This is a genomic window from Pseudomonas sp. SH10-3B, assembly GCF_019891415.1.
Taxonomy (GTDB): domain Bacteria; phylum Pseudomonadota; class Gammaproteobacteria; order Pseudomonadales; family Pseudomonadaceae; genus Aquipseudomonas.
On record NZ_JAFLXD010000024.1, the window covers coordinates 1 to 100,297 of the forward strand.

Here is a 100,297-nt window from a genome sequence, read left to right on the forward strand (position 1 = left end):
CAAAACACAGCCCCGGACGTGCCTGGCACTCTGCAGCGCTCTTATTGGGGCTGCTGCGCAGCCCAACGCGGGGCAAGCCCGCTCGCCACAGTTACAGTGTTTCTCCTTAACTATCCGGCATTACTATTCCTTGGTTAATTTTCCAGTAATGCGCAATGGTCTTAGCAGCTCCCTTGCTTTAGCCAGGTGCGGGCTGCATCTTAATCATCGCCAAGCCTTTCAGCACTGGAAACAGCCCATGCGCATCGCCTGCCTTCATACCGCAGCCAGCAACATCAGCGTCTTTGACACCGCCGCGAAAGCACTGGGTATCGGCGCTGATGTGCTACGCCATGAAGTGCGCGCCGACTTATTGGCTGCTGCCGAAAACGCCGGCCATCTGAGCGCCGACATCTGCGCATCCACCGCATCAGCCCTGCTTGCACTGGCTGAACAGGCCGACGCCGTGGTGCTCACCTGCTCGACCCTGGGCCCGGTCGTTGAAGGTATCTCCAGCAGTGTCCCGATCCTGAGAACAGACGAAGCGCTGTCCGCCTCGGCGGTGCAAGCTGGCGGAAAAGTCGCGGTGTTGTGCGCGGTGGAAACCACACTCGAACCCACCTCGCGACTGTTTCACCAGGCGGCGCTGCAATCGAACGCCGTCGTCGAAGTGCGGCTGGTTCCGGGGGCGTGGGGATTGTTCAAGGCAGGTGACATCGACGGCTACCTGGCGACCGTTGCCATGGCCGCCGATCAGGCCTACCGGGAGGGCGCATCCATAGTCGCACTGGCTCAGGCCTCCATGAGCAGTGCTGCCGCCCATGTCACATCCGGCCCACTGCCCCTCACCAGTGCCCTCGCCGGCCTGGAAGCAGCGTTGCGCTCACTTCAAGACCCGCTGACGGCGCTGTTGGCCCAACAACAGTGCTTGGACAGCTTGTGCTGAATCCACACACGCCCCCTCTCCTAAAAACCCACATATCTTATTGAAATAAAAGCATTTAATCCTCTGGCATGGCGCGTGCAATCGCCTTCGCATACTGACGAAGGATGCCCCCATGCCCCAGACACTGCCCCAGGCGCTGTTGCGCCAAGCCCACACCCGAGGCTCGGCGATTGCCTTGCGCTTCAAGCGCCTGGGCATCTGGCATGAGCGCAGCTGGAGCGAGGTGGCGGACGAGGTCAGCCAACTCGCCGCTGCCTTGCATCAGCGCAGCTTCGGGCCCGACGATAACCTGTTGATCCTCAGCCAAGCGCGCCCCGAAGCGTTGCTGCTGGCGCTGGCGGCGCAATGGCTGGGCGCCAGCGTGACGCTGCTGGACCCGGACCGCGACAACCGGGCGCTGCTCGCCGGGCTGCGACCGCGCTTCGTGCTCGTGCAGGACTTGGAAGCGCTGCAACAACTCGGTGAGCGTGGGGTGGTGGTGTTCCTCGACGGGCGTGGCCTGAGCCAGTCCCAGAACGCCGACTTGATCGACTATGCCGAGCTACGTGCCGACACACCGCCACCCGCCCACGCCCCGCAGCCGAGCGACAGCGCCTTCGTCTTTCATGCCGACACGTCCCTGCACTTGACCCACGCGCAACTGCTCGCGGGTGCCCGGACGCTGGTCGACCGCGAACGCCTCGGCGCCGACGACGAAGCCCTCGCCGCGCGGGTGTTTGCCGCCAGCGGCCAGGCGCGTTACCTGCTGGCGCCCTGGCTGCACGCGGGCTTTCGGCTGAACTTCCCGGAAGCCCTCGCCACCCGCGACAACGACCGCCGCGAACTGGGCCCGACCCTGGTGCTGGGCACCCGCGAATCCTATGCGCGCCTGGAGCAATGGGTGCGTGAACGCCTGCCACTGCCGGGCAGCGTCAGCCATCGTTTATACGACTGGGCCATGCAGCCGACCCGCTCTCCCGTGCGCCGCTGGCTGGGCCATTGGCTGGTGCGTCGACCTTTGCTGGATGTGCTGGGCATGAGCCGGCTGCGCGTGCCCTTGCTGGTCGGGCCGCCGCTGCATCCGGAAAGTGCCGCCTTCTTTGCGGCCCTGGGCATTCATCCTGGCCATTGGCAAGAGCCGTCCACCCACCACGCCCCCAGCGAACACTTGCTGCCTCAATCTGCCTGACGAGCCTTCCATGCGCACACCTACTGAAGCGACATTACTTCGGCTCGATGACATCTCCCTGTCGTTCAAGGGCATCAAGGCCATCACCTCCATCAGTTTCGAGGTCAAGGCCGGCGACATCTGCGGCCTGATCGGCCCCAATGGCGCGGGCAAAAGTTCGCTGCTCAATGTGATCAACGGGGTCTACCACCCCCAGAGCGGCAGCATCCACTACGCCGGCCAGACCCGGCGGCGCATGCGCGCGCACCAGGCGGCCGAGGGCGGGATTGCGCGGACTTTCCAGAATATCGCGCTGTTCAAGGGCATGAGCGTGCTCGACAACGTGCTCACCGGGCGCAACCTCAAACGCCGCAGCAGTTGGCTGGAGCAGATGCTGCGCGTGGGCCGCGCCCCACGCGAGGACGACGCCCACCGCCTGCACGCGGAAAAGGTGATTGCCTTCCTGCAGATCCATCCCTGGCGCCACGTGCTGGTCGGCACCCTGCCCTATGGCCTGCAAAAACGTGTCGAACTGGCCCGCGCCCTGGCGTCCGAACCCACCCTGCTGTTGCTGGATGAACCCATGGCCGGCATGAACGCCCAGGAGAAAGCCCAGATGAGCCAGTTCATCCGCGACATCAACCGCGAGTTCGGCACCACCGTGGTGTTGATCGAACACGACATCGGCATGGTCATGGGCTTGTGCGACCACGTGGTGGTCCTCGACTACGGTCGCAAGATCGGCGACGGCACCCCGCAACAGGTACGCGCCAACCCCGATGTCATCGCCGCCTACCTGGGGACCTGAGCATGGAATTTTTCTTCGAAGTGCTGATCGGCGGGCTGCTGGCCGGCGTGATGTATGCCTTGGTGGCGATTGGTTTTGTGCTGATCTACAAGGCCTCCGGCGTGTTCAATTTTGCCCAGGGCGCCATGGTGCTGTTCGCCGCCCTGACGTTTGTCAGCCTGCTGGAGCGCGGCTTCCCGTTTGCCTGGGCATTCCTGATCACCCTGGCGAGCATGGTGGTGCTGGCGCTGCTGATCGAAAAAGTGGTGCTGCGGCCCTTGGTCAATCGTCCACCGATCATCCTCTTCATGGCGACCCTCGGGCTGTCCTACATGATCGAAGGTTTTGCGCAGTTCCTCTGGGGTGCGCAGGTGCACGGGCTGGACCTCGGCATCGCCGACGAACCGCTGGAAATCCGCGGCATGCTGCTTTCGCAATTCGACCTGTTTGCCGCCGGCACCGCCGCCGCGCTGGTGATCGTCCTGTCGCTGTTGTTCAACAAAACGCGGGTGGGCTTGTCATTGCGCGCGGTGGCCGATGACCCGCTGGCGTCCATGGCGATCGGTATTCGCTTGCCGCGCATCTGGGCGTTGGTGTGGGCGGTGGCCGGGTTTGTCGGCCTGGTGGCCGGGTTGCTCTGGGGCGCGCGCCTGGGGGTGCAGTTCTCGCTCTCGCTGGTGGTGCTCAAGGCGCTGCCGGTGCTGATCATCGGCGGGTTCTCGTCCATCGGCGGGGCGATTGTCGGCGGCCTGATCATCGGTGCGGCGGAGAAAATCGCCGAGATCTACCTCGGCCCGATCATCGGCAGCGGCATTGAAAATTGGGTGCCGTACGTTCTGGCGTTGCTGTTCCTGTTGGTGCGGCCTGCCGGGTTGTTCGGCGAGCGCGCCATCGAACGGGTTTGATTGTCTTTGGGGAAATGCCTGCATGTTGTATCAAGAAGTCGGTCAAATCAGTACCTCCTACGCGGCCGAGCGCCGCACCTTTCGCCTGCGCCAGGACCGCGTCGCGCTGTGGCTGCTGCTGGGCGTGGCGTTTTTTGCAGTGCCTTGGCTGGGCAATGACTACTGGTTCAGCGCAATCCTGGTGCCGCTGCTGGTGCTGTCGCTGGCCGGGCTTGGGCTCAACCTGCTGACGGGCTATGCCGGGCAACTTTCACTGGGCTCGGCGGCGTTCATGGCGGTGGGCGCGTTTGCCGCCTACAACCTGCAACTGCGCGTGCCCGGTCTGCCGCTGCTGGTCAGCTTCGCCCTGGGCGGCGTGATCGCCGCAGCGGTGGCGGTGTTCTTCGGTTTGCCGAGCCTGCGCATCAAGGGCTTTTACCTGCTGGTGGCGACCCTGGCCGCGCAGTTCGTGGTCGAGTGGGTGCTCACCCGCTTCAGCTGGTTTACCAACGACAACGCCTCGGGCGTGATCACCTCGCCGCCGCTGCTGATTGCCGGGCTGGACTTCAGCTCACCGCGTGGCCGCTATGTGCTGACGTTGGCCGTGGTAGTGGCGCTGTTCTGGCTGGGCAAAAACCTGGTGCGCAGCGAACTGGGCCGCAACTGGATGGCAGTTCGCGACATGGACACCGCCGCTGCCGTCATCGGCATTCGCCTGTTGAAGGCCAAGCTGCTGGCGTTTGCCATCAGCGGCTTCTACCTGGGCGTCGCCGGTTCACTGTGGGCGTTCGCCTACCTGGGCACGGTCGAGTCCCACGGCTTTGACCTGAGCCGCTCGTTCCAGGTGCTGTTCATCATCATTATCGGCGGCCTGGGCAGCGTGCTCGGCAACGTCCTCGGCGCCGCGTTCATCGTGTTGTTCCCCATTCTGCTGGGCAATCTCTTCAGCCTTTTGCCCGCCGGCCTGATGGACGCGGGCCAGTTGGAAAACATCCAGAAGATGCTGTTTGGCGCGCTGATCATCGCTTTTTTGATCAAGGAACCGGAGGGGCTGGCCCGTCTGTGGCAGCGCTTTCGTCAACGGGCCAGGGTTTGGCCGCTGCGTTACTGAACTCAATAACCCCCCAGGAATGACCTCCATGACACACCGCTTATCGCTGCGCCGCCTGGCCTTGGGCCTGGCCCTGATCACCGCTGGGCTCACGGCCGGCGCCCAGGCTGCCAACGAACAATACTTCCCCTTGCAGAGCTACCGGGTCGGCCCGTACGCGGCCGGCGGCACCGGTTTCTTCGGTGGCTTCATCGACTACCTGCAATACATCAATTCCAAGGGCGGGGTGAACGGCGTCAAGCTGACCTGGAGCGAGTGCGAAACCGAGTACGTGGTGGAAAAAGGCGTCGAATGCTACGAGCGCCTCAAGGGCGGGCTCAACGGTGCACCGGCCGCGGCCACCAACCCGCTGTCAGTCGGCATCGCCTATGCCACCCTGGACCGCTCCACCGCCGACAAGCTGCCGCTGATCACCATCAACCATGGCCGCACCGACTCTACCGACGGCAGCGTGTTCCCCTACGTGTTCCCGCTGCAGCTCAACCCGTATTCGGAAGTCTCGGCGATCATCAACTACATCGGCCAACGCGAAGGCGGCGCCGACAAGCTCAAAGGCAAGAAAATCGCCGTGCTCTACCACGGCTCGCCATACGGCAAGGAAACCAATGGCGTGCTCGAAACCCTGGCAAAAAACGCCGGCTTCGAACTGACCCTGCTGGAAGTGCCGCACCCCGGCAACGAGCAGCAATCGCAGTGGCTGAACATCCGTCGCCTCAAGCCCGACTGGGTGATCCTGCGCGGCTGGGGCGTGATGAACCCGGTGGCGCTTAAATCCGCGCAGAAAGTCGGCTATCCGGCCGATCACATCATCGGCAATATCTGGAGCAACTCCGAAGAAGACGTGGTACCGGCCGGTGCCGCCGCCAAAGGGTTTATCTCGATCACCACCCACCCGTCGGGCACCGACTTCCCGGTACTGCAAGGCATCAAGCAAAGCGTGGTAGACACCGGCAAGGGCAACCTGGCCGACCCCAAGCGTTTCGGCACCGTGTATTACAACCTGGGCGTGGTCAACGGCATTCTCAACGTCGAAGCCCTGCGCCTGGCCCAGGAAAAATACGGCCACCAACCGCTGACCGGCGAGCAGGTACGCTGGGGCTTCGAACACCTGAACCTCGACGATGCACGCCTGCAAGCACTGGGCGCCAAGGGCCTGGTGCAACCGCTGAAACTGTCCTGCGCCGAGCACGAAGGCGGCGGCGCCGTACGCTTCCAGCAATGGGACGGCCAGCGCTGGAACCTGATCAGCGACTGGGTACAAGCCGATCGCGCCTTGTTGCGGCCGATCATCGAAGCCTCAGCGGCGCAGTACGCCAAGGAGAAAGGCATCACGCCGCGGGATTGCAGCAAAGAGCAGTAAAACGACCCAACTCTGGGAGGGGGCTTGCTCCCGATGGCGGTGGGTCAGCTAGTGAATCTGTTGGCTGACACACTGCTATCGGGAGCAAGTCGAATCGTCGCACCGCCCCTCCCACATTTAGGCCGAGGTGTGTCAGCCCACGGCCAATTCCACCACGCCGCCGTTCAACCGCACTGGCCATACCCTCAGGCGTTGATGCGGTGCCTCCAGGCATTGGCCGTCGTGCAAACGGTAATGCTGTTTGTAGATCGGTGCAGCCACCACCAGGTCGCCCTTGATGCTGCCGACCAGCCCACGACCGATTACATTCGCGCCGGATTCCGGGTCGTGGTTGTCGACGGCGTACAGCGTCTGGTCCTGGGCGCCGGGCAGGTAGAACAGCGCGACTTGGGCGCCGTCCAGCCACACCACTACGCCGGAATTACTCACCAGGTCGGTCTCTTTGCACACGCTTTTCCAGGTGGCAAGGTTGCGCTGTGTGTTGGACTGGCTCATCAGGCAAGCTCCTCGGTGACGGCAATCAGGTTGAGTTCGGCGGCCATGATCGGCCGACGCTGGCCGCGTTCCTGGACAAAGTGGATGTCCGGGTCGGGGCGTTTGTCGTTGACGAAGGTGCGGAAGCGCTTGAGTTTTTCTGGATCCTTGAGGGCGTTGGCCCACTCGCATTCGTAGCGGTCGACCACCAGTTGCATTTGCGCTTCGAGTTCGGCGCCCAGGCCCAGGCTGTCGTGCAGGATCACGTCCTTGAGAAAATCCAGGCCGCCTTCCAGGCTTTCGCGCCAGACCGAGGTGCGTTGCAATTTGTCGGCGGTGCGGATGTAGAACATCAGGAAGCGGTCGATGTACTGGATCAGCGTGGCGTCATCGAGGTCGGTGGCGAACAGTTCGGCGTGCCGTGGACGCATGCCGCCGTTGCCGGCGATGTAGAGGTTCCAGCCCTTCTCGGTGGCGATCACGCCCACGTCCTTGCTCTGCGCCTCGGCACATTCGCGGGTGCAGCCGGACACCGCGAACTTGAGCTTGTGCGGCGAACGCAGGCCCTTGTAGCGATCTTCGATCAACAGCGCCATTTTCACGCTGTCCTGCACACCGTAGCGGCACCAGGTGCTGCCCACGCAGGACTTCACCGTGCGCGTGGACTTGCCGTAGGCGTGCCCGGTTTCAAACCCGGCGGCGATCAGCTCGGCCCAGATGTCCGGCAGCTCGTGCAGTTGCGCGCCAAACAGGTCGATGCGCTGACCGCCGGTGATCTTGGTGTAGAGGTCGTATTTCTTCGCCACTTCGCCAATCACGATCAGCTTGTCGGCAGTGATCTCGCCGCCCGGAATACGTGGCACCACCGAGTAGGTACCGTTCTTCTGCATGTTGGCCATGAAGGTATCGTTGGTGTCCTGCAACGGCACCAGGGACGCGTCCATGATCGGCTGGTTCCAGCACGAGGCCAGGATCGACCCCACCGCCGGTTTGCACACATCGCAACCAGTGTGGCCACGGCCGTGTTTGGCCAGCAGTTCTTCAAACGTGAGCACCCCTTCCACGCGCACCAGGGCATACAACTCCTGGCGGGTGTAGGCGAAGTGTTCGCACAGGCTCTTGTCGACGCTGACGCCGCGGGCAATCAGCTCGTGCTCAAACACCTGCTTGAGCAAGCCGGCGCACCCACCGCAACCGGTGCAGGCCTTGGTCTGCGACTTGAGCAGGCCGAGGTCGCTGCAACCGCCGTCGATGGCCGAGCAGATCGCGCCCTTGTTGACGTTGTGGCACGAGCACACCGTGGCCGAGTCCGGCAAGGCGCCTGGGCCGAGGGTCGGTGCGCCGCTGGACGATGGCAGGATCAGGCTGGCCGGTTCGGCCGGCAGCGCGATGCTGTTCTGCATGTATTGCAGCAAGGTGTCGTAGTAGCTGTTGTCGCCGACCAGCACCGCGCCGATCACGTGTTTGCCGCTCGCATCCACCACCAGGCGCCGATAGCTGGCGCTCGCCTCGTCGATGAACTGGTAGCTGCGCGCACCCGGTGTATGGGCGTGGGCGTCGCCGATGGAGCCCACGTCCACGCCCAGCAGCTTGAGCTTGGTGGACATGTCGGCGCCGACAAAGGGCTCAGCGGTGTGCTCGCACAACAGCGCGGCGACGCCACGGGCCATCTGGTAACCCGGCGCAACCAGGCCGAACAGGCTGCCGTTCCAGGAGGCGCATTCGCCAATTGCGTAGATGTTGGGATCGCAGCTCAAACACTCATCGTTGATCACCACGCCGCCGCGCGGGCCGATGTCCAGGCCGGCCTGGCGGGCCAGGGCGTCCTGGGCGCGGATCCCGGCGGAGAACACGATCAAGTCAGTCTCAAGGAACTCGTCATTGGCAAAATTCATGCGGTAGCGGTACTGCTCGCCGGCACTGATCGACTGGGTAGCGCGGGACAGATGCACACCGACGCCCAGCCGCTCGATCTGGGCCTTAAGCGCCAAGCCGCCAAAATCATCCAGCTGCACCGGCATCAGACGCGGTGCGAATTCCACCACGTGGGCTTCCAGGCCCAGGCTTTTCAGGGCGTTGGCGGCTTCCAGGCCGAGCAGGCCACCGCCCACCACCACACCACGGCGCGCATTGGCGGCTGCGGTGCGAATGGCGTCGAGGTCTTGCAGGGTGCGATACACCAGCCGCGAGTCGCCTTCGGCGCCCTCGATCGGCGGCACGAACGGATAAGAGCCGGTGGCGAGTACCAGCTTGTCGTACGCCACGCACCCGTCGGCGGTGATCACCTCGCAACGGGCGCGGTCGATCTCCAGCACCGGCACCCCCAGGTGCAAGGTGACGCCCGGCACCTGGTACAGCGAGGCGTCGGACAGTGCCAACGACTCGGCATCGCGGCCGGTGAAATACTCGGACAGATGCACGCGGTCATAGGCACGCATCGGCTCTTCGCTGAACACGTGCAGCCGGTAGTGATCCAGCGCGCCGCGTTCGATCAGTTGCTCCAGGCAATGGTGGCCGACCATGCCATTGCCGACGACGATCAGGGTTTTCATCTGTTTGTTCATATCAAGCACCCGACAACGTTCATCACGATTTAAAAAGCAAAAAAAAACGCCTGAAACCTTACGGTTCCAGGCGTCTTTGCCTGTTCTTATGCGGGATCGAATCGGCGACTGCGCCGGATCTACCGCTTTATGCCCTGGTTGTCGATCGTCGTTGACCGAGGTGGGTTGAGGGGGAGCTTGCAGGTGGCGTGCCAATTGGCCGCAAGCGAGTACTCACGGCGGCGACAGGCAATCAACTGCACAAAGCGCACCCAATTTCGCCTCCAACTGGTGCGCCTTGCTTCAAAAAAGCGCACGTTCAAAGGCTCACAAATGCTTCTATGGTGAGCGGGACTGTTGTGGCGAGCGGGCTTGCCCCGCGTTGGGTGGCGAAGCCGCCCCATTACTGCCACTGCTTGCTTCCTGTAACGACTGAGGTGCCTGGGTTTGGGGCTGCTGCGCAGCCCAACGCGGGACAAGCCCGCTCGCCACAATTAACCTGTGCTCAAGAAATTGGCGCGTGACTTGCTAGGAACACACACAGAGCAGTCAACGCTGATTGCCCATTCACGACAAAGGCGCCGTGCAATCCCCGTTTCCAACGGAGGGTTGCAGGGCGCTTTTTTGTTGGCGGGCAGAAAAAGTTTCGAGGGTTACGGATGGCAAACCAAAGCGTACGCAGTGTGTGTCCTTATTGTGGCGTGGGCTGCGGCATCGTCATGCAGGTGGAGAACAATAAGGTGGTCAAGGTGATCGGCGACAAGGCCCACCCGACCAACTTCGGCCGCCTGTGCACCAAAGGCACCACCTGCGGGCAGGCCATCGCCGAGTCCGGGCGGATGGAGAACGCGTACCTGCGTGAGAAGCGTGACCACGACCCAGTGCGCATCGCCATGGACACCGCCATCAGCGAAACCGCCGGGCGCCTGCGCGGCATCCTCGACAGCCACGGGCCGGATGCCCTGTCCTTTTATGTGTCCGGGCAAATGTCCCTGGAGGCCCAGTACCTGATCAACAAATTGGCCAAGGGCTTTGTACGCACCAACAACGTCGAGTCCAACTCACGCCTGTGCATGGCCAGTGCTGGCAGCGGCTACAAGCTGTCCCTCGGCTCCGACGGGCCGCCGGGCTCCTATGAAGACTTCGACCGCGCCGACCTGTTCTTCGTGATCGGCGCCAATATGGCCGACTGTCACCCGATCCTGTTCCTGCGCATGATGGACCGGGTCAAGGCCGGGGCGAAGCTGATCGTGGTCGACCCACGGCGCAGCGCCACCGCCGACAAAGCCGGCCTGTACCTGCCGATCAAACCGGGCACCGACCTCGCCCTGCTCAATGGCCTGTTGCACCTGCTGGTCAAGAACGGCCACACCGATCCGGCCTTTATTGCCGCGTTCACCGAGGGCTGGGAGGCCATGCCCGGCTTCCTCGAAGACTACCCGCCGCAGACCGTCGCCGACATCACCGGCCTGGCCGAAGCAGACATCCGCCAGGCCGCCGACTGGATCGGTGCAGCCGCCGAGTGGATGAGCTGCTGGACCATGGGCCTCAACCAAAGCACCCACGGCACCTGGAACACCAACGCCCTGTGCAACCTGCACCTGGCCACCGGCGCCATCTGCCGCCCCGGCAGCGGACCGTTTTCCCTCACCGGCCAACCCAACGCCATGGGCGGCCGTGAGATGGGCTACATGGGCCCTGGCCTGCCGGGGCAGCGCTCGGTGCTGGTGGAGGCCGACCGCGCATTTATCGAAGACCTCTGGCAGATCCCCGCAGGCAGCCTGCCGCGCCAGGTCGGCGGCGGCACCGTGGCACTGTTCGAGCAGATGAGCGCGGGGCAGATCAAGGCCTGCTGGATCATCTGCACCAACCCGGTGGCCAGCGCGCCCAATCGCCGCAAGGTCATCGAAGCCCTGCAAGCCGCCGAACTGGTGATCACCCAGGATGCCTTCCTCGACACCGAGACCAACCGCTACGCCGACATCCTGCTGCCCGGCGCACTGTGGGCCGAGGCCGAAGGGGTGATGATCAACTCCGAGCGCAACCTGACCCTGATGCAAAAGGCCGTCGAACCACCGGGCCAGACCTTGCCCGACTGGCAGATCATCGCCAGGGTGGCCTGCGAGATGGGCTTTGCCGACGCCTTCACCTACGCCAGCGCCGCCGAGGTCTTCGACGAGATCAAGCGCGCCTGGAACCCCAAGACCGGCTACGACATTCGTGGCGCCAGCCATGCACGGCTACGCGAACAACCGCTGCAATGGCCCTGCTCTTCAGAGGCTGGTGCGGAGCGCAACCCGATCCGCTACCTGAATACAGGCACGCTCAGATTCGCCACCGAAAACGGCAAAGGCCAGTTCCTCGCGCGTCCGCATATGCCGCCGGCGGAGATGCCCGACACAGCCTTCCCGTTCGTGCTCAACACCGGCCGTTTGCAGCACCAGTGGCACACCCTGACCAAGACCGGCAAGGTCGCCACACTGAACAAACTCAACCCCGGCCCCTTCGTCGAACTGCACCCTGAAGACGCCGCCAGCCTCGGCATCAAGGACAAGGACCGCGTGGAGGTGCGCTCCCAGCGCGGACGAGCCGTGCTGCCTGCAGTGGTCACCGACCGCGTGCGCCCGGGCAATTGTTTTGCGCCCTTCCACTGGAACGATGTGTTTGGCGAACACCTGGCGATCAACGCGGTGACCAACGACGCGGTCGATCCGATTTCCCTGCAGCCCGAGTTCAAGTTCTGTGCCGTGGCCTTGGCCCGAGTCGAGTTGATCGATCATCAGTTTCTCGATAGGCCGGCCACCAATGACCGTTCCCCCTTAGCAGAGGACCTCGCCATGTCGCGCCTCGACGCCTTCGCCGATATTGCCGGCATCCGCAACGTGCCGGCCCCCTCATTGAGCGACAGCGAACGCACTTACCTCGCAGGTTTCCTCAGCGGCCTGCGCTCCGACGCCGGGCGCCAGGCAGCCGGTGTGCCGGTGATGCCAAGCCATGCGCCGCTGGCCAAGGACACCCGCCTGTGGCTGGACGGTTTGCTCGGCGGGCTGTTCAGCCGTGCAGAAGCCAGCGCCGTTACAGCACCGCCCTCCCCGGCCGTCACCCTGTTATGGGCCTCGCAGACCGGTAACGCCGAAGCCCTCGCCGAGCGATTCGCCAAGCGCTTGCGCGACGCGGGCATCAGCGTGGAGCTCAGCGCGATGGCGGATTTCCCGGCGAGCAAACTGGCGAGCACACAAAACCTCGCGCTGATCAGCAGCACCTTCGGCGACGGCGACCCGCCCGACAACGGCGAAGGCTTCTGGCACAGCCTCAGCACCGTCGAGATCCGCCTGGAGTCGCTGCGCTTTGCGGTGCTGGCCTTGGGTGATCCGAATTACGACCAGTTCTGCAAGCACGGCCAGCGACTCGACCAGCGCTTGCTGGAGTTGGGCGCCACCCGCCTGCTTGAACGCGTCGACTGCGACACCGAATTCGAAGAACGCGCCGATGCGTGGCTGGCCCGGTTCCAACAGACCCTCCACCCGGCAAAGCCCGTAGCCCCGGTAACGCCCGCCACACCGGCAGGCAAAACCAAACTGCATGGCTCACGACTGCTGCTCAACCGGCACCTGAACCCACAGAGCGCCCACAAGGAAACCCGCCAGTTCGCCCTGGACCTGACCGATTCCGGGCTGAGCTATGAAGCCGGTGATGCCCTGGGCGTCATGCCACGCAACTGCCCGGAACTGGTCAGCGAACTGCTCGACCTGACGCGTCTGGATCCGGCTGCCTGCGTGAACATCGACACCTTCGGCGATGTACCGCTGCACCAGGCGCTGACCCAGCGTTTCGAAATTGCCCGGCCCAGCAGCGACACCTTGGCCTTTATTGCCGAGCGCAGCACCAACCCAGGCCTCAAGCAACTGCTGAACCCTGAGCGCAAAGCCGAATTGCAAGGCTGGCTGTGGGGCCGACAACTGGTGGATGTGCTGCACGAATACCCCATCGATTGCTCGGCGGACGAACTGCTCGGCACCCTCAAGCGCCTGCAACCGCGTTTGTATTCAATCGCCTCCAGCGCCAAAGCCTACCCGCAGGAAGTGCACCTCACCGTGGCCGCCGTGCGCTATGGCAAGCGCAAGGGCGTGTCCTCGACCTTCCTCGCCGACCGCGCCGCAGACAGCGAGGTGCCGTTGTTCGTGCAGCCGTCCAAACACTTCCGCACACCGGCCAACGGCGACGTGCCGATGATCATGATCGGCCCCGGCACCGGTGTGGCGCCGTTCCGCGCGTTTTTGCAGGAACGTCGGTCCCAAGGGCATCAGGGCCGCAACTGGCTGTTCTTTGGCGAGCAACACGCGGCCAGCGACTTTTACTACCAGGACGAACTGCAAGGCATGCAGCACGACGGCTTGCTCACTCACCTGAGCCTGGCGTTCTCCCGCGACCAGGCGCAGAAGGTCTACGTGCAGGACCGCATCCACGAACACGGCGCCGAGCTGTGGCGCTGGCTGCAGGACGGCGCGCAGCTGTATATCTGCGGGGATGCCAGCCACATGGCCAAAGACGTCGACCAGGCTCTGCGCCAGGTCGCGCAAACCCACGGCAGGCTTGGTGTTGAGGGCGCCGTGGAGTACTGGCGCCAGTTGAGCGAACAGAAGCGCTATCTGCGTGATGTCTACTGATTGGATACAGAACAATAAGCACTTTGTATTGTGTACAAAAAACCCTAAAGATTTACCGGCATCGGGCCGAAACAGCGGTGATAGCAAATCGCCGCGCTCTTTTTCCGGAGCGAGACGGTTTGACCGCCCCCTACGCTGATGGTCGTCTCGATGAAAATAAAAAATAAGCTGGTGCTGGCTTTTGTCTCGGTCGCGTTTATCCCGGTAAGCCTGGTGGCGGTCATCTCCGTGATGAACACACGGACCCAGGCCGTTGACCAGTTTATTGATGGCAGCACCCGGGAAATCCGCCAGATCGATGGCAATATCCGCCAGTTCTTCGACGGTACGCAGCAGAACGTCGATCAAATGGCCATGGATCCTGTGTACTCCTCCGTGGAAACGCTGAAGAACTACCAGCCCGCCGACGCCGCCAGTCAGCCGATGCCAGCAGCGGCACAAGCGGTCATCGAGCGCTTTGCGCGCTTCGGCGCCACGCACCCGGCAGCCGCCATCCTCTCCATCGGCCTGGAAGACGGCACTTACGTCAAATGGCCGGATGATCCGCAACTGGCCAAGTACGACCCACGCGCGCGCCCTTGGTACAAGGCCGCCATGGCCAGCCCCGGCAAGACCGTGCGCACGCCGGCTTACTACTACGACAAAGACGACGTGGCGCTGGTCGGCACTGCCCGGGCATTGCTGGATAGCGCCGGCAAAGCCAAGGGCGTGTTCGTGGTCAGCGTGTCGCTGAAGAACCTCACCGAACTGGTCAAGAGCATCAAGCTCGGCGAAAGCGGTTACGTGATGCTGATCGAAGACGGCGTGGTGCTGGTCGACCCGCGCGACGCCGCCCACAGCTTCAAGCCGCTCAAGGACCTGGGTGCCGCCTACGCACACTTGGCCGAGACCCAAGGGTCTACCGAAGTGGAAATCAACGGCGTGCGCTACATGGCCAACGTGTGGACGTCCCCCGGCCTGGGCTGGCGCTATATCGGCCTGATTGAACACCGCGAAGTCATGGCCGAAGCCACACGCATGACCTACCTCACCGCCGTCATCGTCGGCGTGCTGGTGCTGATCTTCGGCGTGCTCGCGGCGGCGTTTTCCAAAGTAATCGTCAAGCCTATCGGCCAGGTCAGTACCGGTTTGCAGTCGATTGCCGAGGGTGAAGGCGACCTGCGCCACGAACTGCAGGTGCAGGGCAAGGATGAAACCGCCGAACTGGCCGGCTGGTTCAACAAGTTCCTCGCCGCCATCCGCCAATTGATCCAGCACATCGGCGCGGCGTCGGCCAATTTGCACAACGCGTCCAAGGTCAACAGTGAAGTGGCGCACAACATGAATGAAGCCGCCGGCCGTCAACGCGAGGCGGTGGAACTGGTGTCCACCGCGTTCAATGAAATGGTCGCCACCGCCAACGAAGTCGCGCGCTCCTGCAGCAGTGCGGCGGATTCGGCGGAGAACGGCCATCGCCGCGTGGCCGAGGGCAAGCAACAGATCGAAGTCACCACCGATAACGTCAATCGCCTGGGCCGCCGCTTGACCGAGTCGTCCGACGCCATGGTCGAACTCGAAGCCGGCAGTCGCAGCATCAACCAGATCATCGGCACCATCCGCGCGATTGCCGAACAGACCAACCTGCTGGCGCTCAATGCCGCCATCGAGGCCGCCCGTGCCGGTGACCAGGGTCGTGGCTTTGCCGTGGTCGCCGACGAAGTGCGCGCGTTGGCCAAGCGCACCTCCGACTCCACCGGCGAGATCGAGCACCTGCTCGGCACCCTGGAAAACAAGACCCAGGAAGTCACGCAAAAGATGGGCAGTTGCCTGGACCTGTCACGAGCCAGCGTGTCGTCCATCGAAAGCGCGCGTGACAGCTTTGAAGGCATCCAGTTGTCGGTCAACGAAATCCGCGACCAGAACCTGCAAATCTCCGCCGCCGCCGAGGAACAACACAGCGTGGCCGAGGAGATCAACCGGCATATCCAACAGATCTACGACGAAGCGCGACTGGTGGAAAGCCTGGCCAACTCGGCGCAGGACGACTCGGGGCGCTTGGCGAATCTGTCGGATGAGTTGAATGGCTTGGTGGGGCGCTTCAAGTCCTGATGATTGTCGCCATCTGGTAGGCATGGGTATCTACGCAACTTTTCAGCCCCTGACAAATCCCCCTGTGGCGAGCGGGCTTGGCGAATCGTCGCACCGCCCGCGTTGGGCTGCGAAGCAGCCCCAAAACCAGCCGCTACAGAGTGTCTGCTACAGCACGTTCTTCTTTACTGGGGCTGCTACGCAGTGCCTGCGGGTGAAGCCATCCAATCCAGAAAAGCTCGAAGCCGCGTGATGAAGTTTTCCATCGTGGCGCCAGGGTTCTTGGCCTCAAAGAGAAAGAACGCAATGTGAGTGACCCGCTGCGGATACCCCCGGACGAACATCGCCACATGCTCTTCAAGGGTGTGCGGCCATGTCGACGCCTCTTCCGAGCGCAGTACATGAGTGGACCTGATCAGCTTGCGTGAAGCCTCGCGCTGCAAGCGAAGCCGCTGCGTCTCGGTATCGGCGCACGCGATGCGCGTGAGGTAGGTGCTCAATACGATATGGAAATCGCCATTCACCGCCAGCGCGATGTCACGGGACGGCCGAAACCGTTCGAAATGCACTGACAGATCTTCGCCAGCAATGACTGGTATTCACGCTGCACGGGGGTGTCGGCGACGGTGAGGATAAAGCCGTCCGCGTCGAGGCCCGTAGAAGGGTTATTCATGCGCGATGCACCTCGATCACCAGCCCTTCCGCCTCACTCGGCACGCAGAAATGCCTTGTGATCAGATCAAACTCGGCGTCCGTCGCCGCAAAATCGTGGTCGCCCCGCGCATTGCGCGCATGCAGCCGGGCGCGGCAGGTGGCGTCGTCCCGTTCGAGGTAATGCAGCCGATGCGGCACCTCGGCGGCCTGCGCCAACCCCAGCAGCCATTCGCGATTGGCCAGGGTGTTGGCCGGAAAATCCAGCACCACGTTGACGCCGGATTCAAGCAGGTTGACCACCAGCGGCCCCAACACCCCGCGAATCCGCTGGGCACAGCGCAGGTAGTCGGCGATCGAGAGGATTTCACCGGGGTACAGTTGGGCGAGCCAGGTGTCTTCGCTGAGCAGGATGGCGGCGTGTTCGGCCACCAGGGTCTTGGCAAGCGTTGACTTGCCCGAGGCGATCTTGCCGCACAGCAGGTGCAGGGTTGGCATGGGGACGGCTCCTTATGTCAGGCCCTGAGCATGCCAGCTTTCAGACTGAGTCTTAATATTTCGACACGAATTATGCTGAACTATCTGACACGTAAGGCGTTCATTTCCTATGCGCAGCCCCGACCAGGGGCGTTGTACAACAAGGAGCCGCCTTACCATGACAACCCTTCCCGCCTACCGATACACGCCGGGGCCGCTGCATGCGACCTTGCTGGCCGGCACCGTGCCGCTGTTTCTGGGTGCCTTGCTCAGCGACATTGCCTACACCCAGACCTACCAGATTCAATGGGCCAACTTTGCGTCCTGGCTGATCGCCGGTGCTCTGGTGTTCTGTGGGCTCGCGTTTCTGTTTGCGCTGGTCAACCTGCTTCGCGCCGAGCGCAAGGCGGGGCAACCCACGCGGTATGTCCTGCTGCTGTTAGCCACCTGGGTATTAGGGCTGGTCAATGCCTTTCAACATGCCAAGGATGCCTACGCCTCAATGCCTGCCGGGCTGATCATGTCGGCCATCGTCTTGCTGCTGACACTGGCGGCCACCTGGACCGGCCTGCGCTCGGGAGGTGCCAAATGAAAACGTCCCACGCACTGAGCGTATTGAGCGCCGCGCTGTTGCTGAGCGCCTGCGGTGGCGAAGGTGACAAGACCCAGGCCCGCGGCCCCGACCCCAAGCTGCCGGAGCAGCAAAGCAGCCTGTTGCCGAGCATGAAGATCGCCGAGCCAACCCCCTGGGGCGATCAGAAACCCAAGGTGCCCGAAGGCTACAGCGTCACCGCCATCGCCACCGACCTGGCCATCCCGCGCCAGACCCTGGTGCTGCCCAACGGTGACATCCTGATCGCCGAAGGCCGTGGGGGCAGCGCGGCCAAGCTCAAGCCCAAGGATGTGATCGCCAGCGTGATCAAGGCCCAGGGCAACACCAAGGTCAAGGGCGGCAACCGCCTGACGCTGCTGCGCGATGCCGACGGTGACGGCACCTACGAGCTCAAGACCGTGTTCGCCGACAACCTCAACGCGCCCTACGGCCTGGCGTTTGCCGATGGCAAGCTCTACGTGGCCAACCAGGATGCGTTGGTGCGCTTCGATTACACCGACGGCCAGACCAAGGCCAGCGGCGCACCGGTCAAAGTCACCGACCTGCCGGCGCAGATCAACCATCACTGGACCAAATCCCTGGCGGTGAGTGCCGATGGGCGCCAGCTCTACGTGGGGATCGGTTCCAACAGCAACGTCACCGAACGTGGCATGGAAGTGGAAATCGACCGCGCCATGGTCTGGCAGATCGATGCAGCGACCGGCGCGCACAAACCTTACGCCACCGGCCTGCGCAACCCGACGGCGCTGACCATTCAACCCGACTCCGGGCAACTGTGGACGGTGGTCAACGAACGCGACGAACTCGGCCCCGACCTGGTGCCCGACTACCTGACGTCGGTGAAAGAAGGCGCGTTTTACGGCTGGCCCTACAGCTATTGGGGCCAGAACGTCGACCCACGTGCACAACCGCAGAACCCGGCCAAAGTCGCCGCCGCGATCAAGCCGGATTACAGCCTCGGTTCCCACGTGGCCGCACTGGGCGTGGACTTTTCCATCCCGGCCATGGGCGATACATTTGCCGACGGCGTATTCGTCGGCGAACACGGCAGTTGGAACCGCGACAACCCGGTGGGCTACAAGGTCATCTTCGTGCCGTTCAGCAATGGCAAGCCATCGGGCGAGCCGATTGATTTCGCCACCGGTTTTCGCGGTGACGACGGCAAGACCCGTGGGCGCCCGGTGGGTGTGACGGTGGACCCGAAAGGCGCGCTGATCATCGCCGATGACCTGGCCAATACCGTGTGGCGAGTGACGCGCAACCCATAGCGGCACATGACAGGGGCGGTGGCGCCCCTGTCAGCTTTCTCCCTGCAATTGGACCTCCAGCCAGTCGAGCAATGCCGTGATCTCGGCTCGACTGCCTCCTCCCTGCTGCCTATAGACCGAAATGGCCTCCGGCAAATGCACGCTCTCGGTACAGGGCCTGACCAGCGCCCCCGTTTCAATCAACTTGCTCGCGGTACGCCGCCAGCCCATGGCGACACCGTGCCCCTCCACCGCAGCCTGCAACATCAGCGGGTAACTGTCGAAGGTGGCTCCGCGCGTATCCCCGGCCACGGCCTGGTCGAACACCTGCAGCCAGCGGTCCCACTCCATCAAGTGCGGAGGGTGGGAGCTGTGGTGCAACAAGGTGCACGCCTGCAACCCGGCGAGCGATAGCGGTTTTTTTGTGCGCAGGTAGGCAGGGCTGCACACCGGGAACACTTCGTCAGCCGCGGTGAACATCAGCGGATGGGCGCCACTCGCACGCCCGGTACTTTGCAAGGCCACGTCGAAATGCTGGGTGAACTCCGTCAGGGGACGGGTGGAGGTCACCACCTGGATTTCGATATGCGGGTATTGCTGGTGGAACGTCGACAGGCGCGGCATCAGCCAATAGAACGCTTCGCATAATTGGCACAGCAGCACCACGCGATGACTGTGCGGTGACACCCGCAGGCTGGCGGCACTTTCACTGATGCTGCGCAGCGCTTCGCCGACCACCTTGCCCAGTTCCCGCCCCTCTTGGGTCAGGAACACCGCTCGGTTGCGCCGACTAAACAGCTTCACGCCCAGGTTGTCTTCCAGCCCGCGAATCTGGCGGCTGATGGCGGCCTGGGTGAGGTGCAGCTCATCGGCAGCCTTGGAGAAACTGCCCAGGCGTGCCGCCGCTTCAAACGGCAATAGGCTGGCCAGGGGCGGTAGGGTCTTGCCGAGTGTATTCATAATCTGAGGTTATACATCCAGGGCCGAGAACTCGTTTGTAGCACACCCGCATGACTGGGCACCATGGATCCATTACCTCAATGGATGCCCCCAGATGAACGCTGCACAGACCTCCATTGCCGTCGGCGTGCTGCTCGCGGTTGTTGCGACATTGGGCTGGGCGCTGAACTTCATCGCGCCCTACGTCACCGCTGGCTACAGCCTCTATGACCTGATGGCCGTGCGGTTCCTGATCGCAGGCGTGATGGGCCTCATGGGTGTGCTGCTATGCCGGGCTCAACTGCGATTGCTCAGGCCCGGCCAACGATACCTCGCCGCCGCCCTCGGGGCATTGGGTTGCCTGGGCTACGGCGTGTGCATCGCCGCAGGCGTGATGTTCGGCGGGCCGGTCATGACCCCGGCGTTTATCGGCACGGTGCCGGTGTTGTTGGCCCTGGTGGGCAACGCCAGCACCAGCACCGTCCCGTGGCGCCGTCTGGCAGCCCCCTTGTCATGCCTGGCGTTGGGCCTCTTGCTGTCGAACCTCAGCAGCTTCCATCAACCTTCATTGGATACAAACGCCTGGTGGGCAGGGCTGTTTTTTTCCCTGAGTGCGGTTGCCATCTGGTTGTGGTTCAGCGTGATCAACCAAAGGCAATTGACGCACCTGGCGGCACCCGCAACCGGCCTCTGGACTGCGCTGATGATGGTGGGCACCGGTGTCGCCACGCTGTGCCTGCTGCCGTTCATACAGGTACTCGGCGTGTTCAAGCTGCCAACGCGCGGCTTCGGCCTTTCCCAAGCAGGCCCGCTCTATGCCTGGAGCCTGATCATCGCGGTGATGTCGACCCTCATCGGCGCATGGGCCTGGAACGCCGCGACCCGACGCCTGCCAATGGTGCTCAGCGGCCAATTGATCGCCCTCGAATCACTCTTCGCCACCCTGCTCGGCCTGTGGTTCCACGGGCGCTGGCCCACACTCATGGAAGCCGCGGGCCTGGGCGCGGTGCTGATCGGCGTGGTCATGGCGATTCGGATCATATTGACGAGCCCACAGGCGACGGCCAAACCAGGGATGACCATGACCGGCGATCATAGCCGTTGACATGTTTGCCTGAAGCAACAATATAATTGACTCAGGCAACCATTCGAGTATCCGCCATGTCCACTCCCCTGCTTGTGGAACGCGCCGGCATCGTGCGCGGCTTCAATCGCTTCTACACCCACCAGATCGGCGTGCTGCAGGAACACCTCTTGCACAGCGACTATTCCCTGACTGAAATTCGCGTGATGTACGAGCTGTCGTCCCGTGGCGACCTCACCAGCGCCGACCTGTGCCAGATGCTCAGCCTCGACGCGGGTTACCTGAGCCGCCTGACCAGTGGTTTCGAGAAAAACGGCCTGATCCAGAAAGTCCGCTCCGCCACCGACGCGCGCGCGGTGCAATTGCACCTCACCGATCTCGGCCGCGCGGTCCTGGCGCCCCTGGAACAGCAGACCCAGGATGAAGTCATCGCCCTGCTCGATGGCCTGCCCGAGCCCCAACAACAGCAACTGACCGACGCCATGCAACGCATCCAGGGGCTGCTGCAAGGCAGCGCGTCGAGCTACCTGTTGCGCGATCCACGACCTGGAGATATGGGACTGGTGGTGCAGCGACAATCCGCGCTGTACGCCCGCGAATACCAATGGAACTGGGAGTTTGAAGCGCTGGTGGCGGAGATCGTCGCCAAGTACCTGCGCGAGTTCGACCCGGCGCGGGAGCGCTGCTGGATCGCGGAGAAGGATGGCGAGGTGGTCGGCTCGGTGTTCGTTGTGCGCCATGACGATACAACCGCCAAGTTGCGCATGCTCTACGTGGATGCGAGTGCGCGGGGCCAGGGCATCGGCCAGCGCCTGGTGGACGAATGCCTGCGCTTTGCCCGCGATGCCGGTTACACCCGCATGATGCTGTGGACCATGAGCGCCTTGACCGATGCGCGCAAGCTCTATCAAAAGGCCGGTTTCGAGTTGGTGGAAGAGGAGCCGACCTTGAGTTTCGGCAAGCAATTGGTCAGCCAGACCTGGGCGCGCGCGTTGTAGAAAAGGCGCTTGAAGGAATGGGTATCGACACAACTTTATAGGTGATTCGAAAAACCTGTGGCGAGCGGGCTTGCCCCGCGTTGGGCTGCGCAGCAGCCCCAAAACCAGGCGCTGCGGTTTACCTGACAGAACACAGTGATCCTGATTGGGGCTGCTGCGCAGCCCAACGCGGGACAAGCCCGCTCGCCACAGAGGTAGTGGGTCTGGGTTACAGGTCAGTGATTTCCTTATGGCGCGGCACCAGCGTCTTCATCACGCTCCAGGCCACCAGGTACGCCAGCGCACAGATCGCGAACATGATCATGTAGCCGGTGTGGATGTCATTGATGGACTTGTAATAGTCGAACACCCAGCCGCCGATCTTGGTCATCACCACACCGCCGATACCGCCGGCCATGCCGCCAATGCCGACCACCGAGGCCACGGTTTTCTGCGGGAACATGTCCGACACGGTGGTGAAGATGTTGCACGACCACGCCTGGTGAGCCGAAGCACCCACGCCGATCAGCAATACCGGCACCCAGAAGCTGATGTAGCCCAACGGCTGCGCCAGCAACACCACCAACGGGAACAGCGCGATCACCAGCATGGCTTTCATGCGGCCGTCGTAAGGTGCGTCGCCACGGGCCATGAAGTAGCTGGGGAACCAGCCGCCGCCGATGCTGCCGACCATGGTCATGCTGTACAGCACGGCCAACGGCATGACGATATCGGCGCCTTTCATGCCGTATTGCGCCGACAGGTAGGTGGGCAGCCAGAACAGGAAGAACCACCACACGCCGTCGGTCATGAACTTGCCGAAGGCAAACGCCCAGGTCTGGCGGTAGGTGAGCAATTTGAACCACGAGACTTTCTTCGCCGCCGCACCCGCTGGGGCCGCAGTCAACGGCTGCACGCTCTGGTCGCTGCGGATATAGGCCAGCTCTTCGGCCGACAAGCGTTTTTGCTGCTCCGGCTTCTCATACACCGCCGCCCATACCGCCACCCACACAAAGCCCAGCATGCCGATGACCATAAAGGCCGCTTCCCAGCCCCACATCCCGGCGATCAGCGGCACACAGATTGGCGCCAGGATCGCACCGACGTTGGCGCCGGAGTTGAAGATCCCGGTGGCCAGCGAGCGTTCTTTCTTGGGGAAATATTCGGCGGTGGCCTTGATCGCAATCGGGAAATTACCCGCCTCGCCAATCGCCAGCACCGCACGGGACAACATGAAGCCGGCGATGGATACCGGAATCACCGCCAGGCCGATCGCACCGCTGATTGCTGCGATGCCCTCGCCCATCGGTACCGAGAACGCATGCATGATGGCGCCGGTGGACCAGATCGCAATCGCGATCACATAGGCCGCCTTGGTGCCGATCTTGTCGACGAACCGACCGGCGAACAGCATGGAGATCGCATACACAAACTGGAACACCGCCGCGATATTGGCGTAATCGGTGTTGCTCCAGCCAAATTGCGTCGACAACTGCGGCGCGAGCAGGCTGAGCACCTGACGGTCGAGGTAGTTGACGGTGGTCGCGAAAAACAACATCGCGCAGATGGTCCAGCGATAGTTGCCTACCGCCTGGCCAACACGCTGGGCGTGGATGGGCTCGATCAAGTTCATGGCATCACTTTTTATTTTTGTTAGGTAGGACATATGTAACGTCATATGTCGTCGTACAACTGTGGCTTTTATATCGGGCTACCTACCCGCTGTCAATCTGAAAGATTGCGGCTTTTGTGGGCTATCACATGGCTGTGAAAACTGTCAGGTGCGGCTAGGTTGTAGGACGACAAACACGCATGACAAGGCTCGGGGCTTTACCAGGCACATCGTCGAGCACACCGAACGGCTGCATGCCGACCTTCTCCAGCACGCGGATCGACGCCGCGTGGTCGGGCCGTACCAGGCCGAAGACTTCCGGTAAACCGAGGGTGTCAAACGCCAGCGCGAGGGCATCGCGTGCCAATTCAGTGGCGTAGCCCTGCCCCCAGGCCTCCACGGCAAAGCGGTAACCCAGGTTGATGCGCGGTTGCGTGAGGTAGTTGAGCGGCGCAATACCGCCGAAGCCGATGATGGAGTCCGGGGCTTGCTGATGGGCAATCGCCCACCAGCCATAGCCGTGGGTGACCCACTGTGCGATCCACTGGTCGAGCAGGCGTTGGGCAGCGGACAGACTGGGCATGGGGCCCGATGGATTGAAGAGGTTGGTCTGCGGGTCGCCGAAGATCGCGAACAATCGCTGCACGTCACCGGGTTGTGGTTGACGGTAGACAAGACGGGCGGCAGTGGCGGGCATCGGGATAAGTCCTCTTTAAACGTGTGGCGAGCGGGCTTGCCCCGCGTTGGGCCGCAAAGCGGCCCCAAAACCAAACACCGCATTTCTGTCTGAAGGAAAGCGGAGGCTCTATTGGGGCTGCTTCGCGGCCCAACGCGGGGCAAGCCCGCTCGCCACAAGAAGCCCGTTTGCCACGGGGTAGGTGCTCCGATTGCAGGCAAATTGCGCCCCAGGCAAAAAAACGTAAATAGCGGTGAATTATTTCGTGTCCGCTTGTATCTGAACTGACAGAGCGGTGCTATTGCAACGATGGCACCTCCCCTGTTCTGTTTTAGAGTGGTTCGCATGAAATTACGTAAGAAAAGCGTCAAACCCATCGGTTTGAAAGACATCACCATCGTCGACGACGCCAAGATGCGCAAGGCGATCACCGCCGCCGCACTGGGTAACGCCATGGAATGGTTCGACTTCGGCGTCTACGGGTTTGTCGCCTACGTCTTGGGCAAGGTGTTTTTCCCCGGTGCCTCCCCCAGCGTACAAATGATCGCCGCACTGGCGACCTTCTCCGTGCCGTTCCTGATTCGGCCCCTGGGCGGTCTGTTCTTCGGCGCCCTGGGGGATAAATACGGACGCCAGAAAGTCCTCGCAGCGACCATTGTGATCATGTCGCTGAGCACCTTCGCCATCGGCCTGATTCCTGGGTATGCCTCCATCGGCATCTGGGCACCGATCCTGTTGCTGCTGTGCAAAATGGCCCAGGGTTTCTCGGTGGGCGGTGAATACACCGGCGCCTCGATTTTCGTCGCCGAATACGCGCCGGACCGCAAGCGCGGCTTCCTTGGCAGCTGGCTGGACTTCGGCTCCATCGCCGGTTTTGTGCTGGGTGCCGGTGTAGTGGTGCTGATCTCCACGGTGCTCGGCGAGGCCGACTTCGAGGCCTGGGGCTGGCGCCTGCCGTTCTTCCTCGCCCTGCCCCTGGGCATGATCGGCCTGTACCTGCGCCACGCACTGGAAGAAACCCCGGCGTTCCAACAGCATGTCGACAAGCTCGAACAAGGCGACCGCGAAGGCCTGACCCACGGCCCCAAAGTATCCTTCAAGGAAATCGCCACCAAGCATTGGCGCAGCCTGCTGACCTGCATCGGCATTGTCGCGGCCACCAACGTGACGTACTACATGCTGCTCACGTACATGCCAAGCTACCTGTCCCATAACCTGCATTACCCTGAAAACAGCGGCGTGCTGATCATCATCGCGATCATGGTCGGCATGCTGTTCGTGCAGCCGTTCATTGGTTTTGTCAGCGACAAGATCGGCCGCAAGCCCTTCATCATCGCCGGCAGTATCGGTCTGCTGTTCCTGTCCATCCCCGCATTCATGCTGATTACCAGCGGCAAGACCGGCCTGATCTTCGGCGGCCTGTTGATCCTGGCAGTGGTGCTGAACTTCTTTATCGGCGTGATGGCTTCGACGTTGCCCGCGATGTTCCCCACCCACCTGCGCTACAGCGCGCTGGCCAGTGCCTTCAACGTCTCGGTGTTGATTGCCGGTGTCACCCCCACTGCTGTGGCCTGGCTGGTGGAGAGCACCAACGACCTGTACATGCCCGCCTACTACCTGATGGTATTTGCCGTGATCGGCCTGATCACCGGCCTGACCATGAAGGAAACCGCCAACAAACCCCTGCGCGGCGCCGCGCCGGCGGCTTCCGATATGGAAGAAGCCAAGGAACTGCTGCAGGAACATCACGACAATATCGAGCAGAAAATCGAAGACATCGACGCCGAGATTGCCGAGTTGGAAGCCAAGCGCCAGAATCTGGTCCAGCAGCATCCGCGTATCAATTAAGACCTGACCAAGCGTGGCGGCAAGGTCCGCCACGCCACTGGAGTGTTCAACCATGCTTGCAAGCTTCACCGATACACACTCGTTACTCAGCGCCGACGAACGCGCTGCCATCGCCGAAATCGAAGCCACCACCAGCATTCTGCAATTGGTCACCCGCCTGACCGGCATGCGCTTTGCCGGCATCGCCAAGTTCACCGACCTGGAATGGATCGTCTGCTCGGTGCACGACACCGCCGACATGGGCATTCACGTCGACGACGTGCTCGACCTGGAAACCACCCTCTGCAGCGAGTTCTGCATCAACCCGCAGACCCTGTTCATCCCGCAGGTCAGCGCCAATGGTCGTTTAGCCACCCGCCCGGTGGTCAAGCAATACGCCATCGAGAGCTACGCCGGCGCGCCGATCTTCCTGCCGGATGGTCGCCTGTTCGGCGCGCTGTGTGCGCTGGATTCCCGGGCGATGCTGTTTGACGACCCCAACCTGCCGGAAACCCTCAGCCTGTTTGCGCGGCTGATCGGCTGCATTTTCTACGCTAACTTGACGACAACGGATCAGTGACCAGCGCTTTGCCGCGCAGCATGGCCATATCGCGCTTGGGCGGCACACCAAACAGCCGGCTGTATTCGCGACTGAACTGCGACGGGCTTTCATAGCCGACCTTGAACGCCGCGCTGGACACGTCCCGATGCTCGTTCAACATCAAACGCCGCGCCTCGTTGAGGCGCAGCCATTTCTGATACTGCAACGGGCTCATCGCCGTCAGCTGGCGAAAGTGATGGTGAAAGGTCGCCGCGCTCATCTGCACGCGCGCGGCCAACTCCTCTACGCGGAGCGGCACGTCGTAATTGAGCTTGAGCCAGTCGATCGCCCGCGCAATCCGATAACCCTGCCCGTCCACAGAACAGATCTGGCGCAGTCGGCCGGCCTGGTCGCTCTGCAATAGTCGGAAGTGAATCTCACGCTGGATCAAGGGCGCGAGCACCGCTATCGATTCGGGCTCATCAAGCAATTCAACCAGGCGCGCAAAGGATGCGAGCATGGCGCCGGTCACGCCCCCAATCCCCACGCCTTTCATCACCGCCCGCTCCCGCGTTGGCGGCAACTCCCCCTGGGCGATCAGCTCGGCGAGGATGCGCAGGTCGAGCTTGAAGGTCAGGCCCAGGCACGGGCGGGTCGGGCTGGCAACCAGCACTTCGGAGTTGGCCGGTATATCCAGCGACGTGACCAAAAATCGCGCCGTGTCATACGGGTACCCTTCGCCGCCGACCCACAGCCGCTTCTCGCCCTGGGCAACCAGCACGATGCTCGGCTCGACCATGCACACCACGGGCGTCGCGGGCTGCTCACGCCGATAAAAGCCCAGGCCGGGGATGGGCATGGGGTAGTCGCCGGGTACGCCGACCCTTGAGCCGATGGCGTGGACCAGCACGTCCAGGGGCGTTTGGTTGATCTTCATAAAGAGCCCTTTTCTCTGATCGTTGGACTTTACCCCGACCGGCCCGCTTGCGTCCCCGGCAACCCGCCAGACTCAGAGGATCAGGCAAGTAATCCACTGGAACGCACTACAGAACCGTGGGCCACGTCGGGAAAATGTGCCGACCCCCTTCTCAAGGATCCACCCATGAAAAGCCTCTTGCTCACCCTGAGTCTGCTGGTGATTTCGTTCTCTTCTCTGGGAGCCGACATGTCCAACGGTGCAAACAACTTCTACACAAGCGACAAGGTGACCGTCGAAAAAGTCACCTTCAACAATCAATACGGCATGCCGGTGGCGGGCAACCTGTTCGTGCCCAAACAGCTCGCCCCGGCCTCGAAAAATGCCGCGCTGATCGTCGGCCACCCGATGGGCGCCGTCAAAGAACAGAGCGCCAACCTCTACGCCACCAAAATGGCCGAACAGGGCTTTGTCACCCTCTCGCTGGACCTGTCGTTCTGGGGCGAAAGCGCAGGCACACCACGCAATGCGGTGCTGCCCGACCTCTACGCCGAAGACTTCAGCGCCGCCGTGGACTTCCTCGGCACCCGGCCACTGGTCGACCGTGAGCGCATCGGCGTGATCGGCATCTGCGGCAGCGGCAGCTTTGCCATTGCGGCGGCAAAGATCGACCCTCGCCTCAAGGCCATTGCCACGGTCAGCATGTACGACATGGGCGCCGCCAACCGCAACGGCCTCAAGCACGGCATGACAGCGGAACAACGCCGGCAGGTGCTGGTGCAGGCGGCCAACCAGCGTTACGTGGAATTCCAGGGCGGCGAGACCCTCTACACCAGCGGCACGCCGCTCAAGCGGACCGGCAACCCGATTGGCGATGAGTTTTTCGATTTCTACCGCACACCGCGCGGCGAAGTCACACCGGCCGGCGCGTCGCCGCAGACCACCACCATGCCGACGCTGACCAGCAACGTGAAGTTCATGAACTTCTACCCGTTCAACGACATCGAGACGATTTCGCCTCGCCCGCTGTTGCTGATTGCCGGTGCCGATGCGCACTCCCTTGAGTTCAGCGAAGACGCCTACAACCGTGCCGCAGAGCCCAAGGAGCTGGTGATCATCCCGAATGCCGGCCATGTGGACCTCTACGACCGGGTCAATCTGATCCCCTTCGCCAAGCTCACCAGCTTCTTCAACAGTCACTTGAAGTGATCTCGATAGACCCTCATGCGCCAGGCCGGGGCATACTGAACGCCCAGCAGATAGCGTTGGGGTGCAAAGCGCCCCTGATGAAGACGAATGCCGTGTATCAGACACTTCTCTGCGTCTGGTTTTGGGGCTGCTACGCAGCCCAACGCGGGACAAGCCCGCTCGCCACAGGAAGCAGATGCAGGAGTGGAGCGGGTACGGCGACAGCGTTCCGGTGAAGCCGTGCTCCAGCGCGAATAACGCCCCCTGACAACCTAATTATTCGGCCCAGACAGCCGATACCCAGGCATATCCCTTACTTGCAGCGACGTCCTGCGGGAAATATGCCGAACTCTCTCGCCCCCATTGTGCGCAAGCTCTCCAATCGCACCAGCCTGTCGCTGGCACGTACATCGCTGTTCAATTTCGCGGCCTTGCTGGCCCTGGTCTTTGCCGCCGCCGCCTACTCCCTGGTTTACCTCGCGCACGAACTGGACCATTCGGAACAGGAGGAAAGCGCGTTTTATACCCGCAAAGCCGTGCAGTCCCTGGAAAAATCCCTGCGGGTGACCGTCAAGGACTACGCCTTCTGGAGCGATGCCTACAAGCACCTGCACATGAAGGTGGACACCGATTGGGCCTACGCGCGCGGCAATGTCGGGGCCACGTTGTATCAGGACTTCGGTTTTCAAGGCCTGTTTGTGGTCAACAACGACAATCGCACGGTTTACTCGGTGATCAAGGGCGAGCTGCAAAACATCGAACTCTCGCAGTGGCTCGACCAACCCCTGACCGAGATCATCGAGCAGGCGCGCGCAGGGGCTGAAAACGAAACACCGGTCACGGCCTTCATCAACGTACACGGCAGTCCCGCGCTGGTGGCCGCCGCCGCGATCACGCCAGGCACCGACCCCACGGTCGAGCCCGATGGCCGGCCAGCCTCGGTATTGATCTTCGTCGACGTCCTCAACAGCGCCAAACTGACGGCAATCGGCGATGAGTTCGGCGTGGGCAAGCTGCACGTCGCCACACCCGACGATATCGGCAATACCCTGGTTTTCCCCCTGGGCGATAACGGCGCCGCCGGCAGCCTGCACTGGGAACCTGCGCGACCCGGCCTGCGCTTGATGGGCGTAGGCCTGCCGCTGCTGGGGCTGGCCGCGCTGCTGGTGTGCCTGATGACCTGGGTGATTCTGCGCCGCGCCACTGCCGCCGCCCTCGCCCTGGATGCCAGCCACGCCTCACTGCTGGACAGCCAGAACGCCCTGGCGACCAGCGAAGCACGCTTTCGCGATGTGGTGGAGGCGAGTTCCGACTGGGTCTGGGAAATCGATGCCGGCTGGCGTTTTACCTACCTGTCGGAACGTTTCGAAAGCGTCACCGGCCTGGCCCGGCAAGCCTGGCTCGGCGCCGCGATGAGCGACCTGCTGGACACCGAAGCCGACCTGCTGTCGCAATGGTTGAGCACCCCGGGTCGGCGCGTGGACGTCAGTGTGCAGTGCCGCTATATCGATGCCCAGGGACAGGAGCGCACCACCCGGCTGTCGGCGCGGGAAATGCCCTGCGGCGGGTTTCGCGGCACGGCCACCGACGTGACCGAAGAAGTCGAATCCCGTCGGCGCATCGAATACCTGTCCGAACACGACGCCCTCACCGGGTTGCCCAATCGCACACGCCTGCAAGCCTTCCTGGACGGCAAACTGAAGACCCTGCCCAGCGCCGAACAACCGCTGGTGATGCTCAGCCTCGACCTGGACCGGTTCAAGCCGGTCAATGACCTGCTCGGCCACGCCGCCGGTGATCGGGTGCTCAATGAAGTATCCGCCCGCCTGGCCGCCTGCGTGCGCCACGGTGACCTGGTGGCCCGCGTCGGCGGCGATGAGTTTGTGTTGATCCTCAGCGAAGCCGGGACCCAGGACGAAGTCGAAAGCCTGTGCAGGCGCTTGATCGGGTCCATCGAGCAGGCGATCAAAATTGACGAACAAGAGGTGTTTATCAGCGCCAGTATCGGCATTGCCATGGCACCCAACGACGCCAGCGATGCCACCGAACTGCTGCGCTATGCCGATATTGCGCTGTATGAGGCCAAGGCTGCCGGGCGCAATACCTGGCGCTTTTACTCCGGGGAAATGAATACGCGGATCATCGAGCGGCGGCGCCTGGAGAGCGATCTGCGCTTTGCGATCAAGCACGCCGAACTGCGCCTGCACTTCCAACCGCGCTATCGCATTGCCGATGGACAGATGGTGGGGGCCGAAGCCCTGGTGCGCTGGCAGCATCCGGTGCGCGGCCTGATCGCGCCGGACACCTTTATTCCGATTGCCGAAGAGTCGGGGCTGATCCTGTCGCTGAGCGACTGGGTGCTCGAAACCGCGTGTGCCTGTGCGGCCCAGTGGCCGGACACGCTGTTCGTCTCGGTGAACCTGTCACCCACCGAGTTCAAGCGCGGCAACCTGGTGGAGCGCGTGCGTTACGCCCTGGACGCCTACGGCATCGACCCTGCGCGCCTGGAGCTGGAAATAACCGAAAGCGTCATGCTAGAGGACGCCGTCGGCGCACTTGAGGTGATGCGCACGCTCAAGCAACTGGGCATCCGCATTGCCATGGATGACTTCGGCACCGGCTATTCGTCCCTGAGCTACCTGCGTGCGTTCCCGTTCGACGGGTTGAAAATCGACCGCAGTTTCCTGACCCGGCTGGAGGAAAGTGCCGACGACAAGGCGATCATCCAAGCCATCGTCGGCCTGGGCCGCGCCCTGGCGCTGACGGTGACCGCCGAGGGCATTGAAACCGCCGAACACCTAGCCCTGCTCAAGGCGGTGGACTGTGAAGAGGGCCAAGGCTACTTCCTCAGCCGGCCGTTGGACCTCAACACCTTTAATGGCCTGCTGGACGCGTATAGCGACGGCGTCAGCGGAAAAAATGACTCGGCGTCTTGCCAAACTGTTTCTTGAACATGCTGGTAAAGGCGCTTGGGCTTTCGTAGCCCAGCTCCAGGGCCACGTCGATAATCTTCTGCCCCACCGCAATGCGCTCCAGCGCCAGCAGCAGCCGCGCCTGCTGGCGCCATTGGCCGAAGGTCATGCCGGTGTCCTTGCGGAACAGGCGCTGGATGGTTTTCTGGTCGAGGGCCAGGCGCTCGCTCCAATCCGCCACGGTGGAGGCATCGCCCGGGTCATCCTGCCACGCCAGGCAGATCTGGTTGATTCGCGGGTCGGCCGGCTGCGGCAGCGACAGCGGCAAGGCTGGCAACAGCGCGAGTTCGTCGAGGATCAAGTGCATGATGCGCGCATCCCGTGAGTCTTCGGCATACGGTGGTTTCAGACTCACCGAGGCCTTGATCAGCTCGCTCAGCAGCGGCGAAATACTCACCGCCTTGGTCTCGGTCGGCAGGTTGGGGAAACTGTCGGGGCGCACAAACACGCTGCGCATCTTCAACGCGCCCACACAGCGCAGCGAGTGCACCTGCCCGCAGGGCATCCAGAAGCCGCGATTGGGCGGCACCGTCCATTGGTTGTGCGCCGAATGCACCACCATCACGCCTTCGGTGGCGTAGAGTAATTGGTGCTTCTCGTGGCTGTGATCGGGGATCACCCAATTTTCTGGATAATCGGTGGCCGAACTGATGACGGCCAAGGCGCCCTCATCGATCTCCTGCAGAAATTTATCCAGTGATTTGATCATTTCGCCCTTTTTACGATGGTTGCCTCCCGAATTACGCGAGACAGGCATTCTTGGCGAATCTAGCATAAGCTCTGAAACAAATTGAAATGGGCAGCGAGCTTAAGTACTCGCTGCCCCAGTTCGCTGCCTTGTATGGAATGCCTGCATGTCGACCTTGACCGCATCACCTGCCGCCACATCGAGTCCGCCTCAAGTAAGCCCGTTAGTCATGCGTATCCTCGGCGCCTGCGCCCTGGCGCACCTGATCAATGACCTGATCCAGGCCGTATTGCCGTCGATCTACCCGATGCTCAAAGCCAATTATGGGCTGAGCTTTACCCAGGTCGGCCTGATCACCCTGACCTTCCAACTGACCGCCTCGCTGCTGCAACCCTGGATCGGCTACCACACCGACCGGCATCCCAAGCCGTGGCTGCTGCCGGCAGGCATGGTCTGCACCCTGGTGGGCATCCTGATGCTGGCGTTTGTCGGCAGCTTCCCGGCGATCCTGCTGGCGGCAGCCCTAGTGGGCGTCGGCTCATCGACCTTCCACCCGGAAACCTCGCGCGTCGCGCGCCTGGCCTCCGGCGGGCGCTATGGCCTGGCGCAATCGACCTTCCAGGTCGGCGGCAACACCGGCAGCGCGTTGGGGCCGTTGCTTGCGGCGGCGATCATCATTCCCTACGGCCAGGGCAACATCGCCTGGTTCGGGCTGTTTGCCGTGTTCGCGATCCTGGTGCTGTACGGCTTGAGCCGCTGGTACCGCAACCACCTCAACCTGTTCAAGCTCAAGCAAGGCGGCAAAGCCACCCACGGCTTGTCCAAAGGCCGCGTGACGTTTGCCCTGGTGGTGCTGGCGGTGCTGGTGTTCTCCAAGTACTTCTACATGACCAGCCTGACCAGCTACTTCACGTTCTACCTGATTGAAAAATTCCACCTGTCGGTATCGAGTTCGCAGATGTACCTGTTCCTGTTCCTCGGTGCGGTGGCCGTGGGCACCTTCGCGGGCGGACCGATCGGCGACAAGATCGGGCGCAAGAAGGTCATCTGGTTCTCGATCCTCGGCGCCGCGCCGTTCACCCTGGCCCTGCCCTACGTCGACCTGTTCTGGACGGCCGTGCTCAGCGTGGTGATCGGTTTTATCCTCGCCTCGGCGTTCTCGGCCATCGTGGTGTTCGCCCAGGAACTGGTGCCCGGCAACGTCGGCATGATCGCCGGGATATTCTTCGGCCTGATGTTCGGTTTCAGCGGTATCGGTGCGGCATTGCTCGGCCTGCTCGCCGACAGCCACGGCATCGAGTACGTCTACACACTGTGCTCATTCCTGCCGCTGGTGGGCATCCTGACGATACTGCTGCCGTCGACCAAAGGCGTCTAGACCGCCGATCATCGGATGGCTGTGTGCCATTATCCTTTGTGCTCTGAAAAACCTGCGTGTGCGCTTACAATCCCGGTCTAAACGCACACCCAGGCAGACCCGGCACGAAATGACGCTCGACCCTCCCACGATTTTGGCACTTACCGTTGCCCTGGCCGCCGCTGCCGCCCTGTACCTGGCCATCGAATGGCGCAGCGTACGCGAACCTTCGCTGCTGTTCTGGAGCGCCGGTTTCGCCATCATCACCGTCGGCTCCACCCTGGCCTTGCTGCGCATCAATGGCTACTTGCTCATCGGCATCTGGTTTGCCAACGGCTTGCTGATAGGTGCGCACTGCCTGTTTCTGCTCGGAGTCGCGCGCTTTACCCAGGTGCGGCTGTCACCGCTGTGGTGGCTGATGCTGGGAGTCTGGCTGGGCATGCTGATGCTTCCGACCGACCTGCCATGGTCCAAAGCCATGTTGGGCGTGCAGTCGTTGCTGGTGGCACTGCCGACCTTGCGCGCCAGTTTCCTGCTGCGACCCCATGGCAAATCGCTGAGCATCGGCGCGGTGCAACTGCGTTATGTGCTGCTGGTCCACGGGATTTTCTACCTGACCAAGGCACTGTCGGTGGTGATCCCCGGCACCTTGATCGACCTCGCCGCGTTCAAGGGCGAAATCATCCAGGTGTCCCTGGTGGAAGGCGCCATGGCGATCATGCTGATTGCGCTGTCGATGACCGGCTCCGAACGCTACCGCCGCGAACAGCAGATCGCCCGCCTCGCTGCCCGCGACCCGCTCACCGCCCTCTACAACCGCCGCGCCCTGGACCTGCGCGCGCCGCGCCTGCTGGCACAGGTGTCGGCGCAACAACCAGGCGCCCTGCTGCTGATCGACATCGACAACTTCAAGTCGGTCAACGACCTCCACGGCCATACCGCCGGCGACCGCGTGCTGATCGCCTTGAGCGAGATGATTCGCGCCGTCGTGCCCCGAGGCGCGCTGGCTGCGCGTTTGGGCGGTGATGAGTTTGTGATCCTGCTCAATCCGGCCTCGACCGAGCAGATCGTCGAACTGGGCAGCAGCCTGCGCGAGCAGTTTCAGCAACTGGCCGCGCAAACCTTCGCCACGCCCGCGCCCGTGACCCTGAGCATCGGCGCCACCCTGTTCGACCAGCCGCCGGCCAGCCTGGCGGCGTTGATCGAACTGGGCGATACCACGCTGTATGAGTCCAAGCGTGGCGGACGGGATAGCATTCGGTTGGTGGATCGGACGGGGTCTGGTTCCTACAGCGAAAGGTCGTAATTGACCGCCACACTGCGCCCCGTCCTCACCGACTCCAACGCACAATCCGCCAGATGCAGTGCATACAACCCATCGCGCACGCTGGTGGGCAGTGCCTGGCCGTTGTTCAGCGCATCGATAAACTGGGTCAGCTCATTGCGATAGGCATCCGCGTAACGCTCCAGAAAGAAGTGCTGCAACGGTTCCAGCGCTTCGGTGTGGTCGGCGCTCCAGTGGCGCAGGGTGCTGGGGCGATGGTTGTCGGTGAGCAGCACACCCAGCGCGCCGGACACCTCCACCCGCTGGTCGTAGCCGTACACCGCCTGGCGGCAGCAGTTGATATGGCATTGCTTGCCGGAGGCGGTGCGCAGCAGGACCATCACACTGTCGTAGTCGTCGATCTGTTCCAGGCTCGGGTCCACCAGGCGGCTGGCGATGGCGCTGACGTCCACCGGTTCCTCGCCGAGCAGGTGGCGGGCGGTGTCGAAGTCGTGGATGGTCATGTCGCGCAGGATGCCGCCGGAGTGTTCCAGGTAGTCGCGCGGGGCCAGGCCTGGGTCGCGGCTGGTGATGATCACTTGGCGCACTGCGCCGATCTGGCCGGCATCCAGGGCCTGGCGCAGGCGCAGCATGTCGGGGTCGAAGCGGCGATTAAAGCCGAGCATCACCTTGCCACCCTGGCGCTCCACGGCCTGGGCGGCGCTGCGGGCCTTGGCAATATCAAGGTCGATGGGCTTCTCGCACAGTACCGCCTTGCCCTCGGCGACCGCCGCCAACAGCAGGTCGATATGGGTGTCGGTAGGGGTGCCGATAACCACGGCGTCGATGTCTTTGCGCGTGAGGACAGCGGCGCAATCGTAGGCCGCCTCGCAGCCCAGTTGGCTGCTGAGCGCATCGACGCCTTCGCGCCAGGGATCGGCCACCAGCACCAGCGTGGCATTCGGGTGGGCGGCGACATTGGCGGCGTGGATCTTGGCGATGCGCCCGGCACCTAGGACGGCGATACGTAGCATGGTTGAACTCCTGATCTTGTTGTTTGGGGGGAGTGCTCAGTCCGGCAGGTTGAACGGGGTGACGATCTGCACCTGTGACGGTGCAATCGGCCCGGCCTTCCACAACCGGTGATATTGCAGGATGTGCAGGAACACGTGGCGGGCATCGATCTGCAGGTTGTGATCGATGATCGCGGCGATTTTTTCGTCCAGCAGCAGTTGGCGGTTTTCTTCGTCGAGGTCGTGGCCGATAAACACCTCCAGCGGGCGATCAAGGGCGGCGAAGGCATCGACAATCGCACGGTTGCCGCCGCCGACGCTGTACACCGCCTTGAGGTCGGGATGCTGTTGCAGCGCCTGGGTGACCCGCTCGAAGGTGCGCGGGTACACGCCATAGCCGCCGCTGACATCCAGCACCCGCAAGTGCGGGGCACGCCCGCGCAGCCAGGCACGAAAACCCATCTCGCGCTCTTCTTCGCCACGGAACAACTCACTGCCGATCACCACCGCCACGTCCTGGGGCAACGCCGGCAGCCAGCGTGACATCAGATAGGCGGCGGTCTGGCCGGCGGTGCGGTTGTCCATGCCGACGTAGCCGATACGCTCGCTTTGCGGCAAGTCCGTCACCAAGGTCACCACCGGGATGCCCGCTGCGATCAGATGCTTGACGGCCTGGTTCACCGCCGGTTCGTCGGCGGCCTTGAGCACCACGCCCTGGCTGCCGGTGTCGAGGCAGCGCAGCAACTGATCGTGCATGGCCTGGGGTTCGATTTCTTCGAACAGGTGAAAACGCGGGGCGATACGAAACGGGGCCAGGCTAGCCAGTTGCGCGGTGATCGCCGCCTGCACCGCGGCGCTGAAGCGCTGGGGCGTGTGCATGATCACGTCGACATGGAAGGTGCGCCCTACCGCCAGGCCGTTTTTTTCCTGGGACTCCAGCTCATCCAGCGCCTGCTCGATACGTCGACGGGTCTGGGCATGCACGCTGCCGCGCTGGTGCAGCACGCGGTCAACCGTGGCCTTGCTCACGCCCGCCTGGGTCGCGAGCTGCTTGATGGAGAAGTGTTTGGCGCGTTCGAGCATGGGTTTTGCCTGAGGTGTTTATGAGGTCTTTTTTGGGTATTACTGAGGTTTTGCAATGCTAGTCTCAGTTTTGTCCGGCGTCGAGCCGGGCAACCAAAACAACAACAATCCAGGAGAACCCCATGCCCCATGCCGACCTCGTCACCTCGTTCAGCGGCCAATATTTTGTCGTCACCGGCAGCACCCAGGGCCTGGGCGCCGCCGTGGCCCATACCCTGGCCCGACGTGGCGCCGCCGGGCTGATCATTTGCGGGCGCCGCCGCGCCCAGGGTGAAGAACAGGTGCGGCAATTGGCGCAGCTGGATTGCCAGGCGTTTTTTGTCGAAGCCGACCTGGAAAAGGTCGAGGACTGCCGCGCGATCATCGAGGCTGCCCGCACCCACTTCGGCACCTTGCATGGCCTGGTGAACTGCGCCGGGATGTCGGATCGCGGCACCATTGTCGATACCTCGCCGGAGTTGTTCGACCGGCTGATGGCGGTGAATGTGCGGGCGCCGTTTTTCCTCATGCAGGACGCCTTGAAGTTAATGATCAGCCAGGGCGTGGAAGGCGCCGTGGTGAATATCCAGAGCATCACCGGTCATGGCGGACAATCGTTCCTTTGCGCGTATGCGGCGTCCAAAGGTGCGCTGGCGATCCTGACCAAGAACGTGGCGTTCAGTGCGATGCGCAACCGTATCCGCGTCAACGGCCTGAACATCGGCTGGATGGACACCCCCCATGAAGATGAGATCCAGCGCCAGTACCACGGTGCCCAGGACGGTTGGCTGACTGAGGCTGAGCGCGCGCAGCCGTTCGGTCGCCTGCTCAAGCCCGAAGAGGTGGCGCAAAGCGTGGCGTTCCTGCTGTCGCGCGAGTCGGGAATGATGACCGGCTCGGTGATCGACCTGGAGCAAGGCGTGGTCGGCTGCACCGACAGCGGCAGCCCGCAGCCCTTCAAGGCCCTGAGCCTGGGGGGTGAGTGATGTCGGCATTTCCGAAAGCGCACGATGTACGCATTGAGGATTTCAGGCGGATTTGCGCACAACAAGCGCGTGCCGAGGACTATCCCCTGGCCGCTGAAGTGCTCAGCAACGTGCCGGTCTATCAGGCCCGCAACTTGCGCAACAGCGACCGCCACACGGTGATGAATGAACTGCACCGGTTGTTTCGTGACGGACCGGGCGTCATGGTGGTGCGTCGCGCCTATGAGGACCTGGAAGTGGTGGATCGCCACAGCCAGGTGTTTGAGGCGATCTTCGCCCATGAGGCCGCCCAAGGCGTGGCCGCCGACCACTTTGCCAAGGCCGGCAGTAACGGGCGTATCTGGAATTCACTGCAGAAGGCCGCGCTGCAGTCGCCGCAATCCTTTGTCGAGTATTACGCCAACCCGCTGCTGGGATTGATCGCCGAGGCGTGGCTGGGCCCGAGCTATCAGGTGACGGCGCAAGTGAACGTTGTGCACCCCGGAGGCCAGGCGCAACAGCCGCACCGTGATTATCACCTGGGCTTCCAGACCACGGATGTCGTGGAGCGCTTTCCCCTGCCCTTGCATGTGCTATCCCAGTACCTGACGTTGCAAGGCGCCGTGGCCCATTCGGAGATGCCGCTGGAAAGCGGCCCCACCCAGTTGCTGCCGTTTTCCCAGCAATACGCGCTGGGGTACCTGGCCTGGCGGCGCCCCGAGTTTATCGATCACTTCCAGCAGCACGCCGTGCAATTACCGCTGAACAAGGGCGACCTATTGTTCTTCAACCCGGCGCTGTTCCACGCCGCCGGCACCAACCGCACGGCAGACCACCAGCGCATGGCCAACCTGCTGCAAATATCCTCGGCCTTCGGCAAGCCCATGGAGGCCCTCGACCGCGACCGCATGATGCTGGCGGTCTACCCGGCCCTGCTGGCCAATACCGCCCTGGATGCCCAGGCGATTGCAGCGGTGGTGGCCTGCACCGCCGACGGCTATTCCTTCCCCACCAACCTCGACACCGACCCACCCTTGCAGGGCCTGGCGCCGCAAACCGGGCAACAGCTGATGCTGCAAGCCCTCGACGAACGCTGGGCGCACGCGGACTTCGCCGCCGCCGTGACGCAGCTGCGGGCCAAGCGCCAGGCGTAATGCTTTAACAACAACAAAAACAACGGAGCACAACCATGAAGAAGCAACTCCTTGCGGCACTCTTGACGCTCGCCATCACCCCCTGGGCGCTGGCCGATATACGTATCGGCGTGAGCATCGCCCAGGTCGACGACGTATTTCTCGCGCAAATGCGTGACTACATGGCCGCCCACGCCAAGGAACTGCCCGGCGTGACCCTGCAATTCGAAGACGCCCAGGGCGACGTGGTGCGTCAGCTTAACCAGGTGCAGAACTTCACCGCCCAGGGCATGGACGCGATCATCGTCAACGCCGTAGATACCGCCGCCACACAGAAAATGACCGTCAATGCGCAGCAAGCCAAGATCCCATTGGTGTACGTCAACCGCCGTCCCGAATTCAAGGAAGTGCCGCCGGGGGTGGGGTATGTCGGCTCGGATGAGATAAAGGCCGGCGAGATCCAGATGCGCTACCTGGCCGAGAAAATGGGTGGCAAGGGCAACCTTGCGATCATGCTCGGGCTGCTGTCCAACAACGCCACCCACAACCGTACACTGGGGGTCAAGAACGTGCTCAAGGACTATCCCGACATCAAGATCGTCGAGGAACAGAGCGCCGAATGGCAGCGCAGCAAGGCGATTGACCTGATGAACAATTGGATCGTGTCCGGGCGCAAAATCGACGCCGTGGCAGCGAATGCCGATGAAATGGCAATTGGCGCGGCCATGGCGATCAGCCAGGCCGGCATGCAACCGGGCAAGGATATTCTGGTGGCCGGCAGCGATGGCGGCGCGGCCGGTTTGGACGCAGTGAAGAAAGGCCAGTTGGTGGTGACGGCGTACCAGGACAACAAAGGGCAGGCAGTGGGCTCGATTGACCTGGCGGTGAAGATGGTCAAGAAACAGCCGTATGACGCTGAGCTGACCATTCCTTACCAGCAGATCACCAAGGACAACTACCAGGCATTCCTCAACCCATAAACGGTTGTCCTAATGCCAGTCAGTGAATCACCTTCGTTTAACTGAACGACGTTAGGGCTTGCCACAAAAACCGGGGGTGTCGCTGCGGTTCATCGCAATGCGTAAAGCACCATTGCACCCAGCCCGAACAGGCACGCCACCCCCAGCCCATACGCCAGCGTGCGCCACGGCTGCCATCGCGCCAGATACATCAGCGTATGGGCCATCCGCGCCAGGGTGAAACCGCCGAACAACCAGGCCGTGGGCGCACCGGCAGTGCCCAGCGCCATACACAAGCCGCCGAGCACGAAGAACATCGGGATATTCTCCAGGTCATTGGCCCAGGCCCTGGACGCCCGACTCACCTGGGGTAACTCCACGGGATGTGCAGCACGCTTGAAGACCGCCGCATCCTCACGGTTGGTGAACGCCAGCCCGCGAAGCCGGAAAAATCCCTGATAGCAGGAAATGCCAAACATCTTCAGGCACAGCACCAGCACGCACAGGACGTAGATGTGCAACAGCTCATTCATCCCGAAATCCCTTCAGCACGATGTAGAGCAACGGCCCCACCGAGACGAACACCGCCGTCAGCAAGAAGTACGGCAGTACCGACGCCAACGACCGCCGCCGCGACCGTGCATCCCGGTACATCCACACACAGGCCAGTACGGCCATCAGGTACAGGTCGATGACGACCTGCGCGGTGTCCGGGCGCGATATCAACTCTCGCCCGAAGGCCAGCAACGATTGCTCGGCCGTGAGCAGCGTGAACAGGGTGTACAGCGAAAAGCCCAGCAGAGCGGCGAGTGCCAGATAAGGTTTGTGCATGGTCTGTTCCTTGACGTGATCGAGGCCCACCCTAGTGATAAGGTTGCCCCCCTCGCAATGACCTCGGAGGTCATAGTCACGCCATGGATAACCCCGCTACTGCCGGCGAACATCTGCGCCAGCTACGCCGACAGGCTGGTCTGAGCCAACTTGACCTGGCCCTGATGACCGGCGTTTCCCAGCGCCACCTCAGTTGCCTCGAAACCGGCCGCGCCAAGCCGAGCCCAGGTACGTTGCATCACCTGCTCAGCGCGCTGGAAACACCGCTGGAGCAGTGCAACCGCGTGTTCCTCGCCGCCGGTTTTGCGCCCCGCTATACCGCTACCCCGCTCGCCTCCCCGGCCATGGCCGCAGTTCGCGAGGCGGTCAGCCATGTACTGCACGCCAACAATCCGGCCCCGGCGATCCTGCTGGGCAGCCATTGGGAAGTGCTGGCGGCGAATGCCAGCACCGGCGTGCTGTTGGGGCTGGTGGGGGTCGCGCCGCCAATGGAAGGCCTGAACCTGCTGACCACCTTGCTGCAACCCGGTGGCCTGGGCGACCACCTGATCAACGCCGAAGAAATCCGTACCCTGGCCTGGCAACGGGCAAGCCGCGAGGCGTTGGGCAATCCGGTATTGGCCGCTCTACTGGCGAGCTTGCCCGCCCCCGCCCACACAACACCACCGCCTGAAATGCCGCCGCTGGTGTTGACCCGCCTGCATTCCAGTCGGGGGGAGCTGAATTTCCTGTCCACCTTCACCACCTTCGGCATGCCCCAGGACATCACCCTCACCTCCCTGCGCATCGAACATCTGATTCCCGCTGACGACGTCACCTGGCAGGTGATGCGCGCCGCCTATGGGGAAAATGCCGCACTGGTTTTGTGAAATATCTGTACGTAGACTGCCGCCATACCTCAACTTAAGGCGGCGAAGAAAACGTCATGCAAGTTACCGAAGTCTCCATTGCCCAATTGCGCGCGGCGCTCGAATCCGGCCAGACCACGGCCGTTGAACTGGTCCAGGCTTACCTTGCGCGGATCGATGCCTACGACGGTCCGCAGACCGCTACCGCCCTCAACGCCGTCGTCGTGCGTAACCCCGAAGCCCTCAAGGAAGCCCAAGCCTCCGATGCACGCCGGGCCAAGGGCGAAACCTTGGGGCCATTGGATGGCATTCCCTACACCGCCAAGGACAGCTACCTGGTCAAAGGGCTGACGGCCGCCTCGGGCAGCCCGGCCTTTGCCAGCCTTGTCGCCCAGCGCGATGCGTTCACCATCGAGCGCCTGCGCGCCGGTGGCGCCATCTGCCTGGGCAAGACCAACATGCCGCCGATGGCCAATGGCGGCATGCAGCGCGGCGTGTATGGCCGCGCGGAAAGCCCGTATAACGCCGACTACCTCACCGCGCCGTTCGCCTCCGGTTCATCCAATGGTGCCGGCACCGCCACCGCCGCCAGCTTTGCCGCCTTCGGCCTGGCGGAAGAAACCTGGTCCAGCGGCCGTGGCCCGGCGTCCAACAATGGCCTGTGCGCCTACACCCCGTCCCGTGGGGTGATTTCCGTGCGCGGCAACTGGCCGTTGACCCCGACCATGGACGTGGTAGTTCCCTACGCCCGCACCATGGCCGACCTGCTGGAAGTGCTCGACGTGGTGGTGGCCGACGACCCGGACACCCGTGGCGACCTGTGGCGCCTGCAGCCGTGGGTGCCGATCCCCAGCGTCGCCTCGGTGCGCCCGGCGTCTTACGCTGAACTGGCGGTCAACACTGAAGCCCTGGCCGGTAAACGCTTCGGCGTGCCGCGCATGTACATCAACGCCGACCCCGAGGCCGGCACCAGCGAGAAGCCCGGCATCGGCGGCCCGACCGGGCAGAAAATCAACACCCGGGCCAGCGTGATCGACTTGTGGAAAGACGCACGCCAGGCCCTTGAAGCGGCCGGCGCAGAAGTCATCGAGGTGGATTTCCCGCTGGTGTCCAACTGCGAAGGCGACCGCCCCGGCGCGCCGACCGTGTTTACCCGTGGCCTGGTGTCCAAGGAATTCCTGCACGATGAACTGTGGGAGCTGTCGGCCTGGGCCTTCGATGATTTCCTGCGCGCCAACAACGATCCGGCCCTGAACCGCCTGGCCGATGTGGACGGGCCGAAGATCTTCCCCCACGACCCCGGCACCTTGCCCAACCGTGAAGACGACCTCGCAGCCGGCATGGACGAGTACGTGCGCATGGCCGAGCGCGGCATCACCCCGTGGAACGAGATCAGCACCGTCCCCGACGGCCTGCGCGGCCTGGAGCAAACCCGGCGGATCGACCTGGAAGACTGGATGGATAAGCTTGGCCTCGACGCGGTGCTGTTCCCCACCGTGGCCGATGTAGGCCCTGCGGATGCCGATGTGAACGAAGCCAGTGCGGACATTGCCTGGAGCAACGGTGTGTGGGTGGCCAACGGCAACCTCGCCATCCGCCACCTGGGCGTGCCTACCGTCACCGTGCCCATGGGCGTGATGGCGGACATCGGCATGCCGGTCGGGCTGACCTTCGCCGGGCGGGCCTACGAGGATTCAGCGTTGCTGCGGTTTGCGGCGGCGTATGAAGCCACCGGCAGCAAACGCCTGATCCCGCCGCGCACGCCGCCACTGGCGACACACTAACTGATTCACTGTGGGAGGGGGCCTGCTCCCGATGAGGGAGTGTCAGTTGATGCATCTGTGGCTGACCCACTGCCATCGGGAGCAAGCCCCCTCCCACATTTGGATTTGCATATATCAGGTAGATCTCGGTCTGCTTTTGCTCTGGATTTTTCGGCCTTGGAGCCAACTGGAGTTGGGCTGGTGTACTCGGTAAAAAATGTGGGAGGGGGCTTGCTCCCGATGAGGGAGTGTCAGTTGATGCATCTGTGGCTGAACTACTGCAATCGGGAGCAAGCCCCCTCCCACAGTTCTAACCGCATTTCAAGTCAGGCCATGTAGGGCACGGCAATCAGCAGGATTGCCGTGCCATGGCAGGCCGTCGCAGCCAACACGCCATGACGCATGCGCACCAGTGCGCAGGCCAGCCCTTCGATCAGGGTAAACAGCAACACCGGCCAGCCCAGTTGGGTCACGCTCAAGGCCAGGAAGGCATGGCAGGCAGCAAACGCCACGCCACTGATCAGCGCCGCTCGCAGCGGTGTCACCTGCTGTTCAAGGTAGCCCTGCAAAAACCCGCGAAACAACACTTCCTCCAGCGCGTTGGCGCCATAGGCCAACACCACCATACCCGGCAGCCACACCCAGTAGCCGGGGATCGCGTGCGGCTCTATTCCTTGATAGAGCCGCAACGGCACACCGATCAGGCAACCGCCCGCAAGCCCCACCGCCAGGCCCAGGGCGCGGTTGCCCCGGGTCCACAGCACCAGGCGCCACAACTCCGGCGTCACCTGGGCCAACCCTACGACCAGCAGCACCGACAGGCCACCCAGCGCTGCCAAGACAAAGGCATTCGCGGTAAAGGCGATTTGCACCTCGTCACTGAGCGCCCACATGCCCAAGGGCGTCATCGCATCGCGCATCAGCACGAACGCCGCGAGCAGAATCAGGATGCGTATGGCCGGCAGCGACTTGGGCGTCAGCGCGAACCACAGGCCAAACAGCAACAAACCCGGCGCCAGGTGCAGGCCATAGTTGAGCAGTACCACCATGCCTTGGCTGATCATCAGTCGTGCGCGACCGCGATCATGTCGATCTCCACCGCCGCCGACTTCGGCAACTGCATCACCCCCACTGACGTGCGCGTATGCACCCCGGCACTGCCGAGGATCTCGTGCAACAGGTCCGAGGCGCCGTTGGCCACTTCACTCTGCTGATCGAAGTCCTCGGCGCTGCGCACATACACGGTGATCCGCGGGATGGCCTTGATCCGGTCCAGGGAGCCGAGCGCCTGCTTGAGCAGGCCCAGGCAGCGCAGTGCACTGATGCCGGCGGCGATTTGTGCCTGGGCCAGGGTCAAGGTGTCACCGACTTTACCCGGCAGCATGATCGTGTCGCCTACGCGAGGGATCTGCCCGCTGATGTACAGGTGGTTGCCGTCGCGCACCAGCGGCGTGTAGTTGCCGCCGACTTTGAATTCATCCAATTGATAGCCGAGGCGTTGTTGCACGGCTTGGTATTTTTCATCCGGTGTCATGCTCGGGAGTCCTCGTTGCGACGCTGCCACTCATCCACCACGTCACCCATCGTCTTGGGTGTTGCGTTGCGAATCCACGCCATAAAAGGCCGGTCGAACGTGAACCCCGCGCCGCAGTGCTCACGCATGAAACGGCGTACGTTCTGGGTGTTTTTGTAGTGTGAAGTGACAGGCGTGCTGCGGGTGATAGGGGCGCTGTGCCAATCAAAGTCCATTTGCGTAACGCTCTGATGTTTCAGGAGCACGCAGCATAGCGCTAAATAGCCACTGTGAACGCCGGCCAACCGGCGCTGACAGTGGATTTTTTCAGCGCCTATCAGGCGAAATCCGCCCCTCGCGTATTGACGAACAACGCGTAGATCGAATGGCTGCCGGCCATGAACAAGCGGTTGCCTTCGCGGCCGCCAAAGCACAGGTTGGGGCAGCGTTCCGGCAGCGAGATATGCCCGATGGCCTTGCCCTGGGAATTGAACACGCGCACGCCGTCGAGCTTTTCCAGGTCGGCCTTAGGGTCGCCATTGCCGCCCCAGCCACACCAGAGATTGCCGCTCTCGTCGCACTTGATGCCGTCCAGCGCTGCGTATTCGAGGCCTTCGATATGCTTGCGCCGTTCGCCCAGGGTGCCGTCGTCCTTGACGTCAATCGCCCAGATCAGTCGGTTGGGCTTGGCGCGCCCCTCCACCACGTAGAGGGTCTTTTCATCCGGCGAAAAGCACAGGCCGTTGGGACCGTTGAGGTCGTCGATCACCCGCGTGACCTTGCCGCTGTCAGCGTCAATGCGATACACGCCATGGGGCTGGGTGGGGGTGATCTTGTGGCCTTCGTAGTTGTTGCCGGTCTGGAATGGCGGGTCGCTGAACCACACCGAACCATCGCGTTTGCACACGATGTCGTTGGGCGAGTTGAAGGGTTTGCCGTCAAAGCTGTCCGCCAGCACCGTGATGCTGCCGTTATGTTCGGTGCGAGTGACGCGCCGCCCCTCGCCAGAGGTGGTCGAACCTTCGCACACCAGCAGGCGGCCCTGGCGATCGCGGCACATGCCGTTGGAGAAGTTGGCGTTTTCGCGGTACACCGACAGGCTGTCGGTCACCTCATCCCAACGCACGATGCGGTTGTTGGGAATATCACTGAGCAGCAGGTAGCGGCCATCGCCAATCCACACCGGTCCTTCGGCCCAGCGCAGACCGGTCGCCAGGCGCTCAACGCTGGCATTGAACAGGCGCAGCTCGAGGAAACTGTCGTCGAGCACCTTGATCAGGGGGTCTGGATAACGCTGGCTCAAGGGCTCGGCCGCGTCTGCCAGGCGAGGTAGGTTGCCCAGCACCGCCACCGACGCGGAAACCGCCAGGGATCGCTGGAGAAAGACCCGGCGGCTGTGTTCGGAACGGGCAGGCGAAGGGGGAAAATCCATGGGTATCTCCGTTATTTTATTGTTAGACGGGAGACTAGTTTTAACCTGTGATGAGACATCGTACAAGATTGAAGACTTCACCCAGCCTATACAACGCAAGGCACTGCGCAAATATTCCAAATTTTACTTTCCAAAAGCCCTTCGACTATTGCAATGTTGTACGACAACACATCCAGTGACGTGTTGCCCGTACACCTCCCAACAACAATAAGGAAACACCCATGCAAAACGTCAAAGTGCTGATCGGTTTTCTGTGCCTGTTCAGCGGGTATGTGGCCGCCGCCCCTGCCGCCGACAAAGACGTCGCCCAAGCGGTCGACCACCTGACCCAGGCGATGCTGCATAAAGACCTCAAGCAGCTCCAGAGCCTGACTGCCGAGAACCTCACCTACGGCCACTCCAGCGGCAAGATCCAGAACAAGCAGGAGTTCATCGCCGATATCGAGACCGGCCGCAGCGGCTTCAAGACCCTGGAAATGCAGAAACAGACCATCACCCTGAGCGGCGACACCGCGCTGGTACGCAACCACTTTTCCGCCCTGGCAGTGAACAGTGGCAAAGAAGTGCCGACCGAAATCGAGAACTTCCAGATCTGGCAAAAGCAGAAAGGCCACTGGCTGCTGATCGGTCGTCAGGCGTTCAAATTCTGATGGCTGCGGTGAGCCGCCCGGCTCACCACGTCACCACCTTGCGCACCGTCAACAACGCTTCACGCAGCGCCGGCATGTCTACCGAGCCCAAGGCCAGGCGCAGCGCGTGGGGCACATGCGTGGAGACCGCAAACGGTTCGGCGGTGGACACCGAGATGCCCTCGCGCTGCAACAGCATGGCGACCTGATCGGCGCGTACATCCTCTGCCAAAGGCAACCACAAGAAATACGAAGACGGATGGCTGATGTACGCCAGCCCCTTCAACACCTGCGCCGCCAAGGCCTGCCGGGCCCGCGCATCCTGGCGTTTCTGCGCTTCAAGTTGCGCCACCGTGCCGTCTTCGATCCAGGCGACCGCAATCGCACTCATCACCCCCGGCACGTTCCAGGTGGTGGCCATGATGCTGCGCTCCAGCGCTTGCACCCAGGCTGGAGGGGCTGCGATAAAGCCCACACGCAAGCCGGTCGCGACACTTTTGGACAGCCCGCCTACGTAGACCGTGCGCTCCGGTGCCAATGTCGCCAGGGGCGGCGGCGCAGCGTCGGCGAGGAACGCGTAGGCGGCGTCCTCGATGATCATCACGTTGTGCTGACGGGCGATCGCCACCAACTGCTCGCGCTGCGCCAGGCTCAGCACCCAGCCCAACGGATTATGCAGGGTCGGCATGCTGTACACGGCACGCACCGGGCGCTTGCGACACAGGCTTTGCAGATGGTCGAGGTCCGGGCCGTCGGCCGTGACCGGGAGGGCGACCATCTCCAGGTGCAGCGTCTCCGCCAGCACTTTGAACCCCGAATAGGTCAGCGCGTCCACGGCGATTACATCCCCAGGCTTGAGCAACGCCATCATCGTCACCGCCAGGCCGTGCTGGGCGCCGCTGACCACCAACACCTGTTCGGCCGCGACCGTCAGCCCTCGGTTCAACAGATGCCGCGCAACGGCGGCACGCTCATGCAGGCGACCGGCGTGGGGCTGGTAACGCAGCAGCGCGTCCAGGTCGCCGGACAGCGCTAATTGGCGCAAGGCCGTGCGCAGCAAGTCCGCCTGACTGGGCAATGAGGGGTAGTTGAAATTCAAATCCAGCATGCCCGCCGCCACGCTCATCTGCCCGCTGCCCTGCCCCGGCGGCAGCGAGATCTCGCGCACGAAGGTGCCTCGGCCGATCTCGCCACTGACCAGGCCCATGGCCTCCAGCTCGGTGTATACCCGGCTGGCGGTGACCAACGCCAGGCCATGCTCGGCGGCCAACTGGCGGTGGGTCGGCAGCCTTGTACCGGGTGGCATGCTGCCTGAGCGAATGGCCTCGGCGAAGCGATCGACCAACGACTTGTAACGAGCGCGGGGCATAAGCGATGTATCCATGACAATTTTTTGATTGTCTTTATCTTCAGCCCTAGGCTGCGCCCTACGCAACTCATCCTTTTAGGGCACCGCTCATGGAACTTACATCCCCACTCCGCTCCCTGGACACCCGCACCCAGGGCTGGATCAATGGCTTTATCGGCGTGGTGATCTTCAGCGGTTCACTCCCGGCCACGCGCCTGGCGGTGATGGAGTTCGACCCGGTGTTCCTGACCATGATCCGCGCCGCCATCGCCGGCCTGCTGGGGCTGGCCTTGCTGTGGCTGTTCAAGGAAAAACGCCCCGCGCGCCATCAATGGATGCCCCTGGCCATCGTCGCCCTCGGCGTGGTGATCGGCTTCCCCCTGCTCACTGCGCTGGCGCTGCAATACGTGACCTCCGCACACTCCATCGTCTTCATCGGCCTGCTGCCGCTGGCGACCGCCGTGTTTGCTGTGCTGCGCGGCGGCGAGCGCCCGCGCCCGGTGTTCTGGCTGTTTTCGATCCTCGGCAGTCTACTGGTGATGGGTTACGCCTTTGCCCAAGGTTTGAGCGCCGCACCTGCAGGTGACGTGCTGATGCTGTTGGCGGTGCTGGTGTGCGGCCTGGGGTATGCCGAAGGCGCCAAACTGTCGCGCAGCCTGGGCGGCTGGCAGGTGATCTGCTGGGCGCTGGTGGTGGCGTTGCCGGTGGTGGTGCCGCTGAGCCTGGCGCTGGCACCGTCAAGCGTCAGCGGCATCAGCCTGCCGGCCTGGCTGAGCCTGGGCTATGTGTCGCTGTTCAGCATGTTGATCGGTTTTGTGTTCTGGTATCGCGGCCTGGCCCAGAGCGGCATTGCTGCCGTCGGCCAATTGCAACTGCTGCAACCGTTCTTCGGCCTGGCGCTGGCAGCGGGCTTGCTGCATGAACAGGTCAGCCTGGGCATGCTGCTGGTGACGGTTGCGGTGATCGGCTGCGTGGCCGGGGCCAAGCGCTTCGCGCGCTAACGCTGCGGCGCGACCATCTTGAACTTGATGTTGATGTCGTTGGACACCACGCTGTTGCCGGCCCACTCACCTTCGCCGATCTTGAAGTCGCCGCGCTTGAGGATGAACTCACCGTCGAACACGCCGATACCATCCAGCTCCTTGAGCACTACGTTGACCGCCACCGGGCGCGTGGTGCCCTTGATCGTCAGGTTGCCGCTGATGTTGAAGCGGTTATCCCCCAGGGCCTTTACAGCGGTGGACTCATACACGCCCACCGGATAGGTCGCGGTATCGAACCACGAGGCCCGTTGCAGCTCGTCGTTGGCATCGGGGCTGCCGGCATCGATACTCGCCAGCTGGATCTTGAGCAAGGCATGTCCGCTTTCGGGCTTTTGCGTGTCAAAGCTCAGCGTGCCTTCGAAGTCGCCGAAGGTGCCATACACCCGCTGCCCCAACTGCTTATAGGTAAAACTGATCTGGCTGGCGGTGCGGTTGACATCCGTGTACTGCGCCGCCTGGGCGCAGCCGATAACGCCCAGGACCAGGGCCAACGTGAGAATTCGACGCTTCATGCCACGCTCCGCAAAAAAATGGATGTATTCCCATCAGGTGCCTGTCCTGCTAAACAGACTCGTCACTCACAACAATAAGGACGTTGCATGCCTACCCCTTTTCTACAGGACATCACCGCGCCGGAAGGCATCTGCTATGGCTGCGGCGGCAGTAACCCCCATGGTTTGCATATCAAGAGCCGCTGGGATGCCGATGGTGTCCATCTCATCGCCGAACATCATCCCGAGGCAAAATACAGCGGCTGGCCCGACCTGGTCTACGGCGGCCTGATCGCCATGCTGGTGGACTGCCATTCCAACTGGACCGCCATGGCCTACCACTACCGTGCCGAACAGCGCGAACCCGGCAGCCTGCCGCGCATCGACTGCGTCACCGGCAACCTGGGCATCAAATTTATCAAGCCCACGCCCATGGGCGTGCCGCTCACCCTGCGGGCTCGGGTCGAGGGCGAAGTGGGGCGTAAAAGCCGCGTGGTCTGCAAGGTGTACGCCGGCGAGGTGCTCACGGCGATCGGCGATTCGCTGTTCGTGCGCGTCGACACCCGCGAACTGGCTGCGGCCGCTCATGGCCGTGAAGGCTGATCCTGGTCTACATTGACTGGCACCGCTAATCGAGGACCGAACCGATGACTCGTCTCACCGCGAAAGACTTTGCCCCCGAACTGCTGGAACTCTACGACGGCTATGCCCACGGCAAGATCAACCGCCGCGAATTTCTCGACCGCGCCGCGCTGTTCACCTTTGGCGGCCTCACCGCCTCGGCCCTGCTGGCGGCCCTGAGCCCCAACTATGCCCTGGCCGAACAGGTGAAATTCACCGACCCGGACATCGTCGCCGACTACATCACCTATCCCTCGCCCAAGGGCAACGGCACCGTGCGTGGCTACCTGGTGCGCCCGGCCAAGGCCACCGGCAAGCTGCCGGCCGTGGTGGTGGTCCACGAAAACCGAGGTCTCAACCCCTACATCGAAGACGTCGCCCGACGCCTGGCCAAAGCCGGGTTTATCGCCCTCGCGCCGGACGGCCTGACCTCAGTGGGCGGCTATCCCGGCAACGATGAAAAAGGCGTGGAACTGCAACAGAAAGTCGACCCGACCAAGCTGATGAACGACTTCTTCGCCGCCATCGAATGGCTGATGCACCACGACAGCAGCACCGGCAAGGTCGGCATCACCGGCTTCTGCTATGGCGGCGGCGTGACCAATGCGGCGGCGGTGGCTTATCCGGAACTGGGCGCGGCGGTGTCGTTCTACGGGCGCCAGCCGGAAGCCAAGGACGTGCCGCGCATCAAGGCGCCGATCATGCTGCATTTTGGCGAGCTGGATACGCGGATCAACGAGGGTTGGCCAGCGTATGAAAAAGCCCTGAAGGCCGCCGGCACGACCTATGAAGCGTATATCTACAAGGGTGCCAACCATGGCTTCCACAATGATTCGACGCCGCGTTATGACGAGGCAGCGGCGAATCTGGCGTGGGAAAGGACACTCGGCTGGTTCCACAAATACCTGGCCTGATCGCAATCCAAATGTGGGAGGGGGCTGCCCCCTCCCTCATTGGAAAATCATCACATTCCAGATCAGTGTTCCAAGGCATACCGGCGGCAGTGGTTGAGGTAGCCCTGCTCATGACTACCCACCAACTGCACCACGCTGGTCCATAACCAGGACGGTGCATCCAACTGTCTGGAGCGGTTTTCCTGCAGCACCGCCATCCAGTCCTTGCGTGTCGCGCGGTCCATCTGCCGGGCATGGGCGATACCGACCACGCGCGCCAGGTAGCCGGCGGCGTGCATGGCATCGAGTTCGCTCAGTTCGTCCAGTTCCAGCTTCATGTCCTGGGGCAGCAGTTCGCGGATGAAGAAACCGTGGTCCAAAAACCGCGTCGCTACCATCCGTTCCCCCAGGCCCGGCGACAGTTGGCGGGCGCCCTCCACCACCCGGCGGCCGTTATCCCGGGGCATCTTCGCCCGTGCCGCACGCGGTGCAGCGGCGCCGACGGCTTCCTTGATGTCGATCAGGCAGTATTCCTGATCGTCTTTGTCGCCCACCCCCAGCAAGACGGCGTAGCGCAACAGACCGAGGGAACTGCAGCCCTTGACCCAGTAAGCCGAGTCCAGCAGTTCGACCTTGGCGTCCTTGGGGCGGCCTTTGAGTGAGGAGACCAACTGATGGATTTCATCCGACGCACAGACCGTTTCCAGCGCAGCTTTTTCCGCTCGCGACAGCGACCAGAAATGCTTGCCCAGCGGGATGGTCGGCCGCACGTTGTCGATGCGTTCACGGGCCAGGCTTTTCCAGGTGCGCTCGACAGCGCTGCGCATTCCTGCCTTGACCTGGGACGGGCGCGGCGGCGCCTCGTCGGGCTTGTCCTTGAACGCCTGTTCGTAGCCCACCATCATTTCTTCGAGCATGCGCGCGGTGGTCACGCCCGGCAGGTCTGAACCGCGCGCGGCGGTGGCCAGGGACAGGGCCAGGCGCACCAAGTCATGGGCCGGGTTGCCGATCACGGCCTGGTCAAGGTCGCGGATATGCATATCGATACGGCCCTTGTTGTCGCCAGTCGGACCCAGGTTGCCGGCGTGGCAGTCGCCGCAAATCCAGATCGCCGGACCTTGCGGCAGACGCCTGCCCATCTGGCTGTGCAGCCATTCGTAGAATTGCACGGTGCTGCCGCGCACATACGCGTGGGCGGAGCGTGCCATCTTCAAGTTGCGCAGTTGGGTGAGGTGAGGCATGCGAGCGGAGGGACGCGGTATTTTCATGGAATAACTCAGTGCAGGTGTAGCGGTAGAACGCCGGCCCCGAGCAAATGTTTCATTATGTTTCAGAAATAAACTCAGGCACGCCCACTCTCCTCCAGCAACCAGCCCTTGAATGCCAGCATCGCCGAGGTCTCGGTCCGCGACTGCAAGCGCGTCAGCCAGTAGCTGCCGGTGCTGATGCCGACGTCGAAGGGCTGGCGAATCACATCACTCTCCAGTTGCCGCGAGAACATCATCGCCGGCGCCAGCGCCACGCCGCTGCCTTGCAGAGCAGCCTCCATCATCGCCAGCGACGAGTCGAACACAATGCTGCGCGGTACCAGGGTGTCGGCGGGCAGCCCGGCCGCCTGGAACCAGAGATTCCACTCATCAACGCGGTAGGAGCGCAGCAGCGTGTGTTTCAGCAGGTCGGCCGGCGTGTGCAACTGCTCGGCGAGTGACGGCACGCACAGTACCGTGAGCGGCGCTTCCAGCAATTCAATGGCTTCGGTGCCGTGCCAGGCGCCGGCACCGAAGCGGATCGCGTAATCCAGGCCTTCGGCGGCAACATCCACGCGGTTGTTGTGGGTGGACAGGCGCAAGTCGATAAACGGGTAGCGGCCCTGAAACTGCGCCAGGCGCGGCAGCAGCCAGCCCACCGCGAAGGTGCCCACTGCGCCGACGGTCAAAACCTCGCGGTAATGCCCGCCCTCGAACTGGCCTAAGGTATGGGCAATGCGGTCGAACGAATCACGCACCACCGGCAGCAAGGTTTCGCCTTCGCGGGTGAGCATCAGGCCGCGCGGCAGGCGCTTGAACAAAGTGACATTGAGTTGGGCTTCCAGGCTTTTGACTTGATGGCTGACCGCTGCCTGGGTCACGCACAACTCGATGGCCGCGCGGGTGAAGCTCAAATGCCGGGCCGAGGCCTCGAAGGCGCGCAGGGCATTGAGGGGCAAATGGGAACGGAGCATGCTGACCCCAGATTTTCTAATGGCTGGTGCGAGATATCATCGTTTGTTCGGGGCCGGCAAACTGCCTACATTTGCCTCGCCCGCGCAGGCTCTTCATTCAATCGATCATTCTCATGGAAGCGTTATCATGCCCCAACATTTATTGTCTGGCGTGCGTAATTTCACCGCCCTCTCAGTGTTTATCGCCGCCGGCAACTGCCTGGCCGCCACCGACCTGCAGGCGGTGGTGGATGCCAACGTCAAACCGCTGATGCAGCAGCAGTCGATTAACGGCCTGGTGGTCGGTGTGGTACGGGACGGCAAGGCGCAATACTTTAACTACGGCGTCGCGGCCACCGACACCCGACAGCCGGTCAGCGAAAACACCCTGTTCGAAATCGGTTCGGTGAGCAAAACCTTCACCGCCACCCTGGCCGGTTACGCGGTAGCCAACGGCAAACTCACGCTTTCCGACCCGGCCAGCCACTACCTGCCGGCACTGGGCGGCGGCAAGTTCGATCACATCAGCGTGCTCAACCTCGGCACCTACACCGCAGGCGGCTTGCCGATGCAGTTCCCCGCTCAGGCGGATAACAGCCAGCGCATGATCAGCTACTTCCAGCACTGGCAACCTGACTTCGCCCCTGGCACCCGGCGCCTGTATTCCAACCCGAGCCTGGGGTTGTTCGGGTACCTGGCGGCTCAAAGCCTGAAGCAGCCGTTCGATCGCTTGATGGAGAAAACCCTGCTGCCCCAACTCGGGCTCAAGCACACCTACGTCAAGGTGCCGCAGAGCCAGATGAGCCTGTACGCCCAGGGCTATGGCAAGGACGGCAAACCCGTGCGCGTCAGCCCCGGCGCCCTGGACAGCGAAGCCTACGGCATCAAGACCAGCGCTGCAGACCTGCTCAAGTACGTCGAGGTGAACATGTACCCGGCGAAGCTGGATAAAACCTTGCAACAGGCAATCAGCCTCACTCACACCGGTTACTACCGCGTGGACGGCATGACCCAGGGCCTGGGCTGGGAAATGTACCCCTACCCCATCCAACTCGATGCGCTGGTTGCCGGCAACTCCACGCCAATGGCGATGGAGCCGCACACGGTCAACTGGCTGACCCCGCCCGAGGCGCCTCACGCCGACACGCTGGTGAACAAGACCGGCTCCACCAATGGGTTTGGTGCCTACGTGGCCTATGTGCCGAGCAAGGGATTGGGCGTGGTGATATTGGCAAACAAGAACTACCCGAATGCCGAACGGGTAAAACTGGCCCATGGGATCTTGAGCGCGATGGACCAATAAGCCCGCTCAACACAACAGCTGTATGGGCCGGGCGTTCATCGTTGAGCCCATACCTATGCCCCGATGGCAGCAGATCAGCTATCGATAAGCTGGCTGACGCACCGCTATCGGGGGCACGCCCTTCCCACATTTGATCTCTACAGTATTCAAACGAATTACTCGGCATACGCCCACGTCATGCGAAACGATGCCCCGCCCCACTCCGAATCCATCACTTGCACCTGCCCGCCGTGCCACTGCGACACCCGCTGCACCAGCGCCAGGCCCAGGCCAAAGCCACCGGTACGGCGATCACGGCTGGCATCCAGGCGTGTGAAGGGCTGGAAGATCTTGGCCCGGCCCTCTTCGGGTACGCCGGGGCCGTCGTCACACACGCGCACCTCGTAACCTTCGCCGAACTTGATCAGCGACACCTCGACCCGGCGTTCGGCATAACGGATGGCATTGCGCAGCAGGTTGATCACTGCGCGGGCCATGAAGCGCGGTTCGATCTGGATAAAGTCGACCTCGCAGGTGCGCAGCGACAGCTGTATACCGGCCGCCTCCGCCTCCAGCGCGACGCTGCCGATCACGCTGTCGAGCCAGCTGTGGGCCTCGATGCGCTCGCGGGTGACCTGGGTGGCGCCGCGCTCCAGGCTGGCGTAGGTGAGCAGTTCGGAGACCATCTCTTCCAGTTCGCCCAGGTCGGCGTACATATCGGCGATCAGTTCGCGGCTCTGGCGCGGGTCGGCCTGTTGCTTGAGCTGGTCGAGTTCGAATGACAGACGCGCAATCGGCGTGCGCAGTTCATGGGACACGGCGTTGGTCAGTTCGCGCTGGTTGGCGATCAGGCTTTCGATGCGCTCGGCCATCTGGTTGAAGTGCCCGGCCAGTTCCCGCACGGTGGAGCGGCGTGGCAACAGGATGCGCGAGCCGAGGTCGTTGTCGCCGAAGCGTTGCGCGGCCAGGCGGATATGCTCCAGGTCGCGCCAGTGCGGGCGCACCCAGAAATACAGGACGATGGCCAGGCACAGCCCGAGAAAACTATAGGCCCACAGGTACAACCACTTGGGCTCCTCCGGCAGCTTGATTTCCAGCAGTTGCGGGCCGCCATCGATGGCCGTGAGAAACTCCATGAAGTCGCCGCGCACCACCAGCAAGCCCTGGTCCAGGAGCTTTCGTTCGCGCTCGGTGAGGGCCTGGGTGTCCTTCTGCACCAGCTTCAGGCGCAGCCCGTAATGAGGCTGCAATTCGTCCAGCCGGGCCTGACGCGCCTCCCCCTGCAGGGGCCGCAACTGCTCTACCAGTCCATATGCCGGGCCACGCACGGCTTCACGGTTATAGGTTTCATTGGCTTCGGGCATCAGCTCATCAAACGTGTAGTTGACCGCCCAGATAGCCGCCGCCAGGCCGATCGCCAGAATCACATACAGGCGCAGAAACAGGCGCAGCATCTAGACCTCCCACGCAAACGGATTGAACAGATAGCCCTTGCCCCAGATGGTCTTGATGCACACCGGCTCACGGGGGTTGTCATTGAGCTTGCCGCGCAGCTTGCTGATGTATACGTCGACGCTGCGGTTAAGGCCGTCGAAGGCGATGCCGCGCATGCGGTTGAGGATATCGTCGCGGGAAAGAATCTTGCCCGCGCTGCTGGCCAGCAACCACAGCAGTTCGAACTCCATGGTGGTGAGGTCGATCTGCTCGTCTCCCAGGCTGACCACCCGGCAACTGCGGTCAATCGCCAAGCGGCCGAACGCGAGGGCACCGCGCACCGTTGGCTCCGGCGCCTGGCGACGTTGCAGGGCGCGCAGGCGGGCCAGCAGCACCGGCGGTTTGATCGGTTTGATCACATAGTCATCGGCACCCGACTCCAGGCCGAGGATGTGGTCGAGGTCGTCTTCCTTGGCGGTGAGGATCACAATCGGCGTGTCGGACACCGTGCGGATCCCGCGGCACACATGCAGGCCGCTTTGGCCCGGCAGCATCAGATCAAGCACGACGATCTTGGGTTTGAAGTCGAGGAACGCCGCCAGGGCTTCGTCGCCGCGGTGCACCACGCGCACCTCAAAACCATGCTGTGACAGAAAATGCGCGATCAGCCCTGCCAGCTTTTCGTCGTCCTCAACGAGCAGGACCTTGCCCAGACCCAGGTTTTCCATAAGTTCTCAGTGTGCAGACGCGGATTGAAGAGCGGGCATTATAGGTGGCAAGCTGGGCAACTAAAGCAACTGGCCAGCGGGCGCCGACGAAGCTTCATGCTTTTAAGAGTTTTTAACAAATAGCCTGCACTCTTTAACGCCATTCACAGGGAGTTGTATGCGCAAGGATTACCTGGCGTTCTTCGTTTCACTGTTCCTGTCGCGGCTGGCGGATCAGATTCTGTTGTTTATCGTGCCGCTGATCGTGTTCCAGACCACCCACAGCGTGTCCTGGGCCGGGCTGGCCTTCTTTGTCGAGTCACTGCCGCGCTATCTCGCGTTTCCGGTGTGCGGGGCGTTGTGCGACAAGTATTCGCCGGTGCGCATCCTGCATATCAGCCAGGTTTACCGGGCGTTGGCCTGTGTGGTGGCGGTGGCGTTGTATGGGGTGTTCGACGGCATCTACTGGCTGGTGCTGCTGTCGGGGTTGTGCGGGGTGCTGACGACCCAGGGCATCATGGCCCGCGAAGTGTTGATGCCGCATGTCTTCCCGCAGTACAGCTATGCCAAGACCCTCTCCTACTCGCAGATCGCCGACCAGAGCGGCCTGGTGCTGGGGCCGCTGGTGGCCGCGCTGATGCTGGAGGTGTGGGCCTGGCATTGGGTGGTGTTGGGGATTGCCGGGCTGTTTGTGCTGGCGGACCTGGCGATGCTCGCCTGGCAGCGCAAAACCACGGCAAGCCTGGAAACCCATCAGCAGCACCGGGATATCTGGCTGCAACCGCTGCGCATCGCATTCGGGCATATCCGCAACCTGGCGGACCTGAAGCGGATCATTACCCTGGCGGTCGGTGTGAACCTGATCATCGGCGTGACGCTGGCCACCTCCGCGGCCATGGTCACCGGCCTCTACGCCGCCGACAAGGACACCTATGCCCTGCTGCAGGCGGCCGGCGCGGGGGTGACCATCGCAATTCTGTTTTACCTGGCGCGCGCCACGTTGTCCTTGAAAGTGCTGGGCGGGCTGTCTTACTCGATGATCGGCGCCGGGGCGTTGGTCATGGCGGTCAGTCCCAGCCTGTGGGCGTACACCTTGGGATTCCTGCTGGTCACCGGCTTCGACAAGATGTTCAACGTTTACCTGCGCAGCACCCGTCAGCGGGTCATTCCGGTGCAGGACTTCGGCAAGACCGTAGGCGTGATCACCTTGCTCAACAACCTGGCCCAGCCGCTGGCAGGCCTGGTGATTGCAGTGCTGGCAGCGCCCTTGGGCACGCAGACGGTGATCCTGCTACTGACCGGGGTCAGCGCCTTGATCGGCGTGGCCGTGGCGTCAGGCTGGCACGCCACTGTGAAAGCGGAACTCGATGTCGGGTGATTCGATCAGTTCCTGCTCGGCCGCCCTCACCCGCTCGATCACCTGGGCAATGTCCTTGGCGTCGCCGTACTGGTAGGCCAGTTTCAAGTAACCCTGAAAGTGCCGCGCCTCGCTTTTCAGCAAGCCGAAGTAGAACTTGCCGAGTTCTTCATCCAAATGCGGCACCAGTGCTTCGAAACGCTCGCAACTGCGCGCTTCGATAAAGGCGCCGACCACCAAGGTATCCACAAGCTTGACCGGCTCGTGGCTGCGCACCACCTTGCGCAAACCCGAGGCATAACGCCCGGCGTGCAGTTGGCGCAGTTCGACCTTGCGCTTTTTCATCAGGCGCATGACCTGCTCGTGGTGCACCAGTTCTTCCCGGGCCAGGCGCGACATCATATTGATCAGGTCAACGTGGCCGTGGTACTTGGCGATCAGGCTCAGGGCGGTGCTGGCCGCTTTGAATTCGCAGTTCTTGTGGTCGATCAGCAGGGTGTCCTGATCGGCCAATGCGGCCTGCACCCAGGCGTCGGGGGTGGGGCAACCGAGGAATTCGTGGATTTCGGGCAGGTTCATCGGGCTCACGGGCAAAGGCTCAGAAAAGGCCGCCGATTATACCGACCGCGCCGCAGACCACCAGCCACCGGCCTTGATGTGCATCAACATGACGTCTGGCGGGCAGCAACTATAGTTGTTCCACGCCCACCTTTTTGGAGATCCGATCATGCAAGCCATTCGCAGCATCCTGGTGGTCATCGAGCCCGAGCATTCGGAAAGCCTGGCCCTCAAGCGCGCCAAGCTGATCGCCGGGGTTACCGACGCGCATCTGCACTTGCTGGTCTGCGACAAGAAACATGAGCACTCGGCGCTGTTGAGCCTGCTCAAGTCCGGCTTGCAGGAGGACGGTTACAGCGTCAGCACCGAGCAAGCGTGGAATGAAAGCCTGCATGAGACCATTATCGACGTGCAGCAGGCCGAAGGTTGCGGGCTGGTGATCAAGCAGCACTTTCCCGACAGCCCGCTGAAAAAAGCGCTGCTGACGCCGGCGGATTGGAAGCTGTTGCGCTACTGCCCGACGGCGGTGTTGCTGGTCAAGACGTCCACCCCTTGGGCGGAGAGAGTGATTCTGGCGGCGATTGATGTGGGCAATACCGATGCCGAGCACCGCTCGCTGCATAATTCGATCATCGATCACGGCTTTGATATCGCCAGCCTGGCGAAGGCGCAGTTGCATGTGATCAGCGCCCACCCGTCACCGATGTTGTCGGCGGCGGATCCGACGTTTCAACTCAAGGAAACCATCGAAGCGCGCTATCGCGAGCAGTGCAAGGCGTTCCAGGCCGAATTCGACGTGGATGACGCGCACCTGCATATCGAGGAAGGCCCGGCGGATGTGCTGATTCCTTTTGCGGCGCATAAATGGCAGGCGGCCGTGACCATTATCGGCACCGTTGCACGCACCGGCATTTCCGGGGCGCTGATCGGCAATACGGCGGAGGTGATACTGGATGCGCTGGAAAGTGATGTGCTGGTGCTCAAGCCGCAGACCTTGATGGATCACCTGCAAGAACTGGCGACCAAGGCCTGACACCGATTCTTCAAACAATGAAGATCAACCTGCGGGAGGGGGGCAAGTCGAATCGTCGCACCGCCCCTCCCGAGTTTGGATGTGTGTTGTCAGTCAGCCAGCGCGTCTTTAAGAAACCCCGGGGCGATATAGCGCTGGTAATGCGCCTCGGACAGGATAAAGAACTCACGGTCGATGGCGTCGCGCAGTTCCGGCAAGGCCCAGTCGCGAAACTCCGGCAACAGCACCATGCCGTATGCCTCCAGGTTATTGATCACCCGCGCTCCGCGGGCAATCAACTGGTACGCCCAGCAGTACTCGGACTGGTGCGGCACGAAGCGGATCTTGCGCTGCTCCAACTGACCGCGCAGGGTCTTGGGATCGAAAACCTCCAGCTTGCCGGCCATCACTTGCACCAAAAGCTGCTCCAACCGCAGCCATACCGCGCGTTTTTCTTCTTCGTTATAGCCGTTCCACTGGATCACTTCGTGGTGGAACCGCTTGCAGCCACGGCACACGAGATCGCCGTAAACCGTGGAGCACAGGCCTACGCAGGGGGTCTTGATGGTTTGGTTGGACATGGGCGACAACACGCAAATCAGCGAAACAGTGCGCCATGTTAGCCCTTTGTCTAAGGTTGATCACCCAGCAAACTTGGTGAGGCAACTTACCTTTAGAAATTTTTTGCCGTAGAATCACTCGGCCTTGTAAGGCGCCAACAATCCGCTGGAAGCTGTTTTCAAAGCGTCACGAGCACAGTCGTTCCTTCAGAACGGTGTTGGCGCAGGTTCGACCCGGTAGGTCAGGACCCGCGCCAACCCTCATCAGCTCCGTTCTGCAGGCGTAAAACTTTGAAAGCAGCTTCTGTGAGGAATGCCGGCAGCGCTGGCTTTGCGGCCCAAAAAGCCCCCGAGCGCATGCGTGCCGTTCATTTCTGGATGAGCGTCCCGTGGGACCACTGATGAGGGTAATAACTGTGCTTGAAGCCTACCGCAAACATATCGAAGAGCGCGCAGCACTGGGTATCGTTCCCCAGCCGCTTAACGCCGAACAAACCGCAGGCCTGGTCGAGCTGCTGAAAAATCCCCCGGCTGGCGAAGAAGAATTCCTCGTTGACCTGATCACCAACCGCATTCCACCAGGCGTTGACGAAGCTGCCTACGTCAAGGCCGGTTTCCTGTCTGCCCTGGCCAAGGGCGAAGCCACTTCCCCCCTGATCGACAAGAAACGCGCTGTTGAACTGCTCGGCACCATGCAAGGCGGCTACAACATCGTGACTTTGGTCGAGCTGCTGGACGACGCCGAGCTGGCGCCTGTCGCGGCCGCCCAACTCAAGCACACCCTGCTGATGTTCGACGCGTTCCACGACGTCGCCGAAAAAGCCCGCAACGGCAACGAGCACGCCAAAGCCGTGATCCAGTCCTGGGCTGACGGCGAGTGGTTCCGCAACCGCCCTACCCTGGCCGACAAGATCAGCCTGCGCGTGTTCAAGGTCACCGGCGAAACCAACACCGACGACCTGTCCCCTGCCCCGGACGCCTGGTCCCGCCCTGATATCCCGCTGCACGCCCTGGCCATGCTGAAAATGGCACGCGAAGGCATCGTACCGGACGAGCAAGGCAAGACCGGTCCGATGAAGCAGATCGAAGAAATGCGCGGCCAAGGCTTCCCTATCGCCTACGTCGGTGACGTGGTCGGTACCGGTTCGTCGCGTAAATCCGCTACCAACTCGGTACTGTGGTTCTTCGGCGACGACGTTCCCTACGTGCCGAACAAGCGCGCTGGCGGCTTCTGCTTCGGCAGCAAGATCGCTCCAATCTTCTACAACACCATGGAAGATGCCGGCGCACTGCCAATCGAGTTCGACGTCACCAACATGAACATGGGCGACGTGATCGACCTGTACCCTCATGCTGGCAAAGTCTGCAAGCACGGTACCGACGAAGTCCTGACCACCTTCGAAATGAAGACCCCGGTCCTGTTGGACGAAGTTCGCGCCGGCGGCCGTATCCCGCTGATCATCGGCCGTGGCCTGACCGACAAGGCGCGCGCTGAGCTGGGTCTGGGTCCTACCGACCTGTTCAAGCTGCCTGAAGCACCGGTCGACACTGGCAAGGGTTTCACCCTGGCCCAGAAAATGGTCGGCAAGGCGTGCGGCCTGCCGGAAGGCAAAGGCGTTCGTCCAGGTACGTACTGCGAACCGAAGATGACCACCGTGGGTTCCCAGGACACCACCGGTCCGATGACCCGTGACGAACTGAAAGACCTGGCGTGCCTGGGCTTCTCGACCGATCTGGTGATGCAGTCCTTCTGCCACACCGCGGCCTATCCAAAGCCGATCGACGTCACCACCCACCACACCCTGCCTGACTTCATCATGACCCGTGGCGGTGTATCGCTGCGTCCAGGTGACGGCATCATCCACAGCTGGCTGAACCGCATGCTGCTGCCGGATACCGTCGGCACCGGTGGTGACTCCCACACCCGTTTCCCGATGGGCATCTCGTTCCCGGCCGGTTCCGGTCTGGTAGCGTTCGCCGCAGCCACTGGCGTGATGCCTCTGGACATGCCGGAATCGATCCTGGTGCGCTTCAAAGGCAAAATGAAACCTGGCATCACCCTGCGTGACCTGGTTCATGCCATTCCTTACTACGCGATCCAGGCTGGCCTGCTGACCGTAGAGAAGAAAGGCAAGAAAAACGCCTTCTCCGGCCGCATCCTGGAAATCGAAGGCCTGAACGACCTGACGCTGGAGCAGGCTTTCGAGCTGTCCGACGCCTCGGCTGAACGTTCGGCTGCCGGTTGCACCATCAAACTGTCGAAAGAATCCGTCACCGAGTACCTGAACTCCAACATCACCCTGCTGCGCTGGATGATCGGCGAAGGCTACGGCGATGCACGTACCCTGGAACGTCGCGCCCAAGCGATGGAAGCCTGGGTAGCCAACCCGGAACTGATGGAAGCCGATGCCGACGCGGAATACGCCGAAATCATCGAGATCGACCTGGCCGAAATCAACGAGCCGATCCTCTGCGCACCGAACGACCCGGACGACGCCCGTCTGTTGTCCAGCGTTGCCGGTGAGAAGATCGACGAAGTGTTCATCGGTTCGTGCATGACCAACATCGGTCACTTCCGCGCTGCCGGTAAGCTGCTGGAGCAGGTCAAGGGTCAGCTGCCAACCCGTCTGTGGCTGTCGCCGCCGACCAAGATGGACGCTCATCAGCTCACCGAAGAAGGCTACTACGGCATCTACGGCAAGGCTGGCGCGCGCATGGAAATGCCGGGCTGCTCGCTGTGCATGGGTAACCAGGCACGGGTAGAGCCGAACTCGACGGTTGTATCGACGTCGACCCGTAACTTCCCGAACCGTCTGGGTGATGGCGCGAACGTCTACCTGGCTTCGGCTGAGCTGGCGGCAGTTGCCTCCACCCTGGGTCGCCTGCCGACCGTCGAAGAGTACATGGGCTACGCAGCGAAACTGGACACCATGGCCAGTGACGTCTACCGCTACCTGAACTTCGACCAGATCGCGGAGTTCCGCAAAATCGCAGCAAGCGCCAACATCCCGGTGATTCAAGCTTAACGGTGTGTTGATGTGAAGGACGCCGCGTATCGCAAGGTACGCGGCGTTTTTTTATGCCTGGAATACCAACACATTCAGTTGATCCATCTGTCACTGACCCACCGCTATCGCATAAGCCCCCTTCCTCACGCTTTTCCTACCTCAAGCGCCAGCTGCACCGCGCCATCGACGCTCAGGCCACTGAGCAATACATGGGGCGCCAATGCCTCAGGCAACCCCTGCAACACCTCACGAGCCTCATGCCGGACGCGGGCCAGCACCAAGCGCTTGCCCTCCCCACGTACCTGGGCAAAAAACGCCGCCAGCGCTTCGATACTGGTGCCGTCGAGGTCCGGCGATTCTTCCAGGCTCAACACCACCACCTCTACCTGTGACTGCCGCATCAGGCGTAAGGCGGCGCCCAGGATGCGCTCGGCATTCGCAAAAAACAGCGCCTCGCTGGGCCGTACGATCAAGACTCCAGGCACGGCCAGGGCATCGGCATGGTGCTGACGGTCGACAAAGTCATGGCTGTCACCCAGGCGCCCCAGCACTTGAATGTCGGCTGACGACATCTGGCGCAGCATCAACACCACACTGATCCCCACCGCCACCAGCAAGCCATCCAGCACACCCAGCACCAGTACCGCCGCCACCGCGCAGATCACCAGCACGCGATCACGCCGCCACAGGAAATAACGCCCGAGCGGCTGCAAGCTCAAGCCACGCCCCAGGGCATAGATGACCACAGCCGCCAGCACTGGCTCGGGCGTGAGCGCGACATAGGGCAACACCGTCAGCACGATCAGCAGGATCACCAGCGCCGCGACAATCCCCGCCAGACGCGAATAAGCGCCGGCCGCCTCATTGGCCGACGTCGCCGAATAACCCGCCCCGGCTGGCATGCCGTGGAACAGCCCGGAAACCAGGTTGGCCGCGCCCAGCGCAAGCAGATCCCGGTTGGATGACACGCGGTCGCCATGCTTGAGCGCGAACGAACTGATAGAGCCGTAGGACTCCGCGTACAGGATCATCACCAGTGCAAACGCCAATTCCCCAAGGCGCAGCCAGTCGGCAAACGGCAGCACCGGCAAATGCCCCAACTCCAGGCGCAGGTCGATCATGCCAATCTGCGCCACGCCATAGGCCTGCAGGTCCAGGTACTGCCCCGCAGCGATGCCGAGCACCACGACCACCAGCCCACCAGGCACGCGCGGCAGGCGTGCGCACAGCCACAACACCAGCAACGCCAACGCCGCCACCAGTGCCGCAGGCCAGTTCCAGCGCGGTAGCTGCTCCAACAACTGCGGCAGAAAACGGATCAGGTTGTTATCGCTCAGGTGTACGCCCACTACACTGGCCAACTGCTTGAGGATGATGGTCAACGCCAGACCGAAGGCGAAGCCCCGTAACACCGGCTTGGCGATAAACGAGGTGACGCCGCCAAGCTTGAACAGCCCGGCCAACAGGAAAAACACCCCGGTCAGCAACACCAAGCCGAAGGCCAGGGACAGCCTCAATGCCGGATCATCCCCTGCCAGGCTCGCCGTGGCGGCCGCCAACACCGCTGCCGACGACGAGGTAGCCGAAACAATCGCAAAACGGCTGGTGCCGAACAGGCCGTAGCACACCAGCCCGGCAAACAAGGCGATCACCCCGGCCTGGGGCGGCAGCGCGGCAATACTGGAATAGGCCACGGCCTCCGGCAGCAGCAACCCGGCGATGGATAAACCCGCCAGCAGGTCCTGGATACGATTCGACGGTACGGCAACGGGTGCGTCGGTTTCAGTCTTCAATCGGCCCAACCCATCCTGGCAAAAAGCGTGCGTAAGCTTAGCCCTCATTGCCCGACGGCGGTTGCGCCGCGTCAGGTTTTGCGCAGGCAAAAAAAAGCCGATTCGTGCTGTGCGCGAATCGGCCTGTTTGCGTACGCCCCGGTGTCAGGACATCAGCGAGTAAATCAATGCAGTGATCGCCACCAGGCCCACCGCCGTGACAAACACGTTGGACGCTTGCCCACGGTACTTGGCCATGGCCGGCACCTTGCGGATCGCGTACATCGGCATCAGGAACAGGATCGATGCAATGATCGGCCCGCCCAGGGTCTCGATCATGCCGAGGATGCTCGGGTTCAGCGTGGCAACGATCCAGCACACCACCAGCATGAAGGCGGCGGTCATACGGTCGAGAGTCTTGGCGGCCGGGCGGCGACCGCTTTTGAGCACCAGGCCCTTAAGGCCTTCGCTGGCGCCGATGTAGTGGCCCAGGAACGACTTGGCAATCGCCACGAACGCGATCAACGGCGCGGCAAACGCGATGGTCGGGTTGTTGAAGTGGTTGGCCAGGTACGACAGGATCGACAGGTTCTGCTGTTTAGCTTCAGCCAACTGCGCCGGCGACAGGGTCAGCACGCAACTGAACACGAAGAACAGCACCATCACCACCATCAACAGGTGCGCGCGGGACAGGATCTGCGAACTGCGCTCATCGGCGTGCTCGCCGTACTGGCGCTTCTGGTCGACCGCAAACGCCGAGATGATCGGCGAGTGGTTGAACGAGAACACCATCACCGGAATCGCCAGCCATAGGGTATTGAGCAGGGCCGAAGGCGCCGGGACCACACTCGCAGTGCTGAGGATGCCACCGTTCCAATGCGGGATCAGGTACACCGCGAGGAACAGCAAGGCGACGATAAACGGGTACACCATCAGGCTCATGGCCTTGACGATCACCTGCTCACCGCAACGCACCACCGCCAGCAGGCCGAGGATCAGCACAAATGCCAACAGCGCGCGCGGTGGCGGCATGATGTGCAATTGGTGCTCCATGAAACTGCTGACCGTGTTGGTCAGGGCCACGCTGTAGATCAGCAGGATCGGGAAGATCGCGAAGAAGTACAGCAGGGTAATCAACGCACCGGCCTTGACGCCGAAATGTTCTTCGACCACGTCGGTGATGTCGGAACCCGCACGACCGGAGAGTACGAAACGGGTCAGGCCTCGGTGGGCAAAGAACGTCATCGGGAACGCCAGCACCGCCAGGATCACCAAGGGCCAGAAGCCGCCCAGGCCGGCGTTGATCGGCAGGAACAAGGTACCGGCGCCAATGGCGGTGCCGAACAGGCCAAGCATCCAGGTGGTGTCCTGGCGGCTCCAGCTTGTGAGGGTTGCAGGTGTCGTTGCATAGCGTTCGTCGACGCTATTGGCCTGATCATTCATCCGGTCGGATCTCCGCATTTACACGGCCGGGACGAGTCAGAAAAACCTGACAGGCAGCGCCCCGACCATAGAAGGGGCCGGATTGTCCGGGATTCTCTTGAATAAGCAAAGACTTAGCTGAGGAACGGTTATGCGGTGCAGTCGCTCAAGCGCGGCCCTGGGCGGTGGTTTCGGGGAGCTGCGGCTGGTTTTTCGAGTGGCTGCCGAGCTGCGTTGACGAGCGCGCGCTGGGACTCTAATCAATACACTTCCCATACTTTTAGAGAAGTCGCCTACAGAAAAACCAGAGACTTCCTGTATCTAATTAAAAGTTTAATCACAACGCCCTTGCAATTGTTACACAACCCTACACAGCCATTGAGCAAGCGCCAAAAACCAAACTAACATCGCCCCGCTCCAATCGAAGAACAACATGCTTATTTAAAATAACAAGGATTCCAATATGCGAAGACTCACTGTTGTTTTTGCTGGATTGTTAATCACGGGCCTACTCTGCTCGTCCGAAAGTTACGCCAATCAAGCGGTGCCTGAACCTGACGTTCACGCACTGGCCTCCTCGCCTCAATGGCTGACCACCAAGGTTTACATCGAAGGCGAGCCGGACACCGACGTCAAGGCCAGCTACCCCGGCGTGGTAGGCATCTCGATGTGGGACCCGCAGCGCAATCGCTATGAGTTCTTCTACACCGATACCGGTCGCTCGAAGCACGCCGATGGCGGCGGCGGTTACTTCCTGGTCACCGGCGATAAGAAGACCCATATCCTGGTTCCTGACGTTGGCCCGACCAAAACCATTGTCAGACGGCTCGAAAAACTCGACAGCAGCGAATTCACCTATTCCCGCGAAGTGCCGCGCGACATGGTCAGCACTAACCCGCCCGTTCGAATTTATGTGGTACACGCCCCCTACACCGGCCCCATAAAGACAGTCATGTCGAACTAATTAAACATTAATGTTTAGCAACAAGACCGAATAACAAGCAAGGTACCTGACAATGAATATGCGCAAGCTATTACTACCTGCACTGCTGGCCGCGACCCTGTTACCCGGCGTGGTGATTGCACAAACCACAACAGCCACTGCCGCACAAAGTACTGCAGCCACGCCGGACAATTCCGTCATGTTGACTGTATTTCTTAAACACGATCAATCACGCCCGCTGGGCGAGTTGAAAGAACAACTGGCCAAGCAGGAGTTTCACAAAGTATTCCCGCCTGCCGGAGTGGAAGTGGTCAGTTGGAACATCACCATGGGCATCGGCCAAGTCGTTGTGCTGCGCCTGCCCGCGTCGCGGCTGGCAGAAGTCAACCTGGCGATTGAAAACACCGCATGGGGGGTCTACACCACGGAATTCTTTCCAACCTACAATTTCATGCCCATCGCCCAAGCAGAGCAGGAAAAAGCTAGAAAGCAGTGATTGCCTGATGGCGGCAACGCCCCTGTTCCGGCAGCTCGTGAGGTAGAGAGCTATCGGGCAAGCTCCTTAAGGCCCCGCCCGCAATGGACGGGGCTTTTTGTTACTCCGCCTACTGGCACACACCGACTGGCGTCAGGTACCGACAGGAGTAAGTTTTTTCTATCCCAGCAAAACGCTCTGTCCTACAAATCCCGCATACTCAACCTCTCAAACCCTTCAGGAAGAGCCTTCCGATGACCACCACTGTTCTGGTTCTGGTTGAAACCATCAATGAATACCTGCAAATCATCGAGAGCAACGACTTTCATGTGATTCTGGCGCCAACACCCGCCGAGCGTGCCCAGGCTATCAAGACCCATGGCGGGCAGATCAAGGCCGTACTGACCCGTGGCCCGTTGGGTTTGTATGCCGAAGAAATCGCCGCCCTGCCACTGCTGGAGATCATCTGCGTGATCGGCGCCGGCTATGAGCACGTGGACCTGCAGGCGGCGAGCAACCGCGGGATCGTGGTGACCAATGGCGCCGGGGTCAATGCACCGTCGGTCGCCGACCACGCCATGGCGCTGCTGCTGTCGCTGGTGCGCGGCATTCCCCAGACGGACGCCGCGGTACGCCGTAGCGAATGGCCCAAGGTCATGCGCCCTTCCCTGGCTGGCAAGCAACTGGGCATTCTCGGACTCGGCGCGGTGGGCCTGGAGATCGCCAAGCGCGCAGCCCTCGGCTTTGGCATGGAAGTGAGCTATCACAACCGCCAGCCGCGCGATGACGTGGACTACACCTACTGCGCCACTGCCGTGGAACTGGCGCGCGCCTCGGACTTCCTGATCCTGGCCACGCCCGGCGGCGCCGGCACTCGCCACTTGATCGACCGACACGCCCTGGACGCCCTCGGCCCGAACGGTTACCTGGTGAATATCGGCCGTGGCAGCGTGGTGGTCACCGACGACCTGGTCGCCGCCCTTGAGCAACGCCGTATCGGTGGCGCCGCGCTGGACGTGTTCGACGATGAACCCAAGGTGCCGGATGCCCTCAAGCGCTTGAGCAATACCGTGCTCACGTCCCATGTGGCCGGGCTGTCACCGGAAGCCGCCCACGACACCGTGCAGCGTGTGGCCGACAACTTGGTGGAGTACTTTGCCGGCCGTCCGGTGCTCACCCCGGTCGTCCTGCCCCCGCCCGTAAAATGACCAATCAGGCACGCTGATCACCCTTCAACACGCTAACCTATTAAGCCGCCCCGACCTTGTCGCTGGGCGGTGGTGCGCATTAGATTAGGAAATAGTCCGACGCCTTTAGAATAAGCAGAAGGGATAAGCATGGCGCTTAACGACCAATCAACCCAGATTCGCCCAGGCGAAGAACTTGATGCCAATCTGATCGATCCCTACCTCAAGGCCCATATCCCGGGCCTGAGCGGCACGCCCGCGATCAGCCAGTTCCCCGGTGGTGCGTCCAACCTCACCTACCTGCTGGAATACCCCGGCCAGGAATTCGTGCTGCGCCGCCCGCCCTTTGGCCACAAGGCCAAGTCCGCCCACGACATGGGCCGCGAATACCGCATTCTCAACCAGCTCAAGGATGGCTTCCCGTATTGCCCCAAGGCCTACGTGCACTGCACCGACGAGTCGGTGATTGGCGCCGAGTTCTATGTCATGGAACGCGTCAAAGGCATCATCCTGCGCTCAGATCTGCCTACCGAGTTGGGCCTCGACGCCACCAGGACCGAGGCGCTATGCAAAAGCTTTATCGACAAGTTCGTCGAACTGCACCAGGTCGACTACAGCGCCTGCGGCCTGGCCGACCTGGGCAAGCCTGAAGGTTATGTGGCACGCCAGATTGGTGGCTGGAGCGATCGCTACGAGAAAGCCCTGACCCCCGACGCGCCCAAATGGGAGGCCGTCCGCGCCTGGCTCAACGATAAAATGCCCGCCGACCACCCCACGTCGAGCATCGTGCACAACGACTACCGCTTCGATAACGTGATCCTCGACCCGCACAACCCGATGCAGATCATCGGCGTGCTGGATTGGGAACTGACCACCCTCGGCGACCCGCTGATGGACCTGGGCAACACCCTCGCCTACTGGATCGAAACCGGCGACCCGGCACCGGTGCAACTGATGCGCCGCCAGCCGAGCAATGCCCCTGGCATGCTCACCCGCCGCCAGTTCGTGGATTACTACGCCGAGCGCTCGGGCATCCAGATCGACAATTTCGACTTCTACTACACCTACGGCCTGTTCCGCCTCGCCGGCATCGTGCAGCAGATCTACTACCGCTTCTTCCACGGCCAGACCCAGGACAAACGCTTTGCGCAGTTCATCCAGATGAACAAGCTGCTGGAGCAGATGAGCCTGAATGTCATCGGTAAATCAGCCCTCTAAGGAATCGCTAATGTCCAAGACCAACCTGTTCGACCTCGACGGCAAGATTGCTTTTGTGTCCGGCGCCAGCCGTGGCATCGGCGAAGCCATCGCCAAGTTGCTGGCCCAGCAAGGCGCCCATGTGATCGTCTCCAGCCGCAAGCTCGAAGGCTGCCAGCACGTGGCAGATGCCATCATCGCCGACGGCGGCAAGGCCACGGCGATTGCCTGCCATATCGGCGAGATGGAGCAGATCACCCAGGTATTCGCCGGGATTCGCGAGCAGTTCGGCCGCCTGGACATCCTGGTCAACAATGCCGCGACCAACCCGCAGTTCTGCAACGTACTGGACACCGACCTCGGCGCCTTCCAGAAGACCGTTGACGTGAACATTCGCGGCTACTTCTTCATGTCGGTGGAAGCGGGCAAGCTGATGCGCGAGAACGGCGGCGGCAGCATCATCAACGTGGCGTCGATCAACGGCATTTCGCCGGGGGTGTTCCAGGGCATCTACTCGGTGACCAAGGCCGCCGTGATCAACATGACCAAGGTGTTTGCCAAGGAATGCGCGGCGTTCGGCATCCGTTGCAACGCGCTGCTGCCAGGCCTGACCGACACCAAGTTCGCCTCGGCGCTGGTGAAGAACGACGCGATCCTGAAAATGGCCCTGGCGCAGATTCCACTCAAGCGCGTAGCCGATCCGAGCGAGATGGCCGGTGCGGTGCTGTACCTGGCCAGCGATGCGTCGAGCTACACCACCGGTGTGTCGCTGAATGTGGATGGCGGCTTCCTGTCCTGAGTGCACCTGGGTTTCTACGGATCGATTTACGCGTAACCTTGGCGTAGATCGATCTGTCTCAGGATGAAACATGGAACTGCACATCGTCATCAACGGCCGCAAGGATTTGGCTGCCCAGCTTTATCAACAGTTGCGCGAAGCCATCGCCGCCGGGCGTCTCGCGGCGGGCGCGCAACTGCCGCCCAGCCGCCTGCTGGCCGCGCAACTGGGCGTATCGCGCAAGACCGTGTCCGATACCTACGCCACCTTGACCTACGAAGGTCTGCTGGTGGGCAAGATTGGCCGAGGCACCTTCGTCAACGCATGGGCGCCACAGCCCAATCGCGTGCAGACCGCCACCGACCTGGCCTGCGCCGCCAACCTGGCGAAGTGGCAGTCGCTGCCCTCGCCCATGCACCACCCCACACGCGACAGCACGTTGCGTTACGAATTTATCGGCGGCGCCACCAGCCGCAACCAGTTCCCCCAGGATGAATGGCGGCGCTGCACCCAGGATGCGCTGCGGCGCATCGCCCAGAACAGTGGGTTCTACAGCCAGCCCGAAGGGTTGCCGGCACTGCGCAGTGCCATCGCCGGGCATATCGCGTTTTCCCGTGGGGTCAAATGCCGCGACAGCGACATCGTGGTCACCAACGGCGCGCAACAGGCGTTGGACCTGATCGCCCGCGTAGTACTGGAGCCGGGCAGCATCGTCGCCATGGAAGATCCCGGCTACAGTCCCGCGCGCCAGTTGTTCATGGCGATGGGGGCCTTGGTCATCGGTGTTCCCGTCGATGAGCAAGGCATCCAGGTCGACCAGATTCCCGATGGCGCACGGCTGATCTACGTCACGCCCTCCCACCAGTTCCCCCTCGGCATGCCCATGAGCCTGCCGCGTCGAGAGGCGCTGTTGGCACGCGCCTTCGAGCTGGGTGCGATCATCATCGAGGACGACTACGACAGCGAATTCCGCTACGAAGGCCGCCCCACCGACTCCCTGCAAAGCATGGACAGCCGTGGCGTGGTCACCTACGTCGGGACCTTCTCCAAAACCCTTCTGCCCGAGCTGCGCCTGGGTTATGCGGTGGTGCCACCGGCGATTTACGGTGCGGTGCTCAAGGCCAAACAATTGACCGACCAGCACAGCTCCACATTGCCGCAATGGGCGCTGGCCAAGTTCATCAGCGAAGGCTATCTGCTCAAGCATATTCGCCGCTGCCACACCGTGTACGCCGGGCGCCGCGAGCGCATTCTGCAGCGCCTGGCGGCAGACCTGTCGCCGTGGTTCGAAGCCGTGCCTACCGTGGCCGGGTTCCATATGGCGGCGCTGTGCAAAGTACCGGTGAATATCCCGTTGCTGATGGAATTGGCGCGCCAGGTCGAAGTCGGCCTGTACCCGTTGGACGTGTTCTTCCACGACACGCCGGTGCGCCAGGGCCTGATCATCGGGTTTGGGGCCATCGAGACCCTCGACATCGACCCGGCGTTGGACAAGGTGCGCGATATTCTCCAGCAGATTGGCTAGGGGGTTTTCCGACGCATTGGTCATTGGTCGCTGGAAAATCCCGGCGTAGGGTGGGCAGGTCTCGAACTACTCGGAAACGTCGCCATGAAACGCCTGCTCGCCACCACCCTGATGCTCGCCTCCGTCAGCGCCTTTGCCCACGAACCCGTGTACAACCAGGAATCGATCAAGGTCCTGCAAGAACACGCGCTGACCAATGTGCCCGGCAAGAAAACCCTCATGCTCACCGTGGACTACGCCCCCGGCCAGGCCACCGTACCCCATAGTCACACGGGCACCGCCGTGGCCTATGTGCTCGAAGGCGCGATCACTTCGCGGGTCAATGATGAGAAGGCCGTGACCTACAAGGTGGGCGAATCGTTCTACGAACCGGCCGGTTCGCGGCATTTTGAATCCAGCAACGCCAGCCAGACCCAGCCGGCCAGGTTGCTGGTGGTGATGGTGCTGGATGACAAGGCCGAGGTGCTGACCCCCCTTCCAAAATGATCAACCGCACCACCAGTCAGAGGTGTGGGTGGGGGGCTAAAGGCGGGAGAGGGCTTGCCCCCGATAGCGGTGAGTCAGCGACTCACGGCCGTTTGAACTGGCGGCGCAACGCTTCAATCTGCGGGCGGCAGGCACACCCTTCAAGGTGATCATTAACCATCCCCATTGCCTGCATCAGCGCATACATCGTGGTCGGCCCGACGAACGTCCAGCCGCGCTTCTTCAACGCCTTGGACAGCCGCACCGACGCCGGCGCGGTGGGATTGCCGGTCCAGTAAGCCAGGTCCACCACTGCCGGGCGTTCTTCAGGGCCGGGTTCGAACGCCCATAACCACTGCGCCAGCGAGCCGGTCTCATCCACCAACTCACACGCCCGGCGTGCGTTGTTAATCGTGGAAACGATCTTCGCTCGATTACGCACGATGCCCGGGTCCTGCATCAACCGCGCAATATCCGCCTCGCCGTACTGCGCCACCCGGCGAAAATCAAAACCGTCGAACGCCGCCCTGAATTGCTCGCGCTTGCGCAGGATGGTGATCCAAGCCATGCCGGCCTGGAAGCCTTCCAGGCAAATCTTCTCGTACAGTTGAACATCATCCGCCACCGGCACGCCCCACTCGTGGTCGTGATAACGCGGGTATTCCGGCGCAGCCGTGCGCCAGGTGCAGTGGGTCTGCCCTGCTTCGTCGGTGGTCAGCCCTGGTTTATCCATTCATCACCTCATGTGCCAGGCGGCGGATGATAAGCGAAAAAATTTACCCCCTGCCAACCGCTCAAGCATCCCCCTTCGCGACCAACTGGTCAGACCGGGACCTGTCAACCGACGAAGAATGACTTGTTATTTCAAAAATACCTGGCCTAGACTGGCGACGCACTGGACTTACCGGTATGACCACAACAATTAAGCCCTGGAACCACCGGGGCACCGCATAGAGATCCCTCCCATGCTCAGATGGTGCTCGCGTTCGATTTTCCTGCAAGTCGTGATTGGCCTGATGCTCGGCATCGTGTGCGGCCTGGCCCTTCCCGAATTTTCCTCGCAACTCAAACCCCTGGGTGACGGCTTTATCAAGCTGATCAAGATGCTGATCGGCCTGATCGTATTCTGCGTAGTGGTCAGCGGTATTTCTGGTGCCGGCGACTTGAAGAAAGTCGGGCGCATCGGCCTCAAGTCGGTGATCTACTTTGAAGTGCTCACCACCATCGCCCTGGTGATCGGCCTGATCATGGCCTTCAGCACCGGGATCGGCACCGGCGCCAATATCCACCTGGAACAACTGTCCTCCGCCGGTCTCAATGAACTGGCCGACAAAGGCCAGCACATCAAGGGCACCAGCCAGTTCCTGATGGACCTGATCCCCAACTCGGTGATCGGCGCCTTTGCCGACAACAATGTCCTGCAAGTGTTGCTGTTCTCGGTGCTGTTCGGCAGTGCGTTGAACCTGGTGGGCGAAGCGGCTTCCGGTATCACTCGGCTGATCAATGAACTGAGCCATGTGATTTTCCGCATCATGGGCATGATCGTGCGCCTGGCGCCCATCGGCGTGTTTGGCGCGATCGCCTTCACCACTAGCACCTACGGGCTGGACTCCCTGCAACACCTGGGCAGCCTGGTGGGCCTGTTCTACCTGACCTGCTTTGCGTTTGTCGCGCTGATCCTCGGCCTGGTGATGCGCCTGTCGGGCCTGCGCATGCTGCCGTTGCTCAAGTACCTGCGTGAAGAACTGCTGATCGTGATGGGCACCGCCTCCTCCGATGCCGTGCTGCCGCAGGTCATGCGCAAACTCGAACACCTGGGCATTGGCAGTTCCACCGTGGGCCTGGTGATTCCCACCGGGTATTCGTTCAACCTCGACGGTTTCTCGATCTACCTGACCCTGGCCATCGTGTTTATCGCCAACGCCACCGGCACGCCACTGTCGATGACAGATCTGCTGACCATCCTGCTGGTGTCGCTGATCACCTCCAAGGGCGCCCACGGGATTCCCGGCTCGGCGCTGGTGATTCTGGCGGCAACCCTTACGGCGATCCCGGCGATTCCAGTAGTCGGTCTGGTGCTGGTGTTAGCGGTGGACTGGTTCATGGGTATCGGTCGCGCGTTGACCAACCTGATCGGCAACTGCGTCGCCACCGTGGCCATTGCCCGCTGGGAAAAAGACATCGATATCCAACGCGCCAACAAGGTGCTGGACGGCCAGCAAGGTTATGCCTTCCAGGCCAAGAAGCCGGTAGTGCCGGCCCACCAGGAATTTTAAAACGCCAAACGCTTTCCACTGTAGGAGCGAGCTTGCTCGCGAAGGTCGTCAACGATAACGCGGGCATTCTGGATGCACGCGGTGACTTGAAGTTTTTCGCGAGCAAGCTCGCTCCTACAGTGCAGGGATTATTCATTTTTAAGGAGCGCACGACGTGATCAGCACCTCAACCGTCGTCAATTCAGTCGTAGAAAAACTCCGCGCCGCGCTGGCTCGTGGTCAGTGGCGCCGGGGCGAAATGCTGCCCGGCCAGCGCGAACTGGCCGAGCAGATGGGTATCAGCCGTCCCAGCCTGCGTGAAGCGGTGATCGTGCTCGAAACCCTTGGCCTGGTGCGTTCCATGCCCGGAAAAGGCGTGGTCGTGCTGGAAACCAGCGTCAGCGAACCGCAATCGAGCGACGCCGTGGCCGACGCCAGCCTCGAAGATATCCTGCAACTGCGCTACACCCTCGAACCCTTCATTGTCGGCCTGGTGGCGCAGTCCATCAGCAACAAGGAGGTCGGCCAATTGCGCCTGACCCTGATGGACATGCGCGAAGCCCTCGATGCCGGTGATGCCGAAGCCGGCATGAACGCCTACCTCGATTTTCACGAAGAACTGTTCGCGCTCACCTCCAACCCGATCTTCCAGAACGTGGTGCAGCAAACCAGCAACGCCCTCAAGCAAAGCGCGCAAGTGCTGCGCAACTCCCCCGAGCATCTGGCGGAACGCTTGCAGGAAAACGAAGCGGTGGTACGCGCCATCCGCAACAAAAACAGCGCCCTGGCCAGTGCCGAGATGCGTCGGCACATCCTCCAGGAAGGCCTGCGCATGGGCATTCACTTGAACATCCCGGACGACCACCTGGGCAGTTGATTTTTTGGAGACCGGCCATGACCGCTCACGCCCTGCAACACGATCCCTTCCTGCCCACCCTGCGCCTGGTGGCCGGTAAAAAACCTTCGGTGGATGACATCTACCCTCGCCTGTTCGACGCCATCCTCGAACAACGCATCGCCCCGTCCAGCCGCTTTACCGAAGAAGGCCTGGGCGAAACCTTTGGCGTGAGCCGCAGCGTGATTCGCCGGGTGCTGGCCAAGCTGTCCCACCAGCAGGTAGTCATTTTGCGCCCCAACCAGCGTGCCCAGGTCGCGGCACCGGATGCCCAGCAGACCCGGCAGATTCTTGAAGCACGGCGCATGACCGAAATCACAGTGGTGCAATTGGCCTGCGCCCAGGCGACAACCGCGCAGATACGCCAGTTGCGCGAGCTGATAGCACGGGAACGCGACTGTATAGAACGTAACCAGCGAGGGCCGGCGATTCGATTGTCCGGGGAGTTTCACCTGCAATTGGCGCAGATGGCGGGCAACGCGCCGTTGGCGCAGTTTCTCAACAGCCTGGTGCCGTTGACGTCGTTGATCATCGCCCAATTCGAAGCGAAAGCCTGCACGTATTGCACGTGGCAAGAGCATGTGGGGATTGTGGATGCGATTGAGCAACGCGACTCAAGCACCGCAGTGACCCTGATGACCCAGCACCTGGATCACCTGGAAAGCAAATTACTCAAACACCACTGATATCCAGATAAATAAAAATCCAAATGTGGGAGAGGGCTTTGCCCCCTCCCACATTGGTTTCACCCAGGCATCAAGCCGGTTGCAGCACCGACTGACCGCTCATCGCCAGGTCCAGCAACTCACGGTTGGCCACCGCGTACATGGCGTAGTCCGTGCCAGCCGCAGCACGAATTTCCAGCATCATCGCAGTCCAGCGATCAGCCATGTCCTTGTGCTGCTCAAGCCACAGGGCCACGCGGGCTTCCATGTCTTGTGGCGCGTCGGCCATTTGCAGGACGGAAATGGTGATCGCCCGTTGCTGCCAGTCCACGTCGTCGCGGAACGCTTCGCGGGCCTGGGCCTGCCAGTTGTTGGCCACAGGCAGATCGCTGATCTGCTGCAGGTACCACGGCAAGTCCAAGGCGCTGCCAACGGCGAAGTAGGCCTTGGCCACTTCAGCGGCGTCATGCCCGGTCACGTCAGCGGCTTCAATGATCGGCAGCAAGGTGTACAGGTGAGTGGTGCCTGCAACCATGCGCGCCAACAACTCCGGCACGCCGGCTTCGGTGTAGGCCTGGTAGCGGGTCTGCCAGCCTTCGCGGGTCGGACCTTCCAGCAGTTCGTCGAGCTTGAGGCCCAACGCGGCCAGGTGCGGACCGAAGTGCGCGGTGTCACGGCCAGCGTCCTGCTCGTTGCGACGGCTGCGCAGGAACCAGCGCGTAGCGCGACGGCCCAGGCGCATCAGCTCATCCATCAACTGCAACTGCACGTCAGCGGAGACCTGGTGGTCCAGGGCTTCGATCTGGCGGAACCAGTGCGGGAGGTGGAAGATGTCGCGCACGATCACATAAGCACCGGCCACGTTCGCCGGGCTCATGCCGGTGGACTCTTTGAGTCGCTGCACGAAGGTGATGCCCATGTGGTTGACCAGGTCGTTGGCGATCTGGGTGCTGACAATCTCGCGCTTCAGACGGTGACGGCGCATGGCCTCGCCGAACTTGGCGACCAGGCTCGGTGGGAACGCGGTCTCCATGTCACGGGTGAGGTATTCGTCATCCGGTACCAGTGACTTGAGCAGCGCTTCCTTGAGGTCGATCTTGCTGTAGGAGATCAGCACCGACAGCTCCGGACGGGTCAGGCCCTTGCCGGTGGAAGCGCGCTCGGTGAGCTGCTCCTCGGTCGGCAGGTACTCGATGGCGCGGTCCAGCTTGCCACGGCCTTCCAGGTCGCTCATCAGGCGCTTGTACTCGGCGGCACGCTCGTAGGCACGGCGTGCAGCCAGGGACAGGGCCTGGGTCTGCTTGTAGTTGTTGCCCAACACCAGGCTGCCGACTTCGTCGGTCATGCTCGCCAGCAACTGGTTGCGTTGCTTGTCGGTCATGTCACCGGCCTGCACCACTTCGTTGAGCAGGATCTTGATGTTCACTTCGTGGTCGGAGCAGTCCACACCGCCGGCGTTGTCGATGAAGTCGGTGTTGGAACCGCCGCCATTGAGGCCGAATTCCACACGACCCAGTTGGGTCATGCCGAGGTTACCGCCCTCGCCCACTACCTTGCAGCGCAGCTCGTTGCCGTTGACGCGCAACGCGTCGTTGGCCTTGTCGCCCACATCCGCATGGCTTTCGGTGCTGGCCTTGACGTAGGTACCGATACCACCGTTCCACAACAGGTCCACCGGCGCCTTGAGCAAGGCGTTCAGCAGTTCGGTCGGGGTCAGCTTGTCGGCCGAAATGTCGAAGCGTTCCTTCATCTGTGGCGAGATGGCAATGCTCTTCGCGCTGCGCGAGAAGATACCGCCGCCTTCAGACATGATGCTGGTGTCGTAGTCGGTCCAGGCCGAACGCGGCAGCTCGAACATGCGCTGACGCTCGACGAAGCTGGTGGCCGGGTTCGGGTTCGGGTCGATGAAGATATGCAGGTGGTTGAAGGCCGCGACCAGTTGCAGCTTGTCGGACATCAACAGGCCGTTACCGAACACGTCACCGGCCATATCGCCGACGCCCACCACCGTGATGCTGTCTTCCTGCACGTTGATGCCGCGCTCACGGAAGTGACGCTGCACACCGACCCACGCGCCTTTGGCGGTGATGCCCATTTTCTTGTGGTCGTAACCGGCGGAACCACCGGAGGCGAACGCGTCGCCCAGCCAGAAGCCGTAGTCGATGGCGATGCCGTTGGCGATGTCGGAGAAGGTCGCGGTGCCCTTGTCCGCTGCCACCACCAGGTACGGGTCATCGTCGTCATGGCGCACGACGTTGGCCGGCGGCAACAGGGCGCCGTCCTTGAGGTTGTCGGTGATGTCCAACAGGCCGGAAATGAAGATGCGATAGCAGGCGATGCCCTCGGCCGCGATCTCGTCACGGCTGCCACCCAATGGCAGGCGACGCGGCAGGAAGCCGCCCTTGGCGCCCACCGGCACGATCACCGAGTTCTTCACTTGCTGGGCTTTTACCAGGCCGAGCACTTCGGTACGGAAGTCTTCTTCACGGTCGGACCAGCGCAGTCCGCCACGGGCAACGTTGCCAAAGCGCAGGTGCACGCCTTCGACACGCGGCGAGTAGACGAAGATTTCAAACTTCGGCACCGGCTTGGGCAGCTCGGGGATGGCGCGCGGGTCGAACTTGAAGCTGAAGTACGACTTGTTCTGGCCGTTGGCGTCGGTCTGGTAGAAGTTGGTGCGCAGAGTCGCCTTGATCAGGTCCAGGTAGCGACGCAGGATGCGGTCTTCGTTGAGCACCTGGACGTCATCCAGGGCGCTGAGGATCGCTTGTTCCAGGCGTTGCTGCTTGTCTTCGAGATCATCGGCGGTGAGCTTGCGCGCCAGGTAGAAGCGGGTCTTGAACAACCGGGTCAACTCGCGGGCGATGTCGGTGTGGTTGTTCAGGGTGCTGGCGATGTAGCCGAGGTCGAAGCCCAGGCGGATCTGCTTCAGGTAACGGGCGTAGGCACGCAACAGCGCGACGTCGCGCCATGGCAGGCCGGCGGTGAGTACCAGGCGGTTGAACGCATCGTTCTCGGCATCGCCGTGCACGATGTGCACGAACGCGTCCTGCAGGGTGTCGTTGAGCTGCTGGATGTCCAGGTTCACGCCTTCGGCAGCGATGAACGCAAAATCGTGGATCCAGAACTCGCGGCCGTTGGCATGGCGCAGGCGGTACGGGAACTCACCCAGCACGCGCAGGCCAAGGTTTTCCAGGATCGGCAAGACGTCGGACAGCGCCAGCGGGGTATCCGCGTGGTAAAGCTTGCAATGCAGCTCGCGCTGGCCGGACACCTGGCCCAGGGGCTGATAGAAGCTCATCACCAGTGGGTTGGCTTCGGTGAGGCTGAGCAGGTGCTGCATGTCGACCACAGCCGAATGCGCAGCGAAACGCTCGCGGTAGCCGGCCGGGAAGCCTTTCGGGAAGTCCGCCAGCACGTTGGTGCCGTGGGCTTCGCCGAAGCTTTCGACGACGAGGCTTGAGTAGTCGTCCTGCCAGCTGCGGCATGCCTGCACCACTTCTTTTTCCAGTTGCAGCGGATCGATGTCCAGGCGGTTCTTCGGGTCGACCCGCAGAATCAGTTGCACACGCGCCAGCACGGATTCGGAGAAGAACGTCCAGAACTCGCAGTCCGAGGCTTTCAGGCGATCCATCAGCACTTGCTGGATCTTCTGGCGCACTTCGGTGGAATAGATGTCGCGTGGCACGTAGGCCAGGCAGTAGCAGAAACGACCGTACGGGTCTTTGCGCAGGAATACGCGGATCTTGTTGCGTTCCTGAATCTGCACGATCGACATCACGGTGCTGAACAGCTCGTCGACCGGGGTCTGGAACAGGTCATCGCGGGGCAGCACTTCAACGACCTGCGCAAGCTCCTTGCCCAGGTGAGCCTTGGCCTGGAAGCCCGAACGGCGTTCGATTTCCGCGACCTTGCGGCGGATATAAGGGATCACGCGCACACTTTCGCCGTACACCGAAGAGGTGTAGAGGCCCATGAAGCGGCATTCCTTGATCACCTTGCCGTCGGCATCGATCTGGCGGATCGACACGTAGTCCGGGTAAGCCGGGCGGTGAACGCGACTTGGGTGCGCGGCCTTGGCGAACGACAGCACGGTCGGTTCGCGCAGGTAAGACACGGCGTAGTCTTCGATGCGCAGGTCGTCGGCGGTGAGGCCGGCGCGCAGCAGTTTGGTCAGACCGAGGAACGAGCTGGCGTCATATTCGATATGACCGCCGTCCGCCTCGTCACGTACCACAAACTCTTCATAGCCGAGGAAGGTGAAGTGGTTGCCCACCAGCCATTCCAGGAAGTTCTTGATCTCGGCTTTCTCTTCGCCGTCGATGCCGAACGGGCTGGCGTCGATACCGTCCAGCAGCTCCTGGACCTTGGCCTTCATCGGTTCGAAATCGGCCACGGCCACGCGCACTTCGCCCAGCACCTGCTCAAGCTCTTTGCTCAACACGTTGAGTTCGGCGGCGTTGGCGCAGCGGTCGATTTCCAGGTACATCAGCGATTCTTGCTGGATGCCTTCGCCCTGGGTGCCTTTGGGCAGGATTTCCAACAGCTCGCCCTTGCTGCCACGGCGCACACTGAGCACGGTGGTCTGCAGGGTGTGGATGCTGTAGCCACGGCGGTTCAGCTCGGTGCGTACCGAGTCCACCAGAAATGGCAGGTCATGGTGCAGCACTTCGACCGCAGTGTGGGTCGATTGCCAGCCATGACGTTCGTAATCGGGGTTGTAGACCCGCACTTGCGGTTGGGTGTGATCAAAGCGCTCAAGCAGGCGCCAGGCAGACAGGGTGCAACCGGCCAGGTCGGAAAGGCGACGCTGGGTCAGTTCATCCAGGGAAATGATGCCGAAGAATTGTTCAGCGAACAGCGCCACTTGTGGCAGTGCCTGTTCACTGATGTGCTGCGCCAGTGCCGCTTGCAGTTGATGCTGGAAGTCGGCCTTGCTGGCTGCGGTGAAGAACGCCATCTGTGGTACTCCGCTTGGGCTTGTTATTGATGGAAGCGTCGCGTGTTATCCCCTTGCGGGGAGACCGTCAGCTCTGTTCGCAGGTAACGAGTTAAGCACCATAAACGAATCAGGGTGACAGGTGGGTGAAGCTGGACAAGACAATGAGGTCACATACAACTTCCATAAGATGCGGGCCTTGCCGGGTGACGGTACGACGGGCAGGTCAGACGCCTGGCAGGCTGTGGAACGAGAGCCGCATCCGTTGCGCAGCTTAACGAGTGTAGGAAGCCGCCTGCTTGCGAGGCTGCGACATATTCGGTCATCGGTAAGCAGGCCTGGGGTTGCAACTTGGGCAACCCAGGATCATCCGGGGAAAAACCAGCCTTTTCCTACACTGGATGTGTCGGAAATGACTGATTCAGCTCACAAGGTCACGCATGAGCGTCTGACACAGGATGCAGCACAAAATTCGCCGCAATGGCACAATCACCCACGCAACGCCCTACTCCAGACAGGATTCCCCATGCTGCAACTGAATACCGACGCCCTGATGGCCACCACGTGCGACGAAGAAGAAGACAACATGGCCATGCTCTGCTGCCACGGCAAGAACGGCGAGATGTTCATGCTCAGCCGCTACCCCGACGAAGATGAAGTAGAACTGACCTGGGACTACGAGCCCTCGACCCTGGATGGGCTGAAAGTCACCCTGGGTGACACCACCCTGCTGGTCGAACTGGCCGCCGGCGATACCGATGCCCTGGGTGGCAAGGATTGCCTGCAGATCAGCCACAGCACGGCGCCGGCAGATATGTCAGAAGTGGAAGAAACCCTGCAGAACATTCTCAAGGGCACCGGCACCTACATTCGCGCCTGAATCGCGCCCGGTACCCGTCGATGCAGTCACGGCCAACGCCCTTGACCGTTGGTCGCCACTGTTATTTCTAACAGTACCCGCCTGGGTGTTTTGCGCCTTAGCTCATCGAAGCAACGATGACTGCACGGGTGCCACCATGAAATCCACCAGCAAACTCCTGGCTATCGGCCTGTTGGCCGCGGCCTCATCAGCACTGGCGGCGCAGGCGCCCTCCCCTGACTATTCACACTTGGTCCTGCTGATCAAAGACGACGGATCCAGGTCGCGAACCCTTCAAGACCGTAGCGATCCGTCCAGCACCTTCCAGTACCACGTGCCCAACATCACCCCCCTGGTGACGCCCGCCAAAGCGCGGACGCTGGAAGATGTAGACGCCCTGCGCCGCCACCGACTGGACCGCTACTACCTCATCGATACCCGCCACCTGACCCAGCAACAGGCGGAAACACTGGCCCTGCAACTCAAACAAGACCCTGCCATCGAAGCCGTCGACTTTGAACCTCGGGTAGAAGGCATGTACGAGGACAAGGCCGAGCCCATCGCTGAACCTGCACGCAACAGCATTCCGGACTACACCCCACGCCAGCACTATCTGCTGGGCCGGCAAGCCGTGTCGCCCTACAAGATCGGCGGCGTGAATGCCGTGCAGGCCTGGAAGGTTCCCGGTGGCAAAGGCGAGAACATGCGGGTGGTCTCTGCGGAAATCGATCATTGGTCCTACGATCACGTGGACTTGCCCAAACCTTTCCTGGCAGTCGATGAAGGGGCCATCACCGGCTACCACGACACGGCCAGCGTCGGCACCATCGGCTCCAGGGACAACGGCTTCGGCACCACCGGCATCGTGCCCCTGGTCCAGTTGGGCTATTCGCAATTTGGCACCAGCCGATTGATGCAAACTGCCGAACAGCTGAGCCCCGGTGACGTCGTGCAACTGGGCGTGCACCTGAGTTACGCGGCCCTTCCTGGGATAGGCTGCAGCAAGGACTGCTTCATGCCCCTTGAATACAACCGGACGGTGCGGGACATCATCACCTACATGACGGTCGAAAAAGGTGTGCATGTCGTCCTGGCTGCGGCAAACGGCAATATCAATTTGGATCACCCTTACTTCAAGGATTATTTTGATCGCAATACCTTCGACTCCGGCAGCATTTATGCGGGCGCCGTCTCCCCCACCACCGGCTTGAGAGCCAGCTTTTCCCAATACGGCAGCCGCGTCGATCTGTTCAGTTGGGGCGGCGCCGTCACCACGACGACCTGGAGCGCCGCCAACCCGACCACCGGCTATACCCACACCTACAGCGGCACCTCCTCCGCGAACCCGATCATTGCGGCGGTCGTCGCGTCCCTACAGGGTGTCGCGCGGTCCCATGGCCTGGGCAACATTCCACCAAAAACGCTGCGTAGCATCCTCGTGGCCACGGGCTACCCGCAGGTTAACGGCAATCGGACCGAAATCGGCGTACAGCCTGACCTGGACGCGGCGATCAGGAAACTGCTCGAAGAGGGCGCTGGCCAACCGCCCACAGGCCGGCTGGCTATCCCCGAAGAAGCCAAATCGGGGCAGACGTTCAACAGTCATGTCTACGCTGAATCGCCGACTCAAAAACCGCTGGCGTACCGCTGGAATGCCAGTGGATTCACCCCGCCCTACGGGGATGGGTCAACCTTGGCTTTGACCGCTCCGATCGTCCCCGTCGACACGCTCACCTCGATATCGGTGACGGTGTCCGACGGCACGCACACCCTCGATCTGAGCGAGAACATCACCATCAAAGCGCCTGACGCGCCTCCGGTCGGCGACTGCGCCGCAGCCTGGATCGCGAGCAAGGTGTATGCCTCAGCCGGCGAAAAAGTCTCCTACGGCGGTTACAACTACCAAGTGACGCACTGGACGCAAAACAATCGCCCCGATTTGCATTTTGTCGAATCCGGCGCCGCCAAACCCTGGCTACGCCTGGGCACCTGCGGTAGTGGACTGCCAGTCGCCAGGATAACCGGGCCATCCACGGTTGAAGCCGGCAAAGCCGTGCTGCTGTCGGGAGTGTCATCCACAGGTCAAGGCTTGCGTTTTGCCTGGGCAGCCAGTGGATTCAACCCGGCCACATCGACACAGGCGTCCAGCAGCTTCGTTGCACCCAATACTGCCGGCGCGCGCAGCATCCTATTGACCGTCACGGATGAACACAGCCGCACGGCGACTGCCAGCCACACCCTGACGGTGCTCGCCGGCACACCGGCCAACCGCCCACCCGTGGGCAGCCTGCAGGGCAGCGATACGGTGGATTCAGGCAAAGTCGTGGCCTTCACCGCCAACACCAGCGATCCGGACGGCGATCCAATGACCTACGCCTGGACGCGTCCGGGCGGCTTCACCGGCACCGTCGGCAATACTCGCAGCGTGACCCTCACCGCCCCTGCCGTCACCGGCGATACCCACGCCACCGTCAGCGTCGCGGTCAGTGACGGGCGCGGCGGCGTGCTGCGGCTGGACAAACCAATCACCGTCAAGGCGCCACCACCGTCCGGCAATTGCGGCGCTATTGCCGCGTGGTCGGCTACCAAGGTGTATTCGACCTACGCAGAGTCGGTGGCGTACAACGGCATGATCTACAAGCAGAACTTCTACAGCATCAACAAGCCACCGGATGCCAACTCTGCCGCCTACGGCAAGGAATGGCAGCTCGGCGTGCCCTGCCCTTGAAGCAAAGGCGGTGAGCGCACACGCCTGCTCACCGCCATTTGCGCCTCTCACACAATTTTCCTACAAGTTTTGCTAAAAATACCCCGCGCGCCGTTAGTCGCTAGCCCCTGCCATGCATTAAAGTAGGCGCCCCAGGCTGTCGTTTGTTACATGACGCACAGGCTCATCTCTCCAGGAACCGTCATCGATGGAACATCGTGAAGCGCTGCTCGCGCTGCGAACCTTTCTTTCTACGCAGATTCTCGGCCAGGAAAAACTCATCGATCGCCTGCTGATCGCCCTGCTCGCCGACGGCCATATGCTGGTCGAAGGCGCACCGGGCCTGGCCAAGACCAAGGCCATCAAAGAGCTGGCCGAAGGCATCGAAGCGCAGTTCCATCGTATCCAGTTCACCCCCGACCTGTTGCCCGCCGACATCACCGGCACCGAAATCTATCGTCCGGAAACCGGCAGCTTCGTGTTCCAGCAAGGGCCGATCTTCCACAACCTGGTGCTGGCGGACGAGATCAACCGCGCCCCGGCCAAGGTGCAATCGGCGCTGTTGGAGGCCATGGCCGAGCGCCAGGTCAGCGTCGGGCGCAGTACCTACGACCTGTCCCCGCTGTTTCTGGTGATGGCCACGCAAAACCCCATCGAGCAGGAAGGCACCTATCCGCTGCCCGAGGCCCAGCTCGACCGTTTCCTGATGCACGTCAAGATCGGCTTCCCCGACGCCGCCGTCGAACGGCGCATCCTGCAACAGGCGCGTGGCGAAGCGCTCAACGGCGAAACCAAGCCCGAGCGCCGCGTCAGCCAGCAGGCGATTTTTGCCGCGCGCAAGGAAATCCTCGGCCTCTACATGGCCGATGCCGTGGAGGAATACCTGGTGCAACTGGTCATGGCCACGCGCACCCCGGCCAAGTTCGACCCGGAAATGGCCGAATGGATCGCCTACGGCGCCAGCCCGCGCGGCTCCATCGCCCTGGACCGCTGCGCACGAGCGCATGCCTGGCTGGCCGGCCGCGACTTTGTCAGCCCGGAAGACATCCAGGCCGTGCTGTTTGACGTGCTGCGCCATCGCATCATCCTGTCGTTCGAAGCCGAAGCGGCCGGGATTGACCAGGACCGTGTGGTGCAACGCATTCTCGACGTCGTTGCCGTCGCTTGAAGTCGATGAACGCCAGCGTAGGGGTGCACGTCACGCTCAGCGAGCTGATCGAGATGCGCCACCGCGTGCGCGAAGTGCAGCTGTTCTCCACGCCGAGCCAGCGCAGCCCGCTGATCGGCCTGCACCATTCCAAGCTGCGCGGGCGCGGTGTCGACTTCGATCAGGTGCGGGTGTACCAGGCCGGCGACGATGTGCGCACCATCGACTGGCGCGTCACGGCACGTACCCAGGAACCGCACACCAAGCTGTTCCACGAAGAGCGCGAGCGGCCGATTTTCATCATGGTCGAGCAAAGCTGCCGGCTGTTTTTCGGCTCGGGGCAGATGTTCAAGTCCGTGCTCGCCGCTCAGGCCGCCAGCCTGATCGGTTGGGCGGCGCTGGGGCATAACGACCGCGTCGGCGGGCTGGTGTTCGGCGACAACGAGCACTACGAAATCAAGCCGCGCCGCAGCAAGCAAAGCCTGCTGCAATTGCTCAACCGCCTGGTGCGCGTCAACCAGAGCCTGGACACCGAACGCCGCCCGGAGGCCGACGCCCTGGGCATGGCCCTGCGCCGTGGCCGCGAAGTGCTGCGCCCCGGCAGCCTGGTGATTGTGATCTGCGACGAACGCGCCCTCACCGAAGGCGCCGAGCAACAATTGAGCCTGCTGTCACGCCATTGCGACTTGCTGCTGTTGCCAATCTCCGACCCGCTGGACCACGCCCTGCCCGCCGCCGGGCTGTTGCGTTTCGCGCAACGAGGCGCACAGTTGGAACTGGACACCCTGAACTTCGACTTGCGCCAAGCCTACAAGGCCCAGGCCGAAGCGCGCATCGCCCGCTGGGAGCTGCTCGCACAGAAGCTGCGGATACTGCTGATGCCCTTGAGCACCCAGAGTGAAATGGTCGAGCAACTGCGCGAATACCTCAACCCGCAACGCCCGGCCAAAAAACAATGAGCAGCCTCGACCAACTGCAACCGCTGATCGCCCCGCCGACCATCGGCTTCTGGCCACCCGCGCCGGGTTGGTGGCTGTTGTTGCTGGTGATTCCGCTGATCGGTTGGGGTTTATGGTCACTGCGGCGCTTCCTGCCGACCCGCCGCCCGCTGGCCCGCGCCGAACAACCGCTGGACCCGCTGCGCATCGCCGCCCTGGCCGAATTGGCGCTGATGCCCAAGCCCTACGACGGCGCGCCCGCCGGTGCCTGGCTGCAGCAACTCAACGGCTTGCTCAAGCGCCTGTGCCGTAACGACTATCCCTACAGCCAGAGCCACACCCTCAACGGTCGCAAATGGCTGGCATTCCTCGACAACCGTTGCCCGGCTGCCGGCCTCACACGCTGGATGGTACTGGTGGAAGGCGCCTACAAACCCGAATGCAAACTCGACGACAAGGCCATTGCCGGCCTGACCCAAGCGGTCGACACTTGGATTCGCAAACATGTTTGAGTTCGCCTGGCCGTGGATCTTCGTCCTGTTGCCCTTGCCCTGGTTGATGCGCTTGGTCCTGCCGGCGGCCGACAGCGGCGAGCCCGCCCTTAAAGTCAGCTACCTCAGCGACCTCGAAGGCCTGGCCCGCCGCCGTGCGCGGGTGAACCTGCCGGGCTGGCGCCAACAGGCACCCTTCGTGCTGCTGTGGCTGCTGCTGTTGACCGCCGCCGCGCGCCCGGAATGGCTCGGCGAACCACTGCCGATTGCCGCCAGTGGCCGTGATTTGCTGGTGGCGGTGGACGTGTCCGGCTCGATGGATTTTCCCGACATGCATTGGAAGGACGAAGACGTAAGCCGCCTGAACCTGGTCAAGCACCTGCTCGGCGACTTTCTCGAAGGCCGCGAAGGCGATCGCGTGGGCCTGATCCTGTTCGGCAGCCAGGCCTACCTCCAGGCGCCGCTGACCTTTGACCGCCGCACCGTGCGCACCTGGCTGGATGAAGCGCGCATCGGCATCGCCGGCAAGAACACCGCCATTGGCGATGCCATTGGCCTGGCATTGAAACGCCTGCGCCAGCGCCCTGCGCAAAGCCGCGTGCTGATCCTGGTCACCGATGGCGCCAACAACGCCGGGCAGATCAACCCGCTGACCGCCGCGCGCCTGGCTGCTGAAGAAGGGGTGAAGATCTACCCCATCGGCATCGGCGCCGACCCTGAGCAAACCGGCTCCCTGGGTATCCTTGGCGTCAACCCGAGCCTGGACCTCGACGAGCCGGCGCTCAAGGCCATCGCTGAAGCTACCGGAGGCCAGTACTTCCGTGCCCGTGATGGCGAAGAGCTGGAAGCGATCAAGCAAACACTGGACAAACTTGAGCCCGTCGAACAGCAACCGACCCAGGCGCGCCCGGCGCAGGCGCTGTACAGCGGGCCGCTGGCCCTGGCGCTGATCCTGAGCATGTTGCTGGTGATCCAGGAGCGCTGGCCGAACAACGCACTGCAACGCGGGTTCAACAAACTGTCGAGCAAGGGGATCTTCCTGCAACAGCATCCGGAATGGCGCCAGCGCCTTAAACGCCTGCGTTTGCGGAGGCGTCGATGATCGACCTCTGGCCGCATTGGTTCCGTCCCTGGTGGCTGTTGCTGCTGCCCCTGCTTGGCTGGTTGCTGTGGCAGCTGTGGCATCGACAAAAACGCGCCGGGCGCTGGCAGATGATCCTGCCGCCGGCCTTCCACGCCGTGCTGCTCAGTGGTGGCAATGGGCGCGAAAGCAAATCGCCGTGGGTGTTGCTGGGCCTCGCCTGGCTGTTGGCCGTGCTGGCGTTGCTGGGTCCCAGTTGGCAGCGGGTTGAACAAACCAGCCAGAAGCCCTCCGACCCGTTGGTGGTGCTGCTGGAACTGACCCCGGAAATGCTCGCCACCGACAGCCCGCCCAACCGTCTGGAACAGGCACGGCGCAAGCTCTATGACTTGTTGCAGGCGCGCACCGATGCGCAAACCGCCATCGTCGTGTATGCCGGCAGCGCCCACACCCTGGTGCCGCTGTCGGATGACCTGGCCACCAGCCGCAACCTGCTCGAAGCCCTGCGCCCCTCGATCATGCCCGAGCCCGGCCACCGCGCCGACCTGGCCGTGGAGAAGGCCCTCGACCTGCTCAAGCACGGTGGCCTGGGTCAAGGACGCCTGCTGCTGGTCGGCTCATCGTTGTCCAAACAGGAACGCCAGGGCATTCGCCTGTTGCTGCAAAGCAACCAGACCCCAAGCCTGTCAATCCTGGGGATCGGCAGCCGTGAAGGCACGCCGGTGACCCAGGAAAGCGGCGAATTCCTCAAGGACGAACAAGGCGCGATCCTCGTGCCACGCCTCGACAGCCCGACACTCAAGGCCTTCGCCAGCGAAATGGGCGGCCGTTACCGTGCCGCACGCCTGGACGATAAAGACCTGCGCCAGCTCGGCGTGCTGGACCCGCCCCAAGCCCTGCGCAACGACGGCCAGTTGCTGCACCTCGACACCTGGGCCGACCAGGGTTACTGGTTGCTGCTGCCGCTGTTGCTGCTGGCCGCCTGCGCCGGGCGGCGCGGCTGGTTGTTCTGTTTACCGCTGCTGCTGTTGGGCGCGCCGCAACCCAGCTACGCCTTTGAATTCCAGGATTTGTGGCTGCGACCCGACCAGCAAGGCCAATACCTGCTCAAGCAGAAACGCCCCGCCGAGGCCGCCGAGCATTTCCAGGACCCGCAGTGGCAAGGCGTCGCCCTGTACGAGGCCGGCAACTACGCCGAGGCCATCAAGCGGTTTGCCGAGGGTAATGACGCCTATTCCCACTACAATCGCGGCAACGCCCTGGCCAAGTCCGGTGAGCTGGAAGCGGCCATCGACGCCTACGAACAAGCGCTGGAAGCCCAGCCCGACCTGCAACCGGCGCTGAAAAACAAGGCCTTGGTAGAAACCCTGATCCAGGAACAGGCAGAACCCGAGCCTGAAAAGCCGGAAAAAAACGAGGATGACGAAACCACCCAACCCGGCCAAACTGCGCAACCGGGCGCCAGTGGGCAAAATGCCACGGGTGGCGAACAATCGTCCCAGGGCCAGGGCGAGGCCGGCACCGGCGATACCCAGGCCGGCACCCCGCCGCACGCCGGCGGCAACGAGGTGCCGGGCAGCGAGTTGGGCGATGAGCAAACCACCACCCCGCCACTGCTTCCTGCCGACGCCAACCTCGACGGTGAACACCGCCAGGCCCTGGAACAATGGCTGCGGGAGATCCCGGACAACCCCGGCGAACTGCTGCGACGCAAATTCTGGTACGAACAGCAACAGCATCAGGACAAGACTCGATGAGCCGCCGCACCACCCTTCTGCTTCTGCTCGCGTTGTCGGCAGGCCACGCCCAGGCGGCCAGCCTGGTCGCCAGCGTCGACCGCAACCGCCTCAATTCCGGGGAAACGGTGGAACTGACGGTGGAATCCAGCGATGTCACCCAGTTCGGCAAGCCCGACCTGTCGCCCCTGGATGCGCAGTTCGAAGTCAGCGGCACGCGCCAACTCAACCAACTCACCACCCTGGGCGGCGATAACCATGCGACCACGCGCTGGATCATCACCCTGCTGCCCAAGGAAAACGGCACGGTGGTGATTCCGCCGCTGCAAGTGGGTGAGTACACGACCCAGCCGATCAGCCTGCAAGTGCTGGAAACCACCAGCCAGGACACCAACGCCGAGCTGGCCCCGGTGTTTGTCGAAGCCAACCTCGACCAGACCAGCGTCTATGTGCAGGCCCAGGCATTGTTGACCGTGCGCGTGTACCACTCGGTGTCGCTGTATGACGACAGCAGTCTCACGCCGTTGCAGATCCCCGATGCCCGTGTCGAACAGTTGGGCGAGTCGCGCACCTACGAAAAGGTCATAAACAGCATCCGCCATGGCGTGATCGAAACCCGCTACGCGATCTACCCGCAGCACAGCGGTACCCTGGAGATTCCGACGCAGACGTTCAGCGCCACGCTGGTGGAATCGCGTCCGCCCCAGGAAAATACGCTGCAAGGCACCAAGCCCGGCAAACTCATCCACGTGAGTTCGCCGGCGCTGCCACTGGTGGTCAAGCCCAAGCCAGCGCTGTACCCCGTCGATACGCCCTGGTTGCCGGCCCGTAGCCTCACCCTCACCGAGAGCTGGAACCCGGAGCCTGAACAGGTACAAGTCGGCGACTCCCTGACCCGCAGCCTGACCGTCAAGGCCGAGGGCCTGTCCAGCGCCCAACTGCCAGCCCTGCCCAGCACCGACATCAACGGCCTGCGCCGCTACCCGGACCAGCCGGTGCTCGGCAACCAGACCAGTGACCGTGGCCTGATCGGCAGCCGCGAAGACCGCGAAGCCCTGGTGCCCAACCGTGTCGGCGCCCTGGAACTGCCCGCCGTTGACGTGGTGTGGTGGAACACCCACGAAGACCATCTGGAACGCACCAGCCTGCCGGCCCGTACCCTGCAGGTCGCCAATAACCCCAGCCTGGCGGTGGACACACCTGCCACGCCGACCATCATCACCGCACCGGACGACAGCCGCCTGTGGCTGTGGCAACTCAGCACACTTATCCTCGCCTGCACCACCCTGCTGGGCTTCGGCCTGTGGTGGCGTGCACGCTGGCAACCGGCGGTATTGCGTGCCGCACACACCGGCCCGAGCCCACGGACCTTGCTCGACGACCTCAAGCGCGCCACCCAGGCCAACGACCCCCAGGCCACCCGCCAGGCACTGGATGCCTGGGCGCGGCAACAGCCGGAAACCCTGGCGGACATGGCGGCGCGGTTCGTGCCGTTGTCGGACGCCTTGGATGGGCTCAACGGCGCTCTCTACAGCGAGAGCGGTCAATACTGGCTGGGCGAAGAGCTGTGGCGTGCGGTCAAAGCCATCCCGATGGCCGAGCGCGAGCAGGACCCGGCGACGGACAGCACCAGCTTGCCGCCGCTCTACCCCAAATAACCCCCCGCTACATTCCTGACACTCCACAAAATCAAATCAACGCTGAACTACGGCTGTTGTGGGAGATTTTTCAGGGTCTGAAAAGTTGTGTAGATACCTATGGCCATCGGAGGCAAGCCTCCTCCCACATTGGATCGGCGTCGTCTGGAGCAGCGGGTTCGCAATACAGGTAAACTCCCCTCCTTTTCATCTTCTCCACGGAGTTCGCCTTGCGTCTGTTCCATACCTCCGACTGGCACCTTGGCCAAAACCTGCACGGCCAGGAACGCGACTTCGAACACGCCTGCTTCCTCGAGTGGCTGCTGCGCCAGATCGCTGCCCAGCAACCCGATGCGCTGTTGATCGCTGGCGATATCTTCGACACCGTGAACCCGCCGCTCAAGGCCCAGGAGCGTCTGTACGATTTCATCATCAGCGCCCACGAACAAAATCCGAAACTGACCATTGTGATGATCGCCGGCAACCACGACTCCGGCTCGCGGATCGAACTGCCCGCGCCGTTGATGCGTCGTTTGCGCACCCATGCGCTGGGCCGCGTGCTGTGGCTGGACGACGGCCAGTTGGACGCCGAGCGCCTGCTGATCCCCCTGCCGGATGCCAAGGGCAAGGTCGCCGGCTGGTGCCTGGCGCTGCCATTCTTGCGCCCGGCGGAAGTCACCGGGGCGCACCTGGGTGACGACTACCTGCACGGTATCGGCCAGGTCCATGAGTGGCTGATCGCGGCGGCTAACGCCAAACGCAAAAAAGGCCAGGCACTGATCGCCATCAGCCATGCGCATATGGCCGGCGGTTCGGTATCGGAAGATTCCGAGCGCAGCCTGATCATCGGCAATGCCGAGGCGCTTCCAGCCAAACTGTTCGACAAAAGTGTCGGCTATGTTGCCCTTGGCCATTTGCACAAGCCGCAAAAGGTCAATGGCGAAGAGCGCATTCGCTACAGCGGCTCGCCGATTCCGTTGTCGTTTTCCGAAATCGGCTACAAGCACCAGATTCTCGACGTGACGTTCCAGGGCGAACGACTGGTCAGCGTCGAGCCGCTGCTGATTCCGCGTTCGGTCAACCTGCAACGCCTGGAAGCCGCGCCCCTGGCAGACATCCTCAAACAGCTGGCCGACTTGCCCGACATCGACCTGCTCGCCGAAACCCAGCGCCACCCCTGGCTGGAAGTGCGCGTGCGCCTCGACGAGCCGCAACCGGACCTGCGCCAGCAGATCGAAACCGCCCTGCAAGGTAAGGCCGTGCGCCTGGTGCGGATCGCTGCCGAATACGCCGGTAAACGCGGCAGCGAAAACACCGACGATGAGCACCTGATCGAACTCGACCAGCTCACGCCCCAGGAGTTGTTCAGCCGTGCCTGGCAGGACAGCTACGGCAGTGAAGTGGATGAACAGACCTTGAAGGATTTCGCCGTGCTGCTCCAGGAAGTGCAACAGGAGGGTGAACAGCCATGAAGATCCTCGCCATCCGCCTGAAAAACCTCGCCTCCCTGGCGGGCCCGTTCGAAATCGACTTTACCGCCGAACCCTTGGCCAGTGCCGGGTTGTTCGCCATCACCGGGCCGACCGGGGCCGGCAAAAGTACCCTGCTGGATGCCCTGTGCCTGGCGCTGTTTGGCGCCGTGCCACGCCTGGGTGACACCGGCCAGGCCAAGATGCCGGATGCCGACAGCGATATTTCCATCGGTGACCCACGCACCCTGATCCGTCGCGGCACCGGTGGCGGGTATGCCGAGGTGGACTTTGTCGGCGTCAGCGGCCGTCGCTATCGCGCACGCTGGGAAGCCAACCGCGCCCGCGACAAGGCCAGCGGCAAGCTGCAGAACAGCCGTCAGAGCCTGATCGACCTGGACAGCGACCAACTGCTGGCCAGCCAGAAAACTGAATACAAGACCCAGCTGGAACTGGCCCTGGGCCTGAACTTCGAGCAGTTCACCCGCGCGGTGTTGCTGGCGCAAAGCGAGTTCAGCGCCTTCCTCAAGGCCAACGATAACGAGCGCAGCGAACTGCTCGAAAAGCTCACCGACACCGCGCTCTATACCCAGCTTGGCCGTCGCGCATTCGACAAAGCCAAGGAGGCCAAGGACGCGCACAAACACCTGCAGGACCAGGCCACCGGCGTGGTGCCCCTGGCCCCCGAAGCTCGCGCCGAACTGGACCAGCAATTCGATGCGGCCCAGCAGCAGCTCAAGACCCAGCAGGCCCAGCTCAAGCAGTTGGAGTTGCAGCACACCTGGCTCAAGGAACTGCATGAATGGCAAGACCGCCAGCGCAGTGCCACCGAACAATTGCAGCGTGCGCAAGCCGAGTGGGACAACCAGGCCCGGCAGCGCCAGGACCTGAACCGTCTCGACCAACTGGCACCGCAACGCCATCAGTTTGCACGCAAGGCTGAATTGCTCACCTTGCTGACGCCCCTGGCCGCGCAGATTCAGCGGCACACCGAGCAACAGGTCGAACTGCATACCCGCCAGGCGCAACTGCAACAACAGCAGACCGCCGCCCAGACCGCGCTGGTTGACGCACAGCAGCAACAAACCGCCGCCGCCCCCCTGCTACGCCAAGCCTTCGATGCGCAAAATACCCTCGCCCACCTGACCGAGAGCTTGGGCAAATTCGCGTCTGAAAAACAGCTGGCTGAAACCGCCTGCACTGAAGGTCAGGCCAACTTGAATGGCTTGCTCGACAAGCAAAAACAAGTCGACGAGCGCCTGCAACTCCTCGCCGCCGAACTGGAACGCAGCAGCGCACTCGCGCCGTTGAGCGATGCCTGGAACGCCTACCGAGATCGCCTGCAACAGTTGATGCTGATCGGTAATCGCCTGAAAAAAGGCCAGGCCGAACTGCCACAGCTTGAACAGCGTGCGACCAGCGCCGCAGAAAAATTTGCCCAGCAACGCGAAGCCCTCGACCTGCTGTATCAAGAAGCCGGCGCCGAACCCCATGCCGTGGCCGAACAGGTGCAACTGCTGGCCAGCCTGTTGCAGGACAATCGCAAGCAGCAGCGCGCCTTCGAAGACCTGTCACGCCTGTGGGACAGTCAGCAGCAGCTGGAGCAGCAAGCGGTTGCCATCACGCAAAAGCTCGCCGATGCCGCGCAGCAACGCGACCAACTGAACCAGACCGGCCTGCAAACCAAGGCCGAGCTGGCGGTGGCCGAACAGACCCTGACGGTGACCAAGCAACTCTTGGAGCGCCAGCGCCTGGCGCGCAGTGCCAGCGTCGAGGAATTGCGCGAGCAGCTGCAGGACGGCCAGCCCTGCCCGGTGTGTGGCAGCCACGAGCACCCGTATCACCAGCCCGAAGCCCTGCTGCACAGTCTCGGTCGCCACGACGACAACGAAGAGGCCACGGCGCAGCAAGCCGTCGAGAGCCTCAAGGAAAAACTCACCGAGCTACGTGGCGAAGTCGGCGGCCTGATCGCCCAGCAAAAAGAATTCCTGCACCAACAGGAGCTCCTGGCCACGCAACAACAAGCACTCAAGCCCAGCCTCGACGCGCACCCACTGGCGGCCTCGCTGTTCAATCAGGACGAGGCCAAACGCAGCCATTGGTTGGCCCAGCAACTCAGCCAACTGAGCCAAAGCATCACTCAGGACGAACAGCGCCAGGGCGCCCTGCTCAACCTGCAGCAAAACGCCGGGCGCTTGCAGCAACAACTGCAAACCGCTCAGGACAGCAGCCAGCAGGCCCGCCAATTGATGCTGGATCAACAGCGCGAACTGTCCAACGACCGCGAGCGTCTTGACGAAGAGCTGCACGCCTTCGCCAGCCTCCTGCCGGCAGAAACCCTCGAAGGCTTGCGCAGCGAACCCGCCGCGACCTTTATGCTGCTCGACCAGCAGGTCAGCCAACGCCTTGAACAACTGGGCCACCAACGCGATGAGCGGGACGAGCAACAGCAGCGCCAACAGGCCATCGAGAAAGAACACACCCATCAACAGCATCGCCAGCAGCAACTCGATGCCCTGAACCAGCAATTTGCCGAACTGGCAGCGCAGCAGCAGGCCGCCCAGGAAAAACTCAGTGCCTTGCTGGGCGAACACCCCAGCGCCGAACACTGGCAGCAGCAACTGGAACAGGCCGTGGTGCAGGCACGCCAGAGCGAGGCCGATGCCAACCAGCAGTTGCAGGACATCCGCAACCAACTGATCCAACTGGCCGCCGACCTCAAGGCCCAGCAGGAGCGCGAGCAAGCCTTCGAAGCCGAACAGCACAGCCTCGACGCCCGCACCACCGAATGGCGCGCCCTGCACCCAGAGCTGGATGACGAGGGCCTGGCGCGTCTGCTGGCGTTCGATGACGCGCACATCACCGCGCTGCGCGAGCATCTGCACAGCAGCGAAAAAGCCGTCGAGCAAGCCAAGGTGTTGCTGCAAGAGCGCGAACAACGCCTCGCCGAACACCAGGCCCTGCACAACGGCAACCTGGACGCCGAACAACTCGATGGCGCCCTGGCCGCACTCAATCAGCACTTGGCCGAGGGCGAAAAACACTGCGCCGAACTGCGCGCGCGCCAGTCCGAAGACCAGCGTCGCCAGGACGCCAACAGTGCCCTGGCCGAGCAAATCGCCAAGGCCTATGAGGAGTGGCAACGCTGGGCGCGCCTGAACGCGCTGATCGGCTCGGCCACCGGCGACACCTTCCGCAAGATCGCCCAGGCCTACAACCTCGACCTGCTGGTGCACCACGCCAACGTGCAACTGCGCCAACTGGTGCGCCGCTACCGCCTCAAGCGCGGCGGCAGCATGTTGGGCCTGCTGGTGATGGACACGGAAATGGGCGACGAACTGCGCTCGGTGCATTCGCTGTCGGGTGGCGAGACGTTCCTGGTCTCGCTGGCCTTGGCCTTGGGCTTGGCATCAATGGCGTCCAGCACCTTGAAAATCGAATCGCTGTTTATCGATGAAGGCTTCGGCAGCCTCGACCCCGAGTCCCTGCAATTGGCCATGGACGCCCTCGACGGCTTGCAAGCCCAAGGCCGCAAGGTGGCGGTGATCTCCCACGTACAGGAAATGCACGAGCGCATCCCGGTGCAGATCCAGGTCAAACGCCAGGGCAATGGCTTGAGCACCCTGGAGGTCAAGTGAGCGAGGCGCTGCTGTATTCGTTTCGACGCTGCCCCTACGCCATGCGCGCCCGCTTGGCATTGCGCTATGCGGGGCTGGCGGTGCGTATCGTCGAGGTGAGCCTCAAGGCCAAGCCGCCCGAAATGCTGGCGCTGTCGCCCAAAGGCACGGTGCCGGTGCTGGTGGTGGATGGCGGGGTGATCGATGAGAGCCTGGGGATCATGCAGTGGGCCCTGGCGCAGCACGACCCGGATGACTGGTTGTTGCAGGGGAACCCGGCGGTGCTTGAACTGATCGCCGAAAACGACTCAACGTTCAAACATCATTTGAATCGATACAAGTACGCCGAACGCTACCCGGAGCAACCGATGGAACGTTATCGGGCAGACGGCGAAGTGTTCTTGCAGAAGCTGGAAGGGCTGCTGGCACAGAATGGATACTTGCTGGCCGACCACTTGAGCCTGGCCGACATGGCACTGGTACCGTTTGTGCGGCAGTTTGCCCATGTGGATCGGGAGTGGTTTGCCACGACGCCGTATCGGCGACTGCATGTGTGGTTACAGCAGTTTCTGGAGTCGCCGCTGTTTGTCGCGGTGATGGCCAAACCCTGAGCCCTACGTAACTCCAATGTGAAGGGGGGCTTGCCCCCGATGAGCATGGGTACCCACAACTCTTCAGCGAATCTCCCTGTGGCGAGCGGGATCAATACAACTATCCCTTCTACTTACCTCTACAGCCGCACAATCAATATCAACCCATTCAGGTCGGTTATATACGCCAGAGCACGAAACGGATGTAAAACCATCCGTTCAGGGCGTTGAATACCCCCTATATCAGCTGTGATTTCAACCACCTGCGTGTCGACGATTGCCAGGCCAAGCGTGTCTTGCTCTTTTTTAATCCAGTAAGCCCTATCAGATAGCCCGCTAAACGTTATATCAATAGGCTTGGCGGTTCTCAGTTGTTTAAGAATTGCGTAGGTGTCGGAGTTTATCACCCAGACCACTCCGGCGACTTCATCATTGACTTACACGTGCCCTGCTGTGCTGCGGGCACGCCCTTACTCACGTTCCAGTCAGTAGCCGAGGACCAGGCGTTTTATGACGTAAACAACACGGGCTATCCGTGCGACGTCGTCATTCAGGAGAGCAGCCATGCCAGCCAAATCACCATCAGTTTCAAGCTCGCCGGGTAAAAAGACTGGCGAAAAACCTAAGTCACTCGCCTCGACTTATCTGGCAGTTATGGACGCGCGTTGCAACGGTTAGCTGCGGCGCTTGAGGCGCGGCTGCGGTATACGGGGATTGATGAGATTTTGGAGGATGGGTTGCATAGTCGGTTGACGGAGTTTATTGAGACGGTGAGGGAGTTGGCGGGGGCGATCCACAGTTCGTACCTGAAAGTGGTCTGAGGGTCATTCCCACGCTCCGCGTGGGAATGCATCCTGTGACGCTCCGCGATACGACCTACAAGAGCGGATGAAGAACGTTCAGGGGGAGTTCCAATGCGTACTTATTTCCTTATTGCTGTGCTTTATATTCTTACCAAGCACAATGCGCCCCAGCTATTATTGTCATCAAGAATATCGCCGCATACGATCCCGGGAACTCCAATACTGAGGTAATAAGTAGAATAATAGGGGATAGCGCAACCTATCCCATTAGGGTCACAACACCAATATCTCCCGTCTAGTAGCCATGGTTGTAAGTAGGTGCGCAGCATATCATTTTCGGCATGTATGGTTAACGGAACTCCACTCATAGAGCTCATCCAAGCAAGCGCTTGTCCAAAATTTAGCGGTCCATTCGAAATAATCAGGCGAAATACGTTGCTCACAACAACGCTGTATGTCGCCGTCAGCCCACTTTGATCTTCAGCAGTAATAATGGCAAGACCGTTGCCGTCGCCGGTCACTTTTCCCGTCGTCGAATTCACAGAGGCTATACCCGGATTATTGGAGGTATATGTATAAGGTGGGGTACCTCCAGCAGCAACTCGAACAGCTGTATTTCCAACTGAATCCAACCCCGTTCTCGGCCAATTGGCTCTTACAGAATATCCATCTAGGATCATGGTCGACTGATCAATGGACGGACGTTTATCGACAGTGTATTCCACCACTGGAAAGCTAATGGCCTGCTTAAGATCCTTGCTAAGGCTCACCGCGGCCTTGAACTCCATCTGCAGCTTGGTGCCATGCCCCAGTCCCGCCAGGTACGTGCGGGGAATCGTGACCTCGATTCCTCCGGTATTGACCCAGTTCGCATTGACCGCCGACGAACCGGCCCCGTTGAACACCGTGCGGTCATGCACGACGTTGCTGGCCGTTCTTCCCCGCAGCCACAACCACACCGGGTAAGGCGTGGTGATAAACGGCCAGACCCCGACGCGGGCTTTGGCATCGCCGACAAACGCGCTCAGGTCCAGTACTTTGGTGGTGG

Annotated in this window: 83 protein-coding genes and 2 pseudogenes; 53 read left to right on the forward strand and 32 right to left on the reverse strand. The window is 62.2% G+C overall.

The genetic code is table 11. The features are described 5' to 3' along the window. Positions 1–238 precede the first annotated feature (238 nt). From J1G35_RS18195 to J1G35_RS18220, 6 genes are all read left to right on the forward strand, one after another. Positions 239–925, forward strand: a complete 687-nt coding sequence (locus tag J1G35_RS18195) for an aspartate/glutamate racemase family protein (protein ID WP_223015636.1) — start codon at positions 239–241, stop codon at positions 923–925. 112 nt (positions 926–1,037) lie between these two features. Then, positions 1,038–2,093 carry an AMP-binding protein gene (locus J1G35_RS18200; RefSeq protein WP_223015637.1) on the forward strand — a complete coding sequence of 352 codons (1,056 nt, stop codon included), beginning with the start codon at positions 1,038–1,040 and terminating at the stop codon, positions 2,091–2,093. A 10-nt stretch (positions 2,094–2,103) separates the two neighbouring features. After that, entirely contained in the window at positions 2,104–2,880 is a 777-nt protein-coding gene (locus J1G35_RS18205) for an ABC transporter ATP-binding protein (protein ID WP_223015638.1), read from the forward strand. 2 nt (positions 2,881–2,882) lie between these two features. After that, on the forward strand, positions 2,883–3,764 hold the full coding sequence (locus J1G35_RS18210; RefSeq protein ID WP_053139125.1) for a branched-chain amino acid ABC transporter permease: 882 nt from the start codon (positions 2,883–2,885) through the stop codon (positions 3,762–3,764). Between the two features lie 22 nt (positions 3,765–3,786). Beyond that, the gene (locus J1G35_RS18215) at positions 3,787–4,854 is read left to right on the forward strand and encodes a branched-chain amino acid ABC transporter permease (protein ID WP_223015639.1); all 1,068 of its coding nucleotides are present in this window, start codon (positions 3,787–3,789) and stop codon (positions 4,852–4,854) included. 28 nt (positions 4,855–4,882) lie between these two features. Then, positions 4,883–6,214, forward strand: coding sequence for an ABC transporter substrate-binding protein (locus tag J1G35_RS18220; protein ID WP_223015640.1), 1,332 nt, complete (start codon positions 4,883–4,885; stop codon positions 6,212–6,214). Positions 6,215–6,346: 132 nt separating this feature from the next. Here J1G35_RS18220 and nirD read toward each other — a convergent pair whose 3' ends face one another. Then, a complete protein-coding gene (gene nirD, locus J1G35_RS18225) occupies positions 6,347–6,709 on the reverse strand; it encodes a nitrite reductase small subunit NirD (RefSeq protein WP_223015641.1) in 363 nt (120 codons plus the stop codon). Beyond that, positions 6,709–9,252, reverse strand: a complete 2,544-nt coding sequence (gene nirB / locus J1G35_RS18230) for a nitrite reductase large subunit NirB (RefSeq protein ID WP_223015642.1) — start codon at positions 9,250–9,252, stop codon at positions 6,709–6,711. Before nirB ends, nirD begins: the two co-directional genes overlap by 1 nt. A gap of 638 nt (positions 9,253–9,890) precedes the next feature. On the opposite strand from nirB, the gene J1G35_RS18235 reads away from it, so the two are divergent. Beyond that, positions 9,891–13,898 (forward strand): bifunctional nitrate reductase/sulfite reductase flavoprotein subunit alpha, encoded by a 4,008-nt coding sequence (locus tag J1G35_RS18235; protein ID WP_223015643.1) that lies wholly within the window; start codon positions 9,891–9,893, stop codon positions 13,896–13,898. A gap of 150 nt (positions 13,899–14,048) precedes the next feature. Beyond that, complete coding sequence (locus tag J1G35_RS18240; RefSeq protein ID WP_223015644.1) at positions 14,049–15,986, forward strand: methyl-accepting chemotaxis protein; 1,938 nt, start codon at positions 14,049–14,051, stop codon at positions 15,984–15,986. A gap of 176 nt (positions 15,987–16,162) precedes the next feature. Here J1G35_RS18240 and J1G35_RS18245 read toward each other — a convergent pair whose 3' ends face one another. From J1G35_RS18245 to J1G35_RS18255, 3 genes are read right to left on the reverse strand one after another with little or no spacing between them, the layout of a single operon-like run. Next, complete coding sequence (locus tag J1G35_RS18245; protein WP_223015645.1) at positions 16,163–16,534, reverse strand: hypothetical protein; 372 nt, start codon at positions 16,532–16,534, stop codon at positions 16,163–16,165. After that, positions 16,486–16,638 carry a hypothetical protein gene (locus tag J1G35_RS18250; RefSeq protein WP_223015646.1) on the reverse strand — a complete coding sequence of 51 codons (153 nt, stop codon included), beginning with the start codon at positions 16,636–16,638 and terminating at the stop codon, positions 16,486–16,488. Before J1G35_RS18250 ends, J1G35_RS18245 begins: the two co-directional genes overlap by 49 nt. Further along, positions 16,635–17,114 (reverse strand): ATP-binding protein, encoded by a 480-nt coding sequence (locus J1G35_RS18255; RefSeq protein WP_223015647.1) that lies wholly within the window; start codon positions 17,112–17,114, stop codon positions 16,635–16,637. Before J1G35_RS18255 ends, J1G35_RS18250 begins: the two co-directional genes overlap by 4 nt. Before the next feature lie 157 nt (positions 17,115–17,271). Here J1G35_RS18255 and J1G35_RS18260 point away from each other — a divergent pair, with 157 nt between their 5' ends. After that, the gene (locus J1G35_RS18260; RefSeq protein ID WP_053138898.1) at positions 17,272–17,685 is read left to right on the forward strand and encodes a DUF2231 domain-containing protein; all 414 of its coding nucleotides are present in this window, start codon (positions 17,272–17,274) and stop codon (positions 17,683–17,685) included. Continuing rightward, on the forward strand, positions 17,682–18,974 hold the full coding sequence (locus J1G35_RS18265) for a sorbosone dehydrogenase family protein (RefSeq protein WP_223015648.1): 1,293 nt from the start codon (positions 17,682–17,684) through the stop codon (positions 18,972–18,974). Before J1G35_RS18260 ends, J1G35_RS18265 begins: the two co-directional genes overlap by 4 nt. Positions 18,975–19,004: 30 nt before the next feature. Here the strand turns inward: J1G35_RS18265 and J1G35_RS18270 are convergent, their stop codons facing one another. Then, complete coding sequence (locus tag J1G35_RS18270; RefSeq protein ID WP_223015649.1) at positions 19,005–19,913, reverse strand: LysR substrate-binding domain-containing protein; 909 nt, start codon at positions 19,911–19,913, stop codon at positions 19,005–19,007. 94 nt (positions 19,914–20,007) lie between these two features. Between J1G35_RS18270 and J1G35_RS18275 the strand changes: the two genes are divergently transcribed. Together J1G35_RS18275 and J1G35_RS18280 are read left to right on the forward strand one after the other, a co-directional pair. Then, on the forward strand, positions 20,008–20,997 hold the full coding sequence (locus tag J1G35_RS18275; RefSeq protein WP_223015650.1) for a DMT family transporter: 990 nt from the start codon (positions 20,008–20,010) through the stop codon (positions 20,995–20,997). A 56-nt stretch (positions 20,998–21,053) separates the two neighbouring features. Further along, the gene (locus tag J1G35_RS18280; protein ID WP_223015651.1) at positions 21,054–21,974 is read left to right on the forward strand and encodes a helix-turn-helix domain-containing GNAT family N-acetyltransferase; all 921 of its coding nucleotides are present in this window, start codon (positions 21,054–21,056) and stop codon (positions 21,972–21,974) included. Between the two features lie 208 nt (positions 21,975–22,182). On the opposite strand, the gene J1G35_RS18285 is transcribed toward J1G35_RS18280, so the two are convergent. Further along, positions 22,183–23,586: an MFS transporter gene (locus J1G35_RS18285; RefSeq protein WP_053128168.1), complete on the reverse strand. Its 1,404-nt coding sequence runs from the start codon at positions 23,584–23,586 to the stop codon at positions 22,183–22,185. Positions 23,587–23,740: 154 nt separating this feature from the next. After that, a complete protein-coding gene (locus tag J1G35_RS18290; RefSeq protein WP_223015652.1) occupies positions 23,741–24,262 on the reverse strand; it encodes a GNAT family N-acetyltransferase in 522 nt (173 codons plus the stop codon). 324 nt (positions 24,263–24,586) lie between these two features. Between J1G35_RS18290 and proP the strand changes: the two genes are divergently transcribed. Next, complete coding sequence (gene proP, locus J1G35_RS18295) at positions 24,587–26,089, forward strand: glycine betaine/L-proline transporter ProP (RefSeq protein WP_053133830.1); 1,503 nt, start codon at positions 24,587–24,589, stop codon at positions 26,087–26,089. Between the two features lie 52 nt (positions 26,090–26,141). Then, positions 26,142–26,648, forward strand: a complete 507-nt coding sequence (locus J1G35_RS18300) for a GAF domain-containing protein (protein WP_053133827.1) — start codon at positions 26,142–26,144, stop codon at positions 26,646–26,648. Here J1G35_RS18300 and J1G35_RS18305 read toward each other — a convergent pair. Beyond that, entirely contained in the window at positions 26,623–27,546 is a 924-nt protein-coding gene (locus J1G35_RS18305; RefSeq protein WP_223015653.1) for an AraC family transcriptional regulator, read from the reverse strand. The two genes, J1G35_RS18300 and J1G35_RS18305, sit on opposite strands and share 26 nt — an antisense overlap. A 165-nt stretch (positions 27,547–27,711) precedes the next feature. Between J1G35_RS18305 and J1G35_RS18310 the strand changes: the two genes are divergently transcribed. After that, a complete protein-coding gene (locus tag J1G35_RS18310; protein ID WP_223015654.1) occupies positions 27,712–28,734 on the forward strand; it encodes an alpha/beta hydrolase in 1,023 nt (340 codons plus the stop codon). A gap of 320 nt (positions 28,735–29,054) precedes the next feature. Continuing rightward, positions 29,055–31,664: an EAL domain-containing protein gene (locus tag J1G35_RS18315; protein ID WP_223015655.1), complete on the forward strand. Its 2,610-nt coding sequence runs from the start codon at positions 29,055–29,057 to the stop codon at positions 31,662–31,664. On the opposite strand, the gene J1G35_RS18320 is transcribed toward J1G35_RS18315, so the two are convergent. After that, on the reverse strand, positions 31,621–32,442 hold the full coding sequence (locus J1G35_RS18320) for a helix-turn-helix transcriptional regulator (protein ID WP_223015656.1): 822 nt from the start codon (positions 32,440–32,442) through the stop codon (positions 31,621–31,623). The genes J1G35_RS18315 and J1G35_RS18320 overlap by 44 nt on opposite strands. 97 nt (positions 32,443–32,539) lie before the next feature. Between J1G35_RS18320 and J1G35_RS18325 the strand changes: the two genes are divergently transcribed. After that, positions 32,540–33,751, forward strand: a complete 1,212-nt coding sequence (locus J1G35_RS18325; RefSeq protein ID WP_223015657.1) for an MFS transporter — start codon at positions 32,540–32,542, stop codon at positions 33,749–33,751. Positions 33,752–33,860: 109 nt separating this feature from the next. Next, positions 33,861–35,036 carry a GGDEF domain-containing protein gene (locus J1G35_RS18330; RefSeq protein ID WP_223015658.1) on the forward strand — a complete coding sequence of 392 codons (1,176 nt, stop codon included), beginning with the start codon at positions 33,861–33,863 and terminating at the stop codon, positions 35,034–35,036. Here J1G35_RS18330 and iolG read toward each other — a convergent pair. Both iolG and J1G35_RS18340 read right to left on the reverse strand, forming a co-directional pair. Next, positions 35,018–36,028 carry an inositol 2-dehydrogenase gene (iolG, locus tag J1G35_RS18335; RefSeq protein WP_223015659.1) on the reverse strand — a complete coding sequence of 337 codons (1,011 nt, stop codon included), beginning with the start codon at positions 36,026–36,028 and terminating at the stop codon, positions 35,018–35,020. The genes J1G35_RS18330 and iolG overlap by 19 nt on opposite strands. A 36-nt stretch (positions 36,029–36,064) precedes the next feature. Continuing rightward, entirely contained in the window at positions 36,065–37,090 is a 1,026-nt protein-coding gene (locus tag J1G35_RS18340) for a LacI family DNA-binding transcriptional regulator (protein ID WP_053133804.1), read from the reverse strand. Between the two features lie 122 nt (positions 37,091–37,212). Between J1G35_RS18340 and J1G35_RS18345 the strand changes: the two genes are divergently transcribed. From J1G35_RS18345 to J1G35_RS18355, 3 genes are read left to right on the forward strand one after another with little or no spacing between them, the layout of a single operon-like run. Further along, entirely contained in the window at positions 37,213–38,055 is an 843-nt protein-coding gene (locus tag J1G35_RS18345; RefSeq protein ID WP_223015660.1) for an SDR family oxidoreductase, read from the forward strand. Further along, positions 38,055–39,188, forward strand: a complete 1,134-nt coding sequence (locus tag J1G35_RS18350; RefSeq protein WP_223015661.1) for a phytanoyl-CoA dioxygenase family protein — start codon at positions 38,055–38,057, stop codon at positions 39,186–39,188. The genes J1G35_RS18345 and J1G35_RS18350 overlap by 1 nt, the downstream gene beginning before the upstream one ends. A gap of 35 nt (positions 39,189–39,223) precedes the next feature. Continuing rightward, complete coding sequence (locus J1G35_RS18355; RefSeq protein WP_053133794.1) at positions 39,224–40,147, forward strand: sugar ABC transporter substrate-binding protein; 924 nt, start codon at positions 39,224–39,226, stop codon at positions 40,145–40,147. A gap of 89 nt (positions 40,148–40,236) precedes the next feature. On the opposite strand, the gene J1G35_RS18360 is transcribed toward J1G35_RS18355, so the two are convergent. Together J1G35_RS18360 and J1G35_RS18365 are read right to left on the reverse strand one after the other, a co-directional pair. After that, complete coding sequence (locus J1G35_RS18360; protein WP_223015662.1) at positions 40,237–40,659, reverse strand: MAPEG family protein; 423 nt, start codon at positions 40,657–40,659, stop codon at positions 40,237–40,239. Then, on the reverse strand, positions 40,652–40,957 hold the full coding sequence (locus J1G35_RS18365) for a DUF2834 domain-containing protein (RefSeq protein WP_223015663.1): 306 nt from the start codon (positions 40,955–40,957) through the stop codon (positions 40,652–40,654). Before J1G35_RS18365 ends, J1G35_RS18360 begins: the two co-directional genes overlap by 8 nt. Before the next feature lie 83 nt (positions 40,958–41,040). Between J1G35_RS18365 and J1G35_RS18370 the strand changes: the two genes are divergently transcribed. Next, complete coding sequence (locus tag J1G35_RS18370; protein ID WP_223015664.1) at positions 41,041–41,826, forward strand: helix-turn-helix domain-containing protein; 786 nt, start codon at positions 41,041–41,043, stop codon at positions 41,824–41,826. 56 nt (positions 41,827–41,882) lie between these two features. Continuing rightward, positions 41,883–43,589, forward strand: coding sequence for an amidase (locus J1G35_RS18375; protein WP_223015665.1), 1,707 nt, complete (start codon positions 41,883–41,885; stop codon positions 43,587–43,589). A 305-nt stretch (positions 43,590–43,894) separates the two neighbouring features. On the opposite strand, the gene J1G35_RS18380 is transcribed toward J1G35_RS18375, so the two are convergent. The 4 genes from J1G35_RS18380 to J1G35_RS18395 all read right to left on the reverse strand — a co-directional run bounded on the left by J1G35_RS18380 (position 43,895) and on the right by J1G35_RS18395 (position 46,513). After that, positions 43,895–44,632, reverse strand: a complete 738-nt coding sequence (locus tag J1G35_RS18380; protein WP_223015666.1) for a CPBP family intramembrane glutamic endopeptidase — start codon at positions 44,630–44,632, stop codon at positions 43,895–43,897. Then, positions 44,632–45,102 carry a RidA family protein gene (locus J1G35_RS18385; protein WP_223015667.1) on the reverse strand — a complete coding sequence of 157 codons (471 nt, stop codon included), beginning with the start codon at positions 45,100–45,102 and terminating at the stop codon, positions 44,632–44,634. Before J1G35_RS18385 ends, J1G35_RS18380 begins: the two co-directional genes overlap by 1 nt. Next, complete coding sequence (locus J1G35_RS18390) at positions 45,099–45,317, reverse strand: DUF6434 domain-containing protein (RefSeq protein ID WP_065928033.1); 219 nt, start codon at positions 45,315–45,317, stop codon at positions 45,099–45,101. Before J1G35_RS18390 ends, J1G35_RS18385 begins: the two co-directional genes overlap by 4 nt. Before the next feature lie 101 nt (positions 45,318–45,418). Continuing rightward, complete coding sequence (locus tag J1G35_RS18395; RefSeq protein ID WP_223015668.1) at positions 45,419–46,513, reverse strand: SMP-30/gluconolactonase/LRE family protein; 1,095 nt, start codon at positions 46,511–46,513, stop codon at positions 45,419–45,421. Between the two features lie 221 nt (positions 46,514–46,734). On the opposite strand from J1G35_RS18395, the gene J1G35_RS18400 reads away from it, so the two are divergent. Continuing rightward, a complete protein-coding gene (locus tag J1G35_RS18400) occupies positions 46,735–47,163 on the forward strand; it encodes a nuclear transport factor 2 family protein (protein WP_024075865.1) in 429 nt (142 codons plus the stop codon). Between the two features lie 22 nt (positions 47,164–47,185). Here J1G35_RS18400 and J1G35_RS18405 read toward each other — a convergent pair whose 3' ends face one another. Then, on the reverse strand, positions 47,186–48,511 hold the full coding sequence (locus J1G35_RS18405) for a PLP-dependent aminotransferase family protein (RefSeq protein ID WP_223015669.1): 1,326 nt from the start codon (positions 48,509–48,511) through the stop codon (positions 47,186–47,188). A gap of 89 nt (positions 48,512–48,600) precedes the next feature. Here J1G35_RS18405 and J1G35_RS18410 point away from each other — a divergent pair, with 89 nt between their 5' ends. Then, positions 48,601–49,491, forward strand: a complete 891-nt coding sequence (locus J1G35_RS18410) for a DMT family transporter (protein WP_223015670.1) — start codon at positions 48,601–48,603, stop codon at positions 49,489–49,491. Here J1G35_RS18410 and J1G35_RS18415 read toward each other — a convergent pair. Next, positions 49,488–50,045, reverse strand: a complete 558-nt coding sequence (locus tag J1G35_RS18415) for a YceI family protein (protein ID WP_053133847.1) — start codon at positions 50,043–50,045, stop codon at positions 49,488–49,490. The genes J1G35_RS18410 and J1G35_RS18415 overlap by 4 nt on opposite strands. Positions 50,046–50,132: 87 nt before the next feature. Here J1G35_RS18415 and J1G35_RS18420 point away from each other — a divergent pair, with 87 nt between their 5' ends. Both J1G35_RS18420 and yghX read left to right on the forward strand, forming a co-directional pair. Then, positions 50,133–50,627 (forward strand): thioesterase, encoded by a 495-nt coding sequence (locus J1G35_RS18420; RefSeq protein WP_053133850.1) that lies wholly within the window; start codon positions 50,133–50,135, stop codon positions 50,625–50,627. A gap of 44 nt (positions 50,628–50,671) precedes the next feature. Next, positions 50,672–51,559 (forward strand): YghX family hydrolase, encoded by an 888-nt coding sequence (gene yghX / locus J1G35_RS18425; protein WP_223015671.1) that lies wholly within the window; start codon positions 50,672–50,674, stop codon positions 51,557–51,559. 62 nt (positions 51,560–51,621) lie between these two features. Here yghX and J1G35_RS18430 read toward each other — a convergent pair whose 3' ends face one another. Further along, a complete protein-coding gene (locus J1G35_RS18430) occupies positions 51,622–52,806 on the reverse strand; it encodes a DUF2252 family protein (RefSeq protein WP_223015672.1) in 1,185 nt (394 codons plus the stop codon). Between the two features lie 74 nt (positions 52,807–52,880). Next, the gene (locus J1G35_RS18435; RefSeq protein ID WP_223015673.1) at positions 52,881–53,759 is read right to left on the reverse strand and encodes a LysR family transcriptional regulator; all 879 of its coding nucleotides are present in this window, start codon (positions 53,757–53,759) and stop codon (positions 52,881–52,883) included. A 127-nt stretch (positions 53,760–53,886) separates the two neighbouring features. Here J1G35_RS18435 and ampC point away from each other — a divergent pair, with 127 nt between their 5' ends. Continuing rightward, the gene (gene ampC / locus J1G35_RS18440; RefSeq protein ID WP_223015674.1) at positions 53,887–55,041 is read left to right on the forward strand and encodes a class C beta-lactamase; all 1,155 of its coding nucleotides are present in this window, start codon (positions 53,887–53,889) and stop codon (positions 55,039–55,041) included. A gap of 155 nt (positions 55,042–55,196) precedes the next feature. Here ampC and J1G35_RS18445 read toward each other — a convergent pair whose 3' ends face one another. Together J1G35_RS18445 and J1G35_RS18450 are read right to left on the reverse strand one after the other, a co-directional pair. Continuing rightward, positions 55,197–56,474 carry a HAMP domain-containing histidine kinase gene (locus J1G35_RS18445; RefSeq protein ID WP_053133864.1) on the reverse strand — a complete coding sequence of 426 codons (1,278 nt, stop codon included), beginning with the start codon at positions 56,472–56,474 and terminating at the stop codon, positions 55,197–55,199. Further along, complete coding sequence (locus J1G35_RS18450) at positions 56,475–57,182, reverse strand: winged helix-turn-helix domain-containing protein (protein WP_053133867.1); 708 nt, start codon at positions 57,180–57,182, stop codon at positions 56,475–56,477. Between the two features lie 157 nt (positions 57,183–57,339). Here J1G35_RS18450 and J1G35_RS18455 point away from each other — a divergent pair, with 157 nt between their 5' ends. After that, a complete protein-coding gene (locus J1G35_RS18455; protein ID WP_223015675.1) occupies positions 57,340–58,539 on the forward strand; it encodes an MFS transporter in 1,200 nt (399 codons plus the stop codon). Here the strand turns inward: J1G35_RS18455 and miaE are convergent. Beyond that, entirely contained in the window at positions 58,495–59,097 is a 603-nt protein-coding gene (gene miaE, locus J1G35_RS18460; protein ID WP_090403510.1) for a tRNA isopentenyl-2-thiomethyl-A-37 hydroxylase MiaE, read from the reverse strand. The genes J1G35_RS18455 and miaE overlap by 45 nt on opposite strands. Before the next feature lie 148 nt (positions 59,098–59,245). Between miaE and J1G35_RS18465 the strand changes: the two genes are divergently transcribed. Then, positions 59,246–60,109 carry a universal stress protein gene (locus J1G35_RS18465; RefSeq protein ID WP_053133878.1) on the forward strand — a complete coding sequence of 288 codons (864 nt, stop codon included), beginning with the start codon at positions 59,246–59,248 and terminating at the stop codon, positions 60,107–60,109. An 89-nt stretch (positions 60,110–60,198) separates the two neighbouring features. On the opposite strand, the gene J1G35_RS18470 is transcribed toward J1G35_RS18465, so the two are convergent. Next, complete coding sequence (locus J1G35_RS18470; protein ID WP_053133881.1) at positions 60,199–60,669, reverse strand: DUF1289 domain-containing protein; 471 nt, start codon at positions 60,667–60,669, stop codon at positions 60,199–60,201. Between the two features lie 395 nt (positions 60,670–61,064). Between J1G35_RS18470 and acnB the strand changes: the two genes are divergently transcribed. Continuing rightward, positions 61,065–63,674 carry a bifunctional aconitate hydratase 2/2-methylisocitrate dehydratase gene (gene acnB, locus J1G35_RS18475; protein ID WP_141157813.1) on the forward strand — a complete coding sequence of 870 codons (2,610 nt, stop codon included), beginning with the start codon at positions 61,065–61,067 and terminating at the stop codon, positions 63,672–63,674. A 125-nt stretch (positions 63,675–63,799) separates the two neighbouring features. On the opposite strand, the gene J1G35_RS18480 is transcribed toward acnB, so the two are convergent. Beyond that, on the reverse strand, positions 63,800–65,449 hold the full coding sequence (locus J1G35_RS18480; RefSeq protein ID WP_053133887.1) for a SulP family inorganic anion transporter: 1,650 nt from the start codon (positions 65,447–65,449) through the stop codon (positions 63,800–63,802). Between the two features lie 144 nt (positions 65,450–65,593). Further along, on the reverse strand, positions 65,594–66,871 hold the full coding sequence (locus J1G35_RS18485) for a serine/threonine transporter (protein WP_053133890.1): 1,278 nt from the start codon (positions 66,869–66,871) through the stop codon (positions 65,594–65,596). Positions 66,872–67,313: 442 nt separating this feature from the next. Between J1G35_RS18485 and J1G35_RS18490 the strand changes: the two genes are divergently transcribed. From J1G35_RS18490 to J1G35_RS18520, 7 genes are all read left to right on the forward strand, one after another. Further along, a complete protein-coding gene (locus J1G35_RS18490; protein WP_053133892.1) occupies positions 67,314–67,814 on the forward strand; it encodes a DUF4822 domain-containing protein in 501 nt (166 codons plus the stop codon). A gap of 58 nt (positions 67,815–67,872) precedes the next feature. Beyond that, complete coding sequence (locus tag J1G35_RS18495) at positions 67,873–68,289, forward strand: hypothetical protein (RefSeq protein ID WP_223015689.1); 417 nt, start codon at positions 67,873–67,875, stop codon at positions 68,287–68,289. Between the two features lie 233 nt (positions 68,290–68,522). Then, entirely contained in the window at positions 68,523–69,476 is a 954-nt protein-coding gene (locus J1G35_RS18500) for a 2-hydroxyacid dehydrogenase (RefSeq protein ID WP_223015676.1), read from the forward strand. A gap of 129 nt (positions 69,477–69,605) precedes the next feature. Then, positions 69,606–70,673 carry a phosphotransferase family protein gene (locus tag J1G35_RS18505; RefSeq protein ID WP_223015677.1) on the forward strand — a complete coding sequence of 356 codons (1,068 nt, stop codon included), beginning with the start codon at positions 69,606–69,608 and terminating at the stop codon, positions 70,671–70,673. 10 nt (positions 70,674–70,683) lie between these two features. Further along, the gene (locus tag J1G35_RS18510) at positions 70,684–71,451 is read left to right on the forward strand and encodes an SDR family oxidoreductase (RefSeq protein ID WP_053133900.1); all 768 of its coding nucleotides are present in this window, start codon (positions 70,684–70,686) and stop codon (positions 71,449–71,451) included. A 70-nt stretch (positions 71,452–71,521) separates the two neighbouring features. Further along, positions 71,522–72,955: a PLP-dependent aminotransferase family protein gene (locus tag J1G35_RS18515; RefSeq protein ID WP_053133902.1), complete on the forward strand. Its 1,434-nt coding sequence runs from the start codon at positions 71,522–71,524 to the stop codon at positions 72,953–72,955. Positions 72,956–73,039: 84 nt separating this feature from the next. Further along, positions 73,040–73,441 carry a cupin domain-containing protein gene (locus tag J1G35_RS18520; RefSeq protein WP_223015678.1) on the forward strand — a complete coding sequence of 134 codons (402 nt, stop codon included), beginning with the start codon at positions 73,040–73,042 and terminating at the stop codon, positions 73,439–73,441. An 82-nt stretch (positions 73,442–73,523) separates the two neighbouring features. On the opposite strand, the gene J1G35_RS18525 is transcribed toward J1G35_RS18520, so the two are convergent. Next, on the reverse strand, positions 73,524–74,153 hold the full coding sequence (locus tag J1G35_RS18525) for a DNA-3-methyladenine glycosylase I (protein WP_223015679.1): 630 nt from the start codon (positions 74,151–74,153) through the stop codon (positions 73,524–73,526). Between the two features lie 217 nt (positions 74,154–74,370). Here J1G35_RS18525 and J1G35_RS18530 point away from each other — a divergent pair, with 217 nt between their 5' ends. The 3 genes from J1G35_RS18530 (at position 74,371) to J1G35_RS18540 (ending at position 77,256) form a co-directional block, all read left to right on the forward strand. Next, positions 74,371–75,696 carry a C4-dicarboxylate transporter DctA gene (locus J1G35_RS18530; RefSeq protein WP_172681483.1) on the forward strand — a complete coding sequence of 442 codons (1,326 nt, stop codon included), beginning with the start codon at positions 74,371–74,373 and terminating at the stop codon, positions 75,694–75,696. Positions 75,697–75,850: 154 nt separating this feature from the next. Continuing rightward, positions 75,851–76,552, forward strand: a complete 702-nt coding sequence (locus tag J1G35_RS18535; protein ID WP_053133914.1) for a FadR/GntR family transcriptional regulator — start codon at positions 75,851–75,853, stop codon at positions 76,550–76,552. A 17-nt stretch (positions 76,553–76,569) separates the two neighbouring features. Continuing rightward, positions 76,570–77,256 carry a GntR family transcriptional regulator gene (locus J1G35_RS18540; RefSeq protein ID WP_053133917.1) on the forward strand — a complete coding sequence of 229 codons (687 nt, stop codon included), beginning with the start codon at positions 76,570–76,572 and terminating at the stop codon, positions 77,254–77,256. 70 nt (positions 77,257–77,326) lie between these two features. Here the strand turns inward: J1G35_RS18540 and J1G35_RS18545 are convergent, their stop codons facing one another. After that, positions 77,327–82,195: an NAD-glutamate dehydrogenase gene (locus tag J1G35_RS18545; RefSeq protein ID WP_223015680.1), complete on the reverse strand. Its 4,869-nt coding sequence runs from the start codon at positions 82,193–82,195 to the stop codon at positions 77,327–77,329. Between the two features lie 505 nt (positions 82,196–82,700). Between J1G35_RS18545 and J1G35_RS18550 the strand changes: the two genes are divergently transcribed. The 11 genes from J1G35_RS18550 (at position 82,701) to J1G35_RS18600 (ending at position 98,467) form a co-directional block, all read left to right on the forward strand. Continuing rightward, the gene (locus tag J1G35_RS18550; RefSeq protein WP_223015681.1) at positions 82,701–83,054 is read left to right on the forward strand and encodes a hypothetical protein; all 354 of its coding nucleotides are present in this window, start codon (positions 82,701–82,703) and stop codon (positions 83,052–83,054) included. A gap of 136 nt (positions 83,055–83,190) precedes the next feature. Continuing rightward, positions 83,191–85,761 (forward strand): S8 family serine peptidase, encoded by a 2,571-nt coding sequence (locus J1G35_RS18555; RefSeq protein WP_223015682.1) that lies wholly within the window; start codon positions 83,191–83,193, stop codon positions 85,759–85,761. Positions 85,762–85,948: 187 nt separating this feature from the next. Then, positions 85,949–86,908 (forward strand): MoxR family ATPase, encoded by a 960-nt coding sequence (locus J1G35_RS18560; protein ID WP_003174327.1) that lies wholly within the window; start codon positions 85,949–85,951, stop codon positions 86,906–86,908. A gap of 5 nt (positions 86,909–86,913) precedes the next feature. After that, positions 86,914–87,846: a DUF58 domain-containing protein gene (locus J1G35_RS18565; RefSeq protein ID WP_053133929.1), complete on the forward strand. Its 933-nt coding sequence runs from the start codon at positions 86,914–86,916 to the stop codon at positions 87,844–87,846. After that, positions 87,843–88,337, forward strand: coding sequence for a DUF4381 domain-containing protein (locus J1G35_RS18570; RefSeq protein WP_053133933.1), 495 nt, complete (start codon positions 87,843–87,845; stop codon positions 88,335–88,337). The genes J1G35_RS18565 and J1G35_RS18570 overlap by 4 nt, the downstream gene beginning before the upstream one ends. Then, positions 88,330–89,418 carry a VWA domain-containing protein gene (locus tag J1G35_RS18575; protein WP_223015683.1) on the forward strand — a complete coding sequence of 363 codons (1,089 nt, stop codon included), beginning with the start codon at positions 88,330–88,332 and terminating at the stop codon, positions 89,416–89,418. Before J1G35_RS18570 ends, J1G35_RS18575 begins: the two co-directional genes overlap by 8 nt. After that, on the forward strand, positions 89,415–91,154 hold the full coding sequence (locus tag J1G35_RS18580) for a tetratricopeptide repeat protein (RefSeq protein ID WP_223015684.1): 1,740 nt from the start codon (positions 89,415–89,417) through the stop codon (positions 91,152–91,154). The genes J1G35_RS18575 and J1G35_RS18580 overlap by 4 nt, the downstream gene beginning before the upstream one ends. Then, positions 91,151–92,791: a BatD family protein gene (locus J1G35_RS18585; RefSeq protein ID WP_223015685.1), complete on the forward strand. Its 1,641-nt coding sequence runs from the start codon at positions 91,151–91,153 to the stop codon at positions 92,789–92,791. Before J1G35_RS18580 ends, J1G35_RS18585 begins: the two co-directional genes overlap by 4 nt. 209 nt (positions 92,792–93,000) lie before the next feature. Continuing rightward, positions 93,001–94,242, forward strand: coding sequence for an exonuclease SbcCD subunit D C-terminal domain-containing protein (locus tag J1G35_RS18590; protein ID WP_053133945.1), 1,242 nt, complete (start codon positions 93,001–93,003; stop codon positions 94,240–94,242). Continuing rightward, complete coding sequence (locus J1G35_RS18595) at positions 94,239–97,877, forward strand: SbcC/MukB-like Walker B domain-containing protein (RefSeq protein ID WP_223015686.1); 3,639 nt, start codon at positions 94,239–94,241, stop codon at positions 97,875–97,877. Before J1G35_RS18590 ends, J1G35_RS18595 begins: the two co-directional genes overlap by 4 nt. Continuing rightward, a complete protein-coding gene (locus J1G35_RS18600) occupies positions 97,874–98,467 on the forward strand; it encodes a glutathione S-transferase (protein WP_223015687.1) in 594 nt (197 codons plus the stop codon). Before J1G35_RS18595 ends, J1G35_RS18600 begins: the two co-directional genes overlap by 4 nt. 119 nt (positions 98,468–98,586) lie before the next feature. Here J1G35_RS18600 and J1G35_RS18605 read toward each other — a convergent pair whose 3' ends face one another. After that, a complete protein-coding gene (locus tag J1G35_RS18605) occupies positions 98,587–98,853 on the reverse strand; it encodes a hypothetical protein (protein WP_223015688.1) in 267 nt (88 codons plus the stop codon). Positions 98,854–99,084: 231 nt separating this feature from the next. On the opposite strand from J1G35_RS18605, the pseudogene J1G35_RS18610 reads away from it, so the two are divergent. Next, positions 99,085–99,267 (forward strand): annotated as a pseudogene (locus tag J1G35_RS18610) (alpha-E domain-containing protein); the annotation flags it as partial. Between the two features lie 122 nt (positions 99,268–99,389). Here the strand turns inward: J1G35_RS18610 and J1G35_RS18615 are convergent. Further along, positions 99,390–100,297 (reverse strand): annotated as a pseudogene (locus J1G35_RS18615) (hypothetical protein); the annotation flags it as partial.

Bases quoted from the DNA above. Each gene is read 5' to 3' on its own strand.
- J1G35_RS18280 (WP_223015651.1), top strand. From the start codon at position 21,054: ATGTCCACTCCCCTGCTTGTGGAACGCGCCGGCATCGTGCGCGGCTTC.
- J1G35_RS18210 (WP_053139125.1), top strand. From the start codon at position 2,883: ATGGAATTTTTCTTCGAAGTGCTGATCGGCGGGCTGCTGGCCGGCGTG.
- J1G35_RS18400 (WP_024075865.1), top strand. From the start codon at position 46,735: ATGCAAAACGTCAAAGTGCTGATCGGTTTTCTGTGCCTGTTCAGCGGG.
- J1G35_RS18515 (WP_053133902.1), top strand. From the start codon at position 71,522: ATGGAACTGCACATCGTCATCAACGGCCGCAAGGATTTGGCTGCCCAG.
- J1G35_RS18235 (WP_223015643.1), top strand. From the start codon at position 9,891: ATGGCAAACCAAAGCGTACGCAGTGTGTGTCCTTATTGTGGCGTGGGC.
- J1G35_RS18500 (WP_223015676.1), top strand. From the start codon at position 68,523: ATGACCACCACTGTTCTGGTTCTGGTTGAAACCATCAATGAATACCTG.
- J1G35_RS18470 (WP_053133881.1), bottom strand. From the start codon at position 60,669: ATGTCCAACCAAACCATCAAGACCCCCTGCGTAGGCCTGTGCTCCACG.
- proP (WP_053133830.1), top strand. From the start codon at position 24,587: ATGAAATTACGTAAGAAAAGCGTCAAACCCATCGGTTTGAAAGACATC.
- miaE (WP_090403510.1), bottom strand. From the start codon at position 59,097: ATGAACCTGCCCGAAATCCACGAATTCCTCGGTTGCCCCACCCCCGAC.
- J1G35_RS18525 (WP_223015679.1), bottom strand. From the start codon at position 74,153: ATGGATAAACCAGGGCTGACCACCGACGAAGCAGGGCAGACCCACTGC.
- J1G35_RS18445 (WP_053133864.1), bottom strand. From the start codon at position 56,474: ATGCTGCGCCTGTTTCTGCGCCTGTATGTGATTCTGGCGATCGGCCTG.
- J1G35_RS18565 (WP_053133929.1), top strand. From the start codon at position 86,914: ATGAACGCCAGCGTAGGGGTGCACGTCACGCTCAGCGAGCTGATCGAG.
- J1G35_RS18435 (WP_223015673.1), bottom strand. From the start codon at position 53,759: ATGCTCCGTTCCCATTTGCCCCTCAATGCCCTGCGCGCCTTCGAGGCC.
- J1G35_RS18485 (WP_053133890.1), bottom strand. From the start codon at position 66,871: ATGAATGATCAGGCCAATAGCGTCGACGAACGCTATGCAACGACACCT.
- J1G35_RS18260 (WP_053138898.1), top strand. From the start codon at position 17,272: ATGACAACCCTTCCCGCCTACCGATACACGCCGGGGCCGCTGCATGCG.
- J1G35_RS18325 (WP_223015657.1), top strand. From the start codon at position 32,540: ATGTCGACCTTGACCGCATCACCTGCCGCCACATCGAGTCCGCCTCAA.
- J1G35_RS18205 (WP_223015638.1), top strand. From the start codon at position 2,104: ATGCGCACACCTACTGAAGCGACATTACTTCGGCTCGATGACATCTCC.
- J1G35_RS18560 (WP_003174327.1), top strand. From the start codon at position 85,949: ATGGAACATCGTGAAGCGCTGCTCGCGCTGCGAACCTTTCTTTCTACG.
- J1G35_RS18195 (WP_223015636.1), top strand. From the start codon at position 239: ATGCGCATCGCCTGCCTTCATACCGCAGCCAGCAACATCAGCGTCTTT.
- J1G35_RS18270 (WP_223015649.1), bottom strand. From the start codon at position 19,913: ATGAATACACTCGGCAAGACCCTACCGCCCCTGGCCAGCCTATTGCCG.
- J1G35_RS18320 (WP_223015656.1), bottom strand. From the start codon at position 32,442: ATGCCTGTCTCGCGTAATTCGGGAGGCAACCATCGTAAAAAGGGCGAA.
- J1G35_RS18520 (WP_223015678.1), top strand. From the start codon at position 73,040: ATGAAACGCCTGCTCGCCACCACCCTGATGCTCGCCTCCGTCAGCGCC.
- J1G35_RS18555 (WP_223015682.1), top strand. From the start codon at position 83,191: ATGAAATCCACCAGCAAACTCCTGGCTATCGGCCTGTTGGCCGCGGCC.
- ampC (WP_223015674.1), top strand. From the start codon at position 53,887: ATGCCCCAACATTTATTGTCTGGCGTGCGTAATTTCACCGCCCTCTCA.
- J1G35_RS18550 (WP_223015681.1), top strand. From the start codon at position 82,701: ATGCTGCAACTGAATACCGACGCCCTGATGGCCACCACGTGCGACGAA.
- J1G35_RS18465 (WP_053133878.1), top strand. From the start codon at position 59,246: ATGCAAGCCATTCGCAGCATCCTGGTGGTCATCGAGCCCGAGCATTCG.
- J1G35_RS18375 (WP_223015665.1), top strand. From the start codon at position 41,883: ATGCAAGTTACCGAAGTCTCCATTGCCCAATTGCGCGCGGCGCTCGAA.
- J1G35_RS18315 (WP_223015655.1), top strand. From the start codon at position 29,055: ATGCCGAACTCTCTCGCCCCCATTGTGCGCAAGCTCTCCAATCGCACC.
- J1G35_RS18350 (WP_223015661.1), top strand. From the start codon at position 38,055: ATGTCGGCATTTCCGAAAGCGCACGATGTACGCATTGAGGATTTCAGG.
- J1G35_RS18365 (WP_223015663.1), bottom strand. From the start codon at position 40,957: ATGCACAAACCTTATCTGGCACTCGCCGCTCTGCTGGGCTTTTCGCTG.
- J1G35_RS18290 (WP_223015652.1), bottom strand. From the start codon at position 24,262: ATGCCCGCCACTGCCGCCCGTCTTGTCTACCGTCAACCACAACCCGGT.
- J1G35_RS18285 (WP_053128168.1), bottom strand. From the start codon at position 23,586: ATGAACTTGATCGAGCCCATCCACGCCCAGCGTGTTGGCCAGGCGGTA.
- iolG (WP_223015659.1), bottom strand. From the start codon at position 36,028: ATGCTACGTATCGCCGTCCTAGGTGCCGGGCGCATCGCCAAGATCCAC.
- J1G35_RS18575 (WP_223015683.1), top strand. From the start codon at position 88,330: ATGTTTGAGTTCGCCTGGCCGTGGATCTTCGTCCTGTTGCCCTTGCCC.
- J1G35_RS18255 (WP_223015647.1), bottom strand. From the start codon at position 17,114: ATGCCAACCCTGCACCTGCTGTGCGGCAAGATCGCCTCGGGCAAGTCA.
- J1G35_RS18430 (WP_223015672.1), bottom strand. From the start codon at position 52,806: ATGAAAATACCGCGTCCCTCCGCTCGCATGCCTCACCTCACCCAACTG.
- J1G35_RS18450 (WP_053133867.1), bottom strand. From the start codon at position 57,182: ATGGAAAACCTGGGTCTGGGCAAGGTCCTGCTCGTTGAGGACGACGAA.
- J1G35_RS18310 (WP_223015654.1), top strand. From the start codon at position 27,712: ATGAAAAGCCTCTTGCTCACCCTGAGTCTGCTGGTGATTTCGTTCTCT.
- yghX (WP_223015671.1), top strand. From the start codon at position 50,672: ATGACTCGTCTCACCGCGAAAGACTTTGCCCCCGAACTGCTGGAACTC.
- J1G35_RS18380 (WP_223015666.1), bottom strand. From the start codon at position 44,632: ATGATCAGCCAAGGCATGGTGGTACTGCTCAACTATGGCCTGCACCTG.
- J1G35_RS18265 (WP_223015648.1), top strand. From the start codon at position 17,682: ATGAAAACGTCCCACGCACTGAGCGTATTGAGCGCCGCGCTGTTGCTG.
- J1G35_RS18595 (WP_223015686.1), top strand. From the start codon at position 94,239: ATGAAGATCCTCGCCATCCGCCTGAAAAACCTCGCCTCCCTGGCGGGC.
- J1G35_RS18200 (WP_223015637.1), top strand. From the start codon at position 1,038: ATGCCCCAGACACTGCCCCAGGCGCTGTTGCGCCAAGCCCACACCCGA.
- J1G35_RS18370 (WP_223015664.1), top strand. From the start codon at position 41,041: ATGGATAACCCCGCTACTGCCGGCGAACATCTGCGCCAGCTACGCCGA.
- J1G35_RS18345 (WP_223015660.1), top strand. From the start codon at position 37,213: ATGCCCCATGCCGACCTCGTCACCTCGTTCAGCGGCCAATATTTTGTC.
- J1G35_RS18545 (WP_223015680.1), bottom strand. From the start codon at position 82,195: ATGGCGTTCTTCACCGCAGCCAGCAAGGCCGACTTCCAGCATCAACTG.
- J1G35_RS18585 (WP_223015685.1), top strand. From the start codon at position 91,151: ATGAGCCGCCGCACCACCCTTCTGCTTCTGCTCGCGTTGTCGGCAGGC.
- J1G35_RS18215 (WP_223015639.1), top strand. From the start codon at position 3,787: ATGTTGTATCAAGAAGTCGGTCAAATCAGTACCTCCTACGCGGCCGAG.
- J1G35_RS18305 (WP_223015653.1), bottom strand. From the start codon at position 27,546: ATGAAGATCAACCAAACGCCCCTGGACGTGCTGGTCCACGCCATCGGC.
- J1G35_RS18505 (WP_223015677.1), top strand. From the start codon at position 69,606: ATGGCGCTTAACGACCAATCAACCCAGATTCGCCCAGGCGAAGAACTT.
- J1G35_RS18360 (WP_223015662.1), bottom strand. From the start codon at position 40,659: ATGAATGAGCTGTTGCACATCTACGTCCTGTGCGTGCTGGTGCTGTGC.
- J1G35_RS18220 (WP_223015640.1), top strand. From the start codon at position 4,883: ATGACACACCGCTTATCGCTGCGCCGCCTGGCCTTGGGCCTGGCCCTG.
- J1G35_RS18410 (WP_223015670.1), top strand. From the start codon at position 48,601: ATGGAACTTACATCCCCACTCCGCTCCCTGGACACCCGCACCCAGGGC.
- J1G35_RS18455 (WP_223015675.1), top strand. From the start codon at position 57,340: ATGCGCAAGGATTACCTGGCGTTCTTCGTTTCACTGTTCCTGTCGCGG.
- J1G35_RS18510 (WP_053133900.1), top strand. From the start codon at position 70,684: ATGTCCAAGACCAACCTGTTCGACCTCGACGGCAAGATTGCTTTTGTG.
- J1G35_RS18395 (WP_223015668.1), bottom strand. From the start codon at position 46,513: ATGGATTTTCCCCCTTCGCCTGCCCGTTCCGAACACAGCCGCCGGGTC.
- J1G35_RS18275 (WP_223015650.1), top strand. From the start codon at position 20,008: ATGAACGCTGCACAGACCTCCATTGCCGTCGGCGTGCTGCTCGCGGTT.
- J1G35_RS18390 (WP_065928033.1), bottom strand. From the start codon at position 45,317: ATGGACTTTGATTGGCACAGCGCCCCTATCACCCGCAGCACGCCTGTC.
- J1G35_RS18415 (WP_053133847.1), bottom strand. From the start codon at position 50,045: ATGAAGCGTCGAATTCTCACGTTGGCCCTGGTCCTGGGCGTTATCGGC.
- J1G35_RS18420 (WP_053133850.1), top strand. From the start codon at position 50,133: ATGCCTACCCCTTTTCTACAGGACATCACCGCGCCGGAAGGCATCTGC.
- J1G35_RS18385 (WP_223015667.1), bottom strand. From the start codon at position 45,102: ATGACACCGGATGAAAAATACCAAGCCGTGCAACAACGCCTCGGCTAT.
- J1G35_RS18300 (WP_053133827.1), top strand. From the start codon at position 26,142: ATGCTTGCAAGCTTCACCGATACACACTCGTTACTCAGCGCCGACGAA.
- nirB (WP_223015642.1), bottom strand. From the start codon at position 9,252: ATGAACAAACAGATGAAAACCCTGATCGTCGTCGGCAATGGCATGGTC.
- J1G35_RS18490 (WP_053133892.1), top strand. From the start codon at position 67,314: ATGCGAAGACTCACTGTTGTTTTTGCTGGATTGTTAATCACGGGCCTA.
- J1G35_RS18540 (WP_053133917.1), top strand. From the start codon at position 76,570: ATGACCGCTCACGCCCTGCAACACGATCCCTTCCTGCCCACCCTGCGC.
- J1G35_RS18355 (WP_053133794.1), top strand. From the start codon at position 39,224: ATGAAGAAGCAACTCCTTGCGGCACTCTTGACGCTCGCCATCACCCCC.
- J1G35_RS18580 (WP_223015684.1), top strand. From the start codon at position 89,415: ATGATCGACCTCTGGCCGCATTGGTTCCGTCCCTGGTGGCTGTTGCTG.
- J1G35_RS18340 (WP_053133804.1), bottom strand. From the start codon at position 37,090: ATGCTCGAACGCGCCAAACACTTCTCCATCAAGCAGCTCGCGACCCAG.
- J1G35_RS18330 (WP_223015658.1), top strand. From the start codon at position 33,861: ATGACGCTCGACCCTCCCACGATTTTGGCACTTACCGTTGCCCTGGCC.
- nirD (WP_223015641.1), bottom strand. From the start codon at position 6,709: ATGAGCCAGTCCAACACACAGCGCAACCTTGCCACCTGGAAAAGCGTG.
- J1G35_RS18405 (WP_223015669.1), bottom strand. From the start codon at position 48,511: ATGCCCCGCGCTCGTTACAAGTCGTTGGTCGATCGCTTCGCCGAGGCC.
- J1G35_RS18570 (WP_053133933.1), top strand. From the start codon at position 87,843: ATGAGCAGCCTCGACCAACTGCAACCGCTGATCGCCCCGCCGACCATC.
- J1G35_RS18240 (WP_223015644.1), top strand. From the start codon at position 14,049: ATGAAAATAAAAAATAAGCTGGTGCTGGCTTTTGTCTCGGTCGCGTTT.
- J1G35_RS18495 (WP_223015689.1), top strand. From the start codon at position 67,873: ATGCGCAAGCTATTACTACCTGCACTGCTGGCCGCGACCCTGTTACCC.
- J1G35_RS18250 (WP_223015646.1), bottom strand. From the start codon at position 16,638: ATGAATAACCCTTCTACGGGCCTCGACGCGGACGGCTTTATCCTCACC.